General features: G+C 71.5%; 96 protein-coding genes, 1 pseudogene and 2 riboswitches (2 of these 99 cut by a window edge). Of the genes and pseudogenes, 34 read left to right on the plus strand and 63 right to left on the minus strand.

Translation table 11 applies throughout. The annotated features are described in order from the left end of the window. Both ACE1OC_RS12480 and ureA read right to left on the minus strand, forming a co-directional pair. Positions 1-122, minus strand: partial view of an urease subunit alpha gene (locus ACE1OC_RS12480; protein ID WP_407837071.1) — the 5' end (the start) only. 1,612 nt of this gene lie to the left of the window's left edge; the window shows 122 of its 1,734 coding nt (coding positions 1-122); the start codon lies at positions 120-122; the stop codon falls past the left edge of the window. Further along, complete coding sequence (ureA, locus tag ACE1OC_RS12485; RefSeq protein ID WP_407837072.1) at positions 119-868, minus strand: urease subunit gamma; 750 nt, start codon at positions 866-868, stop codon at positions 119-121. The genes ACE1OC_RS12480 and ureA overlap by 4 nt, the downstream gene beginning before the upstream one ends. Before the next feature lie 156 nt (positions 869-1,024). Between ureA and ACE1OC_RS12490 the strand changes: the two genes are divergently transcribed. Together ACE1OC_RS12490 and ACE1OC_RS12495 are read left to right on the plus strand one after the other, a co-directional pair. Further along, positions 1,025-2,452: a cytosine permease gene (locus ACE1OC_RS12490; RefSeq protein WP_407837073.1), complete on the plus strand. Its 1,428-nt coding sequence runs from the start codon at positions 1,025-1,027 to the stop codon at positions 2,450-2,452. Between the two features lie 123 nt (positions 2,453-2,575). Continuing rightward, complete coding sequence (locus tag ACE1OC_RS12495) at positions 2,576-2,725, plus strand: hypothetical protein (protein ID WP_407837074.1); 150 nt, start codon at positions 2,576-2,578, stop codon at positions 2,723-2,725. Positions 2,726-2,810: 85 nt separating this feature from the next. On the opposite strand, the gene ACE1OC_RS12500 is transcribed toward ACE1OC_RS12495, so the two are convergent. The 4 genes from ACE1OC_RS12500 to ACE1OC_RS12515 all read right to left on the minus strand — a co-directional run bounded on the left by ACE1OC_RS12500 (position 2,811) and on the right by ACE1OC_RS12515 (position 6,584). Beyond that, positions 2,811-3,896: a branched-chain amino acid aminotransferase gene (locus ACE1OC_RS12500; RefSeq protein ID WP_274549719.1), complete on the minus strand. Its 1,086-nt coding sequence runs from the start codon at positions 3,894-3,896 to the stop codon at positions 2,811-2,813. Positions 3,897-4,127: 231 nt separating this feature from the next. Beyond that, entirely contained in the window at positions 4,128-5,168 is a 1,041-nt protein-coding gene (locus ACE1OC_RS12505; protein ID WP_407837075.1) for a 3-isopropylmalate dehydrogenase, read from the minus strand. A 139-nt stretch (positions 5,169-5,307) separates the two neighbouring features. Further along, positions 5,308-5,442: a hypothetical protein gene (locus ACE1OC_RS12510; RefSeq protein WP_407837076.1), complete on the minus strand. Its 135-nt coding sequence runs from the start codon at positions 5,440-5,442 to the stop codon at positions 5,308-5,310. Between the two features lie 260 nt (positions 5,443-5,702). Further along, positions 5,703-6,584 carry a LysR family transcriptional regulator gene (locus ACE1OC_RS12515; protein WP_407837077.1) on the minus strand — a complete coding sequence of 294 codons (882 nt, stop codon included), beginning with the start codon at positions 6,582-6,584 and terminating at the stop codon, positions 5,703-5,705. Positions 6,585-6,683: 99 nt separating this feature from the next. On the opposite strand from ACE1OC_RS12515, the gene ACE1OC_RS12520 reads away from it, so the two are divergent. Both ACE1OC_RS12520 and ACE1OC_RS12525 read left to right on the plus strand, forming a co-directional pair. Next, positions 6,684-7,709, plus strand: a complete 1,026-nt coding sequence (locus tag ACE1OC_RS12520; RefSeq protein WP_407837078.1) for an NADP-dependent oxidoreductase — start codon at positions 6,684-6,686, stop codon at positions 7,707-7,709. 119 nt (positions 7,710-7,828) lie between these two features. Then, entirely contained in the window at positions 7,829-9,859 is a 2,031-nt protein-coding gene (locus tag ACE1OC_RS12525; protein WP_407837079.1) for a phosphocholine-specific phospholipase C, read from the plus strand. Here the strand turns inward: ACE1OC_RS12525 and ACE1OC_RS12530 are convergent. Then, entirely contained in the window at positions 9,856-10,425 is a 570-nt protein-coding gene (locus tag ACE1OC_RS12530; protein WP_407837080.1) for a GNAT family N-acetyltransferase, read from the minus strand. The genes ACE1OC_RS12525 and ACE1OC_RS12530 overlap by 4 nt on opposite strands. Before the next feature lie 129 nt (positions 10,426-10,554). On the opposite strand from ACE1OC_RS12530, the gene ACE1OC_RS12535 reads away from it, so the two are divergent. Then, complete coding sequence (locus ACE1OC_RS12535; RefSeq protein WP_351380377.1) at positions 10,555-11,256, plus strand: nitroreductase family protein; 702 nt, start codon at positions 10,555-10,557, stop codon at positions 11,254-11,256. Between the two features lie 91 nt (positions 11,257-11,347). On the opposite strand, the gene pruA is transcribed toward ACE1OC_RS12535, so the two are convergent. Further along, the gene (gene pruA / locus ACE1OC_RS12540; protein WP_407837081.1) at positions 11,348-12,979 is read right to left on the minus strand and encodes an L-glutamate gamma-semialdehyde dehydrogenase; all 1,632 of its coding nucleotides are present in this window, start codon (positions 12,977-12,979) and stop codon (positions 11,348-11,350) included. Between the two features lie 33 nt (positions 12,980-13,012). After that, entirely contained in the window at positions 13,013-13,939 is a 927-nt protein-coding gene (locus tag ACE1OC_RS12545) for a proline dehydrogenase family protein (protein ID WP_407837082.1), read from the minus strand. A 201-nt stretch (positions 13,940-14,140) separates the two neighbouring features. Between ACE1OC_RS12545 and ACE1OC_RS12550 the strand changes: the two genes are divergently transcribed. Then, complete coding sequence (locus tag ACE1OC_RS12550; RefSeq protein WP_407837083.1) at positions 14,141-15,400, plus strand: PucR family transcriptional regulator; 1,260 nt, start codon at positions 14,141-14,143, stop codon at positions 15,398-15,400. A gap of 21 nt (positions 15,401-15,421) precedes the next feature. Here the strand turns inward: ACE1OC_RS12550 and ACE1OC_RS12555 are convergent, their stop codons facing one another. Together ACE1OC_RS12555 and ACE1OC_RS12560 are read right to left on the minus strand one after the other, a co-directional pair. Further along, complete coding sequence (locus ACE1OC_RS12555; protein WP_407837084.1) at positions 15,422-19,837, minus strand: hypothetical protein; 4,416 nt, start codon at positions 19,835-19,837, stop codon at positions 15,422-15,424. A 130-nt stretch (positions 19,838-19,967) separates the two neighbouring features. Then, on the minus strand, positions 19,968-20,567 hold the full coding sequence (locus ACE1OC_RS12560) for a TetR/AcrR family transcriptional regulator (protein WP_407837085.1): 600 nt from the start codon (positions 20,565-20,567) through the stop codon (positions 19,968-19,970). Between the two features lie 90 nt (positions 20,568-20,657). Between ACE1OC_RS12560 and ACE1OC_RS12565 the strand changes: the two genes are divergently transcribed. Beyond that, complete coding sequence (locus ACE1OC_RS12565; protein ID WP_407837086.1) at positions 20,658-22,199, plus strand: MFS transporter; 1,542 nt, start codon at positions 20,658-20,660, stop codon at positions 22,197-22,199. An 88-nt stretch (positions 22,200-22,287) separates the two neighbouring features. Here the strand turns inward: ACE1OC_RS12565 and serA are convergent, their stop codons facing one another. The 6 genes from serA to ACE1OC_RS12595 form a co-directional block, all read right to left on the minus strand. Next, a complete protein-coding gene (gene serA, locus ACE1OC_RS12570) occupies positions 22,288-23,877 on the minus strand; it encodes a phosphoglycerate dehydrogenase (RefSeq protein ID WP_407837087.1) in 1,590 nt (529 codons plus the stop codon). 277 nt (positions 23,878-24,154) lie between these two features. Then, positions 24,155-25,156 (minus strand): ketol-acid reductoisomerase, encoded by a 1,002-nt coding sequence (ilvC, locus tag ACE1OC_RS12575; protein ID WP_243337812.1) that lies wholly within the window; start codon positions 25,154-25,156, stop codon positions 24,155-24,157. A gap of 140 nt (positions 25,157-25,296) precedes the next feature. After that, positions 25,297-25,821 carry an acetolactate synthase small subunit gene (gene ilvN / locus ACE1OC_RS12580; protein WP_053677671.1) on the minus strand — a complete coding sequence of 175 codons (525 nt, stop codon included), beginning with the start codon at positions 25,819-25,821 and terminating at the stop codon, positions 25,297-25,299. A gap of 32 nt (positions 25,822-25,853) precedes the next feature. Beyond that, the gene (locus ACE1OC_RS12585) at positions 25,854-27,743 is read right to left on the minus strand and encodes an acetolactate synthase large subunit (protein WP_407837088.1); all 1,890 of its coding nucleotides are present in this window, start codon (positions 27,741-27,743) and stop codon (positions 25,854-25,856) included. 215 nt (positions 27,744-27,958) lie between these two features. Then, positions 27,959-30,871 (minus strand): putative bifunctional diguanylate cyclase/phosphodiesterase, encoded by a 2,913-nt coding sequence (locus tag ACE1OC_RS12590; protein WP_407837089.1) that lies wholly within the window; start codon positions 30,869-30,871, stop codon positions 27,959-27,961. Between the two features lie 282 nt (positions 30,872-31,153). Further along, complete coding sequence (locus ACE1OC_RS12595) at positions 31,154-32,110, minus strand: 2-hydroxyacid dehydrogenase (protein WP_407837090.1); 957 nt, start codon at positions 32,108-32,110, stop codon at positions 31,154-31,156. A gap of 100 nt (positions 32,111-32,210) precedes the next feature. Here ACE1OC_RS12595 and ACE1OC_RS12600 point away from each other — a divergent pair, with 100 nt between their 5' ends. The 3 genes from ACE1OC_RS12600 (at position 32,211) to ACE1OC_RS12610 (ending at position 34,846) form a co-directional block, all read left to right on the plus strand. Next, positions 32,211-33,212, plus strand: a complete 1,002-nt coding sequence (locus ACE1OC_RS12600; protein ID WP_407837091.1) for an aldo/keto reductase — start codon at positions 32,211-32,213, stop codon at positions 33,210-33,212. A gap of 98 nt (positions 33,213-33,310) precedes the next feature. Next, complete coding sequence (locus ACE1OC_RS12605; RefSeq protein ID WP_407837092.1) at positions 33,311-34,630, plus strand: PQQ-dependent sugar dehydrogenase; 1,320 nt, start codon at positions 33,311-33,313, stop codon at positions 34,628-34,630. 51 nt (positions 34,631-34,681) lie between these two features. Beyond that, positions 34,682-34,846, plus strand: a complete 165-nt coding sequence (locus tag ACE1OC_RS12610; RefSeq protein WP_407841542.1) for a DUF6191 domain-containing protein — start codon at positions 34,682-34,684, stop codon at positions 34,844-34,846. 14 nt (positions 34,847-34,860) lie between these two features. Here ACE1OC_RS12610 and ACE1OC_RS12615 read toward each other — a convergent pair whose 3' ends face one another. From ACE1OC_RS12615 to ACE1OC_RS12640, 6 genes are all read right to left on the minus strand, one after another. Next, entirely contained in the window at positions 34,861-37,893 is a 3,033-nt protein-coding gene (locus ACE1OC_RS12615; RefSeq protein ID WP_407841543.1) for a helix-turn-helix transcriptional regulator, read from the minus strand. A gap of 81 nt (positions 37,894-37,974) precedes the next feature. Beyond that, positions 37,975-38,142: a hypothetical protein gene (locus ACE1OC_RS12620; protein ID WP_382980376.1), complete on the minus strand. Its 168-nt coding sequence runs from the start codon at positions 38,140-38,142 to the stop codon at positions 37,975-37,977. A gap of 221 nt (positions 38,143-38,363) precedes the next feature. After that, the gene (locus ACE1OC_RS12625; RefSeq protein WP_407837093.1) at positions 38,364-38,960 is read right to left on the minus strand and encodes a hypothetical protein; all 597 of its coding nucleotides are present in this window, start codon (positions 38,958-38,960) and stop codon (positions 38,364-38,366) included. Positions 38,961-39,083: 123 nt separating this feature from the next. Next, the gene (locus ACE1OC_RS12630; protein ID WP_407837094.1) at positions 39,084-39,638 is read right to left on the minus strand and encodes a GNAT family N-acetyltransferase; all 555 of its coding nucleotides are present in this window, start codon (positions 39,636-39,638) and stop codon (positions 39,084-39,086) included. 39 nt (positions 39,639-39,677) lie between these two features. After that, a complete protein-coding gene (locus ACE1OC_RS12635; protein WP_407837095.1) occupies positions 39,678-41,927 on the minus strand; it encodes an MMPL family transporter in 2,250 nt (749 codons plus the stop codon). Between the two features lie 207 nt (positions 41,928-42,134). Further along, complete coding sequence (locus tag ACE1OC_RS12640; RefSeq protein ID WP_407837096.1) at positions 42,135-42,581, minus strand: signal peptidase I; 447 nt, start codon at positions 42,579-42,581, stop codon at positions 42,135-42,137. A gap of 60 nt (positions 42,582-42,641) precedes the next feature. On the opposite strand from ACE1OC_RS12640, the gene ACE1OC_RS12645 reads away from it, so the two are divergent. Then, positions 42,642-43,451: a GNAT family N-acetyltransferase gene (locus ACE1OC_RS12645; RefSeq protein WP_382980527.1), complete on the plus strand. Its 810-nt coding sequence runs from the start codon at positions 42,642-42,644 to the stop codon at positions 43,449-43,451. An 83-nt stretch (positions 43,452-43,534) separates the two neighbouring features. Here ACE1OC_RS12645 and ACE1OC_RS12650 read toward each other — a convergent pair. Continuing rightward, a pseudogene (locus ACE1OC_RS12650) lies at positions 43,535-44,722 on the minus strand (chloride channel protein); the annotation flags it as partial. Positions 44,723-44,933: 211 nt separating this feature from the next. On the opposite strand from ACE1OC_RS12650, the gene ACE1OC_RS12655 reads away from it, so the two are divergent. Beyond that, the gene (locus ACE1OC_RS12655) at positions 44,934-45,452 is read left to right on the plus strand and encodes a DinB family protein (RefSeq protein ID WP_407837097.1); all 519 of its coding nucleotides are present in this window, start codon (positions 44,934-44,936) and stop codon (positions 45,450-45,452) included. Positions 45,453-45,486: 34 nt separating this feature from the next. Here ACE1OC_RS12655 and ACE1OC_RS12660 read toward each other — a convergent pair whose 3' ends face one another. Then, positions 45,487-46,290: an alpha/beta fold hydrolase gene (locus ACE1OC_RS12660; protein ID WP_407837098.1), complete on the minus strand. Its 804-nt coding sequence runs from the start codon at positions 46,288-46,290 to the stop codon at positions 45,487-45,489. Between the two features lie 269 nt (positions 46,291-46,559). Next, on the minus strand, positions 46,560-47,084 hold the full coding sequence (locus tag ACE1OC_RS12665; protein ID WP_407837099.1) for a hypothetical protein: 525 nt from the start codon (positions 47,082-47,084) through the stop codon (positions 46,560-46,562). A 208-nt stretch (positions 47,085-47,292) separates the two neighbouring features. Between ACE1OC_RS12665 and ACE1OC_RS12670 the strand changes: the two genes are divergently transcribed. Continuing rightward, complete coding sequence (locus tag ACE1OC_RS12670) at positions 47,293-49,086, plus strand: protein kinase domain-containing protein (RefSeq protein ID WP_407837100.1); 1,794 nt, start codon at positions 47,293-47,295, stop codon at positions 49,084-49,086. A 79-nt stretch (positions 49,087-49,165) separates the two neighbouring features. Here the strand turns inward: ACE1OC_RS12670 and gatB are convergent, their stop codons facing one another. The 13 genes from gatB to ACE1OC_RS12735 all read right to left on the minus strand — a co-directional run bounded on the left by gatB (position 49,166) and on the right by ACE1OC_RS12735 (position 66,003). Then, complete coding sequence (gene gatB / locus ACE1OC_RS12675; protein WP_267038280.1) at positions 49,166-50,674, minus strand: Asp-tRNA(Asn)/Glu-tRNA(Gln) amidotransferase subunit GatB; 1,509 nt, start codon at positions 50,672-50,674, stop codon at positions 49,166-49,168. Positions 50,675-50,689: 15 nt separating this feature from the next. Then, positions 50,690-50,941, minus strand: a complete 252-nt coding sequence (locus tag ACE1OC_RS12680) for a hypothetical protein (RefSeq protein ID WP_399376970.1) — start codon at positions 50,939-50,941, stop codon at positions 50,690-50,692. Further along, on the minus strand, positions 50,938-52,437 hold the full coding sequence (gene gatA / locus ACE1OC_RS12685) for an Asp-tRNA(Asn)/Glu-tRNA(Gln) amidotransferase subunit GatA (RefSeq protein ID WP_382981222.1): 1,500 nt from the start codon (positions 52,435-52,437) through the stop codon (positions 50,938-50,940). The genes ACE1OC_RS12680 and gatA overlap by 4 nt, the downstream gene beginning before the upstream one ends. A 5-nt stretch (positions 52,438-52,442) precedes the next feature. Further along, positions 52,443-52,739, minus strand: coding sequence for an Asp-tRNA(Asn)/Glu-tRNA(Gln) amidotransferase subunit GatC (gene gatC, locus ACE1OC_RS12690; RefSeq protein ID WP_007266718.1), 297 nt, complete (start codon positions 52,737-52,739; stop codon positions 52,443-52,445). Between the two features lie 282 nt (positions 52,740-53,021). Further along, positions 53,022-53,525 (minus strand): nucleoside 2-deoxyribosyltransferase domain-containing protein, encoded by a 504-nt coding sequence (locus ACE1OC_RS12695; RefSeq protein WP_407837101.1) that lies wholly within the window; start codon positions 53,523-53,525, stop codon positions 53,022-53,024. 5 nt (positions 53,526-53,530) lie between these two features. Beyond that, complete coding sequence (locus ACE1OC_RS12700) at positions 53,531-55,744, minus strand: putative bifunctional diguanylate cyclase/phosphodiesterase (protein WP_407837102.1); 2,214 nt, start codon at positions 55,742-55,744, stop codon at positions 53,531-53,533. 387 nt (positions 55,745-56,131) lie between these two features. Then, positions 56,132-58,342 carry an NAD-dependent DNA ligase LigA gene (gene ligA, locus ACE1OC_RS12705; RefSeq protein ID WP_407837103.1) on the minus strand — a complete coding sequence of 737 codons (2,211 nt, stop codon included), beginning with the start codon at positions 58,340-58,342 and terminating at the stop codon, positions 56,132-56,134. Positions 58,343-58,373: 31 nt separating this feature from the next. Continuing rightward, positions 58,374-59,369 (minus strand): methionine synthase, encoded by a 996-nt coding sequence (locus ACE1OC_RS12710; RefSeq protein ID WP_407837104.1) that lies wholly within the window; start codon positions 59,367-59,369, stop codon positions 58,374-58,376. Further along, positions 59,366-60,055 carry an SDR family oxidoreductase gene (locus tag ACE1OC_RS12715; protein ID WP_407837105.1) on the minus strand — a complete coding sequence of 230 codons (690 nt, stop codon included), beginning with the start codon at positions 60,053-60,055 and terminating at the stop codon, positions 59,366-59,368. The genes ACE1OC_RS12710 and ACE1OC_RS12715 overlap by 4 nt, the downstream gene beginning before the upstream one ends. A 111-nt stretch (positions 60,056-60,166) precedes the next feature. After that, positions 60,167-61,096: a hypothetical protein gene (locus tag ACE1OC_RS12720; RefSeq protein ID WP_407837106.1), complete on the minus strand. Its 930-nt coding sequence runs from the start codon at positions 61,094-61,096 to the stop codon at positions 60,167-60,169. Positions 61,097-61,098: 2 nt separating this feature from the next. Then, positions 61,099-61,530, minus strand: coding sequence for a DUF1330 domain-containing protein (locus ACE1OC_RS12725; protein WP_407837107.1), 432 nt, complete (start codon positions 61,528-61,530; stop codon positions 61,099-61,101). A 32-nt stretch (positions 61,531-61,562) separates the two neighbouring features. Next, complete coding sequence (locus ACE1OC_RS12730) at positions 61,563-64,961, minus strand: S8 family peptidase (RefSeq protein WP_407837108.1); 3,399 nt, start codon at positions 64,959-64,961, stop codon at positions 61,563-61,565. Positions 64,962-65,022: 61 nt separating this feature from the next. Then, positions 65,023-66,003 carry a GlxA family transcriptional regulator gene (locus tag ACE1OC_RS12735; protein ID WP_407837109.1) on the minus strand — a complete coding sequence of 327 codons (981 nt, stop codon included), beginning with the start codon at positions 66,001-66,003 and terminating at the stop codon, positions 65,023-65,025. 152 nt (positions 66,004-66,155) lie between these two features. On the opposite strand from ACE1OC_RS12735, the gene ACE1OC_RS12740 reads away from it, so the two are divergent. Continuing rightward, complete coding sequence (locus ACE1OC_RS12740) at positions 66,156-67,085, plus strand: NADP-dependent oxidoreductase (RefSeq protein ID WP_407837110.1); 930 nt, start codon at positions 66,156-66,158, stop codon at positions 67,083-67,085. Positions 67,086-67,223: 138 nt separating this feature from the next. Here the strand turns inward: ACE1OC_RS12740 and mnmA are convergent, their stop codons facing one another. Further along, complete coding sequence (gene mnmA, locus ACE1OC_RS12745; protein WP_407837111.1) at positions 67,224-68,357, minus strand: tRNA 2-thiouridine(34) synthase MnmA; 1,134 nt, start codon at positions 68,355-68,357, stop codon at positions 67,224-67,226. A gap of 70 nt (positions 68,358-68,427) precedes the next feature. On the opposite strand from mnmA, the gene ACE1OC_RS12750 reads away from it, so the two are divergent. After that, the gene (locus ACE1OC_RS12750) at positions 68,428-69,114 is read left to right on the plus strand and encodes an N-acetylmuramoyl-L-alanine amidase (protein WP_407837112.1); all 687 of its coding nucleotides are present in this window, start codon (positions 68,428-68,430) and stop codon (positions 69,112-69,114) included. A 5-nt stretch (positions 69,115-69,119) separates the two neighbouring features. Here ACE1OC_RS12750 and ACE1OC_RS12755 read toward each other — a convergent pair whose 3' ends face one another. The 11 genes from ACE1OC_RS12755 to ACE1OC_RS12805 all read right to left on the minus strand — a co-directional run bounded on the left by ACE1OC_RS12755 (position 69,120) and on the right by ACE1OC_RS12805 (position 81,591). Continuing rightward, on the minus strand, positions 69,120-70,283 hold the full coding sequence (locus ACE1OC_RS12755; protein WP_407837113.1) for a cysteine desulfurase family protein: 1,164 nt from the start codon (positions 70,281-70,283) through the stop codon (positions 69,120-69,122). Between the two features lie 410 nt (positions 70,284-70,693). Beyond that, positions 70,694-71,563, minus strand: coding sequence for a thioesterase family protein (locus ACE1OC_RS12760; protein WP_407837114.1), 870 nt, complete (start codon positions 71,561-71,563; stop codon positions 70,694-70,696). Between the two features lie 74 nt (positions 71,564-71,637). After that, on the minus strand, positions 71,638-72,294 hold the full coding sequence (locus ACE1OC_RS12765; protein WP_250746282.1) for a trimeric intracellular cation channel family protein: 657 nt from the start codon (positions 72,292-72,294) through the stop codon (positions 71,638-71,640). A 273-nt stretch (positions 72,295-72,567) separates the two neighbouring features. After that, positions 72,568-73,683 carry an ABC transporter ATP-binding protein gene (locus ACE1OC_RS12770; protein WP_407837115.1) on the minus strand — a complete coding sequence of 372 codons (1,116 nt, stop codon included), beginning with the start codon at positions 73,681-73,683 and terminating at the stop codon, positions 72,568-72,570. Between the two features lie 5 nt (positions 73,684-73,688). Beyond that, entirely contained in the window at positions 73,689-74,810 is a 1,122-nt protein-coding gene (locus ACE1OC_RS12775) for an ABC transporter ATP-binding protein (protein ID WP_407837116.1), read from the minus strand. After that, a complete protein-coding gene (locus ACE1OC_RS12780; protein ID WP_356514684.1) occupies positions 74,807-75,805 on the minus strand; it encodes an ABC transporter permease in 999 nt (332 codons plus the stop codon). The genes ACE1OC_RS12775 and ACE1OC_RS12780 overlap by 4 nt, the downstream gene beginning before the upstream one ends. 126 nt (positions 75,806-75,931) lie before the next feature. Beyond that, positions 75,932-77,713, minus strand: a complete 1,782-nt coding sequence (locus ACE1OC_RS12785) for an ABC transporter substrate-binding protein (RefSeq protein ID WP_407837117.1) — start codon at positions 77,711-77,713, stop codon at positions 75,932-75,934. 102 nt (positions 77,714-77,815) lie between these two features. Then, a complete protein-coding gene (locus tag ACE1OC_RS12790; protein ID WP_407837118.1) occupies positions 77,816-78,811 on the minus strand; it encodes an ABC transporter permease in 996 nt (331 codons plus the stop codon). A gap of 474 nt (positions 78,812-79,285) precedes the next feature. Beyond that, positions 79,286-80,026: an enhanced serine sensitivity protein SseB C-terminal domain-containing protein gene (locus tag ACE1OC_RS12795; protein ID WP_389694141.1), complete on the minus strand. Its 741-nt coding sequence runs from the start codon at positions 80,024-80,026 to the stop codon at positions 79,286-79,288. 67 nt (positions 80,027-80,093) lie between these two features. Next, positions 80,094-80,804: an enhanced serine sensitivity protein SseB gene (locus ACE1OC_RS12800; protein WP_407837119.1), complete on the minus strand. Its 711-nt coding sequence runs from the start codon at positions 80,802-80,804 to the stop codon at positions 80,094-80,096. A gap of 100 nt (positions 80,805-80,904) precedes the next feature. Then, the gene (locus ACE1OC_RS12805) at positions 80,905-81,591 is read right to left on the minus strand and encodes an AAA family ATPase (protein ID WP_407837120.1); all 687 of its coding nucleotides are present in this window, start codon (positions 81,589-81,591) and stop codon (positions 80,905-80,907) included. Between the two features lie 179 nt (positions 81,592-81,770). Continuing rightward, positions 81,771-81,874, plus strand: a riboswitch (glycine riboswitch). 184 nt (positions 81,875-82,058) lie between these two features. Between ACE1OC_RS12805 and gcvT the strand changes: the two genes are divergently transcribed. The 8 genes from gcvT (at position 82,059) to ACE1OC_RS12845 (ending at position 90,200) form a co-directional block, all read left to right on the plus strand. After that, positions 82,059-83,174 carry a glycine cleavage system aminomethyltransferase GcvT gene (gene gcvT / locus ACE1OC_RS12810; protein ID WP_250746302.1) on the plus strand — a complete coding sequence of 372 codons (1,116 nt, stop codon included), beginning with the start codon at positions 82,059-82,061 and terminating at the stop codon, positions 83,172-83,174. Positions 83,175-83,282: 108 nt separating this feature from the next. Further along, positions 83,283-83,663: a glycine cleavage system protein GcvH gene (gene gcvH / locus ACE1OC_RS12815; RefSeq protein WP_407837121.1), complete on the plus strand. Its 381-nt coding sequence runs from the start codon at positions 83,283-83,285 to the stop codon at positions 83,661-83,663. A gap of 14 nt (positions 83,664-83,677) precedes the next feature. Next, entirely contained in the window at positions 83,678-84,934 is a 1,257-nt protein-coding gene (glyA, locus tag ACE1OC_RS12820; RefSeq protein ID WP_407837122.1) for a serine hydroxymethyltransferase, read from the plus strand. 172 nt (positions 84,935-85,106) lie between these two features. Further along, a complete protein-coding gene (locus tag ACE1OC_RS12825) occupies positions 85,107-86,759 on the plus strand; it encodes an APC family permease (RefSeq protein ID WP_407837123.1) in 1,653 nt (550 codons plus the stop codon). Between the two features lie 154 nt (positions 86,760-86,913). Beyond that, positions 86,914-88,296, plus strand: coding sequence for an L-serine ammonia-lyase (locus tag ACE1OC_RS12830; protein WP_274549670.1), 1,383 nt, complete (start codon positions 86,914-86,916; stop codon positions 88,294-88,296). A 285-nt stretch (positions 88,297-88,581) separates the two neighbouring features. Further along, the gene (locus ACE1OC_RS12835) at positions 88,582-88,896 is read left to right on the plus strand and encodes a hypothetical protein (protein WP_250746332.1); all 315 of its coding nucleotides are present in this window, start codon (positions 88,582-88,584) and stop codon (positions 88,894-88,896) included. A 235-nt stretch (positions 88,897-89,131) separates the two neighbouring features. Next, on the plus strand, positions 89,132-89,539 hold the full coding sequence (locus ACE1OC_RS12840) for an SsgA family sporulation/cell division regulator (protein WP_407837124.1): 408 nt from the start codon (positions 89,132-89,134) through the stop codon (positions 89,537-89,539). A 196-nt stretch (positions 89,540-89,735) separates the two neighbouring features. Continuing rightward, positions 89,736-90,200, plus strand: a complete 465-nt coding sequence (locus ACE1OC_RS12845; protein ID WP_420497899.1) for an AMIN-like domain-containing (lipo)protein — start codon at positions 89,736-89,738, stop codon at positions 90,198-90,200. Positions 90,201-90,408: 208 nt separating this feature from the next. Here ACE1OC_RS12845 and ACE1OC_RS12850 read toward each other — a convergent pair whose 3' ends face one another. Beyond that, positions 90,409-91,290 (minus strand): winged helix-turn-helix transcriptional regulator, encoded by an 882-nt coding sequence (locus tag ACE1OC_RS12850; RefSeq protein ID WP_407837126.1) that lies wholly within the window; start codon positions 91,288-91,290, stop codon positions 90,409-90,411. Positions 91,291-91,428: 138 nt separating this feature from the next. Between ACE1OC_RS12850 and ACE1OC_RS12855 the strand changes: the two genes are divergently transcribed. Then, complete coding sequence (locus tag ACE1OC_RS12855) at positions 91,429-92,685, plus strand: MFS transporter (RefSeq protein WP_407837127.1); 1,257 nt, start codon at positions 91,429-91,431, stop codon at positions 92,683-92,685. A 9-nt stretch (positions 92,686-92,694) separates the two neighbouring features. On the opposite strand, the gene ACE1OC_RS12860 is transcribed toward ACE1OC_RS12855, so the two are convergent. Next, positions 92,695-93,411, minus strand: a complete 717-nt coding sequence (locus ACE1OC_RS12860; RefSeq protein ID WP_407837128.1) for a flavodoxin family protein — start codon at positions 93,409-93,411, stop codon at positions 92,695-92,697. A gap of 282 nt (positions 93,412-93,693) precedes the next feature. Further along, positions 93,694-93,888, plus strand: a riboswitch (cobalamin riboswitch). Positions 93,889-93,916: 28 nt separating this feature from the next. Between ACE1OC_RS12860 and ACE1OC_RS12865 the strand changes: the two genes are divergently transcribed. The 5 genes from ACE1OC_RS12865 to ACE1OC_RS12885 all read left to right on the plus strand — a co-directional run bounded on the left by ACE1OC_RS12865 (position 93,917) and on the right by ACE1OC_RS12885 (position 97,257). Beyond that, complete coding sequence (locus tag ACE1OC_RS12865; protein WP_407837129.1) at positions 93,917-94,612, plus strand: energy-coupling factor ABC transporter permease; 696 nt, start codon at positions 93,917-93,919, stop codon at positions 94,610-94,612. A gap of 8 nt (positions 94,613-94,620) precedes the next feature. Further along, on the plus strand, positions 94,621-94,956 hold the full coding sequence (locus tag ACE1OC_RS12870; protein WP_407841544.1) for an energy-coupling factor ABC transporter substrate-binding protein: 336 nt from the start codon (positions 94,621-94,623) through the stop codon (positions 94,954-94,956). Between the two features lie 4 nt (positions 94,957-94,960). Beyond that, positions 94,961-95,710, plus strand: a complete 750-nt coding sequence (gene cbiQ, locus ACE1OC_RS12875; RefSeq protein ID WP_407837130.1) for a cobalt ECF transporter T component CbiQ — start codon at positions 94,961-94,963, stop codon at positions 95,708-95,710. After that, entirely contained in the window at positions 95,707-96,540 is an 834-nt protein-coding gene (locus ACE1OC_RS12880) for an energy-coupling factor ABC transporter ATP-binding protein (RefSeq protein ID WP_407837131.1), read from the plus strand. The genes cbiQ and ACE1OC_RS12880 overlap by 4 nt, the downstream gene beginning before the upstream one ends. A gap of 162 nt (positions 96,541-96,702) precedes the next feature. Next, entirely contained in the window at positions 96,703-97,257 is a 555-nt protein-coding gene (locus ACE1OC_RS12885; protein ID WP_407837132.1) for a PadR family transcriptional regulator, read from the plus strand. 45 nt (positions 97,258-97,302) lie between these two features. Here ACE1OC_RS12885 and ACE1OC_RS12890 read toward each other — a convergent pair whose 3' ends face one another. Continuing rightward, positions 97,303-97,515, minus strand: coding sequence for an EF-hand domain-containing protein (locus ACE1OC_RS12890; protein ID WP_243336380.1), 213 nt, complete (start codon positions 97,513-97,515; stop codon positions 97,303-97,305). 258 nt (positions 97,516-97,773) lie between these two features. Here ACE1OC_RS12890 and ACE1OC_RS12895 point away from each other — a divergent pair, with 258 nt between their 5' ends. Together ACE1OC_RS12895 and ACE1OC_RS12900 are read left to right on the plus strand one after the other, a co-directional pair. Continuing rightward, a complete protein-coding gene (locus ACE1OC_RS12895; RefSeq protein ID WP_407837133.1) occupies positions 97,774-98,562 on the plus strand; it encodes a tRNA-dependent cyclodipeptide synthase in 789 nt (262 codons plus the stop codon). Beyond that, positions 98,543-99,796: a cytochrome P450 gene (locus ACE1OC_RS12900; RefSeq protein WP_407837134.1), complete on the plus strand. Its 1,254-nt coding sequence runs from the start codon at positions 98,543-98,545 to the stop codon at positions 99,794-99,796. Before ACE1OC_RS12895 ends, ACE1OC_RS12900 begins: the two co-directional genes overlap by 20 nt. A gap of 75 nt (positions 99,797-99,871) precedes the next feature. On the opposite strand, the gene ACE1OC_RS12905 is transcribed toward ACE1OC_RS12900, so the two are convergent. The 8 genes from ACE1OC_RS12905 to ACE1OC_RS12940 all read right to left on the minus strand — a co-directional run bounded on the left by ACE1OC_RS12905 (position 99,872) and on the right by ACE1OC_RS12940 (position 109,804). Continuing rightward, positions 99,872-101,068: a YncE family protein gene (locus ACE1OC_RS12905; RefSeq protein WP_407837135.1), complete on the minus strand. Its 1,197-nt coding sequence runs from the start codon at positions 101,066-101,068 to the stop codon at positions 99,872-99,874. Continuing rightward, the gene (locus tag ACE1OC_RS12910; protein ID WP_407837136.1) at positions 101,065-101,853 is read right to left on the minus strand and encodes a polysaccharide deacetylase family protein; all 789 of its coding nucleotides are present in this window, start codon (positions 101,851-101,853) and stop codon (positions 101,065-101,067) included. Before ACE1OC_RS12910 ends, ACE1OC_RS12905 begins: the two co-directional genes overlap by 4 nt. A gap of 371 nt (positions 101,854-102,224) precedes the next feature. Beyond that, entirely contained in the window at positions 102,225-102,728 is a 504-nt protein-coding gene (locus tag ACE1OC_RS12915) for an ATP-binding protein (RefSeq protein WP_407837137.1), read from the minus strand. A 229-nt stretch (positions 102,729-102,957) separates the two neighbouring features. Next, positions 102,958-103,725: an enoyl-CoA hydratase/isomerase family protein gene (locus ACE1OC_RS12920; protein WP_266904282.1), complete on the minus strand. Its 768-nt coding sequence runs from the start codon at positions 103,723-103,725 to the stop codon at positions 102,958-102,960. A gap of 103 nt (positions 103,726-103,828) precedes the next feature. Next, positions 103,829-105,055, minus strand: a complete 1,227-nt coding sequence (locus ACE1OC_RS12925; protein WP_407837138.1) for a L,D-transpeptidase — start codon at positions 105,053-105,055, stop codon at positions 103,829-103,831. A 147-nt stretch (positions 105,056-105,202) separates the two neighbouring features. Then, positions 105,203-105,964: a L,D-transpeptidase gene (locus ACE1OC_RS12930; RefSeq protein WP_407837139.1), complete on the minus strand. Its 762-nt coding sequence runs from the start codon at positions 105,962-105,964 to the stop codon at positions 105,203-105,205. Positions 105,965-106,238: 274 nt separating this feature from the next. Continuing rightward, positions 106,239-108,449: a choice-of-anchor A family protein gene (locus ACE1OC_RS12935; protein ID WP_407837140.1), complete on the minus strand. Its 2,211-nt coding sequence runs from the start codon at positions 108,447-108,449 to the stop codon at positions 106,239-106,241. Positions 108,450-108,583: 134 nt separating this feature from the next. Next, entirely contained in the window at positions 108,584-109,804 is a 1,221-nt protein-coding gene (locus ACE1OC_RS12940) for a L,D-transpeptidase (protein WP_407841545.1), read from the minus strand. A gap of 405 nt (positions 109,805-110,209) precedes the next feature. On the opposite strand from ACE1OC_RS12940, the gene glgX reads away from it, so the two are divergent. Then, positions 110,210-112,357 (plus strand): glycogen debranching protein GlgX, encoded by a 2,148-nt coding sequence (gene glgX, locus ACE1OC_RS12945; RefSeq protein WP_407837141.1) that lies wholly within the window; start codon positions 110,210-110,212, stop codon positions 112,355-112,357. A gap of 86 nt (positions 112,358-112,443) precedes the next feature. Further along, the gene (locus ACE1OC_RS12950; RefSeq protein ID WP_407837142.1) at positions 112,444-113,187 is read left to right on the plus strand and encodes a CDP-alcohol phosphatidyltransferase family protein; all 744 of its coding nucleotides are present in this window, start codon (positions 112,444-112,446) and stop codon (positions 113,185-113,187) included. A gap of 33 nt (positions 113,188-113,220) precedes the next feature. Here ACE1OC_RS12950 and ACE1OC_RS12955 read toward each other — a convergent pair whose 3' ends face one another. Continuing rightward, on the minus strand, positions 113,221-113,694 hold the full coding sequence (locus ACE1OC_RS12955; RefSeq protein WP_407841546.1) for an adenylyltransferase/cytidyltransferase family protein: 474 nt from the start codon (positions 113,692-113,694) through the stop codon (positions 113,221-113,223). Between the two features lie 172 nt (positions 113,695-113,866). Between ACE1OC_RS12955 and ACE1OC_RS12960 the strand changes: the two genes are divergently transcribed. Beyond that, positions 113,867-114,444, plus strand: partial view of a glycosyltransferase gene (locus tag ACE1OC_RS12960; protein ID WP_407841547.1) — the beginning only. The gene runs 628 nt beyond the window's last position; only the first 578 of its 1,206 coding nucleotides appear in the window; the start codon lies at positions 113,867-113,869; its stop codon lies off the right edge, out of view.

Genomic DNA, 114,444 nt, shown 5'->3' on the forward strand with positions numbered 1-114,444 from the left:
CCGGAGTCTCCGAGCCGGACCCGGTCGCCGGCGCGGGGGCCGAAGACGGAGGCGTACTCGTGCGGGTCGATGTGCCGGCTGCCGGGTGCGCAGTGGTCACTGTGCCGGGTCTGCTTGCTCACGCCTGGTCTCCGTCCGTGGCGTCGGTTCCTTCGGCTCCGCCGGTTCCATCGGTTCCGCCGGTTCCATCGGTTCCGAGGTAGCCGCAGGCGGCCGCGCGGCGCAGGGCTTCGGCCTTGGCGCCCGGGGCGTCCAGGGGGCCGTCGACCAGCCCCGCGAAGCCGATCGCGATGCGGTCCCCGCCGATGGGGACGAGGCCGACCTCGCCCTCGCCGTGCGGGTCGAACCGTACGGACGAGCCCGCCGGTACGCACAGGCGCATGCCGTACGCCGCCGCGCGGTCGAAGTCGAGGCGCGGGTTGGCCTCGAAGAAGTGGAAGTGGGAGGTGACGCTCACCGGCACCGGGGCGGTGTTGCGCACGCGCAGGTGGACCGCGGGCTCCGGCTGGGGGGCTCCGGGGCCGGGTACGACCGCGCCCGGCGCGTCCTCGCCCAGGCCGACGGCGCCCCGGATCGGGGACGAGACCACCGCGAGGCGGGATCCGTCGTCGAAGACGGCCTCCACGTGCACCTCGGTGACCACGTCGCTGACTCCGGGAAGGACGTCGTCCGGGCCCAGCACGGAGCGGGCCTCCTCGATGGCCTCCGCCAGCCGCTTGCCGTCGCGCGCGGCCTCGCAGACCGTGTCCGCGACGAGCGCGGTCGCCTCCGGGACGTTGAGCTTCAGTCCGCGGGCCCGTCGCGCCCTGGCCAGTTCCGCAGCACTGCGGAGAAGCAGCCGGTCGCGCTCCGTAGGGGTCAGCCGCACGCCGATCCACCACCCTTTGAATCGATGGGTTAGAGCATCACTCTAACTCTTCATTTTCTCGCAATGAAGCATTGACCTGAGACCAAGGCTTAGGTCACATTGAGTGTCGCTCAAACACTGCATCGCCACCCCCCGCCCTGCCAAGGGAGTCCCCCCATGCCCATCGAACAGCGCGGAGTCGACACCATCCCGGAGGAGGAACGGACCAGCGGTCCCCGTGACCTGATCTCGATCCTCCTCGGCTCCAATCTCTGCCTCGGCGTGATCGTCTTCGGCTGGCTTCCCCCGTCCTTCGGACTGGGTCTGTGGCCCTCGGTCACCGCCATCGTGACCGGCACCCTCGTCGGCATCGCCTTCACCGCGCCGCTGGCGCTCGTATCCCTGCGCACGGGGACCAACCTCTCCACTTCCAGCGGCGCCCAGTTCGGCGTCCGCGGCCGGCTCGTCGGCTCGGTGGTCGGCCTGCTGCTCTCCCTCGGCTACACCGCGCTGACCCTGTGGATAGGCGGCGACGTGATGGTCGGCGCCCTGTCCCGGCTCACCGGGCTGCCGGACACCGGCGTATCCCGGGCCGTGATGTACGGCGTGCTCGCCGCGTGCACCGTCGTCGCAGCCGTCTTCGGCTACCGGCTGCTGCTGCGCATGAGCAAGGTGCTCTCCATCGGCATGGTGCTGCTCCTGGCCGTCGGCGTGTTCGCCTACGCACCCGACTTCACCACCGCCGCTCCGCCGGACACCGCGTACCTGCTCGGCTCCTTCTGGCCGACGTGGCTGCTCGCCGCCGTCGCCGCCGGGCTCAGCGGGCCCGTCGCCTTCATCACCCTGCTCGGCGACTACACCCGCTACATCTCCCCGCGCAGGCACAGCTCCCGCAAGGTGCTCTGGTCCACCGGGCTCGGCCTGCTCGTCGGGCTGCTGATCCCGCAGCTCTTCGGCACCTACACCGCGCTCGCCGCCCGGGCCGGCGCCGAGTACGCCGGTCCGCTGGTCGACGCCGCGCCGTTCTGGTACCTGGTTCCGCTGCTGGTCGCCGCGGCCGCCGGATCGGTGGGCAACGCCGGGCTGATGCTCTACTCCATGGGCCTCGACCTGGACGCCATCGTCCCCAAGGCCACCCGCACCACGGCCACCGTGATCGCCGCGGCCGTGGCCACCGCGTTCGTGTTCGTCGGCTCCTTCGAGTGGGACGTACAGGCCGCGATGACCTCGTTCGTGCTGGTACTGACCGCGATCGGCACCCCGTGGGCCGTGATCACCCTCATCGGCTACGTCCGCTGCCGCGGCCGCTACGACGCCGAGGCCCTGCAGGTGTTCAACCGCCGCTCCAAGGGCGGGGTCTACTGGTTCCGCGGCGGCTGGAACGTCCCGGCCACCCTCTCCTGGGCCGTCGGCGCGGGCGTCGGCCTGCTCGCCGTGACCACCCCGTTCTACGAGGGGCCGCTGCTGGCCCTGACCGGCGGCGTGGACTGCTCCTTCGTCCTCTCCGGCCTGACCGGCGGCCTGGTCTACACGGCCCTGACCGCCCGCACGGCCCCCGACCCGGCGCCGGCCGAGCAGGCCGCCGAGGAGCCGGTCGCCGCCTGAGCCACCCCGTACGCGGGTTCCCCGGTTCGGCCTCGCGGTCAACCATCGGGCCTGCGTCGGCGTCTACCAGTACAGCGGTGGCCGAACACGAGAGGGCCGCCACGAACGACACGGAGAGCCGTCGTGGAAGAACTCGCATACGTGGCGGGCAGGATCGTCAAGGGAGTCGCGGGCCTGGCCTACGTCTTCGGTGAGGCCCTGGTGGGCCTCGGCCCGGACGGGAAGCGCAAAGACGAGAAGAAGCACGAAGGCGAGGCGGACGAGGGGCGCTGACCACGCCCCCTGCCCTGCCCCTCACACCCCGAAGGCCCCCCGCACGATGCGCGGGGGGCCTTCGGGTGCTTCGGGACGGGACGGACTAGCCCAGCTGGTGCATCCAGCCGTGGGTGTCGGCGTTGTGGCCGGTCTGGAGGTCCAGGAGGGCCTTGCGGAGCTTCATGGTGACCTCGCCGGGCTCACCGTTGCCCTGGGTCCAGTTCGCACGCTCCGACTTGACGGAACCGACCGGGGTGATCACGGCGGCCGTACCGCAGGCGAAGACCTCGGTCAGGGTGCCGTTCTCGTTGTCGCGCTTCCAGTCCTCGGTGGTGATGCGGCCCTCCTCGGCGGTGTAGCCGAGGTCGCGGGCGATGGTGAGGAGGGAGTCGCGGGTGATGCCGGGGAGGAGCGAGCCGGTGAGCTCGGGGGTGACGATGCGGTCCCCGTACACGAAGTACAGGTTCATCCCGCCCATCTCCTCGATCCAGCGGTGCTCGACGGCGTCGAGCCAGACCACCTGGTCGCAGCCGTGCTCGGCGGCCTGGGCCTGCGCGACGAGCGACGCCGCGTAGTTTCCGCCGGTCTTGGCGGCGCCGGTGCCGCCCTTGGCGGCGCGGACGTACTCCTCGGAGAGCCAGACGGAGACGGGCTTGACGCCCCCGGGGAAGTAGGCGCCGGCGGGCGAGGCGATCACGATGAAGAGGAACTCGTTCGCCGGGCGGACGCCGAGGCCGACCTCCGTGGCGAACATGAAGGGCCGCAGGTAGAGCGAGGCCTCGCCGGAGTCCGGCACCCAGGCGCGGTCCTGCTTGATCAGCGCGTCGCAGGCGGCGATGAACAGCTCGGTCGGCAGCTCCGGCATCGCCATCCGGCGGGCGGAGGACTGGAAGCGCTCGGCGTTGGCCTGCGGACGGAAGGTGGCGACGGTGCCGTCGGGCTGCTTGTAGGCCTTGAGCCCCTCGAAGATCGTCTGCGCGTAGTGCAGGGTCATGTTCGCCGGGTCCATCGACAGCGGCGCGTACGGGACCAGCTCGGCGTCGTGCCAGCCGCGGCCCTCGGTCCACTTGATCGTGACCATGTGGTCGGTGAAGTGGCGGCCGAAGCCGGGGCTGACCAGGATCGCGTCGCGCTCCGCGGCGGACAGGGGGGTCGAGGAGGGCTTCAGCTCGATCGTGGGCGTCGTCATGAGTGCTTGTCCTTCACCGGTTTTGTAGGGCGGACCGCGCTCACGGCGTACTAGGACGTCCGAGCTTCCCCGTATTCCGCGGCCTCGCGTTCGATTATCGCGCGGGAGGACGCTTCGGTGAAACGGGGTGAATGCGGCCCAGGAGAGATGGTGACACCCGGGGCCGCACAGGAAAAGCCGCCGGGTGCGGTGGTCGCGACCCGGCGGCTTCCTGGAGGTGGTGCTACCGGGTCAGCCGGCTACGCGCGCGGCGAGGGCGTCGCCGATGGCGTCGGTGGAGCGGAAGGTGCCGTCGCGCTCGGCCAGGTCGGCGGAGACCGCGTCCTCGATGCAGGCGGCCTGGGCCTCGTAGCCGAGGTGGCGCAGCAGGAGGGCGACCGAGAGGATCGTCGCGGTCGGGTCGGCCTTGCCGGTGCCGGCGATGTCCGGGGCCGAGCCGTGGACGGGCTCGAACATGGACGGGAAGGCGCCGGTCGGGTTGATGTTGCCCGAGGCGGCCAGGCCGATTCCGCCGGTCACGGCGGCGGCGAGGTCGGTGAGGATGTCACCGAAGAGGTTGTCCGTGACGATGACGTCGAAGCGCTCCGGCTGGGTGACGAAGAAGATCGTCGCGGCGTCGACGTGCAGGTAGTCGGTGGTGACCTCGGGGTACTCCTGGCCGACCTTGTCGAAGATGTTCTTCCACAGGTGACCGGCGTACACGAGCACGTTGTTCTTGTGGACCAGCGTCAGCTTCTTGCGCGGGCGGCCGTTGGCACGCTCGTACGCGTCACGGACCACGCGCTCCACGCCGTAGGCCGTGTTGAGGCTGACCTCGGTGGCCACCTCGGCCGGGGTGCCGGTGCGCAGGCTGCCGCCGTTGCCGGTGTACGGGCCTTCGGTGCCCTCGCGGACCACGACGAAGTCGATCTCCGGACGGCCGGCGAGCGGGGTGGCCGTGTTGGGGAAGAGCTTCGACGGGCGCAGGTTGATGAAGTGGTCGAAGGCGAAGCGGAGCTTCAGCAGCAGACCGCGCTCCAGGACGCCCGACGGGACCGAGGGGTCGCCGATGGCGCCCAGCAGGATCGCGTCGTGGTGCTTGAGGGCTTCGAGCTCCGCGTCCGGGAGGGTTTCACCGGTGCGGTGCCAGCGCTGGGCGCCGAGGTCGTATTCCTTGGTCTCCAGCTTCACATCCTGGGGCAGGACCGCGGTAAGGACCTTGAGGCCCTGAGCCACGACTTCCTGGCCGATGCCATCACCGGGGATCACTGCGAGATTGATGCTGGTCGACATGGTGGAACCGTACTCCTTGTCCCATCCCTCAGACATATTGCGTCCACCATGTGGACGCAATATGTCTCGGGCCGGGGAGCGTTCAGCGGCAGGTCAGCGACCGGTCGGCGGCAGGCCGCGGCGGCCGGTCGGCAGCCGGTCAGTGGCCGGTCGAGCCGCCGTTGTCGCGGCGGTCCAGCGCGCGCTGGAGGGCGGCGGCGGCGTTCTTGCGGTCCGCCTCGGCGGAAGCGGAGCGGCGGACGCGGCGGGCGGCGGTGGAGGGGGTGTGCGTCATGGTGATCGACTCCTTGAGATCACGGCGCGGCGGGGCCGCGGATGAGGGGTTCCTTCAAGGCGCCGGAAGAGGCGGGGAGCGGTGCGCGGCAGGGGTTGCCTGCCATGGGGCGCGCGCTCTCGACCGCCATTCGCCGGATCGGCGAGACGTTCGGCTTCTACAACGTAAGCCAGCTCCCGCTGTATGTCTCCGCAATTACTCGGACTTCCTACTATCTGAGACGCCGAACCACTCGGAAGCCCCTCTCCCGGGCTCCGATTTCAGCCGCTCACGGCACGAAGTTCCCTGATCAGAGCCCGTACGGAGAGAGTCGCAGCAGATTCCGGTGTAGTGACGTACCCCACGCGTCTCACCGGCCCCTCCGGACCCAAACCGGTGACGTCCACGGCTCCGGTCGCCTCCCGGAGCGACAGCTCGGGCATGATCGCCATGCCGAGCCCCCGCCCGACCATGGTCAGCACCATCGCGTCGTCCTCCGCCTTGACCGTCGCCCGCGGGATCCAGTCCTGCGCCAGCCACCAGGTGCGCGTGTAGGAGCCGCAGTTCTCGTCCCAGTCCATCAGCGGCAGCGCCTTCGGGTCGGGGTGCCCCGCCGGATGCACCAGGGCGTACGCCTCCTCCACGAGGACCCCGCTCAGCAGACCGGGCGGCAGGCCCTGCGCCACGCCCAGCGTCGCGATGCCGAGGTCGGCGCGGCCCGCGGTCACCTCCCCGGCCGCGCCGGCGCCGAGCTCGCGCACCACCCGGACCTCGGGGCGGATGCCGGGGTGACGGGCGGTGAGCCGCTCCAGGGCCGGGGGCAGCAGGTGCAGGGCCGCGCTGCGGAAGGCGGCGATGCGCAGCACGCCGGCCGGCTCCGCCGGGGCCGCGGCCCCGCCCGCGCCGCGCACCTCCGCGCCCATGACCTCGTAGAGCCGCAGGATCCGGCGGGCGTGCCCGACGGCCCGCTCCCCAGCCGGGGTGGGCGAGGCGCCGGTGCGGCCGCGCTCGAAGAGCACCGCGCCGAGCTTGGCCTCGCTGCCGCGCACCGAGTGCGAGACGGCCGACTGGGTGAGGCCGAGCGAGGCGGCCGCGGCGGAGAAGCCGCCGCGCTCGGCGACGGCCACCAGCACCCGCAGTTCCTGTGGAAGGAGCTCGGCCACCGGGCCTCACCTCGTTCTATGAGCGTCGTTCATGGATGTGCGGCTTCCATGAACCAAACCCCCTGCCCGGCCCCGCGATTCCCTCCTAGCGTCGGCGCCATGACCACGAACACCGCATACGCCGTCCACCAGATCGCCCGGCCGGCCGGCTTCCCCGCCGCCTCCGACTTCGCCTACGTCCGCACCCCCGTCCCCGAGCCGCGGCCCGGCACCGCCCTGGTGCGGAACCTGCTGCTCTCGGTGGACCCGTACCACCGCGGACTGATGGACGGCGGCGAGGGCGGCTTCGAGCTGGGCACCCCGCTGGAAGGCCGTTCGGTGGGCCGGGTCATCGCCTCCCGCGACCCGGGCCTCGCGGAGGGCGACCTGGTCTTCCACCGCGAGGGCTGGCGCACCCACGCCCTCGTCACCCTGGGCGCGGGCGGCACCCGGACGCTGCGCGGCCACGAGGGCGTCCCGCTGGAGGCGTACCTCTCCATCCTCGGCGGCACCGGCCTGACCGCGTACGCCGCCCTGACCCGCACCGCGGGCCTGCGCGCGGGCGAGGACCTCTTCGTCTCGGCCGCGGCGGGCGGAGTCGGAACGGCCACCGGCCGCATCGCCCGGCTGCTCGGTGCCCGCCGGATCATCGGCAGCGCGGGTTCGGTGGCGAAGGTCCGCCACCTCACCGGGGTCCTCGGCTTCGACGCGGCCTTCGACTACCACGACGGGCCGGTCGGCGAGCAGCTCGCGCAGGCCGCGGCCGCCACGGGGGCGGGCGGCATCGACGTCTACGTGGACAACGTCGGCGGGGACCACCTGGAGGGGGCGATCGACGTGCTCCGCGAGTACGGACGGATCGCCTGGGTCGGCGGGATCTCGATGTACAACGGCGACCGCTCCCCCGCCGCTCCCCGCAACCTCTTCGAGGTCGTACACAAGTCACTCCGCCTGGAAGGGGTATTGGTTCGCAATCACACCAATCTGCAGGACGAACTGGAGGACTTCCTCGTCCCCCATCTGCGCAGTGGCCGGATCGGTACCGACACCACCGTTGTACAGGGGTTTGATCACACGGTGGACGCTTTCCGGGGCATGCTCCGAGGGGACAATCTGGGCAAGATGCTCGTACGGGTCGACGGCTGAATCAGGTCACCCGGATGTTCACCGACTTCTTACCGCACGCATGTAGACCTTTGGCGCGGCTACCGCCACTCTTGCCGTCAATGTGCCAGCGGGGCACTTGAGTTGGAGGCGAGCAGCCAGTGACACCTATCAGCCGCAGAGGATTCGTGGGAATCGGCGCCGGGCTGATGGCAGGGGCGGCCCTGCCCGCGATCGCGCCGACCTCGGCGGCCGCGGCCGCCGCGTCCGGCACGATCACCGACGTGAAGCACGTGGTGATCCTGATGCAGGAGAACCGCAGCTTCGACCACTACTTCGGCAAGCTGAAGGGTGTCCGCGGCTTCGGCGACCGCGCCGCCGGAAACATCCCGGGCGGCTGGGGCATGTTCAACCAGCCCAACTGGGGCGGCCGCCAGTACCCGTGGAAGCTCAGCTCCACCCCGCCGGCGGGCGGGGTCGACGGCGAGACCCTCGCCCAGTGCAACGGCGACCTCCCGCACAGCTGGACCTCGCAGCACGCGGCCTGGAACAAGGGCCGCATGGACAACTTCGTCACCGGCGTCGGCAACACCCGCACCCTCGGGTACCTCGACCGCGGCGACATACCCTTCCACTACGGCCTCGCCGACAACTACACGATCTGCGACGCCTACTTCTGCTCCACCCTGAGCGCGACCGGCCCCAACCGCACCTTCCTGTGGAGCGGCAAGATCGACGCCTCCAGCAAGGACGGCGGCGACGAGTCCGGGCTGACCTGGGAGACGTACGCGGAGGCCCTCCAGCGCGCCGGGATGAGCTGGAAGGTGTACCAGAACGCCCAGGACAACTACGGGGACAACGGGCTCGCCTACTTCAAGAAGTTCACCGACGCCTCCCCCGGCAACCCGCTGTGGGACCGCGGCATGGGCTCCGTCCCCAAGGTCACCGGCTCCACCCCCGACGACATCGCCGCCGCCATCCGCGCGGACGTCGTCGCCGGCACCCTCCCGCAGGTCTCCTGGGTCGTGGCGAACGAGGCCTTCTCCGAGCACCCGTACGCCCCGCCCGGCGACGGCGCGCACTTCGTGGACCTGGTCTACCGCGCCCTCTCGGCCAACCCGGAGGTCTTCGACTCCACCGTCCTCTTCCTCAACTACGACGAGAACGACGGCTTCTTCGACCACGTCCCGCCGCCGGTCGCCCCGCCCGGCACCGCCGGCGAGTACATCGACGGCGTCCCGATCGGACTCGGATTCCGCGTCCCGATGCTCGTGATGTCCCCGTGGACCCGCGGCGGCTGGGTGAGCTCCGAGGTCTTCGACCACACCTCGGTCCTGCGCTTCATGGAGAAGTGGACGGCGGCCCTCGGGACCCCGGCCACCTGTCCGAACATCAGCGCCTGGCGCCGCAAGGTGGTCGGCGACCTGACGGGCGTCTTCGACTTCGCGCACCCGGTCTACGGGGTTCCCGCCGGCCTCCCCTCCACGGCCAAGGTCATCGGCCAGGCGACCTGCGGCCCGCTCCCCAACCCAGTGCCCCAGGACAACGCGCAGCCGGCCCAGGAGGCCGGGACCCGGCCCGCGCGCGCCCTTCCGTACCAGGTCAACGGGAACCTGGACCGCTTCGAGTTCGGGTCGGGCGGCAAGATCCTGGCCTGGTTCTCGATGACGAACGCGGGCACCGAGGCGAAGCAGGCGGCGCACTTCTCGATCCACCCGCACCAGTACCGGGACACGGCCGCCTGGCAGTACACGGTGGACGCCGGCGCCACGTCGACGGACTACTTCAACATCGGCACGGGCAGCGGCTCCGGCAAGTACGACATCTCGATGTACGGGCCGAACCGCTTCCTGCGGCGTTTCATCGGCGATGCGTCGAAGGCGGGGAAGTCGATCGAGGTCGCGTCCCGCTTCGCGGTGGAGCCGGGCACCGGCAAGACGGCGCTCCACCTCAAGATGACGAACGCCTCGGCCTCGCCGGTCACCTTCACGATCCGCGCGAACGCCTACCGCACGGACGGCCCGTGGACCTACACCGTGCCGGCGAACTCCTCGCGCGAGGACTACTTCAACGCCGTCGCCTACAACAACGGCTGGTACGACTTCACGGTCCTCGCCGACTCCGACGGCACCTGGTCGCGCCGCTACACGGGCCACATCGAGACGGGCGCGCCGAGCATCAGCGGCAGCTAGAGCACGTCGCCGTTGCGCCAGTCGAAGGAGAGCGGCCCGGCGGTGGGATCGAGCAGCACCCCACCGCCGGGCGGCGCCCACACGTACGTCGACCCCTCCTCCTCGGGCAGCCGCTCGGGCCCGCCGGGCCCGAGCACCCCGACCTCCCCGCCCCACACCCGCCAGCCGCGGCCCGCGTACAGCCGGGCCCCGGCGGCGGAGGCACTGAGCGCCCCGAGCACGTAGCCCCGCGCGACGACCCCCTCGACCGCCTCCATCACCGTGCCGCCGAGCCCGCACCGGCGCCGGTCGGCCCGCACCGCCACGGCCTCGACGTACCCGGTGCGCAGCGCCAGGCCCCCGTGCAGGACCCGCCGCTGCACGACGCTCCCGTGCGCGACGAGCTCGCCGTCCTCGTGCACCAGCACGTGCATCCCGCCCAGCGCGTGCTCGAAGTCCTCGTCCCCGAAGTCCCCTTCGAAGGCGGCGTCGAGCAGCTCCCGCACCTGACGCAGCTCTCCCCCGGCCAGCTGCGAGGTGTGCCGCAGCGAGACCGCGCCCCCGGTCCCCGTGTCCTCATCACCCATCCCGGGACCGTACCAAGGGGGCTCCCCCACCGCCCGTATCCGCTATGCGGACATGAAATATCGCCCACCGGCCGAATGGGGCCGACGCGGGTCTGGCGGTCTGGACCATTGCCTCGGCAGACTCGCCCCATGTCTCCCGATACCCAGCAGTGGACCCCGATCCACGGCCAGCCGTACCGTCCCGCCCCCTACCGCCCCGAGCGGATGCCGGCGCCGGAATCGCTTGCGCGGGCCGCCGAGCTCCGTTCGCGGATGGACGGGCGCAGGACCGTACGCCACTTCTCCCCCGACCCGGTGCCCGAGCAGGTGGTCCGGGACGCCATCGCGTGCGCCGCGACCGCACCCTCCGGTGCGCACCAGCAGCCGTGGACCTTCGTCCTGGTCAAGGACCCGGCCGTACGGGAGCAGATCCGCGCGGCCGCCGAGCAGGAGGAGCAGCTGTCCTACGACGGCCGCCTCGGCGACGAATGGCTCGCGGCCCTGCGCCCCATCGGCACGGACGCCGTGAAGACCCACCTCACCGACGCCCCGGCCCTGATCGTGGTCTTCCAGCAGCGCTACTGGCTCGGCGAGGACGGCACGAAGCACAAGCACTACTACGTCGACGAGTCGGTCGGCATCGCGGTCGGCATGCTCCTGTCCGCCCTCCACCTCTCCGGCCTGGCCGCCCTGATCCACACACCGAGCCCGATGCGCTTCCTCTCCCACGTCCTGAACCGCCCCGAGAACGAAAAGGCCTTCGCGGTCATCCCGGTTGGCTACCCGTCGGACGACTGCGAGGTCCCGGACCTCACCCGCAAGTCCCTGGACCAGGTCATCGTGGAGGTCTAGGCGGACCGCCTGGGCCTGGCCCGGACATGAAACCGCCCCCGCTCCGGACTTGGGGGTACCGGAACGGGGGCGGGGTTCTGGGGGGCCGGGGTCAGCCCATGTGGGGGTAGCCGTAGTCGGTCGGGGCCACCAGGGTCTCCTTGATGGAGCGGGTCGAGGTCCAGCGCATCAGGTTCGAGGCCGCGCCGGCCTTGTCGTTGGTGCCCGAGGCGCGGCCGCCGCCGAAGGGCTGCTGGCCGACGACGGCGCCGGTCGACTTGTCGTTGATGTAGAAGTTGCCCGCGGCGAAGCGGAGCTTCTCCATCGCGTCGGCCGCCGCGTAGCGGTCCTGGGCGATGACGGCGCCGGTCAGGGCGTACGCCGAGACGGACTCCATCTGAGCCAGCATCGCGTCGAAGTCAGCGTCCTCGTAGACGTGGATCGCCAGGATCGGGCCGAAGTACTCGGTCGTGAAGACCTCGTTGGACGGGTCCGTGCACGCGATGACCGTCGGGCGGACGAAGTAGCCCTCCGAGTCGTCGTACGTGCCGCCGGCGATGATCTCGCAGGTCGGGTCGGCCTTCGCGCGGTCGATCGCGGCCTTGTTCTTCGCGAAGGAGCGCTCGTCGATGACGGCGCCGATGAAGTTCGTCAGGTCGCGGACGTCACCCATGGTGATGCCGTCGACCTCGGCCGCGAAGGCCTCCTTGAAGCCGTCGTTCCAGATCGAGGCCGGGACGTAGGCGCGCGAGGACGCCGAGCACTTCTGGCCCTGGTACTCGAAGGAGCCGCGGGTCAGGGCGGTCTTCAGGATCGCGCGGTCCGCGGACGGGTGCGCGACGACGAAGTCCTTGCCGCCGGTCTCGCCGACCAGGCGCGGGTAGGACTTGTACGTCTCGATGTTGGTGCCGACCGTCTTCCACAGGTACTGGAAGGTCTTGGTGGAACCGGTGAAGTGGATGCCCGCCAGCTCGGGGTGGGTCAGCGCCACGTCGGAGACGGCGATGCCGTCGCCCGTCACGAGGTTGATGACGCCCTTCGGCAGGCCGGCCTCCTCGAGCAGCTCCATGAGGAGGACCGCGGAGTGGGTCTGCGTCGGGGACGGCTTCCACACGACCACGTTGCCCATCAGGGCCGGGGCGGTCGGGAGGTTGCCCGCGATGGCCGTGAAGTTGAACGGGGTGATCGCGTAGACGAAGCCCTCGAGCGGGCGGTGGTCGCTGCGGTTCCACACGCCGGCGGAGTTCGCGACGGGCTGCTCGGCCAGGATCTGGCGGGCGAAGTGGACGTTGAAGCGCCAGAAGTCTACGAGCTCGCACGGGGTGTCGATCTCGGCCTGCTGCGCGGTCTTCGACTGGCCCAGCATGGTGGACGCGGCCAGCTTCTCGCGCCACGGGCCGGACAGCAGCTCGGCGGCGCGCAGGATGATCGCGGCGCGGTCGTCGAAGGACATCGCGCGCCAGGCCGGGGCGGCGGCCAGGGCGGCGTCGACGGCCTCCTGGGCGTCGGCCTGCGTGGCGTTCGCGTAGGTGCCGATGACCGACTTGTGGTCGTGCGGCTGCACGACGTCGAAGCGCTCGCCGCCGCCCATCCGCTTGACGCCGTTGATGGTCATCGGGAGGTCGATCGGGTTCTCGGACAGCTGCTTCAGCTGCGTTTCGAGGCGCGCGCGCTCCGGGGTGCCGGGGGCGTACGAGTGGACCGGCTCGTTGACCGGCACGGGGACCCGGGTTACAGCGTCCATGATGCGGGGTGCTCCTTGAGCTAGTGGGAGGGCCTAGTTCTTGGTGATCATCGAGCGGAGGAAGAAGAGCAGGTTGGCCGGCTTCTCCGCGAGGCGCCGCATGAAGTAGCCGTACCAGTCGGTCCCGTACGCCGTGTAGACGCGCATGCGGTGGCCCTCGGCGGCCAGCCGCAGGTGCTCCTCGCTGCGGATGCCGTAGAGCATCTGGAACTCGTACTCGTCGAGCTTGCGGCCCGCCTGGCGGGCGAGCTCCTGGCCGATGGCGATCAGGCGCGGGTCGTGGGACCCGATCATCGGGTAGCCCTCGCCCTCCATCAGGATCTTCAGGATGCGGACGTACGCCTTGTCGATCTCGGCCTTGTCCTGGTACGCGACCTCGGCGGGCTCCTTGTAGGCGCCCTTCACGATGCGCACGCGGCTGCCGGCCGCCGCCAGGCGGCGGGCGTCGGCCTCGGTGCGGAACAGGTACGCCTGGATCACGCAGCCGGTCTGCGGGAAGTCCCGGCGCAGCTCCTCGTGGATGGCGAACATCGAGTCGAGGGTGGTGTGGTCCTCGGCGTCCAGGGTCACGGTGGTGCCGATGGCGGCGGCGGCCTCGACGACCGGGCGGACGTTGGCGAGGGCGAGCTCGTGGCCGCCTTCCAGCGCCTGGCCGAACATGGACAGCTTCACGGACATCTCGGCGGTCTCGCCGAGTCCCAGGTGGGCGAGCTGCTCGATGAGCTGGAGGTACGCGTCGCGCGCCGCGTGGGACTGCTCCACGGTGGTGATGTCCTCGCCGACGACGTCGAGGGTCACCTCCAGGCCCTTGGCCGTGAGGTCCTCGACGATCGGGATGACCTGGTCGACCGTCTCACCGGGGATGAACCGGTTCACCACGGGCTTGGTCACCGGGGCGGCAGAGACGATTCGGCGCATCTTGTCGCTGCGCGAGGCGGCGAGGATCGCGGGACCCAGCACGGGTACCTCCAACGGGTGGCGGGCAGAAGCCGACAATAGCCCCACGCCGGGACGACGGAGGCCATAAGGAAAACGCAAGTAAAACCACCGTGAAACCTAGGGATCTCCCCGATCCTCTGCCATCGACAGCTGTCACGCATCCGTGGCCCGGATCTCATACATCTGTCTGAAGAGTCGGTCCGGGGGTGGGAGAATGTGCGGGTGAAGGGCGATTACCAGGACCTGGTGGACGAGATTTCGGCGCTGCTCGGCGCTCCGGCGACGCTGGAGAACCGGGACTTCCGCCTCATCGCCTTCGGCGCGCACGACAGCGACAGTTTCGACGGCGAGCTGGTCATGGACCCCGTACGGACCCGCTCGATCCTGACCCGGCAGTCGACGGCGGCCGTCCGGTCCTGGTTCGAGGGCTTCGGCATCGCCCGCGCCACCGGACCGGTCAGGATCCCGGCCGCCCCCGACGCCGGCGTCTTCCGGGGCCGGATCTGCCTGCCGGTGCGCTACCGCGGGATCGTCCAGGGCTACGTATGGCTCCTCGACCAGGAGCCCGGCCCCGACGCGGAGGCACTGGACGCCGCCATGGAGGTGGCGCAGCGGATCGGGCTGCTGCTCGCGGAGGAGGCCCGGGCGGGGGCCGACCTGTCCCGGGAGTTCCTCGCGGTGCTCACCGCCGGGCGCGGCTGGCAGCAGGACATGGCGGTGGCCGCGCTACGGGTGGCACTCGGTCCGAGCGGCGAGGGAGCGCACGCCGCGGTCTGTGTGAGCCCGTGGTCCGGCGAGGCCCCGGCGTCCGTCCCGGGAGCGGCGGCCGTGTGCGTGGTCCCCTGGCGGGGGGCCGCCGAGGAGGAACCCCGCAGCGGCGGAGGCCGCCCGGCGGTCCAGTCCCTGGCGGTCCTGGTCCGGCTGCGCGGCGCGGACCCGCTGGCTCCGGCCCTGACGGCGGTCTCCCGCCTGATGCCCCGCGCAGCCGCCGGGGCGGGCGGCAAGGCCGTCGCCCCCGGAGTGACCGCCGGGGTGACCACCGAATCACCCGCCGGAGCAACCCCCGGGGTGACCGCCGGGGTGTCCGACCCCGTCCGGGCGCTCGCCGAACTGCCCGCCGCCTGGCAGCAGGCCACCGCCGCCGCCCGGGCCGCCGCAGCCGGGCCGCGACTCGGCCCGGTCGCGCAGTGGTCCGCCATCGGGCCGTACCGCATGCTGGCGTCCGTCGCCGACGAGGCCCTGGACGACCCGGTGACCCGCACCCTGCGGGGCCCGGCCAACCCCGAACTGGCCCGTACCGCCGAGGTGTTCCTGGACTGCGCGGGCCAAGCGGGCCGCGCGGCCGCGGCCTTGGGAATCCACCGCCAGACCCTGTACTACCGCCTGTCCCGGGTGGAACAGCTGACCGGCCTCGACCTGGACGAGGGCGAGGACCGGCTGCTCCTCCACATGGCCCTCAAGGCGGCCCGCCTGCACGGGTAGCCGGGATCCGCCCGGCGGACCCTAGCTCAGTTCCACGGCCCAGGCCTCGGGGCCGTCGTAGCGGAACGCGAGCAGGCCTGTGATCGAGCGGTTCTCGTGGATGCCCCGGACCAGGTTGGCGCGGCGCGGTACGCAGAACGCGTGGATGCCCCGACCGAAGTCGATGACACCCGAGGCCGGTCCGGTGATGCGGTCCACCCTGCCCTCGAGGCGGGTCAGGAACGAGGGCGCCGGCGCGTTCTCCCGGCGGTTCCAGTCCCGCAGGTCGTCATGGGCCACCAGCCGGCCCAACTCGGCCCCCTGGCCGAGCCATTCGTAGTTGAACCGCCGGTTGCCGAAGCCGGACGTCCGTTCCCGGCACAGCTCCAGCTTGCGCTTGTACTCCGGCATCGCCGAGTCCTGGCCCTCGAGCACTCGCAGTCCGGTGAGTACGTAGTCGTAGAAGAGCGCCTCCCGGCTGAAGGGTTCGGCCCGGGCCCAGGTGGTCACGTAGTCCGCGGCCCTGTCCAGCGAGGCCGGCAGGAACCGGGCTGCCTGTAGCCATTCGCGCAGGCTGGCGAAGTCCCGGGGGTTGTCCATCAGGTTGTCGTTGAGTAGCTCGACGGCCTGCTTTATGTCCCGCGGGTTCGCCTTCCGCCAGGATCCGTGGCGCTGCCGGTAGACGCGGGCCAGACGGCGGCGGACCGAGGGCTTGTAGACGTCGGTCCGCTCCAGCAGGTTGCGCCAGCCCTGGAGCAGCGCCTGGTAGTCGTCGTAGATCTTCAGCAGTTCGACCTCGGCCTCCTCGGCCACGCGCGAAATCCGGTCGGATCCCCGGATTTCCAGCGCCGCGTCCAGCGCGTCCTCCGCGTCACCCAGCAGGTCCCGGTACGCCACCGCGGAGGGCCTGGCGAGGAAGCGGGAATAGGTGTCGGCGCCCGAGGTGGAGTAGCCGAACTCGATGACCTTGATGCACATCTGCGCGAGCGTGACGTGCCCGTATTCGCTGGAGTCGTCCAGCTTCGAGACCATCTGGAACGAGAGACGCGCGCCTTCCACGAGTTCCAGGATCGCGCGTTCCTTCTCCCGCGGGTTGCCCTTGGCGTCCCCGCGGTCCTCGATGAACGACCTGATCTCGTTCCGGAAGACGACGCCGCGCATGTGGTGCAGCAGCGGGTCGGACGACGCGATGGAGATCGCCCGGTCCACCGCCTTCAGGGCGGAGGCGAAGTCGCGCGAGTCGTAGGACAGCAGTCGGCCGTAGTGACCCCAGTAGTGGGACTCCTCGGGGAACGTCTGAACCAGTGCGTGCAGCACCTCTTTGCGCCCGGGGGCCGACAGTTGCTGCAACAGCTCGGTGTAGGTGCTGGTGTTGGTGCGGAACTCCACCGGTTCGCGCGCGTCGCGGATGGTGAACAGCCGGTCCAGCAGGATCTTGAGGTCGTCTGGCAGCCGGTTGTGGAACACCTCCCCCGCGTGCGAGATCAGTCGCAGGCACCACAGGGGCAGGGCCGCCTTCCAGTCCTCACGTCCCCGGGAGGCGGCCGGCGGGACCAGCAACTGCCGTAGCACCTCCTCCGCGATCAGACTGTGGGACAGCCGCCACATGCCCCGGCTCTCCTCGACCAGCAGGCCGTGGAGCCGCTCGTCGACGTGCCGTCGCAGCTCCACCTGATGGGACGACGGGACGCCGAGCAACCCGGCGAACAGGTCCTCGGGTACGGGGACCCCGCTGAACCGGTGGGCGAGCGCGAGCAGTACGAGCACCTCCCGGTCGGTGTCGTTGATGCCCGTGACGAACTGCTCCACGTACCCGGACAGCCCTTCGAAGCCCTCCACGAAGGCGGTGAGCGCGTAGAAGAACGGCACGCTGCTGTCGGAGTCTTCCCCGGCCAGGGCGAAGAGGTCGTCCGCCCGCTCGGGCGCCAGCTGGGTGAAGTGGCCGGCCATCTCCCTGCGGTCGGTCCCGCGGCGCATCGGCCCGACCCGCAGCCCCAACTGGGGGAGGGTCGTCCGGACTGCCTCGCCCCGGCCCTGCGGGGGCGCGTCATGGGCCCGGCCGAGCGTGGTTCGGCGGGCGGTGATGAGGAGCACCACGGGCACCCCGCTCGCTCGCAGCATGTCGTACAGCCTGTCCAGGGTGGCCTCGGCGACGAGTTCGAGGGTGAGGAGCACGGGTTTGCCGGTGGCCCTCGCCAGGTCGCTGACGAGGTCGGCGAGGACCACATCGTCCTGGACGGCCCGGGCCACGATGGTCGGGAAGTCGTCCTTGAGCGTCCAGGCCACCCGCCGGGCGATGGTGGTGCCCCCAGCGCCGGGTGAGTGCCCGAGCATGACCCGCAGGGTGTCCCGCTGCTCCAGCGCGGCGCGCACCTGCTGCACGAACTCACCGGTCACGGCCCTGGGCAGATCGAGGTTCGAGTCGAGTTCGAACCATGAGATGGGGCGGCCCCGGTAGAAGGCGCCCACCTCGAACTCACCGCCCTCCGACTCCGCGCCCACCTCGGTGTGCAGCAGAGTGGCGGTGTCGTTGAACCGGGCGAGCAGGTCCTCCGGGACATCGATGGGGCCGTCCTTGGCGGGGATCCTCGGTGTGCGGCCACGGATCCGGGACCCCGACTGGTCCGGCAGCGCGGCCAGCAGGGCGCTGGGGTCGGCGTGGATCAGCTGCGGACCGTAGTCCGCGAGGGCGCCCAGTCCGGTCGCGGAGACCATGAAGGTCTCCACCCGCTCTCCGAAGACGTCCTGGCACTCCTCGATCACGGCCCGCTCTGCGCTGCCGCCCTCGCCGAAGCACACCACGGTCACCGGCCGGGCCGAGTGGCGGCTGAGGACGTCGAACGACTTCCTGACGAACGGCAGGTACGCCGAACGCCACTGGCGCAGCCCGTCCCGGGGAGAGACCGGCTTGGCGTTGCTGAGTCCGGCCGCGGCGATCCAGGTGGTGCTGTTGTCTCCGAAGAAGATGTCCTGGCCCGGCAGGCGCAGCCGCGGTACGCGGCTGCTCTCCGTGGAGGCGTGCAGCCAGCCGCCGTCCGTGTCGGTGGCGGGGTTCAGCTCCACGACCACGTTCCAGCCGAGCCGGGTGAACTTCTCGCACGCCGCCGTGGACAGCGAAGCCGAGTCCAGTACGGCGATGACCGTACGCCGTGCGCTCCAGCGCTCACAGGCGGCGGAGAGCTGTTCCAACGCCTCGGAGATGTCCCAGTCGCCTACGGGTGCCGCCTTGAAGCCGTATCCCCGTGCCTGGTCCGCCGGCGGCCGCAGGCCGCGCTGCCCGAACAGGCGGCCGAGCGCGGTGCATGCCAGTTCGTAGCACCAGGCGCGCTCGCGCGCGGCGACGGTCTGCTCCCTCGTCGCGAAGAGCAGGGCATTGGCGACGAGGGACAGCGCGTAAAGATCGCGCCAGTCGTCCAGCATCGACAAGTCCGCGGCGTACTTCTCACCGGCCTGCGCGATGTCGTTGGCCAGGTCGCACAGTCCGGCCACCTGGAGGGAGAACCCGCTCTCCGACTCCGGGTCCACCAGGAACTCGGCCAGCGCCGCACGCTGCACATCGGTGAGCCCCGGAAGATCGCGGATGATCAGCGACAAGGTCAGATGAGCGAGATCGCGCGAGAGCGGGGCGTCCGCCTCGTAGGCCGACAGATCGATGAGGCGGTAGGCCTCCCCGGGCGGCTTCGACCTGACCGGCAACAGGATGTTGTCACTGTGGAGGTCGCCGTGCGCACGGCCGAGGATCGACATCACGTGGCCGGGGTCGAGGCCGCGCCACTCGGACTCCTCCAACCAGGCGACGACGTTCGGCGCCACCTCGCCGGCCGACAGGGTGATCCACAGCGGGACGGTGCCGTCGTCCGGCTCGTACGTCAGCTGGCCGGCCAGGGCCTTCAGGGGGCCCCCTTTGTCGGTCAGCGTGCCCAGATTGCTGCGGAGGTACTCGGCCACCGACTTCCGGGGCATGCCCGAAGGGCGGGGGTTCCACTCCTCCAGTACCGAGCTGGCCACCGCCCCGGCCAGCTCGGGCAGCTGCCGGCCGTGCCATGCGGACAGCACCCGCATGTTCCCCAGGCCGCCACCGGCCACTTCCTGGAACATCACCTTGGCACCGCTGTCGACCTCCACCGGTTCGATCGGCTGGTCGACCAGATGCGTCGCGGCGAAGAGTTCGGGCGCCTCCTCCAAAGCCTTGCGATGCCGCTTCGGCTCACGTGCCGTATGGCGGCCCGGCGGGCAGATCTTCATGATCAGCCGACCGGCGAACAGCGGCCCGGACAGCACCACCGAGGCCAGCTTCGCGCCGCTCAGACCCTGGGTGAGCCACCGGTCGAAGGCGATGCTCGTTTCCGTGCGCTTCTGCCATGCGCCGAGGGCCTCGACGATGTCCCGGTCGACGCCTTCCCGTAGTAACTCGTCGTCCAGGGTTGATTCCTGGCCACTCTTCGCCGATTCCGCCATCGAGCCCTCCCCGTGCTCCCCATCCCTCGCGGGCAGGTTAGTGCACGGCAGCGGCCGCCGTCCCCCCGGTTCGACGGAGCGTCAGTTCACCCTTCGCGGGCCCCTGCGCCGGCCCGCGTTCCGGCTCCGTTCAGCCTTCGGCCGGGGCGCCCTCGGGCGCCGTCGCCGTCATCGCCCGCACCGCCCGCCGCATCCCCTCGGTCAGCTCCGCCGGGGTCGCGGCCGACGCGGGGTCAAAGAGCCACTGGAGCATGAACCCGTTCAGCAGGGCCTGGTAGAAGGCGCCGGTGGTCCGCAGGTCGTCCTCCGTCAGGTCCTCCTCGGGCACGCCGGTGAACATGGAGATCAGCCCCTTGCGCCCCTCCCCCTGCGAGGCGGCGAGCATCGTGCGCAGTTCCGGCAGCCGACCGGGCGTCAGCGCGATCTCCATGCTCGCCGCCCAGATCGGGCCGGACTCCTCGCGCCCGGCGTGCACCCCGTCCCATACCGAGCGGAAGCGCTCCAGCGAGCCGCCCTCGCCCTCCACCCCGGTCGTGAACTGGTCACCCCACTCCTGGATGACGGCGATGAACGCCTCCGTCATGAGGGCGTCCTTGGAGCCGTAGTGGTAGCCGATCGAGGCCAGGTTCGCACCCGAGGCCTTGACGATGTCGCGGGCGGTCGTACCCACGAAACCCTTCTCGACCAGGCACTTCTTGGCGCCTTCCAGCAAGTCTTCGCGATGTCCCATGCCTTCACGGTAGCCAAGACGACCGTCCAAGACAAACGTTTCATACAGCCGTACTAGACAAGCGTTTATGACGCTTGTACATTTCTGCTCATGACGAACCCCGCAGCACGTCTCGCCGGTCGCCGGGAATGGACCGCACTCGCCGTTCTCCTGCTCCCCCTGCTCCTCGTCTCGATGGACGTCTCCGTCCTCTACTTCGCCATCCCGGCCATCACCCGGGAGCTGGACCCCAGCGCCACGCAGCAGCTCTGGATCTTCGACAGCTACGCCTTCGCCCTCTCGGGCCTGCTCATCACGATGGGCTCGCTCGGCGACCGGATCGGCCGCCGCAGGCTGCTGCTGGCCGGCGCGGCCGCCTTCGGACTCGCCTCGGTCGCCGCCGCCTACGCCTCCAGCGCCGAAATGCTCATCGCGGCCCGGGTGCTCCTCGGAATCGGCGGCGCGACCCTGATGCCGTCCACGCTGGCCCTCGTGCGCAACCTCTTCCAGGACGACGGGCAGCGCGGCAAGGCCATCGCGATCTGGTCCGGCGCCATGACCGGCGGCATCGCCCTCGGCTCGGTCATGAGCGGGGTGATGCTGAACCACTTCTGGTGGGGCTCCGTCTTCCTGATCAACGTGCCCGCGATGCTGCTCCTGCTGGTGCTGGTCCCCGTGCTGGTCCCCGAGTTCAAGGACCCGGCGCCCGGCCGCTTCGACCTGCTGAGCGTGCCACTGTCGATGGCCGCCGTGCTGCCGGTGGTCTACGGGCTCAAGGAGATCGCCGCCGAGGGCTTCACCCCGCTCTACGCCGGCTGCCTCGCCGCCGGCCTGGCTTTCGGGTGGCTCTTCGTGCGCCGCCAGCGCACCCGTGACGACGCCATGGTCTCCCGGGCCCTCTTCCGGGAGCGCGGCTTCGGCGCCGGCATCGGCCTGAACACCATCGCCGCCTTCGCCATGATGGGCTCGGCCTACTTCACCACCCAGTACCTTCAGTCGGTGCTGGGCATGGGCACCCTGGAAGCCGCCCTCTGGAGCCTCGCCCCTTCGGTCTTCATCGGCGCCGCCGCCCCCGCCAGCGCGGCCCTGGCCCAGAAGACCGACCGGGCCTACGTCATCTCGGGCGGCTTCGTCCTCGCCGCCGCCGGGTTCGCCCTGATCAGCCTGGTGGACACCGACTCGCTGTGGCTGCTGCTGACCGGAGCCGGGGTCCTCGCCTGCGGCATCGTCACCGTGATGTCCCTGGTCTCGGACATGGCCCTCGGCTCCGCCCCCGCCGAGAAGGCCGGCTCGGCCGCCTCCCTGCTGGAGACCGGCCAGGAGTTCGGCGGCGCCCTCGGGATGGCCGTCCTGGGCAGCCTGGGCACGGCCGTCTACCGCTCCGACCTGGCCGGCTCCGAGCCCGCCGTGCGGGAGACCCTCGGCAGGGCCGTGGCCACCGCCCAGGAGCTCGGCGGCGCGGCCGGCGGGCAGGTCCTGACGGCGGCCCGGGAGGCCTTCGTGCACGGGATGCAGTTCGCGGCCTGGGGCGGTACGGTCCTCCTCCTCGCGGCGGCGGTGCTCGCCGCGGCCCTGCTCCGGGGTCGCGGAGCCCAGGCCCAGGCCCCGGCTCCGGCGGAGCGGGCGGCGGCCGGCGAAGCCCTCGCGCACTGAGCGGCGTAGGAACGCCCGAAGAGGCAGGACACACGAAAGGGCCCGGGGGTTTCCCCCGGGCCCTTCGCGTCGGTCTGCTGCCGGAACGTCAGCCGAGGCTGACGGTACGGGCCGAGACGGCGCCGATCTCGGTGGCGATGTCCGCGAGGACGTTCACCGGAGCCTCGGCGTCGACCGTGAGGACCGCGAGGGCCTCGCCGCCCTCTTCGGCGCGGGCGACCTGCATGCCCGCGATGTTGAGGCCGGCCTCACCGAGGATGCGGCCGACGGCGCCGACCACGCCCGGGCGGTCGGCGTAGCGCAGGACGATCATGTGGTCGGCGAGCGCCAGGTCCACGTCGTACGCGCCGATGCCGACGATCTTCTGCAGGTGCTTCGGGCCCACGAGCGTGCCGGAGACCGAGACCTCCTGGCCGTCCGACAGGGTGCCGCGGACGGTCACCACGTTGCGGTGGTCCGGGGACTCCGAGGAGGTGGTCAGGCGGACCTCGACCCCGCGCTCCTGCGCGAAGAGCGGGGCGTTGACGTAGGAGACCGTCTCGTCGACGACGTCCTCGAAGACACCCTTGAGCGCGGAGAGTTCGAGCACCTTCACGTCGTGCTGGGTGATCTCGCCGCAGACCTCGACGTCGAGGCGGACCGCGACCTCGCCCGCGAGGGCGGTGAAGATGCGGCCGAGCTTCTCGGCGAGCGGCAGGCCGGGACGGACGTCCTCGGCGATGACGCCGCCCTGGACGTTGACCGCGTCGGGCACGAGCTCGCCGGCGAGCGCGAGGCGCACCGACTTGGCGACCGAGACACCGGCCTTCTCCTGGGCCTCGTCCGTGGACGCGCCGAGGTGCGGGGTGCAGACGACCTGGTCGAGCTCGAACAGCGGGGAGTCCGTGCAGGGCTCCTTCGCGTACACGTCGAGGCCGGCGCCGGCGACGCGGCCCTCCTTGATGGCCGAGTACAGCGCGGCCTCGTCCACGATCCCGCCGCGGGCGGCGTTGACGATGCGGACGGACGGCTTGACCTTGTGCAGGGCCTCGTCCCCGATGAGACCGAGGGTCTCGGGGGTCTTGGGCAGGTGCACGGTGATGAAGTCGGCGACCTCGAGCAGCTCGTCGAGCGTCAGCATCTTGACGCCCATCTGGGCGGCGCGCGCGGGCTGCACGTAGGGGTCGTACGCGACGATCTTCATACCGAAGGCCGACATGCGCTGGGCGACCAGCACGCCGATGCGGCCGAGGCCGACGACGCCGAGGGTCTTCTCGCTGAGCTCGACACCCGTGTACTTGTTCCGCTTCCACTCGCCGTTCTTCAGGGCGGTGTTGGCCTGCGGAATGTTGCGGGCCGTCGCGACGAGCAGGCCACAGGCCAGCTCGGCGGCGGTGACGATGTTGGAGGTCGGAGCGTTCACGACCATCACGCCGGCCTTGGTGGCGGACGAGACGTCGACGTTGTCGAGACCGACGCCCGCACGGGCGACGACCTTCAGCTTCTTGGCGGCGGCGATGGCCTCGGCGTCGACCTTGGTCGCGGAGCGGACCAGGATCGCGTCGACGTCCACGATCGCGGGGAGCAGCTCCGCGCGGTCGGCACCGTTGCAGTGCCGGATCTCGAAGTCCGGGCCGAGCGCCTCGACAGTGGCGGGCGACAGCTCTTCGGCAATGAGTACGACAGGTTTCGAGCTCACGTGGGTCCTCACAAGTCCAGTGCGGACGGCCGTCCCGACGGCCGCAGGCGGTGGAGGGGGGGTAGCCGCGTGGAAGACGCACGACACTGTGGGCCTGACGCGTTGTGTTGAGCAGTGTAGTGGCGGATCCGGAAGGTAATTCCGCCTGTACGGAAGGATCACCCGCACGAGATTGGCCAGGGTGGACAAGCGGTCCTCCAGGAGGCCCCTCGCGCGGGTGTCCGGCCGATGTGCCGCAGGGCCGGGACGCACCGTCCCGGCCCCGCGACGCAGCGGATCAGCTCTCGTCGTTGTCGACCCAGCTCATCAGCTTGCGGAGCTTCTTGCCGGTGGTCTCGAGCAGGTGCGCCTCGTCGGCGCTCTTGTACTCGTTGTACTTCGGCAGACCGGCCTTGTACTCGGCCATCCAGGTGTTGGCGAACTCGCCGCTCTGGATCTCCGCGAGGACCTTCTTCATCTCGGCCTTGGTGGCGTCGGTGATGATGCGGGGACCGGTGATGTAGTCGCCCCACTCGGCGGTCTCGGAGACCGACCAGCGCATCTTCTCCAGGCCGCCCTCGTACATGAGGTCCACGATGAGCTTCAGCTCGTGCAGGCACTCGAAGTACGCGATCTCGGGCTGGTAACCGGCCTCGGTCAGCGTCTCGAAACCGGCCTTCACCAGCGCGGAGGCGCCACCGCAGAGAACGGCCTGCTCACCGAACAGGTCGGTCTCGGTCTCCTCGGTGAACGTGGTCTTGATGACGCCGGCGCGCGTGCCGCCGATGCCGGCCGCGTACGACAGCGCGAGCTGGAAGGCGGAACCGGTGAAGTCCTGCTCCACGGCGGCGATGCAGGGCACGCCGCGGCCTTCCTCGTACTGACGGCGAACCAGGTGACCCGGGCCCTTCGGGGCGACCAGGGCGACGTCCACGTTGGTGGGGGGCTTGATGAAGCCGTACCGGACGTTGAAGCCGTGGCCGAAGAAGAGCGCGTCGCCCTCTTCCAGGTGGGACTCGATGGACGCGGCGTAGATCTCGGCCTGGAGCGGGTCCGGGGTCAGGATCATGATGACGTTCGCCCAGGCCGCGGCCTCGGCGACGGGCAGGACCTTCAGGCCCTGCTCCTCGGCCTTGGCCTTGGACTTCGAGCCCTCGTGCAGGCCGACGACGACGTCGACGCCGGAGTCACGGAGCGACAGCGCGTGGGCGTGGCCCTGGCTGCCGTAACCGATGACCGCGACCTTGCGGCCCTGGATGATGGACAGGTCGGCGTCGTTCTCGTAGAACAGCTCGGCCACTGGGATATCTCCTTGGTGCGCTGGTGTTGCTCCCACCGTACGGCGGGGAACGGAATACGTGGATCTCGGTCTCGCCATACGAGCGAGCGAGAAACGGACGGGCGGGCCACGACCGGGCCGGTGTCACCGGCCCGGCGGGCTCAGGCGCTGCGGTCGAGCGCGCGCAGGCTGCGGTCCGTGATGGACCGTCCGCCGCGCCCTATGGCGATCGTGCCGGACTGGACGAGCTCCTTGATGCCGAAGGGCTCCAGCATCTTGAGCATCGCGCCCAGCTTGTCGGTGCCGCCGGTGGCCTCGATGGTGACGGCCTCCGGGGAGACGTCGACGGTCTTGGCGCGGAACAGCTGGACGATCTCGACGATCTGCGAGCGCGTCTCGTTGTCGGCGCGGACCTTCACCAGAACGAGTTCGCGCTCGATGGCGTTGTGCTGCTCCAGCTCGACGATCTTGAGCACGTTGACCAGCTTGTTGAGCTGCTTGGTCACCTGCTCCAGCGGGAGGTCCTCGACGTTCACGACGATGGTGATGCGCGAGATGTCGGGGTGCTCGGTGACACCGACCGCGAGGGAGTCGATGTTGAACCCGCGTCGGGAGAACAGCGCGGCGATCCGGGCGAGGATGCCGGGCGTGTTCTCGACCAGGACGGAGAGCGTGTGCTTGGACATGTGAGTCGTTCTCTCTCTCGGGCTCTCTCGGCTCAGTCGTCTTCGTTGTCGCCGAAGTCGGGGCGGACGCCCCGGGCGGCCATGACCTCGTCGTTCGAGGTGCCGGCAGCGACCATCGGCCACACCATGGCGTCCTCGTGGACGATGAAGTCGACGACGACCGGGCGGTCGTTGATCGCGTTGGCCTCGGCGATGACCTTGTCCAGGTCGGCCGGGTCCTCGCAGCGCAGCGCCACGCAGCCCATGGCCTCGGACAGCTTGACGAAGTCCGGGACGCGGGTGCCCATGCGGGGGGCGGCCGACTCGCCGAGCTGGGAGCCGACGGCCGTGTCGGTGCCCGTCTCGCCCGCGTGCAGGACGGTGTTGGAGTACCGCTGGTTGTAGAACAGGGTCTGCCACTGGCGGACCATGCCCAGCGCACCGTTGTTGATGATCGCGACCTTGATCGGGATGTTGTTCAGGGCACAGGTGGCCAGTTCCTGATTGGTCATCTGGAAGCAGCCGTCGCCGTCGATCGCCCAGACGGTGCGCTCCGGCATGCCGACCTTGGCGCCCATCGCGGCGGGGACCGCGTAGCCCATGGTTCCGGCGCCGCCGGAGTTCAGCCAGGTGCGGGGCTCCTCGTAGTTCACGAAGTGCGAGGCCCACATCTGGTGCTGGCCGACGCCGGCCGCGTAGATGGTGCCCTGCGGTGCCAGCTGGCCGATCCGCTCGATGACCTGCTGGGGGGAGAGCGTGCCGTCCTCGGGCAGGTCGTAGCCCAGCGGGTAGGTGTCGCGCCAGCGGTTGAGGTCCGTCCACCAGGCGGTGTAGTCGCCGGTGTTGCCCTCGTTGGCCTCGGCCTGGACGGCCTGGATCAGGTCGGCGATGACCTCGCGGGCGTCACCGACGATCGGGACGTCCACGGCGCGGTTCTTGCCGATCTCCGCCGGGTCGATGTCCGCGTGGATGACCTTGGCGAAGGGGGCGAAGCTGTCCAGCTTGCCGGTGACGCGGTCGTCGAAGCGGGTGCCGAGGGCGATCAGCAGGTCCGACTTCTGGAGCGCGGTCACGGCGGTGACGGCACCGTGCATGCCGGGCATGCCGACGTTCTGCGGGTGGCTGTCCGGGATGGAGCCCAGGGCCATCAGGGTGGTGACGACCGGGACGCCGGTGAGCTCGGCGAGGACCTTCAGCTCGGCGGTCGCGCCGGCCTTCATGACGCCGCCGCCGACGTAGAGGACCGGCCGCTTGGCGGCGGCGATCATCTTGGCGGCCTCGCGGATCTGCTTGGCGTGCGGCTTGGTGACCGGCCGGTAGCCGGGGAGGTCCTGGGCGGGCGGCCACGAGAACGTGGTCTTCGCCTGCAGGGCGTCCTTGGCGATGTCGACCAGGACCGGGCCGGGGCGGCCGGTGGAGGCGATGTGGAAGGCCTCGGCGATGGTCCGGGCGATGTCCTCGGCCTTGGTGACCAGGAAGTTGTGCTTGGTGATCGGCATCGTGATGCCGACGATGTCCGCTTCCTGGAAGGCGTCGGTGCCGATCGCCTTCGAGGAGACCTGGCCGGTGATCGCGACGAGCGGCACGGAGTCCATGTGCGCGTCGGCGATCGGCGTCACCAGGTTCGTGGCCCCCGGACCGGAGGTGGCCATACAGACGCCGACCTTTCCGGTGGCCTGCGCGTAGCCGGTCGCGGCGTGGCCGGCGCCCTGCTCGTGGCGGACCAGGATGTGGCGGACCTTCTTGGAGTCCATCAGCGGGTCGTACGCGGGGAGGATGCAGCCTCCCGGAATGCCGAAGACGGTGTCGCACCCCACCTCTTCGAGAGAGCGGATGAGGGACTGCGCACCCGTGACGTGCTCAACTGCGGCGGTCTGGTGTCCGCCGGTACGGGCCCGCGGCTGCGGATGGTGGGCCCCGGTGGCCTGCTCGGTCATCGGCATTCTCTTCTCGAAGCTGAGGGTTTTACGAGGAGGGTTTTACGAGATTCGGCGTTGCCAGTGCAACAAAAAACCCCTCGTGCCGGGAGGCAAGCGAGGGGAGCGCGTCGGGTGCGTTGAGCGGGGACATGCTGGTCCCTGCTTCAGCCGACGCGCTTTCCAAGTACGAGAATTCGGGTGCGCATGGCATTGACCCTCCCTCCGGCGGGAGGGTGATGTCAAGCGGGTGGGACGGGCGTCTCATTATGTGAGCCTCTGTGGATAACCATCGAGCCCCCTGGGGAACCACCGGCCAACGCGGGTTGGGCCTCGCCGCCCGGTACTGGGAACGTACCGCGCACGAGCGCTCGCCGCAGCCTGTACTCGTCCAGAGGTCCGGAGAAGGCCATTCCCTGCCCGTGGGTACAGCCCATCGCGCGCAGTGCCATGACCTGCTCGGGGAGGTCCACCCCCTCCGCCACCGACTGCATGCCGAGGTCGTTTGCGATCCGCAACAAACCTGCGGTGATCTTGTGGAGCCGGGGGGATTCCACGACCCCCTCGACCAGGCCCCGGTCGAGCTTGAGCATGTCCACGGGGAGCCGGCGCAGCGCGCTGATGGCCGCGTAACCGCTGCCGAAGCCGTCCAGGGCGATCAGGACCCCGAGCCGGCGCAGCGCCGCCAGACGGCGCTCCAGGTCGTCGAAGGGCACCCTGGGGTCGGAGACGGCGAGCTCCAGGACGAGCGCGCCCGACGGCAGCCCGTTGCGGGCCAGCAGGGCTTCCACGGAGCCCAGCGGCATCGACCGGTCGAGCAGCCGCTGCGCGGTCATCCGTACGGCCACGGGGACGTCGTGCCCGGCCCGGTGGCGCTCGGCGGCCTGCCCGACGGCCTCCGCCAGCAGCCAGCGCCCCAGCTCGGCGGTGCGCGAGGCGTCCGGTACGGCCGTCCGGGTGGTGGACCCGCCCTCGCCGGCCCCTCCCTCGCTATACGCGGCGACCCGCAGGAACTCGGCGGGGGTGAACAGGATCCCCTGCGCGGAACGCCACCGGGCCTGCGCCACCACGGCCGAGATCTCCCCCGAGGCCAGGGAAACCACGGGCTGGTGCAGCAGGGCGAACTCCCCGTCGTGCAGCGCGGTGCGCAGGCGGCCCGCCAGCTCCGCCTTGCGGACGACTTCGGCCTGCATCTGGGGCGCGTACATCTCGACCCGGTCCTTGCCGCCCGCCTTGGCCCGGTACATCGCGAGATCCGCGTTGCGCATCAGGTCCGAAGGGGTGATGTCGGGATCCGCGAAGGCCACGCCGATGCTGGCTGCGACCCTGACCTCGCTCCCGGCGATCCGGTAGGGCTGCGAGAGGGTGGTGCGCAGCCGGTCGGCGATCTCGTGGACCTGGTACTCGCGGGCGCTGCGGTCGCGGCTGCCGTCGCCCAGGATCAGGGCGGCGAACTCGTCGCCGCCGAGGCGGGCCGCGGTGTCCCCGGCCCGGACCGAGTCCTGGAGCCTGCGGGCGGCCTCGATGAGCAGTTCGTCGCCGGCCTGGTGGCCGATGGTGTCGTTGACCGCTTTGAAGCCGTCGAGGTCGATGAACAGCACGGCGGTGCTGTGGTCCCCGGCCCGCCGGCCGGTGAGCGCCTGGCGGACCCGGCGGGTGAACAGGGCCCGGTTGGGGAGGTCGGTGAGCGGGTCGTGCTCGGCGCTGTGCTGGAGCTGCGCCTGGAGCCGGACCCGCTCGGTGACGTCGCGGCTGTTCAGGATCAGGCCGCCCTGGTGGCGGTTGACGGTGGACTCCACATTGAGCCACTCGCCGCCACCCGATCTGAACCGGCACTCGATGCGGGTGGTCGGCTCCTCGGCGGGCGGTGCGGCCAGGAAGCGGCGCACCTCGTGGACGACGCGGCCCAGGTCCTCGGGGTGGATCAGGGTGGCCAGCTCGGTGCCGACCAGCTCTTCCGCCTCGCGGCCGTAGACCCCGGCGGCGGCGGGGCTGACGTAGCGCAGGGTCCCGGTGGGGGCGGCGATCATGATGACGTCGCTGGAGCCCTGGACCAGGGAGCGGAAGTGGTTCTCCTTCTGGGCCAGTTCCTGGGTCAGGGCGATGTTGTCGAGCAGCATGATGCCCTGGCGGATCACCAGGGCGAGCACGACCGTGCAGCCGGTGAAGACGACGACCCGGTCGACCTTCCGGCCGTCCACCACGTTGTACAGGATGCCCAGGGTGCAGACGGCCGCCGCGAGGTACGGGGTGAGGGCGGGCAGGGAGCCCGTGATCGGGCGGCTGTGCGGCCGCTCGGCGCGCGCGTGCGCGACGGGGTCGGGGCCGGGGTGCAGGCGGCGGGCGCCCCAGGGGGCGTACGCCAGGAGGAGCGAGCCGGCGAACCAGCCGGCGTCGAGGAGCTGGCCCGACTGGTACTCGGCGCTGAGCAGCGGCGAGGTGAACAGTGCGTCGCTCAGCACGGTCAGGGCGAGGGCCGCGATGGCGGTGTTCACGGCGGAGCGGTTGGTCTCGGAGCGGCGGAAGTGCAGCACCAGCACCATCGAGACGAGCGCGATGTCCAGGAGCGGGTAGGCCAGCGAGAGGGCCGCGCGCGGGACGCTGCCGGGGGCTCCGGACTGGGCGGTGCGCGCGGCGTGCGCGAGGGCCAGGCTCCAGGAGAGGGTGAGCAGGGAGCCGCCGATGAGCCAGGAGTCGAGGCCGAGGCAGACCCAGCCGGCCCTGGTGACCGGGCGCTTCGCGAGGACGAGCAGGCCCACGATGGCGGGCGGCGCGAAGCAGAGGAAGGCGAAGTCGGCGAGGGAGGGCTTCGGCACGGCCTCACCGAGGACCACCTCGTACCAGCCCCAGACGGCGTTGCCGCAGCAGCCCATGAGCGAGGAGAACGCGAACAGCAGCCAGGCCGGGCGCTCCCGGCTGTCAATGGCCCGGGCGTAGGTGAAGCAGGAGACGGCGGCCAGCAGGCCGGCGGCGCTGAGCCCGAAGTCGCCCATGATCTCGGCGAGTTCCTCGGAGCCCCAGCCGAGCGCGGCGCCCACGGCGTACCCGCTGCTGACCACCGCGAGGAGGAGCTGCATCGCCAGCCCCTTCGAGCTGCCGCCATCGCTGCCGGCGAGGGGCCGGCGGGTCAGCAGCGCCGCCCCCGGGGTGCTCACCGGTCCCCCTCGCTGGCTGGTTCCGGCGCAGTCCAGTCCCGGCACCGTCGCCTCCGGCGGCTTCGCCGCATCGGATCCTTCGTCCATTGGCCGTGCATCGCCCGTCGCCCCCCAAAGTGTCCGATCACTCCCCAGCGCCAGACGTTCGTGGCGCAGCCCCTTGTTCCGGACGATACACCACTTTCGTCACTCAGGGACATAGTTTCTCTACGCTCCGTCACCAACAGGGGAGTTGTGTCCACCGAGCGCATCCGGACGAACGCGGAGCGTGCGCACCGCACGTCATTCCGTGATCAACACCGTGTTCCCCACGGGCTCTCCGGCGGCGAAGGCGCGGAGCTGACGGGCCACCAGACGCTTGGCCCGCGGCTCGAACGCGGAGCTGCTGCCGCCCACATGGGGCGTGATCAGGACACCCGGAGCATGCCAGAGCGGATGGCCTGAAGGCAGCGGTTCCGGATCGGTGACGTCCAGCGCGGCGCGCAGCCGGCCCGACTCCACCTCCGCCAGAAGGGACTTGGTGTCGACGACGGGTCCGCGGGCCACGTTCACGAGCAGCGCGCCGTCCTTCATCCGGCCGAGGAACTCGGCGCCGGCGAGCCCCCTCGTCTCCTCGGTGAGCGGTGTGGAAAGGATCACCACGTCGGCCGCGGGCAGGAGTTGGGGCAGTTCGTCGAGGGCGTGCACCGGCCCGCGCGCCGTGGTGCGCGCCGTCCGCGCGACCCGGACGATCCGCTCGCACTCGAAGGGCGCGAGCCGGTCCTCGATGGCCGCGCCGACCGCTCCGTAGCCGATGATCAGTACGGACTTGTCCGCGAGGGCCTCGTAGAACCCGAAGCGCCACTCCTCGCGGTCCTGGCCGCGCACCATGCCGGGGATCCCGCGCAGGGAGGCCAGGACGAGGGTGAGGGCGAGCTCGGCGGTGCTCGCGTCGTGGACCCCCTTGGCGTTGCACAGCCGGACGCCGGGGGCCAGGTCGCCGAGGCCGCCCAGGACGTGATCGACCCCCGCGGTCAGGGTCTGGACGACCCGCAGGCGGGGCATCTGCGGCAGCGGGCGCAGGGTGACGGCCGGGGACTTCATGTACGGGGTGACGTAGAAGACGCAGGCCGCCGGATCGGCGGGGAAGTCCTCCTCGCCGTCCCAGTGGCGGTAGCGGAAGGAATCGGGCAGCCCATCGATCTCCTCGGCGGGGAAGGGGAGCCAAACGTCGAGGGTCTCGGGCATCTCTGCAGTCATGATCAGGAGGCTATGCCAGGGGATCCGGATCGAGCCGTTAGTTTGTGTGCCGGAAACGGGAGGCCCACCGAGGCCTGGGGAGGACCAGGGGGGACACCGGGTGGAGCGCAGGTCGATCGGGGCGGGGGCGCTGACGGTGGGTGCCGTCGGCCTCGGCTGCATGCCGATGAGCGGGGCGTACGCGCCTTCGCGCAAGCGGCGCGAGGACTCGCTGGACACCCTGCACACGGCCCTCGACCTGGGGGCGAACCTGCTCGACACCGCCGATCTGTACGGCCCGTACACCAACGAGCTGCTGCTCGGCCGGGTGCTGCGCGAGCGCCGCTCCGACGCCTTCGTGTCCGCGAAGGCGGGGCTGCGGGCCGACGGGGTGCACGTGGTGGCCGACGGGCGCCCGGGGTACCTGCGGCGGGCCTGCGACGCCTCGCTGCGGCGGCTGCGCACCGACGTCATAGACCTCTACCAGCTGCACCGGGTGGACCCGGACGTGCCGGTCGAGGAGTCCTGGGGCGCGATGGCGGAGCTGGTGGGCGCGGGGAAGGTGCGGGCGCTGGGCTTCTGCGCGCTGGGGGCGGGCGCCGGGCCGGGTGCGGGGCCGCGCGGGGACCGGGCCTACGCGGCGACCGTACGGCACCTGGAGCGGGCGCAGCAGGTGTTCCCGGTGAGCGCGGTGCAGGCGGAGCTGTCGGTGTGGTCGCCGCAGGCGGCGTGGCGACTGCTGCCGTGGTGCGCGGCGCGGGGGGTGGGGTTCCTGGCGGCGATGCCGCTGGGGAGCGGGTTCCTGACCGGGACGCTGGTCCCGGGCGAGGGGTTCGAGCCCGAGGACGTACGGGCCAGGCATCCGCGGTTCACGGCGTACGCGATGGCGGCGAACCAGGTGCTCGTGGCGGGGCTGCGCCGGGTCGCCCGGCGGCACGGGGCGGAGGTCACGGCGGCGCAGGTGGCGCTGGCGTGGGTGCTGGCTCAGGGTCCGCAGGTGGTTCCGGTGCCGGGAACCGGGCAGGCGCACCGGGCGGCGGAGAACGCGCGGGCCGCGGAGGTGCGGCTGACCGCCGAGGACCTGGTGGAGCTGTCGGAGCTGCCGGTGCCGATGGGAGCCTGAACCACTCGATCGAGTGTACGAGTGGCGGAACTTGGGGCATGGTCTGCGCTGTTGAGTCGTGTGAGGGCACGATCGGAGGACCGGAGGGGAGTACGGCGATGCGACACGGACACGACCGGGGACACGAGCAGGGCCACGAGCAGGGGCCGGGGTGGGCCCAGGGGCCCGACCAGGACCGGGTGCGGAGCCGGGCGGGGCTGCCGCCGCGTTCCTACGCCGGCCCGCGCGCCCGGGCCCGTGGGGCGCTGGCGGCATTCGCCCTGGCCGGATGCGGGGCGCTGCTGGCGGCGGGGTGCTCGCCGCCGGCGGGCACCGGAGCCCGGCCGAGCGATGCGCCACCGGGCACGGCGGCCGGATCCTCGCCGCCGGGCGCCTCGGGCGCACCGTCCGCCTCCGCCTCCGCGGCTGCCTCCGCACCGCCCGCCAAGGGCAGGGTGACGGTGACCGGCGTGGCCGCCCAGGGCCTGGAGTCCCCGTGGGGCGTGGCTCCGCTGCCCGACGGGAACCTGCTGGTGGCCTCGCGGGACAAGGGCACGATCAGCCGGGTCGACGTGGGCACGGGGGCGGTGACCCCGGTCGGCAAGGTGCCCGGGGTGGCCCCGGGCGGCGAGGGCGGGCTGCTGGGCCTGGCCCTGTCCCCTTCCTTCGCCTCGGACCGCATGGTGTACGCCTACTTCACCACCGAGTCCGACAACCGCATCGCCCGGCTGCGCTATGACGAGAAGAGACCGGCGGGCGATCAACTGGGCGCGCCCGACACGGTGTTCAGGGGCATCCCCAAGGGGCTCATCCACAACGGCGGACGGATCGCCTTCGGCCCGGACAAGATGCTCTACGCCGGGACGGGCGAGACCGGGCAGACCGGACTGGCCCAGGACAAGACGTCGCTGGGCGGGAAGATCCTGCGGATGACCCCGGACGGCGATCCGGTGCACGGCAATCCGGAGGCCGACTCGGTCGTCTACTCGTACGGGCACCGCAATGTGCAGGGACTCGCCTGGGACAAGGACAAACGGCTGTGGGCGGCCGAGTTCGGCCAGAACACCTGGGACGAGCTCAATCTGATCGAGCCCGGCGCGAACTACGGCTGGCCCGAGGCCGAGGGCAAGGCCGGCAAGCCGGGGATGCGCGACCCGGTGGCCGTGTGGAAGACGGACGAGGCCTCGCCGAGCGGGATCGCCTGGGCCCAGGGCTCCATCTGGATGGCCGGACTGAAGGGGCAGCGGCTCTGGCGGATCCCGCTGGCCGGGGCGGTCCCGGTGGCGGAGCCCGAGGCGTTCCTGTCGGGCGAGTACGGCCGGCTGCGCACCGTGGTGGCCCTCGGTGGGGACAAGGTGCTGCTGGTCACGAGCGAGACGGACGGGCGCGGGTCGCCGGAAGCCGGCGACGACAGGATCCTGACACTGACGGTGGAATGACCGGCGGGCCCCGGCGGGGGAACGAAAGGCACGGTGGACGCGGTGTTCAACATGATCGAGGAGCTGTTCGGTCCGGGGCGCAAACACACGGACGAGGAGAAGAAGCGGCTGGAGCTTTCCCGGATCGACGTGAATGACGGCGACCCGGGAAAGGGTCCGATAGACCTGGACTCCGGCAAGGTGCTCATACGCACCAAGGAGCACCCGGCGGCGTAGGCCCAGGCGTAGGGCTACGCCTGGGCCACGGGGCCGAAGAGCCGGAGCCGGTGAGCCAGCGCGGCGGCCTCTCCGCGGCCGGCCACCCCCAGCTTCGCCAGGATGTTCGAGACGTGCACGCTCGCCGTCTTCGGGGAGATGAAGAGCTCCTCGGCGATCTGGCGGTTGGTGTGCCCCACCGCGACCAGGCGCAGCACGTCCCGTTCGCGGCTGGTCAGGCCCAGCGCCTCGACCGGGTCGACGCCCGGCCCGAGCAGGCCCTTGGGGGTGTCCACGGGCGTGAGCGGGAGCCTGGCGCGCTGTGCGAGCAGGGCCAGGTCCTCGCGGAGCCTGCGGGCGCCCAGCTGTTCGGCGGTGGCGTAGGACTCGTGGAGCAGCCCGGCTGCGGCCTCGCGGTCCCCGCCGGCCGCCAGCAGGGCCTCCATGAGCCGGTACTGGGCCCTGGCGAGCAGGTACGGGCGCTCCAGGGGGCGTACGGCCGCTTCCACGGCCGTCCAGTCCCCGACGGTGTCCCGGGCCTCCGCACGCAGCAGCTCGGCCCTGAGGTACTCCGCATGGGCGGTCCACACCGGGACCGGGGTGGCCAGTTTCCGGGCGGCGTCGCGCAGCGCCGTCAGGGCCTCCTCGCGGCCGGCCTCGGCGGCGGGCAGGCCCCGGGCGTCGGCTTCGGCCGAGGCGGCGGCGAGCAGCATCGGCCAGGCGTAGCGGTGGTTGCCGAGCGGGAAGCCGTGCTCGATGGCCGTGGCCACCTCGCTGCGGACGTCGGCTATCCGGCCCTCCCCCGCGGCCACGCCGATCGCGAGGCGGAACAGCGGGATCCGGTGCTGGGGCTGACCCTCGTGGGATCCGAAGTGGGTGCGGGCGGCGGTGAGCTGGGCCGCGGCCTCGGTGAGTTCGCCGCGGGCCAGGGCCAGGTAGGCCAGCCGTACGACGGCCGCGGCGCGCGGGGCGGCGCTGCTGACGAGGGTCAGGGTGCGCCGGGCCTGCGTCGCGGCCTCCTCCCACCGGCCGAGGCTGTACAAGCTCTCCGCCAGGTTCCCCCGGATGTAGGCCTCGGAGTCCATCAGGTGGGAGTTCTTGACCAGTTCGGCGCCTTCTTCGGCCAGGTCCACGGCTTCGCCGGACCGGCCCAGGCATTCCAGATGGGAGGTGAGGTTCACGTGCGCACGTCCCACCAGCATGCCGAGGCCGAGTTCGGCGGCCCGCTCCTTGACCGCGAGCATCTCGGCGAGGCCGCGCTCGGGTTCCCCCGAGTCGACGAGCAGGCTGCCGACGGTGATCCGGGCGTTGAGTTCGGTGTCCTCGGCGCCGACCATCCGCGCGTACTCCACGGCGCGTTCGGCGGCGACCAGGTTGTCGGGCCCCGGCTTGTGGAGCATGCCCCAGCTCGCGGCCCGGACCAGGACGTCGGCGTGCACCTGGGACGGGGGCAGCCCGCGGACGAGCTCCTGCGCCTTGGCGAGCTCCGCCCAGCCGTCGCCACGGGCGAGGCCGGCGATCATCCGGGAGCGTTCGGTCCAGAACCAGGCGGCCCGCAGCGGGTCGTGGCCGTCCTCCAGCAGCCGCAGGGCCGTCTTGGTCAGCTTCAGCGCGCGTTCGCGCTCGCCGCCGAAGCGGGCCGCGACGGTGGCTTCGGCCAGCAGGTCGAGGTGTTGCAGCGGAGTGGTCGCCGGGTCGCAGCCGCAGGGCGGGTAGACCTCGGTGTAGTCCGCCGGGCGCAGTTCGGCCCGTACGTCCTCCGGTACGGCCTCCCACAGGTCCATGGCCCGCTCCAGCAGGCGCAGCTGCTCGGAGTAGGCGTGCCGGCGCCGGGCGGCCACCGAGGCCGCGAGCACGGCGGGCAGGGCCTTGACCGCGTCGTTGGCGTAGTACCAGTAGGTGGCGAGGCGGATGACCCGCTCCTCGGCGCGGATGAGCGTGTCGTCCTGCTCGAGCTCCTCGGCGTAGCGGCGGTTGACGCGGGCGCGCTCGCCGGGCAGCAGGTCGTCGGAGACGGCCTCGCGGACCAGGGAGTGGCGGAAGCGGTAGCCGTCGCCGTCCGAGGTGGCCAGGAGGATGTTGGCGCCGACGGCCGAGCGCAGGGCCTCGATCAGTTCGTCCTCGGTGAGCCGGGTGACGGCACGCAGCAGGGCGTATTCCACCGTGGAACCGCCCTCGGCGACGATGCGCACGACGCGCTGCGCGGCGTCCGGGAGGACTTCGACGCGGACGAGGAGCAGGTCGCGCAGGGATTCGGTGAGGCCGGTGGAACAGCCGCTGGCGCGGGAGGCGACGAGTTCCTCGACGAAGAAGGCATTGCCGTCCGAGCGGTCGAAGACCGATTCGACGAAGTCCTCGTCGGGCTGCGAGGCCAGGATCCCGGCGAGCTGGCGGCGTACTTCGGCCCGGTTGAAGCGGGACAGTTCGATGCGCTGGACGGTGCGCAGCCGGTCGAGTTCGGCGAGGAGCGGGCGCAGCGGGTGGCGGCGGTGGACGTCGTCGGCGCGGTAGGTGGCGACGACGACGAGGCGGCCGCTGCCGAGCGCGCGGAAGAGGTAGGAGAGCAGGTGCCGGGTGGAGGTGTCCGCCCAGTGCAGGTCTTCCAGGACGAGGACGACGGTGCGGTCGGCGGCGAGGCGTTCCAGCATCCGGGCCGTCAGTTCGAAGAGCCGGGCGGTGCTCTCCTCGTCGTGGGGGCCGCGCGGGGTCTCGCCCAGTTCGGGGAGGATGCGCGCGAGTTCGTCCTCCTGGCCGACGGCGGCTGCGGCCAGTTCGTCGGGGAGCAGGCGGTGCAGAGTGCGCAGGGCAGTCGAAAACGGGGCGAAGGGAAGCCCCTCCGCCCCGATCTCCACACAGCCTCCGACGGCCACGACCGCGCCGCGGCGGTCGGCCTCGCAGAGGAACTCCTCGGTGAGGCGGGTCTTTCCGACCCCGGCCTCGCCGCCTATGAGCAGTGCCTGCGGCTCCTGGCCGGCGGCGCGCGTCAGGGCGTCGGTGAGTACGGCCAGTTCGTCGGCGCGGCCGACGAACACCGGGCTGACAGATCTGGTCTCCACGCCGCCGAGCATCGCACAGAGGCCCTGCTCGTCGGCACTGGATATCGGTGCGCTTCTCATCACGTGCCGGTTCGCACGGTCTCGCGACGCGGGTTACGCGGCGCGGGTGAACCGGCCGCGGTGTCCACTCACCGACCCCTCCGGTTCCTGGCTCCGGGAGAAGAGGCGGCGGGCCTTCTTCGCTTCCCGGACCAGACGGTAGGCGTCGGCCTCGCGGATGAGGTCTTCGCGGCGGGCGGTGGCGATCTCGTACTCGAACATCTTGTGCTCCCTGGTTTGCGTTTCTCCGACACCTCGTTCGGTGTGATCCAAGATTCGCGCCCCAGGGGGTACCGGCACATCGGGAGCATGCCGCATCTGCACGGGCCGGGGGGCCTTAGGCCGGGACCCGGGGTCCCTGAGGCGGCCTAAGGCAGTGCCTAGGCGAGCCCGCCGGGGACCGGCGAACGGCCTAGGCGGGCCGCCGTGCGGCGGCGTACGGACTAGGCGGCGGGGGCCACCGGGAGGGAGAGGACGTACATGAACGCGAAGGCGAGCACGCCGATGGCGGCGACGACGACGGCGGCCCAGGACACGGAGCGGACCCATGCCGGGAGGGTGCGGCCGGGGGCGCCGAAGGCCGGGCGGGCCAGCACGAACACGGCGATGAGCAGCGCGATCGTCGACAGGACGCCGTTGACCAGGGCGGTCATGTGCCAGGCGTTGCCGTACAGCGCCTCGATCTTGTCCGCGGTGGTGGTGGCGTTGGCCGAGCTGATCTGACCCTTGAGGGTCTCCCGCTCGCCTATGACGCGGGAGGTCCAGCTGCCGCTGAGGGCGACCAGGCCGAGACCGGCGGCGACGATCGCGGAGGCTCCGGAGGCGACACCACTGCTCTGCTCCTCGTCGGCAGCGGCCTCGAACTCGTCGAGCCCGTCGAGGTCGTCGAGGTCGGTGGCGAGCTCCTCGCCCGGGGCCTCCTCGGTGGCGGCGGTGTCCGCGGCGGCCGGGGCGGGGGTCTCGTCGGTGGCGGCCTTCTTCAGGTCGGCCGGGGAGTCCGCCTCGGGAGCGGTCGGGGCGGGGGTCTTGGTGGTGTCCATGCGGGGCACCGTAGGCGGCTTTTCTGAGAGGTTCCTGAGAATCCGGCCGGGCAGCGTGCAGCGCACCGCCCCGGCCCCCCGGAGGACTCGGGGCGGGGCGATGGCGGGTGGGTGCGGGGGTGGTTACGCGGGGCGGGCCGCGGGCCACTCGTCGGCGAGGATCGCCCAGACCTCGGTGTCCTGGCGGACGCCCCGGTGCGAGTAGTTCTGGCGCATGACGCCTTCGCGGGTCATGCCGAGGCGCTCGGCCACGGCGAGGCTCTTCTTGTTGCCTGAGGCGGCGTGCCATTCGATGCGGTGCATGCCGCGCTCGCCGAAGGCGTAGTCGATCAGCACCCGGCAGGCCTTCGTGACCAGGCCGCGGCCGGCCGCGGCGGGCTCCAGCCAGCAGCCGATCTCACAGTTGCCCGACGCCGCGTCGAACGCCGGGAAGAGCACTCCGCCCACGAGGGTGCCGCCCTGCCGGATCCCGAAGAACCGCGCTCCGTCCTCCCCCGCCGTGAGGGCGTACTTGGCCAGCAGGGCGCGGGCGGACTCCAAGTCGGTGGACCGGTCGGGGAAGCCGACGTACCGGCCGATGAACTCGCGTCCGCGTTCGATGTGGGCGAAGAACTCCTCCGCGTGCCGGGCTTCCAGCGGGAACAGCTGGGCGTCGTCGGCGAGGTCTATCGAGAACATGCGCGTTCTTCCTTGGGTATCGGGCGGCGGGTGGCCGGATCACCGGGAGCTGGTCGCGGGCTCGGCCGGGTCCTCGCTCGTGGCGGGGTCCGCGCCGGGCCGCTGCAGGGGAAGTTTCGCATGCGGGCGGCGTTCCGGGGGCTCGATGCTGATCTTCGGGAGCCGGCGGTCCAGCCAGGCCGGCAGCCACCAGTTGGCTCCGCCGAGCAGGTGCATCAGGGCCGGGACGAGGAGGGTCCGCAGGACGAAGGCGTCCAGGGCCACGGCCGCGGCGAGCGCGATGCCGAACATGGCGATGATCCGGTCGCCGCTGAGCACGAAGGCCAGGAAGACGGAGATCATGATGACGGCCGCCGAGTTGATCACCCGGCTGGTCTCGGCGAGGCCGACGCGCACGGCCCGCTTGTTGTCCCCCGTCTCCAGCCACTCCTCGTACATCCGGCTGACCAGGAAGACCTGGTAGTCCATGGACAGCCCGAAGAGCACCGAGACCATGATCACGGGGAGGAAGGGCTCGATCGGCCCCGCGCTGCCCAGCCCGAGCGGCTCGCTGCCCCAGCCCCACTGGAAGATCGCGACGACGACTCCGAAGGAGGAGGCGACGGCGGCCACGTTCATGGCGGCCGCCTTGACCGGGATGCCTATGGAGCGGAAGGCCAGCAGCAGGAGCACGCAGCCGAGCGCGATGACCACGCCGACGAAGAGGGGCAGCTTGCCGACGATGACCTCGGCGAAGTCGTCGTACCCGGCCGTCACGCCGCCGACGTGGACCTGCATGGAGTTGTCGTGGCCGGCGCGCGGGATGACGTCCTCGCGCAGCCTGTCGACCAGCTCGCTCGTGGCCCGGGACTGCGGGGAGGAGTCCGGTACGACCGTGACGACGGCGGTGTCGCCGCTGCGGTTGAAGACCGCCGGTCCGGCGGCGGCCACGCCCTTGGTCGTACGGATCGACTCGGTCAGCGCGTCCACGGCGACCCGGTCGCCGGCCCCGCCGAGGCGGGCGACCACGGTCAGCGGGCCGTTCACGCCCGGTCCGAAGCCCTCCGCGAGCAGGTCGTAGGCCTTGCGGGTGGTGGACGTGGCCGGGTTGTTGCCCTGGTCGGAGGTGCCGAGGTGGAGGGAGAGCGTGGGCAGCGCCAGCACCACCATGACCGCGGCGGCGACCAGGCCGAGCAGCTTCGGGTGACGCTCGACGAAGCCCGACCAGCGGGCGGCGAAGCCGGTCACCGCCTCGGGCAGCGGCCCCTCCGCGGCCAGCTTGCGGCGCTCGCGGCGGGACAGCGCGCGCATGCCGATGTACGAGAGGAGCGCGGGCAGCAGGGTCACCGAGGCGGCGACGGTCAGGACCACGGTGAGGGAGGCGGCGATGGCGACGCCGTTGAGGAAGCCCAGCCGGAGCACCAGCATGCCGAGCAGCGCGATGCAGACGGTGGCCCCGGCGAAGACCACGGCCCGGCCGGTCGTGGCGACGGCGCTCTCGGCGGCTTCCGCGACCGGGAGACCGCGTTTGAGGCCCTTGCGGTGGCGGGTGACGATGAACAGCGCGTAGTCGATGCCCACCCCGAGACCCACGAGGGTGCCGAGCATCGGCGCGAAGTCGGCGACCGGCATCGTGTGGCCGAGGAGGGTGATGCCGAAGTAGGCGGTGCCCACGCTGACCAGGGCGGTCGCAATGGGCAGCAGACTCGCGGCCAGCGACCCGAAGGCCAGGAACAGCACCACCGCGGCGATGGCCACACCGATGACCTCGGCGAGGTGCGCGGAGGGGGCTTCGGTGAGGTCTATGGCACGCCCGCCGAGCTCGACCTGGAGCCCGTCGGCCTGCGTCGTCGGGTTCCGCGCGGCGTCGACGACGGCCTTCGCCTCACCCTTCGGCACCGAGTCGGCCTGCCGGTCGAAGGTGACCACCGCGTAGGCGGTGCGCCCGTCGGCGCTGATCCGGGCCCCGCTGTCGGGCCCGGGACCGTAGGGACCCGCCACCGATCCGACACCGGGCAGCCCGGCTATGGAGTCGAGGGCCCGCGTCATCCGCTCCTGCACGGCCGGCGTCCGCACGCTCTGCCCGTCCGGAGCCCGCCACACGATGGTGTCGGTATCGCCGCCCTGCCCGTGGAATCCCTCCCGCAGCAGGGCGTGCGCCTTGGCGGACTCCGTGCCGGGGACCTCGTAGTCGTTGGAGAACGCCGCCCCGGCCCCGACCGCGGCAGCGGCGGTCCCGCCGAAGGCGAGGAGCCAGATCAGAACGGCAACGAGTCGGTGCCGCATGCACCAGCGTGCGAGGGCTGACAACGGACGGGCTCCCTGGTGGTTCGGATCTTTACCGGGGACGGCCCGTCGGAAAGAACGCGTGAACACTGAAAACTGAACGCTGGGCGTCTGGAATTTTGGTCGCGTGGTTGGTCTGCAGGTCTACACCTCAACGATCGCAGCGTCGCGTGATCGTTGGCGGCCTTCGTGGGCAGCGTCACAGGTGTGCGGCCAGGTGCGGGACCATGGTCACACCGGCTTCGGAGCGGAGGTCCGGCCGGACTGGTCGTCGGACTCTGCTTCGGGCTCTTCGTCGGCCCGGTAGCCCGGCAGCGAAGGCCACCGCACGGTGAGCACCACCGAGTCCTCCTCCGCGTACCAGGAGTGGTCGACTCCGCGTCCCCAGACGACGTAGTCCCCCTGTTCGGCCAGTACGACGTTCCGGCCGGGGAACTCCAGCCGGAACCGGCCGCTGATCAGCACCTGCAACGCCGTACGGGACTCCCCGCGGACCCAGCTCGCCCGCTCCTCACCCTTGGGGTGCACGCCCCACTTGATCTCCACGTCCTCGCTGTAGCGGGGATCGCCGGGCTCCTTGAAGTGCCCCAGCAGCCAGCCCCGGTCGACGGCGGCATCGGGGGTGGCCTTGCCGGTGTAGACGGAGGGGCGGGTGGGGGTGGGGGTGGGGTCGCTCACGGGGTGAGGCTAATGCAGTTGTCGGACCCGTCCGGCGGCTGGTGAGCTGGCCGGATGACTATGGATCCGAATGACCTGCTGAAGGTGCGCGCCGAGTTCGACTCCGTGATGCGACGGGAGGCCCTGCCCGACACCAGTGACGCGCGCGTGGAGCGGGCGGGCGCGGTCGTACGGCAGATCGTGCCCGGATCCGGAGGGAACATGGTGCTCTGGTCGGACCTCGACGAGCACACCGCGGATGCGGTGATCGCGGAGCAGGTGGCGTACTTCACGGAGCTGGCCGCTCGGGGCGAGGTCCCGTCGGCGGAGTTCGAGTGGAAGCTGTACGGCCACGACCGCCCCGCCGACCTCGGAGACCGGCTGCGCGCGGCCGGCTTCGTGGCGGAGCCCGCGGAGACGCTCCTGGTGGGACGGGTGACAGACCTCGCCACCCTGTCGGTGGAGCCGCCGGAGGGCATCACCCTGCGGGTGGTGACCGACGAGGAGGGCGTGGACCTGATGATGGAGGCCCACCGCCACGCCTTCGGCGCGGATCGCCCCCGCATCAAGGACCTGATGCTGAACCTGCTGAGGGACGAGCCGGACACCATCGAAGCCGTCGTCGCGATGGCGGGCGACACCCCGGTGAGCGCGGCCCGGATGGAGATGCGCCCGGGGAGCCCCTTCGCGGGCCTGTGGGGTGGCGGCACGGTCCCGGAATGGCGAGGCCACGGCATCTACCGCCTCCTGGTGGCCCACCGCGCCCGCGTGGCGGCGGACCGGGGCATCCGCTACCTCCAGGTCGACGCAACGGAGGACAGCCGCCCGATCCTGGAACGGCTGGGCTTCGACGTGTTGGGGGTCACGGTGCCTTGGGTTTGGGAGGGGTAGGGCGGTGCCGGGGTGAGGTGGGGTGGTCGGGGCCACCCCCAGCCCCCACCCCCGCCCCGACCACCCCCACCCCCCTACGCCGCCAGCTCGATCCCCCTCCGGGTCAGCTTCAGCGTGTACACCGTGTCCTTGCTGAGCAGGCGGCTCACGCCCGTGGCCAGGGCCACTGCCAGCATGAAGGGGGCCGTCAGGGTGTACTCGCCCGTCAGTTCCACCATGATGACCACCGCCGTGACCGGGGCGCGGGCGCTGCCTGCGAAGACGGCTGCCATGCCGACCAGTGCGAAGGCGGGGGCGTTGGCCGGGGAGGTCAGCAGGCCGAAGGCGGCGCCCAGGGTGGCTCCGATGAAGAGGGACGGGGCGAAGACTCCGCCCGAGCCGCCGATGCCCATCGTGGTGCTCGTCGCCAGGATCTTGCCCAGCATCAGGAGCAGCAGCAGGCCCAGGGCGTACTTCCCGTGGACCGCGCCCTCCAGGACGGGGTAGCCGACTCCGTACATCTGGGGCAGCGCCAGGAGGATCAGGCCGAGGAGCAGCCCGCCCACCGCCGGGCGCAGCCATTCCGGGCCGCGCCACAGCCGGTCGCACAGGTCCTCGGCCGCGTAGAGGAAGCGCGTGAAACCGATCCCGACGGTTCCTGCGAGGACTCCGAGGGCCGCGAAGAGCAGGTACTGCCCGGGGCTTCCCGCGTGCATCGCCTCCAGGGCCAGGAACGGCCGGTCGCCGAACACCGCGCGGGCGATGGCGCAGGCCGTGACGGAGGCGAGGGCGAGGTACCCGAAGGTGCGGGAGGACCAGCGGCGGAGGATGAGTTCTTGTCCGAACACCACCCCGGCGAGCGGGGCGTTGAAGGTCGCCGCGATGCCGCCGGCCGCGCCGCAGGCGAGGAGCAGTTTGGTGTGCTCCTCGTTGGACTTCAGCAGCCGCCCGAGGGTGGAGCCGAGTGCCGCGCCGATCTGGACGATGGGGCCTTCGCGGCCGACGGAGCCGCCGCCGCCTATGCAGAGGGCGGAGGCGAGGGATTTGACGGCGGCGACGCGGCCCTTGATCTGCCCGCCGTCGTGGGCGACGGCCAGCATGACCTCGGGGACCCCGTGCCCCCGGGCCTCGCGGGCGTAGCGGTGGACGAGCGGGCCGTAGACGAGGCCGGCGGCGACGGGGGCGAGCAGGACGAAGTACGGCCCGAGGAGGCGTGCGCCGGGATGGGCGGCGTGACCGGCGGCCGCATAGTCGGCGTGGCCGGAGAGCAGCTCCGACGCCCCGATCACCATCCACCGGAAGAGCACGGCTCCGACGCCCGCTCCGATCCCGATGAGCAGCACGGGACCGAGGCTCTTGAGCTGGGAGATGCCGGTGATACCAGTGAGACGGGTGATTTGGGTGGAACTTTGCGGCATATGTTCACTTTAGGAACAAAACGCGGGGCGCAGGCAGGGGCGAACGCCTTCCACCCCCCGGGACCAACGGGGCAAGATCTCAGCCATGGCTGCAACAGAACCCGCCGACCGCGTCGGCCCTCCCCTCACCGGGGGCGAGCGCGAGACGCTCCGCGCGTACCTCGACTTCCACCGGGCCACCCTCGCCTGGAAGTGCGAGGGCCTGACCGACGAGGAGCTGCGCCGCCAGTCGTCCCCGCCCTCCACGCTGTCCCTGCTCGGGCTGGTGCGGCACATGGCGGAGGTGGAGCGGCACTGGTTCCGGCGCACTTTCGGCGGGGCGGACGTCCCCCACCTGTGGTCGGACACCCACGACTTCCAGGCCGCCTACGACGCCTCCGGCTCGACCCGCGACGAGGCCTTCGCGGCCTGGCGGGCGGAGGTCGAGCACTCCCGCGCGGTAGAGGAGGCCGCCGAGTCCCTCGAGGTGACGGTGCGCGTCGAGAAGTGGGAGGAGGACGCCTCGCTCCGCCTGCTCATGCTGCACATGATCCACGAGTACGCCCGCCACAACGGCCACGCGGACTTCCTCCGCGAAGCCGTCGACGGCACCACGGGCGCCTGAGGCCGGCACACCCCCTCCCCCTCCCCCCGACCTCTCACCCGCGATCCGTCGGCAGCTCCGCCAGGAATCCGGTGATCAACGCCGCCCACTCCTCCGGGAGTTCGGCGAACGGCAGGTGCCCGGTGGCCAGTTCCGCCCACCGGGCACCCGGCAGCGCGTCCGCCAGCTCCCGCTGGACCTCCAGCGGTACGAGCCCGTCGGCGGTGGTCGCGATGACGAGCGCGGGTACGTCGAGCCGTGCGAGGTCGGCGCGCAGATCGGCCCCCTTCACCAGTGCGGCGTGGTCCCCGCCGCCGGGCGGGAAGGAGGCCGCAGTGGCCCGCACGGCCTCCTCCACCTGCTCGCCGGTCAGCCCTTCCAGCACCCGCGGGCTGAGGGTGAGCGGAACGAGGAGCCGGGCGAGCAGCTCGCCCTCCCCGCGGCGGGCCAGTTCGGCCCACAGGTCGGTGACGAGTCCGAGACGGTGTCCGGCGCGGGCGAAGCTCGCCGTGAGCACGAGTCCGGTGACCCGCTGCGGGTACCGGGCGGCGAGGCGCACGGCGACGTTCCCGCCGAGGGAGTAGCCGAGGACGGCGAACCGCTCCAGCCCCTCGGCGTCGGCGGCGGCGACCAATTCGTCGACGAGCGCGTCCAGTTCCAGCGGCGCCGTGGCGCGCGGGGTCCCTCCCGTACCCGGGTAGTCCACGCCCACGACGGTGTGGCCTTCGGCCAGGACATCGAGGATCGGACCGAAGTTGGACTCGACCGAACCCCCTCCGCCATGGGCGAGGAGCAGGCCGGGGCCACCGCTCTCCTTGCGGACGGTGCGGGCGTAGGTGCCGGTCAGCGCAGTACTCATGAGGAGTCCCTCCAATTTCCGTAACGATCACTACAGAAAGAACCGTACACGCTTTAGCTAGCGATCGCTACAGAACTCTGATCTTGTACGGGTGCCGTACGGCTCGACGGCGCGTCAGCTCACCATGCCCGCGCATGGCGGCGACGCTCGACGAACTGTTCGACACGGGCCGGCTGTTGACGCGGTGATCCCGGGATTCCGCCCGGGCTGCCTTCGTCGGCGACGCCACCCGCCGACCGCCGACCGCCGACCGCCACCAGGCGGGGGCCTCATCCCCCGTCCGGCACTCCGAGGTCGGCCCTCATGGCCGCCCGCATCACCCGGAGCGAGCCCCAGATGCCCTGCTGGGCCTCCGCCGCCGCCTCCATCGACTCCCCCGGGGCCGGCTCGCCCCGCTCCAGGCGCTTCACCTGCCCGTAGACGTCCGACAGGGCATGGTGGACCAGCGTCGTGGGCGCGAGCACGGGGCCGGGGGCGATCATCTGCGCCTCGGAGTACTGGTCGCGGAAGGCGTCCTTCGCGGCGTCGAGCGCGGTCCGGTCGGCCTCCTCCACCCCGCGTTCCCTCATGGCGTGCAGATGCCGGTTGAGGGCGGTGGTGAACTGCCGGGCGTCCCGGTTGAGGCCCACGTAGCAGCTGCGCCGCAGCAGCAGGTTCTCGCGTACCGCGTCGTGACCGTGCACGAGCTCGATCTCGCGGCGCTTCGCGCGCGCCGCGCCCCGCTGGGTGAGCAGCGTGGCGCCCAGCGTGCCCGCGACACCCACCACGGCGATGACCATCGAACCGATCTCCACCGGCCCCCTCCCCGAGTCCGATTCCCCGCGCACAGTCTGCCGGACCGTCTGCCGGGAAGGTCTCGATGGGGGCGCGGAAACCGATTCCCATTGACCCCGCCAACCGCCCCACGGGAAACTGTGCACCCATCAAATACTGGGCGCTGGGGGGAAATTGACCAGCCAGAATCTTCACATCGGGCCGGACTCGGCAGCAGACCGCTACCGATTGCTCCGGTCCATCGGGCGCGGCGGGGAGGCCGTGCTCTATCTCGCGGAGATCGAGCTCGCGGGAGGGTCCGAGCCCGTCGTCGTGAAGGTGCTCGACTCCAAGACCACGATCACCCCGGACGTCTTCGACCGGATCAGCCAGAAGTGGAACGAGCAGGCCGAACTGCTGCGCTTCGTCCACCGGCCCGGTGTCGTGGGCGTACGGGAGCACTTCGAGGGGCCGCCGATCCACCGGCCCGGGGAGTCCTCGACGCTGACCGGCCGGGCCCTGGTCCTGGTCATGAACCACGTCGACGGACTCGACCTGCGGGACTGGCGGGCCGAGCGGACCCTCGCCACGGCCGCCGAGCGGCGCGAGGTGATGCGCACGCTGGAGCAGCTGGCCGACGTACTGGACTGGCTGCACTCGGGGAAGGCGACCCCGTCCGGGCGCCAGGTGATCCACGGCGACCTGTCACCCGGCAACGTCATGGTCGACGCGCACGGGCAGGCCACCCTGGTGGACTTCGGCCTCAGCAAGCTGACCGCCGACCACCAGACGGCCGAGGTGTGGTTCACCCAGGGCTATGCGGCGCCGGAGGTCTTCGAGGGCAAGCGGACCCCGGGCGCGGACCGGTACGCCTTCGGGGCCATCGCGTACTTCCTGCTGAGCGGGGAGTCCCCGCCCTCGACGCCCGAGCTGCTGGCGGGGGCCCTGGTACGGCTGCCGCAGTTCGCGGTACTGGACGCGGAGCAGCGGGCGCGGATCGCCTCCATCTACGCCGCCGACCCGCTGAAGCGTCCGGTCAACCTGGCCGGCTGGATGAAGGACATCCGCCGAGCGGTGGTGTCCACGACCTCGTCCACCTCGCAGCGGGTGGTCCAGGACGCGGTACCGGTGCCGGCCGCGCCCCCTGCCGCTCCCCCGGTTCCGGCGACGGCCCCGCCGAAGCCGGTGGCCCCGCCCCAGCAGCCGGCGCAGCCGCCGGCGGCTCCGCCGGCTCCCCCGGCCCAGCCGGTGTACGCGCCACCCCCGACCGAGCCGGTGTACACCCCGCCGCCCACCGAGCCCGCGTACAGCCCGCCGCCGGTCCAGGCGAGCGTGCCGCAGGGCTACGGTCCCGCGGCCGAGTCCCGTACGGAGCCGGCGCCCGCGCCGCCGCCGCGCAAGAAGCGGCGGACCGGGCTGGTGCTCGGGGCGCTGCTCGCCGTGCTGGTCCTGGCCGCGGCAGCGCTGGCCGGCATGGAGCTGCTCAAGGACAAGGACGCTTCCAACGAAGGCGGCGGGGACAAGCCGGCCCCGTCCGCCTCGGTTTCCTCGAGCCCGACATCGGCTCCGACCCCGACGCCCACCCCGACGCCGACGCCGACGCCCAGTGCGACACCGAGCCCGAGCACGTCCCCGACGGACGCGGTCTCACCGACCCCGCCGGGGCCGAACAGCAAGGAGGCCAGCCTGCTGGCCCTGGAGCCGCTGCGGGGGTCCCTCGGTCGCGCGGACACGGCGAAGATGGACACCAAGCGGTACAACTCGGCCTTCACCGCGCGGTGCGACACGGCCGAGTACGACATCAACAAGGACTGGGTCTCGCTCGAATTCACCGCCGGGATGGACGACGGATCGCTCGCCAAGAGCGGTCAGATCATCATCTACGGAGACGACGTCGAGCTGTTCAGCGAGTCCGTGGAACGGGGCAAGCCCGTCACCCGGACGGTGAACGTCACCGGCGTCCTGATCCTGCGCGTCGAGATGCGTACCGGATGCAGCGATCCCAACGACGTGGTCATGGCCTCCCCCATCCTCCGGCGCTGACGGCCCCGCACGGCCCGCACGCACGGCGGCCCCGCACCGGAGATCCGGTGCGGGGCCGCCGCGTGCACAAGGGGCCGGACTACTCGGAGACGCCCAGCCGCTCCAGGATGAGCTCCTTGACGCGTGCCGCGTCGGCCTGGCCGCGGGTGGTCTTCATGACCGCTCCGACCAGCGCGCCGACGGCGGCGATCTTGCCGCCGCGGATCTTGTCGGCGATGCCCGCGTTGCCCGCGATGGCCTCGTCCACGGCCGCGCCGAGCGCGCCCTCGTCCGAGACGACCTTCAGGCCGCGCTTCTCGACGACCTCGTCCGGGGTGCCCTCGCCGGCGAGGACGCCTTCGAGGACCTGGCGGGCCAGCTTGTCGTTGAGCTCACCGGCCGCCACCAGGGCCGCGACGCGCGCGACCTGGACGGGGGTGATGGGCAGCTCGTCGACGACGACGCCCTGCTCGTTGGCGTTGCGCGCCAGCTCGCCCATCCACCACTTGCGGGCGGCCGTGGAGTCGGCGCCGGCCTCGATGGTGGCGACGATGGAGTCCACCGCACCGGCGTTGAGGATCGACTGCATGTCGTGCTCGGTGACGCCCCACTCCTGGAGGAGGCGGTTGCGGCGCACGCGCGGCATCTCCGGCAGGCCGGAGCGCAGCTCCTCGACCCAGGTGCGGGCCGGGGCGATCGGGACCAGGTCGGGCTCCGGGAAGTACCGGTAGTCCTCGGCGTTGTCCTTGATGCGGCCGGCCGTGGTGGAGCCGTCCTCCTCGTGGAAGTGCCGGGTCTCCTGCACGATCGAGCCACCGGAGGAGAGCACCGCCGCGTGGCGCTGGATCTCGAAGCGGGCCGCGCGCTCGACGGAGCGCAGCGAGTTGACGTTCTTCGTCTCGCTGCGGGTGCCGAACTCGGACTCGGGGGTGGGGCGCAGCGACAGGTTGACGTCGCAGCGCATCTGGCCCTTGTCCATGCGGGCCTCGGAGACGCCGAGCGCCTTGATGACCTCGCGCAGCTCGGCGACGTACGCCTTGGCCACCTCGGGGGCGCGCTCGCCGGCGCCCTCGATCGGCTTGGTGACGATCTCGATGAGGGGGATGCCGGCGCGGTTGTAGTCCAGCAGCGAGTGGGACGCGCCGTGGATGCGACCGGTGGCGCCGCCGACGTGCAGCGACTTGCCGGTGTCCTCCTCCATGTGGGCGCGCTCGATCTCCACGCGGAAGATCTCGCCGTCCTCCAGCTGCACGTCGAGGAAGCCGTTGAAGGCGATCGGCTCGTCGTACTGGGAGGTCTGGAAGTTCTTCGGCATGTCCGGGTAGAAGTAGTTCTTCCGGGCGAAGCGGCACCACTCGGCGATCTCGCAGTTCAGCGCGAGACCGATCTTGATGGCGGACTCGATGCCGATCTCGTTGACGACCGGCAGCGCGCCGGGCAGTCCGAGGCAGACCGGGCAGGTCTGCGAGTTGGGCTCGGCGCCCAGCTCGGTCGAGCAGCCGCAGAACATCTTGGTCTTCGTGCCGAGCTCGACATGGACCTCCAGGCCCATGACGGGGTCGTACGACGCGAGGGCGTCCTCGTACGACAGCAGTTCGGTGACAGTCACAGTGGAAATTCCCTCTCAGCCCAGCAGGACGTCGTCGTCGCCGAGACGCTTCAGTTCGCGGTACAGGATCGCGAGGCCGGTGACGATGGCGGCGGCGGACACGACGGCGTCGATCAGCTTCAGCGTGTCGTGCTCGCTGCGGGCCTTCTTGGCCTGCTTGACGACGCTGAGGGCACCGAAGGCGGTGGTGCCGATGGACAGGTACGTGCCGGACTTGGACTTCCTGAAGCCCTTGGCCTTGGACAGCGCACTCGTATTGGAACTCACAGCGACGGAGCCTCCTCAAGCAGCGGGTGGCCCCAGCGCTCGACGAAGGCGGCCTCGACTGCGGCACCCACCTTGTACAGGCGGTCGTCCTTCATCGCCGGGGCGATGATCTGGAGCCCGACCGGCAGACCGTCCTCCGGGGCCAGGCCGCAGGGCAGCGACATGGCGGAGTTGCCGGCCAGGTTGGTCGGGATGGTGCACAGGTCCGCGAGGTACATGGCCAGCGGGTCGTCCGTGCGCTCGCCGATCGCGAAGGCGGTGGTGGGCGTGGTCGGGGAGACGATCACGTCGACCTGCTCGAAGGCCTTCTCGAAGTCCCGCGTGATGAGCGTGCGGACCTTCTGGGCGGAGCCGTAGTACGCGTCGTAGTAGCCGGAGCTGAGCGCGTACGTACCGAGGATGATGCGGCGCTTGACCTCGTCGCCGAAACCGGCTTCGCGGGTCAGGGCGGTGACGTCCTCGGCGGACTTGGTGCCGTCGTCGCCGACGCGCAGGCCGTAGCGCATGGCATCGAAGCGGGCCAGGTTCGAGGAGCACTCGGACGGCGCGATGAGGTAGTACGCGGCCATCGCGAGGTCGAAGGACGGGCAGTCCAGCTCCACGATCTCGGCGCCGAGCTCCTTGAGGAGGGCGACGGACTCGTTGAAGCGCTGGACGACGCCGGCCTGGTAGCCCTCGCCGGCGAACTGCTTGACGACGCCGACGCGCATGCCGGCGACGGAGCCGTTGCGGGCCGCCTCGACGACCGGCGGGACCGGGGCGTCGATGGACGTGGAGTCCATCGGGTCGTGACCGGCGATGACCTCGTGGAGGAGGGCCGCGTCCAGGACCGTACGGGCGCAGGGACCGCCCTGGTCGAGGGAGGAGGAGAAGGCCACCATGCCGTAGCGGGAGACGCCGCCGTAGGTGGGCTTCACGCCGACGGTGCCGGTGAGGGCGGCGGGCTGGCGGATGGAACCGCCGGTGTCCGTGCCGATGGCCAGCGGCGCCTGGAAGGCGGCCAGCGCGGCCGCGGAGCCGCCGCCGGAGCCGCCGGGGACCCGGGCGAGGTCCCAGGGGTTGCCGGTGGGCCCGTAGGCGCTGTTCTCGGTGGAGGACCCCATGGCGAACTCGTCCATGTTGGTCTTGCCGAGGATGACGACGTCGGCTTCCTTCAGCTTGCGCGTCAGGGTGGCGTCGTACGGCGGGATCCAGCCTTCGAGGATCTTCGAACCGACGGTGGTGGGGATCCCGACGGTGGTGAAGATGTCCTTGAGGGCGAGCGGTACGCCGGCCAGCGGGCCGAGCTCCTCGCCGCGCTCGCGCTTGGCGTCGACGGCGGCCGCCTGGGCGAGCGCGCCCTCGCGGTCGACGTGCAGGAAGGCGTTGACCTTCTCGTCGGTCGCCCCGATACGGGCCAGGTGGGCCTCGGTGACCTCGACGGCCGTGAGCTCGCCGGAGGCGATCTTCTCGGCGGTCTGGGCGGCCGTGAGCTTGATGATGTTGATGTCAGCCATGGTGATTAGTCCTCCCCCAGGATCTGCGGCACCTTGAAACGCTGCTGCTCCTGGGCGGGAGCGCCGGAAAGCGCCTGCTCGGGGGTGAGCGACGGACGGACCTCGTCCGCGCGCATGACGTTCGTCAGCGGCAGCGGGTGGGAGGTCGGCGGGACGTCTTGGTCGGCGACCTCGGAAACGCGGGCGACCGCGCCGATGATGTCGTCGAGCTGTCCAGCGAAGTGGTCGAGCTCTTCGCTCTTCAGCTCCAGACGTGCCAGCCGAGCGAGGTGGGCGACCTCCTCGCGCGTGATGCCAGGCATGCAGCGATCCTCTGGGGGTGGTGAGTGTGTAGGTTTCGGGCCCAATCCTATGGGGCCCGGCCCCCGCCCGGCGCCCCGGTTTACCCCCGGGGCGGTACGGGACCCCCGCGCGGGCCCGATTCCTCCCCTGGCGGGGCCGTCCGCGGCGGCTTGAGCGGAGCCCGCCCCCGGCCCCGGCTGTGGGTGTGCCGCTGCACGGGGCAAGGTCCCCTACCCGCCCTTCGCCCGTTCCCCGGGGCTGCACCCCGGACCCCCCTGGGGCTCCGCCCCAGACCCCGCGCCTCAAACGCCGGCGAGGCTGGATCTTTCAGCCCCTCCGGCGTTTGAGGCCTGGGCAGTCAGCTCGGCGCGGGCCGCGGTCACCGTTTCGGGGAGGGTGGCGTGGACCGTGAGGTCCGGGCGGGAGAGGGACAGCTGCGTGACCACGTCCGCGCGCCGCGGGTAGCCGGGGTCGGCCCCGACGACCAGACGGCGTCCCGGGGTGGCCGCGGCCGCGCCGAGTTCGTACAGCGTGATCGGCTGGACCGTGAGGGACGCATCGCACGCCGGGAACCAGAAGAGGGTCAGATCCGCCCGCAGCAGGTGCGCGTACTCCCATGCGATCTGGACGTCCGTCTGCGAGGGGTCGGACACGTCGAAGTCCGTCCGCCGCGGGTTGAGCACGACGAAGTCGGCCAGCCCCCGCGCCGCCTCCGGCTGCCAGTGCGGGCAGTGCGTGATCCCGCCCGCGAGGAAGACCGACGGCGGATCCCCGGGCGCGGGCCGGTGCACCTCCGGTGCTTCCACGTACCTCACTGGGACTGCGCCGCCGCGGCCGCCGTCTGCGCCGCGGCCTCCGCGGCCAGCTCCGCCGTGATGTCCGCAGGCCGCCGCCAGCCGCGTTCGCCGCGGGCCAGCAGCCAGGCCGTCGCCTCCTGCGGAGGCATGGCGGCGGCGACCAGCCAGCCCTGGACGGCGTCGCAGCCCAGGTCCCGCAGCCGCTCCCACGTCTCGTCGTCCTCGACGCCCTCCGCGACGACCAGCAGGCCGAGGGAGTGGGCGAGGTCCACCGTGCAGCGGACGATCTCCGCGTCCTGGGCGTCGACCGCGAGCCGCGCCACGAACGACCGGTCGATCTTCAGTTCGCTGACCGGCAGCCGCCGCAGGTGGACGAGGGAGGAGTAGCCCGTGCCGAAGTCGTCCAGGGACATCTTCACGCCGTGGCCGGTCAGCCCGGCCATGGTGTCGGCGGCCCGCTGCGGGTCCTCCAGGAGGACGTGTTCCGTTATCTCCAGCTGGAGCCCGCTCGCCGGGACCCCGTGCCGGGCGAGCCGCGCTGCCACGGCGCCCGCGAAGCCGGGGGTGTGGACGTCGCGCGGCGACACGTTGACGGCGACCGGGACCTTGAGGCCCTGCGCCCGCCACCGGGCGACCTGCGCGAGCGCGGTCTCCAGTACGTACTCCGTCAGGTGCGGCATCAGCCCGGAGGTCTCCGCGATCGCGATGAACTCGTCCGGCGGGACCCGCCCGCGTTCCGGGTGCACCCAGCGCACCAGCGCTTCCAGCCCGGCGACCTTGCCGTCGAACCGGACCTTCGGCTGGTAGTGCAGTTCCACCTCGCCCGCGTCCAGCGCCCTGCGCAGGTCGCCCAGCAGGCCGAGCCGGTCGGGGGTGTTGCTGTCGCGCTTGGACTCGTAGACCTCGACTCCGGTCCGGTCCCGCTTCGCCTGGTACATGGCGACATCGGCTCGGCGCAGCAGTCCCTCCGCGTCCAGCGCGTGGTCGGGGAAGACGGCGAGGCCGGCGCTGGCCTCCAGGACGAGGGTCAGACCGTCCAGGTCGAGGGGGGAGCTGAGTTCGGCGACCAGGTTGCGGGCGACCCGCTGGGCGCTGGTGGTCGAGTCGGTGAGGGGGAGGAGGACGGCGAACTCGTCGCCGCCGAGGCGGGCCGCCTCCGCGTCCTGGGGCAGGGCCTGGCGCAGCCGGTCCGCTATCTGCAGGAGCAGCCGGTCGCCGGCGAGGTGGCCGAGGGTGTCGTTGACCGCCCGGAAGCGGTCGAGGTCGATCAGGACCAGCGCCGCGCGGGTGCCCGTGCGTTCGGCCTGGTCGAGCGCGCTCCAGGCGCGTTCCAGCAGCCACTGCCGGTTCGGCAGCCCGGTGAGCGGGTCCCGCAACTGCTCCTCGGCGCGAGCCCGGGCGATCCACAGCGTGGAGTCCAGGGCGATCAGCGGTACGGCGAACAGCGGCAGCAGCACCGGCTGCGATTCGGCGACCACGCAGATCAGCGGGGCGATGCCGAGGAGCGCGACGGCGACCAGGGCCTGGCGCAGCAGTGCGGTACGGGCGACCGTGGGCAGTCCCCCGCCGCTCGGGGCGAGGGCGAGCCAGAGCAGGACGCGGGTGACGAGCAGGTAGGCGAGGGCGACGAGGATGACTTCGGGGACCGCGTCGAGCTCCCAGCCGGTGGGCAGCCAGGGGTGCTCGACGGAGGGCGACTCCCCGAAGGCGGCGAGGACGAGGGCTCCCGCGCCGATGCCGAGGATGTCGGTGGCTCCGTGCAGCAGGCCCTGGCGCCAGCGGTGCCTGCGGGCGGCGCCGACGAGGGAGACCACGGCGAGGGAGACCAGGCCGGCGGGGACCCATCCGTAGAGGATGAGGACGCCGAGGGTGAGGGCCGCGCCCGATCCGGTGCCGCCCCACCAGCGGTCGCGGCCGAGGGCGACGAGGTGGCCGACGATGATGCCGGTGAGCAGGGCGAGCGCCCAGCCGACCGGGCCGCCGGGAAACAGGGCGTGACGGCTGGTCAGTGCGGTGACGACGCCGACGCCGAGCAGGACGGCGGCGAGACCCACGATGATGAGGGGCAGCGCGGCGTGCCGGCCCGCCCGGCCGTCCGTGCCCACTCCGGTGTCGAGCGCGCGCGTTCGCGGTGCCCTGGAGCCCAGGACACCGAGCCGGCCCGTCCGCATGGACGGGAACTCCCCGCCGAAATCTGGTGACGGGTCGGCGCTTTCGGTGGGTTTCATGCCCGTCCCTCTCACAGCCGGCGATGCCGATGCCACGCGATGGCCCCGATGTCATGCCATCACGGCTGGAAGCGCGTCAAGCAGCCGTGCACGACAGGCGCACCCCTCAACAGTAGGACGCGGGAGGCGCCCAGGGGCAGCGGTCGGCGGCGGTTGCCCGAATACGACCCAGCCATCCTCATCAGTACGGTATCCGCCGAACGGGTGAGTTTGGACCAGGACCCCCCGTCGCCCGTCCGATGATCCGACAGGTCGGGGGCCCGCCACCAGCCTTGTACCGGCCTCGCATGGGCCCGGTACCGGCCGTGCGGTGCCGGGCGCCACCGCCGGGCGCGCCCGGCGCGCGCCCGCTCGTACGGCCGGACGCCACGCATCCGTTCGCCTTCGCTACTCCGCTTCGGCGTTGCCGTCCACCGGGAGCGCGGCCCCGCGCGCGGCGTCGGGGCCCTCCGCGAGCAGGACGGCGAAGCCGGCGTCGTCGAGGATGGAGAGCTTCAACTGCACTGCCTTGTCGTACTTCGAGCCGGGGTTGTCGCCGACCACGACGAAGGAGGTCTTCTTCGAGACGGACCCGGTCACCTTGGCGCCGCGACTCTGCAGGGCCTCCTTCGCGCCGTCCCGCGTGTGGCTCTGCAAAGTGCCGGTGACGACGACGGTCAGCCCCTCCAGCGGGCGCGGCCCCTCGTCCTCGCCGGAACCTTCCTCCTCCATCCGGACCCCGGCGGCCGCCCACTTGCGCAGGATCTCCTCGTGCCACGGCTCGGCGAACCACTCCTTGAGGGAGGCGGCGATGATGTCGCCGACGCCCTCGGCCGCCGTCAGCTCCTCCACGGTGGCGGCCCGGATCGCGTCGATCGACCGGAACTCACGGGCGAGGGCCTCGGCCGCGACCGGGCCGACGTGCCGGATCGACAGGCCGTTGATGATGCGGGCGAGCGGCCGGTCCTTGGCCGCCGCGATGTTCTCCAGCATCGACAGGGCGTTCTTCTTCGGCTCGCCCTTCTGGTTCGCGAAGACCGTGACGATCTTCTCCTCGCCCGTCTTCGGGTCCCGCTTGGGCAGCCCGCTGTCCGGGTCGAGGACGTAGGCCTTGATCGGCAGCAGCTGCTCGATGGTCAGGTCGAAGAGGTCGCCCTCGTCGAGCAGCGGCGGGACGGCGGGCTCCAGCGGGCCGGTCATGGCCGCCGCCGCGACCATGCCGAAGTTCTCGATGTCCAGGGACTGGCGGCCGGCCAGGTAGGCGACCCGCTCGCGCAACTGAGCCGGGCAGGACTGCGCGTTGGGGCACCGGACGTCGATGTCCCCCTCCTTCATCGGCCGCAGTTCCGTCCCGCACGCGGGGCACTCGGCCGGCATCACGAACTCCCGCTCGCTGCCGTCCCGCAGGTCGACCACCGGTCCGAGGATCTCGGGGATGACATCGCCGGCCTTGCGCAGGACGACGGTGTCCCCGATGAGCACGCCCTTGGCCTTGACGACCTCCTGGTTGTGCAGGGTCGCGAACTCGACCTCGGAGCCCGCCACCGTCACCGGCTCCACCTGGGCGTACGGGGTCACGCGCCCGGTGCGGCCCACGCCGACCTTGATGTCGATCAGCTTGGAGTTGACCTCCTCGGGCGCGTACTTCCAGGCGATGGCCCAGCGCGGGGCGCGCGCGGTGGAGCCGAGCCGGCCCTGGAGGGAGATCTCGTCGAGCTTGACTACGACGCCGTCGATCTCGTGCTCCACCGAGTGGCGGTTCTCGCCGAAGTACGCGATGAACTCGCGGACCTCGGCGAGCGTGGAGACCACCTTGTTGTGCTGGGCTGTGGGCAGGCCCCACTCGTGGAGCAGATCGTAGGCCTGCGACTGGCAGTCGATCTCGAAGCCCTCGCGGGCGCCGATGCCGTGCACGACCATGTGCAGCGGGCGGCTCGCGGTGACCTTGGGGTCCTTCTGGCGCAGCGAACCGGCCGCCGCGTTGCGCGGGTTGGCAAAGGGCTTGCCCTCGGCTTCGACGAGCCGGGCGTTGAGCTCCTCGAACTTCTCCATCGGGAAGTAGACCTCGCCGCGGATCTCGACCAGGGCGGGGATGCGGTCGCCCTTCAGCCGGTCGGGGATGTCGGCGATGGTGCGGACGTTGGGCGTGATGTCCTCGCCCGTGCGGCCGTCGCCGCGGGTGGCGGCGCGGGTCAGGCGGCCGTTCTCGTAGGTGAGGTTGACGGCGAGGCCGTCCACCTTCAGCTCGCACAGGTAGTGGTAGTCGGAGGTGTTGGCGTCCCGGGCCACGCGCTCGGCCCAGGCCGCCAGTTCCTCGTCGTCGAAGGCGTTGTCGAGGGAGAGCATCCGCTCGCGGTGCTCCACGGAGGCGAAGTCCGTCTCGTACGCCCCGGCCACCTTCTGGGTGGGCGAATCGGGCGTGCGCAGCTCCGGGTACTGCTCCTCCAGCGCTTCCAGCGAGCGCAGCAGCTTGTCGAACTCGGCGTCGCTGACGACCGGCTGGTCGTTCACGTAGTACCGGAAGCGGTGCTCCTCGACCTGCTCGGCGATCAGCGCGTGCTGCTCGCGCAGTTCCGCCGGTACGGTCGATTCGCTGCCCTGCTTCTGTTCGGCTGCCATGCCGTGTCCTCCCGTGACCCGTCTCGATCCATCACTCAGGGTTGTCGGCGAGCGACCTCGCCGCCCTGACGCAGTGCGCCTGAACCGCCCGTGCGTAGGCGGGCGAAGCACCCGCCAGACCGCACGACGGGGTGACCACGACGGACTCCGCCAGAGTCCCCGGGGTCAGCCCCAGCCTGCGCCAGAGCTTCCTGACACCCATGACGCTACCGCCCGGGTCCGACAACGGGCCGTCGGTCCCGGGCACCACTCCGGCGAAGAGTTTGGTACCCGCTTCGACGGCTTCCCCGATGGCGTCATCCTCGCGCTCGGTGAGCAAGGAGAAATCGAACGACACGCCCGAGACCCCGGCGCGTCGCAGCAGTGCGAAGGGCACCTCGGGGGCGCAGGAGTGGACGATGACCTCTCCGTCGTGGACGGCGAACAGCTCGCGCAGGGTCCCCTCGACGACCTGCCGGTCGACGGCGCGGTACGTGCGGTAGCCGCTGGCGGAGCGCACCCGGCCGAGCAGGACCGAGGTGAGGGAGGGCTCGTCGTACTGGAGGGTGATCCGGGCACCGGGGATGCGTTTGCGCACATCGGCCAGGTGCTCGCGCACGCCCTCGGCGAGGGAGCCGGCGAGGTCCCGGCAGGCGCCCGGGTCCTGGAGCATGGACTCACCGCCGTGCATCTCCAGGGAGGCGGCCAGTGTCCACGGGCCGACGGCCTGGACCTTGAGCTTCCCCTCGTACCCCTGGGTGAACTCCTCCAGGGCGTCCAGGTCCTCGCCGAGCCAGGAGCGGGCCCGCTTGCTGTCGCGGCCGGGGCGGTCGCTGATCCGCCAGCCGCTGGGCTCGACGTGCGCGTACATGTCCACGAGCAGCCCGAGGGAACGGCCGATCATGTCCGCGCCGGGGCCGCGGGCGGGCAGCTCGGCGAGGTACGGGAACTCCTCGAAGGAGCCGGTGACCGTCTTGGCGGCTTCGCGGGCGTCGCCGCCGGGGAGCGAGCCGACCCCGGTGGCCCCGCCGGTGGGGCTCGTGCTCATCGGCCGGGCCTGACGGTGAGGTCGCTGACCACGGCGTCGCGGGGCAGGTCGACGGCCATCACGATGGTGGTGGCGACGGACTCGGCGTCGATCCAGTCGGCGGCGTCGTAGGACTCGCCCTCCTGGGAGCGGACCTTCATCTGCATGGGGGTGGCGGTGCGGCCGGGGTAGACGGAGGTGACGCGGATGCCGTTCTCCTTCTCCTCCGCCCGGAGCGAGTCGGCGAGGGCCTTGAGCCCGTGCTTGGAGGCGGCGTACGCGCTCCAGTCGGCGTGGGCGGCGAGCCCGGCGCCGGAGTTCACGAAGACGACGGTGGCGTGGGAGGCGCGCAGGGTGGGCAGCAGGAGCCGGGTGACCTCGGCGGGGGCGATCAGGTTGACGTTGAGCTGCTGGTGCCAGGTCTTGGGGCGCAGCTCCCCCACCGGGCCGAGGTCCACGATGCCGGCGATGTGCAGGAGCGAGTCGATCCGCTCCGGGATCGCCTGCTTGGAGAAGGCCCACGACAGCCGGTCGGGGTCGGCGAGGTCCCCGACGAGCGCACTGGATCCGGGGTACCGGTCGGTGAGCTGCCGGGCACGGGCGGCGTCGCGGGCGAGGAGGACGAGTTCGTCGCCGCGGGCGTGCAGCCGGTCCGCGACGGCTTTGCCGATGCCGGAGCCGGCGCCGGTGATCAGATGAGTAGCCATGCCGCCATGCTCGCACCCCGGCCCGTCCCTCCACCCCCACGGCCTCGAACGCGGGCGGGGACGGGGCGGGGCGGGGCGGCTGGATCCCGCAGGGGCGATGGCCCGGCCGAGTCAGAGGGCCGAGGCGTGGGCCCGGGCGATCGCCTCGCGCGCCTCTGCCGCGTGGGAAGCCGGGAGCGGTGGGGCCAGGCCCCGGCCGACCAGGGCCTGGGGAGCGGCGGCGCGGACCGCTGCGCGGATGTCGCGGCGGGCTCCGGCCCAGCGGGCCAGCGCGGCGTCGCGCACCTCCGCCAGGGCCGCCACCCGGTCCGGCTCGCGCAGGTCCAGCACCGGAGCCCGCCGCGCGTGCTCCGCCCAGCGGTCCTCCCAGAACTCCACGGTCCACCCCGGCCACCGCTCGCCCACCTCCGCCAGGCCCGGCTGCCGGGTGGTGTGCCACCACCCCACGCGCCGCAGCCGCGGGTCCACGTGGACCCCGCCCTCGCAGGCCCCCGAGTAACCTGCGTGCGCCGGCTCCCCCGCCAGCCGCTCCAGCAGGGCCGGGCCCTCGTCCACCGGGTGGTCGCCGAGCATCGCCAGCACGTGGCAGCGCCCGCCCACCGTGACGACCAGCACCGACGGGTCGGGCTCCGCGAGCTCCGGATCGCCCGGCTCCAGCACCGGGCCGACCGTCACCCCGCTCCGGTACGTGCAGGGCTCCGCGCCCACGTACGCGCGCAGGCCGCGCTGACCGTCGTAGAGCCAGCGGATGCGCCAGTCCGGCCAGGCGAGCCGCAGCAGCTCGCATGCCGCCGCCCGGGTGCGCGTGGAGGCGAAGACGCCTTCCCAGGCGAACAGCAGCAGTACCTTCGCGTCCACGTCGACCAGGGCGCCCGCTTCACACACCTCGTCGTCGTACCAGGGGCCGGCCGCCTCCGCATGGGCCTCCGCGAACGGGACGAACGCCCGTGGCCCGGCGAGGAGATCGAGGTCCAGGCCGACGGCGCCGAAGGAGGACTCGTAGCGTCGGCGGCCGATGAGGAAGGTGGCGCGGTCCGACATCGTCAGAGGCCCGCGGCTTCGCGCAGGCTCGCGGCGGTCTTCGAGGCGTCGTAGTCCGTGGGAACGCCGTCGACGAGGATGATGTCGCCCGCGATGTGGTTCGCGCGGAGCGGGATCAGTGCCTGATAGGCCTGCGACGCGTACCATCCCCGCGCGTGCTCGATGTCGGGGAAGCCGATCAGCACGATCGTGCCGGGCCAGGTGCCTTCCATGACCTCGACCTGGCGGCCGTGGACGAGGAAGCGGCCCTCGAAGGGGTCCATGGTGGCCTGGATCTCCTCGATGTAGCGGAGGACGTCCTCGTTCATGGTCTCGGGGCGTATGTGTCCGATGGCGTAGGCGGTCATCTCGGGCCTCTTCATTCCGTGCGGGACCGGCTTGTTGGGACGATCCTGCCCGCCGGTGACCCCGGAAGCGATTACCTCCGGGGTCATCGGTGGCCGGGTGGGCCGGTGGGGGCGGCCGGTCAGCCCGCCAGGTAGGCGCGGAGGACCGTCACCTCCGAGGTGTTGCCCGAGCGGTCCGTGACCGTGCCGCGCAGGGAGACCGTGCCGCCCTTCGCGGGGGTGCGGACCTCGACCCTGCCGTGCCGGACGTGGAGCGGGCTCCAGGTGCGGCCCTCGTCGTAGGAGACCTGGACCCGCGGGGTGGCCCGGTCGGTGGCCGCCGGGCCCTGGACGGTGACCGGGAAGTTCGCCGTGCGGCCCGCGGGCAGGGTGCCGTCCAGGGCCGGGCGGGCGTCGAAGCGGACCACCGAGACCGGGAGCGGAGTCGGTTCGGCCGTCTCCTTCGAGCGGAACCGCCAGGTGGCCGTGGTCTCGGAGGAGGTCGCGGAGAGGTCCGGGCTCAGCCGGGCGGTCGTGGTGAGCTCGTAGGAGGCCTCGCCCGGTGGGACCGGGAAGGGGTTGCTCGCGTCCAGCGGAGTGTCGCTGCGGCCCGCTTCGACGCCGTCGCGGCGCAGGACGGTGCTGCCGGTGGCGTCGTGGAAGCCGCCCGCGTGGTTCGCTCCGTCGGCCAGCAGGGGTACGGAGCCCCCGATCGAGCCGCCGTCGCGGAACACGCCGTGCTCGGCGTCGGTGCGGGGGGCGAGGATCGCCGTGTTGAACCGTTCGCGGTAGGTGCGGCCGCCCTTGAAGGTGCGCCCGGGCTCCGCCTCGTAGGCCGTCTCCTCCCGCGGGAAGCCGTTGTCGTCGCGGCCGGAGCTCTGGCTGTAGAGGAGGTCCCAGGTCACCCCGTCGAGGGTGGACACGTAGAGCGTGGCCGTGGTCGGCAGCGGCCGCGAGACGGACATCGAGCTCCCGGAGCGGCTGCCCGGGAGGGCGCCCATCGCGATGACCGAGCCCTCCTTGCCCGGGGCGGACGCGCCCTGGCCGACCACGAGGGTCGCCAGGTCGCGGGGCTTCAGGTGGCGGGTGTAGCCGGTGGCGAGGTTCCGTACGGGGCCTCCGAGCGCCGCGTGGTACTCGGCCGAGGCGCCGTCCTGCCAGTGCACGTCCCACTGCTGGCGCAGCGTGCCGGCCGCGGGATCCGGGCCGAGCTGCCGGGTGCGGAAGCCGGTGAGCGAGTCGAGCCAGAAGCCGAAGTCGTACGAGGCTCCGCCCTCGCTCAGCGTGTACGTGGGCATCACGAACTGGGCCCGCGCCGACTTCGAGGGGACCGTGATCTCCACGGGCCGGGTGGTGCGCGCGTCGAGGGTGACCGTGGTGTCGGCGGTGATGTCGAGCTGCGGCTGGACGATCCAGTCGGCGCCCCGGGTGAGGTCGAGCGGGTCGACGACGAGGGCGGCGTCGAGCAGGTAGCCGCCCTTGGGGACGCGCAGGGTGACGGTGCCGGAGGGGTCGTACGCCTCGAAGCGGCGGGCCGCCGCGCCGCCCCGGACGCCCTGGACGGTGGTGGAGTGGTCCTTTGCCGGCTGCCCGTCGCGTCCGAGGTGGCGGAGCGTCAGGTCGTAGGACTCGGCCTCGCGTTCGGCGACGGCGGCCGTACGCACCCGCTGGCCGCCGTCGGTGGCCGTGGCGGTGGTGTACGCGCTGTACGTGCCGTCCGCCGTTCCGCCGATCCGGGTGTCCACGGTCAGCGCGGTCTCGGCGGTGCCGCCCGCCGGGACGGTGAGCCGGGAGGCGCCGAGGGTGAAGAAGCCCTCGGGCGCGGGCGCCCCGCCGGGGCCGGTGCCGGCCACGGCGAGGTCGAGGGTGACGGGCGCGGCGCCGAGATTGCGGTAGGTGATCTTCCGGCTCTGCGGGGTGTCGTCGGCGTGTGGCCAGGGCTGCATGTCGAAGGTCAGTGCCGTCTCCTGGGCGACCACGCTCTGGCCCAGCGCGGCGTCGACGGCGATCCGGCCGGTGCCCTGCTGGTACGGGGTGTACGCGCCGCCCTGCGCGGAGGCGGTCAGTGCACCCTTGAGCTCGGCGCCCTTCCAGTCCGGGTGCTGCTGCTTGAGCAGGGCGGCGGCCCCGGCGACGTGCGGGGTGGCCATGGAGGTGCCGGAGATGGTCAGGTACCCGGCCGGGCCCTGGCCGTTCTCGCGGTCGATGATGCTGCCGGGGGCGGCGGCCGCGGTGATGTCGACGCCCGGCGCCGTGACGTCCGGCTTGACCGCGCCGTCGCCGAGGCGCGGGCCGGTGCTGGAGAACGGGGCGAGGACCTCCGCGTCGTCGACCGCGCCGACGGTGAGCGCGGCGCTCGCGCTGCCCGGGGACTGGATGGTGCCGGGGCCGCGGCGGCCGCTGTTGCCCGCCGCGACGGCGAACAGCACGCCCTTCTCGGCGCTGAGCCGGTCCACGGCCGCTTCGACGGGGTCGAGCTGCGGGGTGTCGGGGGCGCCGAGGCTGAGGTTGACGATGTCGGCGCCTTGGGCGACGGCCCATTCCATGCCGGCGAGGATCCCGGAGTCGCTGCCGGAGCCCCTGTCGTCGAGGACCTTGCCGTTCAGGAGCTTCGCGCCGGGCGCGACCCCCTTGAAGGCGCCGCCCGAGCGGGCGCCCGTACCGGCGGCGGTGGAGGCGACGTGCGTGCCGTGGCCGACGCGGTCCACGGCGTCGGCGGACCGGGAGAAGTTCTGTTCGGCGACGACCTGGCCCACGAGGTCGGCGTGGGTGGCGTCGATGCCGGTGTCGAGTACGGCGATCTTCACACCGGTGCCGTCGTACCCGGCGGCCCAGGCCTTGTCCGCGCCGATCTGGCGGGTGCTCCTGTCCAGGGTGGCGGTGCGCACGGAGTCGAGCCAGACCGTGGCGACGCCGGGGGCGGCGGCGCGGCCGCCGGCGTCCCGGCGGGGGTCGGTGAGCGCCTCCCAGAGGGCCGCGGCGCCCCCGGGGGTCGCGCTGACGGCCTCGGCGTCGAGGGTGGGGTAGGCGCGGGTCACCTCGACCCCGTCGGCGGCCCGCAGCGCGGACCGCGCGGCGGCGGGGGCGGGGCCCTCGTAGCCGATGATCAGCTGGAGCCGGGCGGAGGGGCGGGCCAGGTACTCGGGGCGGCTCAGTTCGGTGATGTCGAAGAGGCGCGGGTCGAGCTTCCCGGCGCGGATCAGCGGCTGGGCGTCGTACGGCACGACGCTGGTGTGGCCGTTCTCGGTGTGCGTCGAGTACGGGATGTGCGCGCGGCCCTCGGCGCGTTCGAGGGAGACGGGCCTGCCGTCGGCGGCGAGGACGACGCGGTCGCCGGTGACGAGGGTGATGCGGGTGGTCGGGGCCGGTGGGGCGGCGGATTTCGCGGCGGCCCCGGCGCCTAAGGAGCCGGCCGCTGCGCCTGACGCGCCGGTCGCGGGCGCTGCGGCGGCCGGGGTGGTCAGCCCCGCCGCGAGCGCGAGGGCGGCGGCCGCCGCGATCGAGGCGGCCGCCCCCGCCCTGGAGTGGTGGTTGCGCACGTGGTTCCCCCTGAGAAGAAGACTGCAGGGCCACGCAGTATGCCGATGTCCTGACGGAGCATCAATGGTGCGCAAGTACAGAGGAGTTGGGCTGATAGATGCGCCGGTATGCGATCGGGGAGATGCCGAGCGCGGAACGCATGTGCTGGCGCAGCGAGTTCGCGGAGCCGAAGCCGGAGCGGTGCGCGACCAGGTCGACGGGGAGGTCGCTGGATTCCAGCAACTGGCGTGCCACTTCCAGGCGTTGACTGGTGAGCCACTGCACCGGGGTCATGCCGACCTCGTCGCGGAAGCGGCGGGTGAAGGTGCGCAGGCTCATCCGGGCGTGGGCGGCCAGCTCCGCCAGGGCGATCGGTTCCGTGAGGCGTTCCAGGGCCCAGGCCCGGGTGGCGGTGGTGGTGGCGACGGTGGGTTCGGGGACGGGCCGGACGATGTACTGGGCCTGCCCGCCGTCGCGCCACGGCGGGACCACGCACAGCCGCGCGGCGAGGTTGGCGACGGCGCTGCCGTGGTCGGCGCGGACGAGGTAGAGCAGCAGGTCGATGCCGGCGGCGACCCCGGCCGAGGTGAGGATGTCGCCGTCGTCGACGAAGAGGACGTCCTCGTCGAGCGCGACCCGCGGGAAGGCGCGCCGGAACTCCGGCGCGTGGACCCAGTGGGTGGTGGCGGGCCTGCCGTCGAGCAGCCCGGCGGCGGCGAGCACCTCGGAGCCGGTGCAGATCGACACGATGCGCGTGCCCGGACGGATCCGGGCGAGGGCGTCGGCGAGGGCCTGCGGCAGCGGCTCCCCGCGCAGGAGACCCGGCAAAGAGCCGGTGGGCGGGATGATCACGGTGTCGGCCGCCGCGAGGGCCTCGGGCCCGGCGCTGACGCCGATGGTGAACCCCGCGTCGGTCGCCACGGGCAGGCCGTCCGGGGTGCAGACGGTGACCTCGTACAGGAAGCTCCCGCCCTCGCCCCGGGCGTTCCCGAAGACCCGCGAGGGCATGCCGAGCTCGAACGGGGCGACGCCTTCGAGGGCGAGTACGGCTACACGGTGCATGGCCAGATTCTGTCACATGGTGGCCATTCGGCCACCACCACGCGGGTCGGCACGGGGCCAAGCTGGTGCCATCGGCCGGGGAAACCGGCAGGTGCCAGCAGATCCGGACAGCAGATCCGGACAGCAGACCGAGCACGATCAGGGAGACATTCATGCGCGCCATCGTCGTCAGCCAGTGGGGCGGACCCGAGGTACTGACCGAGACCGAGCTGGACCGCCCGGAGCCGGGCATGGGCGAGATCCAGGTACGGGTCCACGCGGCCGGGGTGAACCCGGTGGACTGGAAGACCCGGGCCTCCGGCGCCCTCATCCCCTGGGGGACCGTCCCGGCCGTCGGCTGGGACGTGTCCGGCACGGTCGAGGCCGTCGGCGCCGGCGTGACGATGTTCCGGCCGGGCGACGAGGTCTTCGGCATGCCGCGCTTCCCGCACCAGGCCGGCGCCTACGCCGAGTACGTCACGGCCCCGGCCCGGCACTTCACCCGCAAGCCCGCCGAGATCGACCACGTGCAGGCGGCGGCGCTCCCGCTGGCAGCTCTCACCGCCTGGCAGGCGCTCACCGACACCGCCGGCCTCCGGGCCGGGCAGCGGGTCCTGGTGCACGCGGCGGCGGGCGGCGTGGGGCACTTCGCCATTCAGATCGCCAAGGCCCTCGGGGCGTACGTGATCGGCACCGCCAGCGCCGCCAAGCACGAGGTGCTCCGCTCGCTCGGGGCCGACGAGCTGATCGACTACCGGACCACCGCGTTCGAGGACGCGGTGACGGAGGAGGTCGACGTGGTGATCGACGCCATCGGCGGCGACTACGGGACGCGCTCGCTGAAGGTGCTGCGCCCCGGCGGGCACCTGATCACCCTGAACGGCCCCGACCAGGTCCCGGCCACCGGCACGGAGGGCTTCCACACCGGCTGGACCCTCGTCGAGCCGGACCACGCGGGCCTGAAGGCCATCGCGGCACTGGTCTCGGAAGGCAGCCTCCGCCCGGTCGTCGACACGGTCCTGCCCCTGTCGCAGGCCGCGAAGGCCCACGAGATCGGCGAGCAGGGCCGGACCACCGGCAAGATCGTCCTGACGGTGGTCTGAGCGGCGGACCGGGGGACGGCCAGACCGGCGGACGGCCGGACGGGCTGACCGCCGGCCGGCCGACCGGACGGGCCGACCGGACGGGCCGACCGGACGGGCCGACCGGGGCCGCCGGAGCGGCCCCGACGGGTCCTGGACCTAGACCCCCGCGGTCGCCCGGGTGGTCGCGGAGATCGTGGCGGAGCCGACCACGCGGGTGCCGTCGTAGAGGACGATCGCCTGGCCGGGGGCCACGCCGCGGACCGGCTCGGTGAAGCGGACGCGCAGTTCGCCCTCCACCAGCTCCGCGAAGACCTCGGTCTCACCGCCGTGGGCGCGCAGCTGCGCGGTGTACGTGCCCGGGGCGGCGGCGGTGGAGCCGCACCAGCGGGGGCGGATCGCGGTGAGGGCGGTGACGTCGAGCGCCTCCACCGGGCCCACCGTGACGGTGTTGTTCACCGGGGAGATGTCGAGGACGTAGCGCGGCTTGCCGTCGGGGGCCGGGTGGCCGATCCGCAGGCCCTTGCGCTGGCCGATGGTGAACCCGAAGGCGCCCTCGTGGGTGCCGACCTTCTCGCCGGTGGCCTCGTCGACGATGTCGCCCTCGGCCTTGCCGAGACGGTTCGCCAGGAAGCCCTGGGTGTCGCCGTCGGCGATGAAGCAGATGTCGTGGCTGTCGGGCTTCTTCGCGACGGCCAGGCCCCGCTCCTCGGCCTCGGCGCGGATCTCTTCCTTGGTGGTCAGGGTGTCGCCGAGCGGGAACAGCGCGTGGGCGAGCTGCTTCTCGTCGAGGACGCCGAGGACGTACGACTGGTCCTTGGCCATGTCGGAGGCGCGGTGCAGCTCGCGCGTGCCGTCCTCGTTCAGGACGACGGTGGCGTAGTGGCCGGTGCAGACGGCGTCGAAGCCGAGGGCCAGGGCCTTGTCGAGCAGCGCCGCGAACTTGATCTTCTCGTTGCAGCGCAGGCAGGGGTTCGGGGTGCGTCCGGCCTCGTACTCGGCGATGAAGTCCTCGACGACGTCCTCGCGGAAGCGTTCGGCGAGGTCCCAGACGTAGAACGGGATGCCGATGACGTCGGCGGCGCGGCGGGCGTCGCGGGAGTCCTCGATCGTGCAGCAGCCGCGGGCTCCGGTCCGGAAGGACTGCGGGTTCGCGGAGAGGGCGAGGTGGACGCCGGTCACGTCGTGCCCGGCTTCGACCGCGCGGGCGGCGGCGACGGCGGAGTCCACACCGCCGGACATGGCGGCCAGGACGCGGAGGGGGCGGGGGACGCTCGGCAGGTTCTCAGTCATAGCACCGTCCAGGGTACGGGGGAACCGCGCGGGGTCACAGCGCGTTGTCGGTGGCAGGGGGTGGATCACCATGGGGAGCAAGAGCGACAAGGGCGGTACGGGCAACAAGGGGCGGCCCGGACGGACCCGCCGGGCGGTGCTGTTCGGCGGGCTCGGGGTGGTGACGGCCGCGGCGGTCGCCGGGCGCGATGAGCTCGGGCAGGCCTGGTGGCTGGTGCCGGGGGTGTCCAAGCCGCGCAAGGACGGCGAGCTGGACCACGCGGGGGCCTCCTGGACGGCGGCCTCTCCGGCGAACTGGCGGCTGGCGGACCGGCCCGCCGACTACCGGGTGGACCGGATCGTGGTGCATGTCACCCAGGGCGGCTTCAAGTCCTCGGTGGACGCCTTCAAGAATCCGTTCCACCGGGCTTCGGCTCACTACATAGTCGGCCAGGACGGGCACATCGAGCAGATGGTGCGCGAGCTCGACGTCGCCTTCCACTCGGGCAACCGCTCGATGAACGAGCGCAGCGTCGGCATCGAGCACGTCGGCTTCGTGAACCGGCCGCAGGACTTCACGGACGCGATGTACGAGGCTTCGGCGCGGCTCGCCGCGGACGTCTGCAGGCGGTACGGGATCCCCGCCGACCGCAAGCACTTCCTCGGCCACTCCGAGGTGCCCGGAGCCGACCACACGGACCCGGGCCGCCACTGGGACTGGGGTCGCTACCTCCGCATGGTCAACGAGGCCGGCGCCGCGGGCCCGCAGAAGGCGTAGACGGCCTAGCTGAGTCCCGCCGTGCGCGCGCGGGCCACGGCCGGGCCGATGGCGGCGGCGACCGCGTCCACGTCGGCCTGCGTGGAGGTGTGGCCGAGGGAGAACCGCAGGGTTCCCCGGGCCAGGCGCGGGTCGGTGCCGGTGGCCAGCAGCACGTGGCTGGGCTGCGCCACGCCGGCCGTGCAGGCGGAGCCGGTGGAGCACTCGATGCCCTGGGCGTCGAGCAGGAGCAGCAGGGAGTCCCCCTCGCACCCGGGGAAGCTGAAGTGGGCGTTGGCGGGGAGCCGGCCGGCCGGGTCGCCGCCCAGGACCGCGTCGGGGACCTCGCGAAGCACGGCGGCGACGAGCCGGTCGCGCAGGGCGCCGATCTCGGTGGCGAACCGTTCGCGCCGCTCGGCGGCGAGTACGGCGGCCACCGCGAAGGCGGCGATGGCCGGGACGTCGAGGGTGCCGGAGCGGACGTGCCGCTCCTGGCCTCCGCCGTGCAGGACGGGTACGGGGGTCTGGTCGCGGCCGAGCAGCAGCGCGCCGATCCCGTACGGTCCGCCGACCTTGTGGCTGCTCACCGTCATGGCGGCCAGGCCGCTGTCGCCGAAGCGGACGTCGAGCTGGCCGAAGGCCTGGACGGCGTCGGAGTGCAGCGGGATGCCGGACTCGCTTGCGACGGCGGCCAGTTCGGCGATCGGCATGACGGTGCCGATCTCGTTGTTGGCCCACATGACGGTGGCCAGCGCGATGTCCTCGGGGCCCCGCTCGATCGCCTCGCGGAAGGCCTCGGGGTGCACGCGCCCGTAGCGGTCCACGGGCAGGTACTCGACCTGCGCGCCCTCGTGTTCGGCGAGCCAGTGCACGGCGTCGAGGACGGCGTGGTGCTCGACGGGGCTGGCGAGGACGCGGGTCCGGGCGGGATCGGCGTCGCGGCGGGCCCAGTAGAGCCCCTTGACGGCGAGGTTGTCGGCCTCCGTGCCGCCGGCGGTGAAGACCACCTCGCTCGGACGGGCCCCGAGCGCGTCGGCGAGGGCCTCGCGGGCCTCCTCGACGGTGCGGCGGGCGCGGCGGCCGGCGGCGTGCAGGGAGGACGCGTTGCCCGTGACGCCGAACTGCGCGGTCATCGCCGCGGCGGCCTCCGGCAGCATCGGGGTGGTGGCGGCGTGGTCGAGGTAGGCCATGATCCCCCGATTCTACGAGTCCCCCGCACCCCCGCTCCCCCGCCGGGGCCTCACACCCCGCCGACGAAGCCCCCGGGCGCGCGACGGCCTGCCGTTCCGGCCTGACCCGGCGCGCTACGGCCGCGCCGTGCGCGGGGCCGGACCCGTCACTGCGCCGCTGCGCGGGGCGAGGTCCCCTACCCGCCCTTCCACCGTTCCCCGGGCGCTGCCCGGACCCGGAAAGACCCTGGGGCTCCGCCCCGGGGAACGGGCGAAGGGCGGGTAGGGGACCTCGCCCCGCAGGGCCGAACCAACCGCACCCGCCCACCGGGCCCCGCGCCGGGACGGCGGTGGCGGCAGCCCCGACCAGCCGCCGGCGGATGGAATCCGGCGCAGCGCCACGAAGCCCGCGCAGCGGTGCGAGGAGCGCGTTAAGAGGGCGTGGCCACTACGCGCGGGGCGCTCGCCAGCTGGCGGGACTGGGCCACCAGGCGGTCCGCCGAGTCCCAGACCTCCGCGTCCTCTTCCAGGAAGCCGCCCGCCAGGTTCCGCGTGGTGATCGAGACGCGGAGCGGACCGGGCGCCGGACGCCGGCGGATGTGGGTGGTGAGTTCCACCGTCGGGGTCCAGCCGATCAGGCCGAGGTCGAAGGAGGTCGGCGGGAGCCCGTCCACCGCGAGGAGCAGGGAGAAGGGGTCCGCGTCGCGGCCGTCCGCGAGCTCGAACCAGGCCCGCATCTCCCCCTTGCCCGAGGGCTGTCCGACGGCCCAGCCGGCCGTCGCCGGGTCCAGGCGCAGCCGGAGCCGGTCCACGATCGCGGAGCTGCCGGGGATCGGGGCCGGGCCTGCTTCGGGGCCGAGGCAGTCCTCGTAGGCGGGGATGACGGGAGGGAGGGCCGTGGTGTGGACGGAGTCCGGGAGCGCCGCGAGGTCCCCGTAGGAGGCCAGGACGCGGATCCGCTCGATCTCGGCGCCGTTCTCGTCGAACTGGAAGAGCGAGGCCTGCCCGGTGGAGAGCGTGCGGCCGACCCGTACGACCTCGGTGCGGATCACGGCGGGGCCGGGGACCGACGAGGTCAGGTAGTGCGCGGAGACCGTGAAGGGGTCCGGGTGCGGCAGGGCCGCCGACAGGGCGCGGCCGACGAGGGCCAGGAGGTAGCCGCCGTTGACGGCGGTGATGATCGTCCACCCGGCGGAGAGGTCCGCGTCGTACACACCGGGTTCGCCCGCACGGGCGGTGACGGTGGTGTCGCGGTCGAACTCGCTGTCGCCGATGGAGGCCTTGGCAGCTGCGTGTGACATGGAACGACCGTACACCCGGTCCCTACTAAGCGGTAGCTTTGCCTGATGTGGCGGCCACTACGGTGCCCCCGCGCCTACGGCTCCTCCGCCACCGACGAGCGGCGGTTCCACGCGAGGGGCGCCCGCAGGTGATAGCGCATGGCCAGCAGCCGCAGGACGAAGGTGGTGACGATCGCCAGGGCCGTCGTGACGGCGTTCAGGTTGTCGAAGCTGATGAAGAGCGCCACCATCGAGGCGCCGACGAGGGCCGGCACGGCGTACATCTCGCGGTCGCGCAGCAGCGAGGGCACCTCGTTGACGAGGACGTCGCGCAGGACGCCACCACCGACGGCGGTCGCCACGCCGAGCGCGGCCGAGGCGGTGAGGCCCAGACCGTACTCGTACGCCTTGGTCGTGCCCGTCACGCAGAACAGCCCGAGGCCGGCCGCGTCGAAGACGTTGATGGCCCGGTTGATGCGCTGGACCTCGGGGTGCAGGAAGAAGACGAACGCGGCGGCGATCAGCGGCGTGACGAAGAACCCGAGATCGCTGAAGGCGGCGGCGGGGGTGGCGCCGATGACGATGTCGCGGAACAGGCCGCCGCCGAGGGCGGTGACGAGCGCGAGGACGACGATGCCGAAGACGTCGAAGTTCTTGCGTACGGCGAGCAGGGCGCCGGCCGTGGCGAAGACGAAGATGCCCGCGAGGTCCAGGCCGTGCTGGACTCCGGGCGGGAAGAGATCGTGGAGCACGGGCTCATTGTGCCGGTCGCCTGCGGCGTGCTCGAACGTGTGTGGCGCGGCCACGGCTCCGAGGGGGTGGCGGGCCCTGCCGGGTCGGGGCTGCACCCCGTGGGGCCGCGGACCGTGGCCGGGTGCGGCGCCGCCGTCAGGGGCTCCGCCCCCGAACCCCCGCGCCTCAAACGCCGGCGACGCTGATTTTGCCCGGCGGCGGCGATGTTCCCCGGGCGGGGCCGGAGCTCCCCCGGCGGCGCCGCGTGTGGCCGGCGCCGCCCGGGGTGGCACTCAGTCCGTCGGCGCCGCCACGGCGTCCGACGCGCCCGGGAGGGCCGGGTCGCCCGGGGCCTGGTCCGGGGCGTTCTCCGGGTGGTGGCAGGCCACCTGGTGGCCGGTCTTCAGCGCGATGAGCGGGGGCTCCTGCGTGGTGCAGACCTGGGTCGCCTTCCAGCACCGGGTGTGGAAGCGGCAGCCCGAGGGAGGGGAGATCGGCGAAGGGACGTCGCCCTTGAGCAGGATGCGGCCGCTCTTCGCTCCGCGCCGGCGCGGGTCCGGCACCGGGACGGCCGACATCAGGGCCGTGGTGTACGGGTGCATGGGCGCCGTGTACAGGGACTTGTTGTCCGCGAGCTCGACGATCTTGCCGAGGTACATCACCGCGATGCGGTCCGAGACGTGCCGGATGACCGACAGGTCGTGGGCGATGATCACGTACGTGAGGCCGAGCTCCTCCTGGAGGTCGTCCAGCAGGTTGACCACCTGGGCCTGGATGGAGACGTCCAGGGCCGAGACCGGCTCGTCCGCCACGACGAGCTTCGGCTTCAGGGCCAGTGCGCGGGCGATGCCGATGCGCTGGCGCTGACCGCCGGAGAACTCGTGCGGGTAGCGGTTGTAGTGCTCCGGGTTGAGGCCCACCAGGGAGAGGAGGCGCTGGACCTCCGCCTTGAGGCCGCCCTCGGGCTGGACTCCCTGGAGTTTGAACGGGGCGCTGACGATGGTGCCCACCGTGTGCCGCGGGTTCAGCGAGCCGTAGGGGTCCTGGAAGATCATCTGCACGTCGCGGCGCATCGGGCGCATGCCGGACACGCTCAGGTGCGTGATGTCCTTGCCCTCGAACTCGACCTTTCCGCCGGTCGGTTCGAGCAGCCGGGTGATCAGCCGGCCCATGGTCGACTTTCCGCAGCCGGACTCGCCGACGATGCCGAGGGTCTCACCGGGATAGACCTCGAAGTCGATGCCGTCGACGGCCTTCACGGCCCCGACCTGGCGGCGCAGCAGCCCCTTGGAGATGGGGAAGTGCTTGACCAGTCCGGTCACCCTGAGCAGCGGCTCCGGGGAGTCCACCGCCTGGGCCGGGACGGTGACCACGGCCTGGTCCTGCTTGTCGTTGTCGGGCACAGTCATGTCGGTCACAGCTTCGGCGCAATCTCTTCGGTCCAGATCCGGTCCCGCTGCTCCGGGGAGAGGTGACAGGCGGCCCAGTGGCGGCCGGCGCCCTCCGCGGAGGTGTCGACGAGGGACAGCTCGGGCCGTACGGTCCGCGTGACATCGCCCTTGGGCAGGTCGGCGTACGGGCACCGGGGGTTGAAGGCGCAGCCGCTCGGGATGTTGATCAGGCTGGGCGGCGAGCCCTTGACCGGGATGAGGCGCTCGGTCTGCTCCCGGTCGATGCGCGGCATCGAGCCGAGCAGGCCCCAGGTGTACGGGTGGCGGGGCTCGTAGAACACCTTCTCCGCGCTGCCGCGCTCCACGCACCGGCCGCCGTACATCACGAGGAGGTCGTCGGCCATCTCGGCGACCACGCCGAGGTCGTGCGTGATCATGATGACCGCGGAGCCGAACTCCTTCTGCAGGTCCCGGATCAGGTCGAGGATCTGCGCCTGGACGGTGACGTCGAGGGCGGTGGTGGGTTCGTCCGCGATGAGCAGTTCGGGGTTGTTGACCAGCGCCATCGCGATCATCGCGCGCTGGCGCATGCCGCCGGAGAACTCGTGCGGGTAGCTGTCGACCCGCTTGTGCGGCTCGGGGATGCCCACGCGGTCCAGGAGCTCGACGGCCCGCTTGCGGGCGACCTTCTTGTCGACCTTGTGGTGGACCCGGTAGGCCTCGGAGATCTGCTTGCCGACGGTGAAGTAGGGGTGCATCGCCGACAGCGGGTCCTGGAAGATCATCGCGATCTCCCGGCCGCGCAGCTTGCGGACCTCTTCCTCGGGGCTGGACAGCAGCTCCTTGCCGTCGAGCCAGATCTCGCCGGAGATCCGGGCCCGCTGGCGACCGTACTGGCCGACCCGGTGCAGGCCCATGATGCCCAGCGAGGTCACCGACTTGCCGGAGCCGGACTCGCCGACGATGCCGAGGGTCTTGCCCTTCTCCAGCGTGAAGGAGAGTCCGTCCACGGACTTGACCAGGCCGTCTTCCGTGGGGAAGTGGACCTTGAGGTCGCGTACGTCGAGGAACGCGGTGCCGGGCGCGCCGGTGGCGACGGGCTCGTTCAGTGCGCCCGTCACGGCGGGCGTCGTCGAATCGGTCATGACAGCCTCACTCGGGGGTCGATCACCGCGTACAAGAGGTCGACGACGAGGTTGGCCGCGACGACGAAGAAGGCGGAGATCAAGGTGATGCCGAGAATGACCGGCAGGTCGTGCTCGCTGATGGCGCGGACGGCGCTGTAGCCGAGGCCGTGCAGCGAGAAGGTGTACTCGGTGAGGACGGCGCCGCCCATCAGCGCGCCCAGGTCGAGACCCAGGACGGTCAGGATCGGCGTCATGGTCGAGCGCATCGCGTGCTTGCCGATGACGACGGGTTCCGTCAGCCCCTTGGCGCGCGCGGTGCGGATGTAGTCCTCGTTGAGCACTTCCAGCATGGTCGCGCGGGTGAGCCGCGCGTACATCGCCGCGTAGAGGAAGGCGAGCGAGATCCACGGCAGGACCATGCCGTTGAACCAGGTGCCCGGGTCCTCGGCGAAGGTCTTCTCCGGCCGTCCGAACCAGCCGAGCTGGTCGGAGAAGAAGGCGATGGCGAGCATGCCGGTGAAGTAGATGGGGAGGGAGACGCCGGCGAGGGCGAGGCCCATCGCCGAACGGTCCAGCACCGTACCGCGCTTGAGGGCGGAGATGACGCCGGCGGCGACACCGCCGATCACCCAGAGCACGACGGCACCGGCGGCGAGCGAGAGGGTGACGGGCAGCCAGTCGGTCAGCAGCGGCCACACCTCCTGCTCGGTCTTGAAGGAGTAGCCGAAGCAGGGCGCGGCGCATTGCGTGACGTCGTTGCCGTTGGCGTACGTACGACCCGCCACCAGCCCGACGACGAACTTGCCGAACTGGACGAGGATCGGGTCGTCGAGACCCATCTTCTGCCGGATGCCCTCGATGGCGGCGGGGTCGGACTGCTTGCCGACGAAGTACAGGGCCGGGTCCGTCCCGATCATCTTCGGGAAGAGGAAGAAGATTCCGAAGGTCACCAGCGAGATGACCAACAGCATGACGATGACGGCGAAGATCCGCCGGATGAGATATGCAAGCACTGCGCTCGGCCTGGCTGCGACCCGGGGACGCCCTCTTCTGGAGAGCGCCCCCGAGCCGCCGCCGCGGCCATCACCTGCCCTTCGTGCCTAGCGGGTGTGGCACTGGAACTGAATCGGACGGTTTGTCTACTGGACGCCGAGCGAGGCGTAGTCGTACCGGCCGTTGTACGCGTCGGACGTGTAGACGTTGGTCAGGCGGCTGCTGCGCCACGAGATCGTCTTGTCGTAGACGAAGGGCAGGTAGACCGCGGCCTCGGAGACCTTCTGGTTCATCTGCTTGTAGATGTCGCCGGCCTTGTTGGGGTCGGTCTCCGCGATGGCGTCGTCGAACAGCTTGTTGATCGCCGGGTCGTTGAGCTCGGAGAAGTTGTTGTTGCCGCTCTGCAGGATGAAGCGGCCGTCGACCAGCGGCTGGGAGAAGCCCTGACCGGTCGGGAAGTCGGCGCCCCAGCCCATGATGATGATGCCGTAGCCCTTCTCCTTGACCACCTTCGGCGAACCGATGATGCCGGAGGTCTGGGCGCCGTCGAACTGGTCGACGTCGGCCTCGATGCCGACCTGCTTCAGGGCGTTCTGCAGGGAGACGGCCGTGGCGACCTCGACCGGCTTGTTGTTGCGGACCGCGATGGTGGTCTTGAAGCCGGTCTCCTTGCCACAGGCCTTCAGGGCGGCCTTGGCCTTCTCGACGTTCGGCTTGCCGTCGTTCTTCAGGACCTCGTACGGGTCGTACTTGCCGTCAGCGCCCTTGATGCCCAGCGGCAGCATGTTGGGGGCGATGTCGCCACCGGCCTGCGGGCCGCCGCGGGCGGTCTGCAGGGACTTCTTGTCGGCCGCGTAGATGACGGCCTTGCGGCACTCGATGTTGTCGAACGGCGCGACGGTCTGCGGCATCACGGCGTACCGGATGAAGCCGGTCTGGCCGTTGTCCAGGTTGTCCTTGTGGTCCTTCAGCGCGGTGGCGCGGGCCGCCTGGCCGATGCCGGTCGCGTTGATGTCCAGGTCGAACTCGCCGTTCATCAGGCGCTTGTCCATGTCGTCCGCGTTCGCCATGAACGTGACCGAGATGGTGTCCGGGAGCGCCTTGCGGATGGTGTCCGACTCGGCCTTCCAGGCGGTGTTGCGCGAGAGCTTCATGCTCTTGTTGGGCTCGTACGAGTCGATCTTGTACGGGCCGTTGGAGAAGGGCTTGAGGCCGTACTTGGCCGCGGTGTCCTTGTCCTGCTTGACCGGGCTGGCGGCCGGCATGGCCAGCATCTGCTCGAAGTCGCCGTTGGGCTGCGGGAGCTTGAAGATGATGGTCTTCGCGTCCGGGGTCTCGATCGCCTTGAGGCCGAGCTTGTCCGGGCTGGTGTCCTTGTACGGACCCGGGTACTCGGTCTTCGGGTCGAGGACCTGCATCAGGTAGACCGGGCCGCCGGAGATGACGTCCTGGGCCCAGGTGCGCTCGATGCCGTACTTCACGTCCTGGGCGGTGACGGGGGTGCCGTCCTCCCAGGTCACGTTGTCCTTGAGGGTGTACTTGTAGGTCTTGCCGCCGTCGCTGATCTCCGCGTTGGCGGTGGCCAGGTCGGGGACGAGCTCGGTGCTCTTGGAGCCCGGCTCCGCCTTGAAGCTGACGAGCTGGCGGGCGTAGTAGCGGGAGAAGTCCCACATGAAGCCGTAGTAGCCGCGCTGCGGGTCCCACGAGTCGGCTTCCTGCGTACCGACGAACTTCAGCTCGCCGCCCGCCTTGGTCGAAGCGTTGGCGACCTTGCCGATGGCGGCGTTGAAGCCGCCCGCCGCGGCCGGCTTGTCTTCCGTCTTCGCCTTGCCGTCGTCTCCGCCACAGGCGGTCGCGGACAGCATCGTCGCGAGCACGACGGCCGTGCCGGCGACGAGCCTGCGCTTGGACATGCGATGGGTAGTCACGATGCTCGCAACCCTCCGTTGTGATTCCGGTTCGAAGCCGGGTTCCGGTGTGCCCTGCGGTTCTGACCTACGGGTGCCCTGCGGGATGACCTGCTGGGACGGCTAACGGGAGCCCTTCGGGTCGAGGGCGTCGCGGACGCCGTCGCCGAAGAGGTTGAAGGCCAGCACGGTGATGAAGATCGCCATGCCGGGGAAGATCATGAAGAGCGGATCGTCCTCATAGGTCCGCACGGCCGTCGAGAGGGTCTCGCCCCAGGACGGTGTGGGCGGCTTGACGCCGACGCCCAGGAAGCTGAGCGCGGCCTCGGTCAGCACGTTGGTGGGGATCATCAGCGTCGCGTAGACGGTGATCGGGGCGACCAGGTTCGGCAGCAGCTCGCGGAAGAGGATGTACATCCGCCCGGCGCCCAGGCTCCGCGCGGCTTCGACGTACTCCCGTTCGCGCAGCGACAGGGTCTGTCCGCGGACGATGCGGCCGATGTAGGGCCAGCCGAAGAAGCCGATCACCAGGACCAGTACGGCGATCCGCAGGCCCGATCCCTCGAAGCCCCAGAGCTTGGCGGGGACGACCGAGACCAGCGCGATGATGAAGAGCAGCTGCGGGAAGGCCAGCAGCAGGTCCATGACCCGGCTGATGGCCGCGTCGACCCAGCCGCCGAAGTAGCCGGCGACGATGCCGAAGAAGGTGCCCAGCGAGACCGCCACGAAGGCGGACAGGAAGGCGACCAGCAGGGAGATGCGGGCGCCGTAGATGATGCGGCTGAACACGTCGCGGCCGTTCACCGGCTCGACGCCCAGCAGGAAGTCGCTGCTGATGCCGCCGTAGTCACCGGCGGGCAGGCCCAGCAACGGGTCCAGCTGGTCTTCGTGCAGCTCCTCCGGGGGGTGGCCGAACGCGCTGACGATCAGCGGCGCGAACAGTGCGACGAGGATCAGCAGGAGCACGACGAAACCGCCGGCCAGCGCGACCTTGTCGCGCTTGAGCCGCATCCAGGCGATGCGGCCGGGCGAGCGGCCTTCGATGGCCTTGGCGGGGACGTCGGCTACGGACACGGGTGCGGGTGTCTCCGCGCTCATGTCGTGCAGTGGTGCCGTCATCGTGGTGGGGACCCCTCTCGGCCGACGGGTGGGCCGGCCCATGCCCGCCGCTGTGGCGGCGTTGGTGCGGAGTGGCGCTCGGAGTGCGAGGTACGGATGTGTTGCTGCGGAACGGGGCGTGCTGGTGGTGCGCGTGGTGCTGTGCGAAACAACAGGCGAAGTTCCCGTGACGGGTTCGCCTTTGGAAGACTCACCCGCTCTTGGGTGGGGAGTCTTCATCGGGCGCTCGATCAGCCGCCAGACCCGCAGGTGAATGGATGCGCAACCGTGATCTGAGGGTCGAGTTCCCGTTATCCGGACTTCGCTGTCATCTCAGCGGAGCAAGACATCCTGTTCGGTACGGAATCGGACATGGCGCCCAACTCGGCGCACTAGCGCGCCTATTGGCCGTACATCAGCGTCGAAATCAGGACAACGCAAAGGCCGCACGGAACGACTGTTCCGTGCGGCCTCGGGTGGCTGAATACCGATGTCTCAGTAGGCGGGCGCCTGTCCCTCGCGGTCATAGAAGGGCCTGGTTTGCGCCCGCAGCCACATCGCCACCGGATCGTGTTCGTCCGCGAGCGCGACCGTGCACACGGGCACTCCCTCGGGGACCGCGCCGACCGACTGGCGCATCATCTCGCGCACGGATTCCAGCGCGTGCGCGGAGGCGTCGTACAGGTCGAGCCCGACGGCGAGGTACGGGGACCCCAGCGCGGGCTGCACCCAGGCGCGGCGCAGCGAGCGGACGGCGGGCGTGCGGTGCGCGTGCTGCGTGAGCAGCCCGTAGAACTGCGGCAGCTCGATGGCGGGCTCGGACAGCCGCAGCGGGCCGGCCGGCATCCGGTCCAGCCCGGTGGCGATCCGGCGCAGGTCGGCCCAGGGAATGCCGACGCCGCCGCCCTGGGCGTGCGGGTTGAGCCACAGCCCCCAGCGGTCGGGGTAGAGAGCACGGGCGATGTCCCGGCCGGTGACCACCTCGTACCCGCGGTTCCAGCCGCTGGCGGCCAGCTCCTGCGGGGAGGTCACGCAGGGCGCGTACCCGAGGCCCTCGACCTCCATGCCGCCGTACTGGGCCTCCGGGGAGCCGGGCCGCCCCTGCCAGAGGAGCATCCACAGCCGTCCCTCGGCCAGGGCGTGCAGGAGAGACTCGTAGCTCTCGTAGCGCCCCGGAGTCACCTGGCGCAGCATGTGCTCGACCTGCCCGACCGCGGCCGTGCCTGACGCACTCACCCGGTACCCCTCTTCGTCTGTTCGTCCGCCCGTCGTCCACGCGTGTCGGCCACCAGCTTAAGCGTCACTACGGCAGGTAGAAGGGGCGTACGCGCTCACGTATGTAGTCGACGACCGGGTCCTCGGCGGCGTCGAGCAGGATCAACTGCACCGGCCAGGGCGGTGGTACGCGGGTCAGGGCCCGCCCCAGCGCGTCCATCGGGGCGTTTCGCATGCCGGGCTCCCATCCCAGCAGGTGGACCCCGACGTACAGCTCCGGCGAGCCGCCCTCGACGCTGGCGAGGCAGCGGTGCGCCGCCGCGACGACTCCGGTGGCGCGGAACTCCTCCGCGGCGGCGGCCAGGAACTCGACCGGGTCCTCCTGCCAGTCGGGCTCGTAGAGCCGGACCCGGCCGCCGGTGGCGGGGCCGTCGAGCGGGCTGCGGCCGGTGCGGCAGAGCTCCGCGACGGCCGGCGGGGGCAGGGGCACGCCGACGGATCCCTCGGGGTTGACCGCGATGCCGAGCTGCGGGGGCAGGCCGCGGGCGAAGTCCACGGCGGGGGCGACGGCGAAGTCCATGGCGGGTCCGGCGCAGGCGCGGAACTGCTCCTCGGAGCTGTAGACGGGCACGTAGGCGGCGCCGTCGATGTCCATGGTGGGCAGGTTCAGGCTGTTCACGCCGCCGGGCAGCGGGATCCACAGGTGGCTCCGCCCGAGGACCTCGAGGATCCGTCCCCCGGCGTCCGCCTGTCCGAGCGCCGCCCCGAGCACCTGCTCCAGCTCGTTACCCGGCCACATGTACGTCTCCGCTCGCTTGCCCTTGGTCTCGACCCGAGATTAACGGGCGCCTGCGACACCCCGACCGGGGGCCGACCGCCGGCCGACCGCCGGCCGACCGCTAGAGGAAGCCGATCGAGGTCAGCCGGGACGCCGCCGGGCGGTCCAGCAGGGTCACCGACGCGCAGCCGGCCGGCGGGCGGCCCGCCTCGGCCTCGCGCAGCAGCCGGGCCACCGCCCCCCGGTGCCGGGCGAAGGCGTACGCCGAGACGCCCCGGCCCCGCGCGGCCTGCCCGGCCCGGGCCTCCTCGGGGGTGGTGTCCAGCAGCACCAGGTGCAGCGCGCGGCCGCGCCGCCGGGCCGCCGAGGCCAGCAGCGCCCGTACCCAGCTCTGCGTACCGCAGTCGTGGACGACGGCCGGGGCCCCGGAGCGCAGGACCCTCCACAGGCCCCAGTAGTGCGCGATCCGGACCGCGGGCCGGTACACCGCGTAGGGCAGGGCGGCCGGCATCCGGCGCTCCCACCGCTCGCGGGCGTCCTGGGAGTCGATGCCGCCGCCCTCCGCGGCCCGCTTGATCAGGGTGCTCTTGCCGCCGCCGGGCAGTCCGGAGACCACCACGACGTCCCCGGCGGCGAAGCGGAGCGTCCGCGGGCCCTCGGACCCGCGCAAGTCGCGTACGGCTGCGGGCTCCCCCGCCGCCCCGGCCGCCGCCGGATCCCGTACGAGGGCACGCTGCGTCGGCACCCCGGCCACCGCGCCCTCGACGGTGCCCGTGGTCGTCGCCGCCAGTACTCCGAATCTCCGCACAGTGATCGCCTCCCCCGATACGGGTCACTGGACCCGTTCCCCCTGAGTGTAAAGAGACGGTAATCCGGCGGCGCCGGTTCCGTTCCGGGTCCGCTCCGCTTGCGGACCCCCTCCCCCATTCGGCCGCACGTCGTGCAATGATGTGCGCCATCTGGACACCTAACTGCATACCGGCCGCTTGAATCCGCGCGGGAGAGTCCCGGCACGCCGCAAGGCGGTGCCCGGGCGCCGAAGGAGCAAGTACCTCCCTTGAATCTCTCAGGCCCCGTACCGCGTGGATGAGGCAGATCTGAAAAGCGAGCCGCGCCACCGCCCGTGAGGGCTCCGGCGACGGTTCCACCCAAGGTGCAAGTCGATGGCCTTCCCCTGGAAGCGGGGAACTCTCGGCGAACCTCTCAGGTTCCGATGACAGATGGGGAGGAACTCCTCCTCGTCATGTCATGCCCTGGGACCCGGGAGCCACACCCATGAGCACTGCCCCCCGCCTGACCGCCCTCGATGCGCTGCACCGCTCGCTCGGTGCGACCATGACCGATTTCGCGGGCTGGGACATGCCCCTGCGGTACGCCAGCGAGCGCGACGAGCACAACGCCGTCCGCACCAAGGCCGGTCTGTTCGACCTCTCCCACATGGGCGAGATCACCCTGACCGGCCCGGAGGCCGTCAAGGTCCTGGACTACGCGCTGGTCGGCAACATCTCCACCGTCGGCGTCGGCCGCGCCCGCTACACGCACATCTGCCAGGAGGACGGCGGGATCCTCGACGACCTGATCGTCTACCGCCTGGGCGAGACCGAGTTCATGGTCGTCGCGAACGCCTCCAACGCCCAGGTCGTCCTGGACGCGATCACCGAGCGCGCCGCCGGCTTCGACGCCGAGGTCCGCGACGACCGCGACGCGTACGCGCTGCTCGCGGTGCAGGGTCCGGAGTCCCCCGGCATCCTCGCCTCCCTCACCGACGCCGACCTGGACGGGCTGAAGTACTACGCCGGCCTGCCCGGCACGGTCGCCGGGGTGCCCGCGCTGATCGCACGCACCGGCTACACCGGCGAGGACGGCTTCGAGCTGTTCGTCGCCCCCGAGCACGCCGTGGAGCTGTGGCAGGCCCTGACCAAGGCGGGCGAGGGCGTCGGCCTGGTCCCGGCCGGTCTGTCCTGCCGCGACACCCTGCGCCTGGAAGCGGGCATGCCGCTGTACGGGCACGAGCTGACCACCTCCCTCACCCCGTTCGACGCGGGTCTGGGCCGGGTCGTGAAGTTCGAGAAGGAGGGCGACTTCGTCGGCCGCGCCGCCCTGGAGGCCGCCGCCGAGCGCGCCGCCTCCAACCCGCCGCGCAAGCTGGTCGGCCTGATCGCCGAGGGCCGCCGCGTTCCGCGCGCGGGCTTCTCCGTGACCTTCGACGGCCAGGTCGTCGGCGAGGTCACCTCGGGCGCCCCGTCCCCGACGCTGGGCAAGCCGATCGCGATGGCCTATGTCGACGCGGCGCACGCCGCGCCCGGCACCTCCGGCGTCGGCGTGGACATTCGCGGTACGCATGAGGCGTACGAGGTCGTGGCCCTGCCGTTCTACAAGCGGCAGAAGTAGCCCCGTACCGCACCGCACCGCGCCGCTCATCGGCGCTCATCGGCGCGTCGCGCCGGTCAGCAGGACCACCGTTCGTATCCACTCCCCCGCATCCAGGAGAATCAGGTCATGAGCAACCCCCAGCAGCTGCGTTACAGCAAGGAGCACGAGTGGCTGTCGGTCGCCGAGGACGGCGTCTCGACGGTCGGCATCACGGAGTTCGCGGCCAACGCGCTCGGTGACGTCGTCTACGCCCAGCTCCCCGAGGTGGGCGACACGGTGACCGCGGGCGAGACCTGCGGCGAGCTGGAGTCGACCAAGTCGGTCAGCGACCTGTACTCCCCCGTCACCGGCGAGATCGTCGAGTTCAACCAGGACGTCGTCGACGACCCGGCGCTCGTGAACTCGGCTCCGTTCGAGGGTGGCTGGCTCTTCAAGGTGCGCGTCACGGAGGAGCCGGCCGACCTGCTCTCCGTCGACGAGTACGCCAAGCTCACCGCCGGCAACTGACCCAGGGAACCCTGATGTCTGTACTGAACACTCCCCTCCACGAGCTCGACCCGGACGTCGCCGCCGCCGTCGACGCCGAACTCGTGCGCCAGCAGTCCACCCTGGAAATGATCGCGTCGGAGAACTTCGCTCCGGTCGCCGTCATGGAGGCCCAGGGCTCGGTCCTGACCAACAAGTACGCCGAGGGCTACCCCGGCCGCCGCTACTACGGCGGCTGTGAGCACGTCGACGTGGTCGAGCAGATCGCGATCGACCGCATCAAGGCGCTCTTCGGCGCCGAGGCCGCGAACGTGCAGCCCCACTCGGGCGCGCAGGCCAACGCGGCCGCGATGTTCGCGCTGATCAAGCCGGGCGACACGATCATGGGCCTGAACCTGGCCCACGGCGGTCACCTGACCCACGGCATGAAGATCAACTTCTCCGGCAAGCTCTACAACGTGGTCCCGTACCACGTCGACGAGACCGGCGAGGTCGACATGGCCGAGGTCGAGCGCCTCGCCAAGGAGACCAAGCCGCAGCTGATCGTCGCGGGCTGGTCCGCCTACCCGCGCCAGCTGGACTTCGCCGCCTTCCGCCGCATCGCGGACGAGGTCGGCGCGTACCTGATGGTCGACATGGCGCACTTCGCCGGCCTGGTCGCCGCGGGTCTGCACCCGAACCCGGTCCCGCACGCCCACGTCGTCACCACCACCACGCACAAGACCCTCGGCGGTCCGCGCGGCGGTGTCATCCTGTCGACGCAGGAGCTGGCCAAGAAGATCAACTCCGCGGTCTTCCCGGGTCAGCAGGGCGGCCCGCTGGAGCACGTGATCGCGGCCAAGGCCGTCTCCTTCCTCGTCGCGGCCTCGCCCGAGTTCAAGGAGCGCCAGGAGCGCACCCTGGAGGGCGCGAAGATCCTCGCCGCCCGTCTGGTCCAGGACGACGTCAAGGCCGTGGGCGTGGACGTCCTCACCGGCGGCACCGACGTGCACCTGGTCCTGGTCGACCTGCGCAACTCCGAGCTGGACGGCCAGCAGGCCGAGGACCGCCTCCACGAGGTCGGCATCACGGTCAACCGCAACGCCATCCCGAACGACCCGCGGCCGCCGATGGTCACCTCGGGTCTGCGGATCGGTACGCCGGCGCTGGCCACCCGCGGTTTCGACGCCGAGGCCTTCGCCGAGGTCGCCGAGATCATCGCGCAGGCGCTGAAGCCCGCCTACGACGCCGAGGACCTCAAGGCGCGCGTCTCGGCGCTCGCCGCGAAGTTCCCGCTGTACCCGACGCTCTAGGCACCGGCTTGGGAGGGCCCGGTCTTGTTGTGCACAGGGCCGGGCCCCTTTCATGACCAAAGCCCCAGGCGGATGCGACCTCTTGCCGCTGATTCTTCCAATAAATGGCAAATAGGCTCCGAATAAGGAACGACCGCACCCCCTGGCAGGACGGACAGCACACCCCATGGACATGAGCGCAGCGAACAAGAAGGGACTCAGTCTCTTCGCCCTGATCATGATCGGGCTCGGCTCGATCTTCGGATCGGGCTGGCTCTTCGGGGCGGGCCAGGCGGCCGCCGTCGCAGGACCCGCGGCGATCATCGCCTGGGTCATCGGTGCCGTCTTCATCGGCATGATCGCCATGTCCTACGCGGAGGTGGGCGCCGCCTACCCGCTGCCCGGCTCGATGGCCCGCTTCGGCACCATCTCGCACGGGCCGGTGCTGGGCTTCATCACCGGCTGGGCGGTCTGGATCGCCATCGCGGCCCTGATCCCGATCGAGTCCATCGCCGGTACGCAGTACATGTCCTCCTGGAACTTCGGCTGGGCCAAGGGCCTGGTCGAGAACGGCGGGCTGACGACCTCCGGCATGGCGATGGCGCTGTTCCTGACCGTGGCGCTGTGGCTGGCCTGCTACTGGTCGGTCGCGCTGCTCGCCAAGGCGAACAACCTCCTCACCCTGGTCAAGTTCGCCATCCCGGTGCTCGCCGTGATCGCCCTGATCGCCTCCGGCTTCCACACCGGCAACTTCACCGACCACGGCGGCTTCGCGCCCAACGGCTGGTCGGCGGTCATGACCGCCGTCACCACCTCCGGCGTGGTCTTCGCCTTCAACGGCTTCCAGGCCGTCGTCAACCTCGGCGGCGCCGCCAAGAACCCCGGCCGCGCCATTCCGCTGGCCCTGGTCGGCGCGCTCTCCCTCGGCCTGGTCATCTACCTGGCCCTGCAGATCGCCTTCATCGGCGGTGTCCCGCCTACGAGGCTGGCCGAGGCCGGCGGCTGGAGCGGCATCAACTTCTCCTCGCCGTTCGCCGACCTCGCCAAGATGCTGATGCTGCACTGGGTCGTCACGATGCTCCAGTTCGGTGCCTTCATCTCCCCGTCCGGCGCCAACATCGGCAACGTCGCCTCGGCCTCGTACATGGCGCAGAACCTGGCGGACACCGGCTTCTTCCCGAAGAAGATCCGCGAGGTCCACCCGAAGTACGGCACCGCGCGTCCCGCGATGTGGCTGAACCTCGGCTTCTCGATCCTGCTGCTGGTCACCGTCGGCCACAGCTGGGAGGCCCTGGCCAGCGTGGTCTCCGCCGCGATGGTGGTCTCGTACCTCATCGGCCCGATCGCGGTCGGCGTCTTCCGCAGGACCAAGCCCGAGCTGCCCCGTCCCTTCCGCCTGCCGGCGGCCAGGATCCTGTGTCCGATCACCTTCGCCTTCGCCGCCTGCGCCCTGTACTGGTCCAAGTGGCCCGACACCGGCAAGGTGGTGCTGCTCACCCTGGTCGCCGCCCCGATCGCGGCCGTCGTGCTCAAGCGCAAGGGCGAGAAGAACCTGGCCAAGCAGTTCGCCCCGGCCTGGTGGATGATCGCCTTCCTGCTGTGGCTCGGCACCCTGTCGGCGCTCGGCAGCAAGGAATTCGGCGGCCACGGGATCATCCCGGGCGGCGTGGACATCGCCCTCGTGGGCCTCTCGGCCCTGGGCTTCTACTTCTGGGCCGTACGGTCCGGGGTCAAGGCCCACTACGCGGGCCTCCCGGGCCCCGACCCGGTCCTGGACGCCCCCGGGGCCGACAGCGGCGCCGCCGAGCAGTCCGACGCACCGGAGCGCGCACTGAGCCACGCCTGAGCGTCCCCCTCCCGACCCGTCCGGCGGCCGAGCTGTTCACCTCACCGCGTTAAGCTCGGCTGCCGGACAAAATCCGCAGATCATCCCCGATCAACCCGATCAGCCCCTCCTGCCCACGCTTCCCACCCACGAGCAGACATAGGAGTCCGCAACCGTGGCCATCTCCGTCTTCGATCTCTTCTCGATCGGCATCGGTCCCTCTTCCTCCCACACCGTCGGACCGATGCGCGCCGCGCGCATGTTCGTGACCCGGCTCAAGAAGGACGGCGTCCTCGCCCAGACCGCCTCGGTCCGGGCCGAGCTCTTCGGCTCGCTCGGGGCCACCGGGCACGGCCACGGCACCCCCAAGGCGGTGCTGCTGGGCCTGGAGGGCCACTCGCCCCGCACCGTGAACGTGGAGACCGCCGACGCCGAGGTCGAGCGCATCCGCCAGACGGGCCGCCTGCGCCTGCTCGGCACGGAAATAGGTGACGGCCACGAGATCGACTTCGACGAGCCGAACCAGCTGATCCTGCACCGCCGGCGCTCGCTCCCGTACCACGCGAACGGCATGACGCTCTTCGCGTACGACGAGGCGGGCACCCCGCTGCTGGAGAAGACCTACTACTCGGTCGGCGGCGGGTTCGTCGTGGACGAGGACGCGGTCGGCGAGGACCGGATCAAGCTCGACGACACCCCGCTGAAGTACCCCTTCCGCAGCGGTGACGAGATGCTCCGTCTCGCGAACGAGACCGGCCTGTCGATCTCCTCGATGATGCTGGAGAACGAGAAGGCCTGGCGCACCGAGGACGAGATCCGCGAGGGGCTGCTGGAGATCTGGCGCGTCATGCAGGCCTGCGTCGCGCGCGGCATGTCCCGCGAGGGCATCCTCCCCGGCGGCCTGCGGGTCAAGCGCCGGGCCGCCTCCACGGCGCGCCAGCTGCGCACCGAGGGTGACCCGATGATGCACCGCAGCGAGTGGGCGACCATCTACGCGATGGCGGTCAACGAGGAGAACGCGGCCGGCGGCCGGGTCGTCACCGCCCCGACGAACGGTGCGGCGGGCGTCCTCCCGGCGGTCCTGCACTACTACATGAACTTCGTGCCCGGCGCCGACGAGGACGGCGTGGTCCGCTTCCTCCTCGCCGCGGGAGCGATCGGCATGCTCTTCAAGGAGAACGCCTCGATCTCCGGCGCCGAGGTCGGCTGCCAGGGCGAGGTCGGCTCGGCCTGCTCGATGGCGGCCGGCGCGCTGGCCGAGGTGCTGGGCGGCACCCCGGAGCAGGTCGAGAACGCGGCCGAGATCGGCATGGAGCACAACCTCGGCCTGACCTGCGACCCGGTCGGCGGACTCGTGCAGATCCCCTGCATCGAGCGCAACGGCATGGCGGCGGTCAAGGCCGTCACCGCGGCCAAGATGGCGATGCGCGGCGACGGCAGCCACAAGGTCTCCCTCGACAAGGTCATCAAGACCATGAAGGAGACGGGCGCCGACATGAAGGTCAAGTACAAGGAGACCGCCCGCGGCGGCCTCGCGGTCAACGTCATCGAGTGCTGACCCGCACCGTCTGACCGATTCGGGCCCCGACGCTTGGCGTCGGGGCCTTCGTCGTTTCCCGTGCCGGGCAGGTGGGTGGGTTACGCCAGTAACTTCGTTCGAGATTGGGGGGTATATGAGGTTTGGCGGTGAGTTACTCACGCTTGAGGGGGAACAAGGCAGTCTGAGCTGGTTTCTTGATGATCACGTACGCCAGGGTGAGGGCACGACGTCGCGTCCACACCCCCGGCGGTCGGCCAACCGTCTTGGACCACAGCCGTTTTGCTTAACTGGAGGACTTGAAACATGGCAAGCACCCGCAGCATCCGCGTGATGGCGGCCGCCGCATCGCTCCCCCTCGCCTTCGCGCTCCTCTCGGGCGTCGCCCAGGCCGACAACGGGGCCGGTGCGGCCGGGACCGCGTCGAACGCGGCCCTCGCCGGCGTCCTCGGCAGCGGGGTGGGCGGCAGCAACACCGGCAACTCCTCCACCGCCCAGCAGGTCGCCTCGGGCTTCGGCGCCTCCAACCAGAACAACGGCGCCCAGGCCAACGGTTCGGGCTTCACCGCGATCGGCCAGTCCAACGCGCACGAGTCCTTCATCTACAACCCGCTCCCGTAGTTCCGGCCGGGGCCCGCCCCGGTCACGCCCTTCCGCCGGGCCCCGACCTCCCCCCGGAGGCCGGGGCTCGGTGCGTCGGGCCGGGGCTCGGTGCGTCGGGCGAAGTCGGGCCGAGCGGCCCGGCCGGACGGGACTTTTGGCCACGGGAAAGGGGCCCTGGGGTGGGCTAACTTGCCCGAGTGGGCTTTGTGGCGCGTGCGCCGGCGAGTGCCCACCCCGAGAGAGAGGCGCCCGCATGACCGGCACCGAACACCGCGTCCTCCCGCTGCGCCTGGAGACCGCGCCCGCGGCCGTCCCGGTGCGGGGCGTCTTCGTGTACCGCACCGAGCGGCCCTACGAGATCTCCCTCGACTTCGAGGGTGCCGGCATGCACCTCGCCCGCTGGGTCTTCTCCCGGGAACTGCTGCTCGACGGCCACGTCTGCGCCACCGGCGAGGGCGACATACAGGTGTGGCCGCGCTGGAAGGGCACCGAGCCGCGGGTCTTCTTCGCCTTCAGCAACGGCGAGCAGTCGTGCGTGGTGTCGGCCCGGGCCAAGGACGTACAGGCGCTGTGCCGCCGGATGACCGAGCTGGTGCCCCGCGGCCAGGAGCACCGGCACTACGACCTCGACGCCGAGCTGAACGCCCTCCTGCCCAGCTGACCGGGGCGAATCCGGCGGTACGCTGTGGGACCCGGCGGGACCCGGCAGAGCGGGTGATCCCGGTGCAACCACGACCGTACCGGGCGCGTCTTCACGGGTGACACCGTTCCCCGTCTCTCGGAATCGAGGGGACGCAATGAACCGTCCACGCCGCCGGCAGGCCACCGCACTGGGGTTGGGCGCACTGCTCGCCACCATGCTCGCCTTCGCCGCACCGGCTTCCGCCGCAGCCACCACGGCCGCATCCACCACCACAGCCACCCAGACTCCGCTCGTCGTCAATGCCCGCTGGGGCGGTCACTGCACGTACGACCGGGTGGTCATCGACCTTCAGGGGTACGTCCCCGGGGTCACCGTCACCCCCGTCACCAAGCTGGTCTACGACGGGTCGGGCAAGCCCGTCCCGCTGGCCGGGCGGTACTTCCTGGAGATCCGCCTGCACCCCGCCGCCGGACACGACGACGCGGGCAACAACGTCTACCGCGGGCCCAAGCTCCTCAAGATCTACCTGCCCAAGCTGAAGGGCATCGCCCTGACCGGCGACTACGAGGGGTACGTCACCTTCGGCGCCGCCTTCGACACCAAGCCCGCCTACACCTCCTTCAAGCTGCACGCCCCGGAGCGCTTCGTCCTGGACATCGCGCACCCGAACGTCTGCTGAGCACCCGCCGGCGGGAGGCCGGGCCGGCGCCTACCGGTGCTCGGGATTCGGGAAGTCGAAGCGGCGGCCCGCGTCCCACAGGGAGCGCCGGTTGCCGTGCGCCGGCATCCCGCCGGACCCCTTGAGCAGGGCGGCCAGGTGCGTCCGCACCTGCCTGCGAGATCGGCTCTGACGCCCGCCTGTGACGGAACCCCGCGACGACGCGATGTCAGTCCTCCGCGGCCAGGCGCCGCACCTCGGCCAGCGCCTCGTTCACCGCTGCCGGGATGTCCGTCACCGGAAAGCGCGCGTGCCGCACCGTGCCGTCACGGTCGACGACCAGCACGGTCCGCTTCAGTCGCAGCAGTTGTCCGGCACGAAAGGTGGGCAGGCGCAGGGCGGTGGCGAGGTGGAGGTCGACGTCGGAGAGGAGGGTGAAGGGGATGCCCTCCTGGCTCGCGAACACGCGCTGTTCGTCGGGGCGTTGGGTGCTGACGCCGCGCACCTCCGCACCCGCGGCGCGGAAGTCCTCGTAGGCGTCCCGGAAGAGCCGGTTCTCCAGCGTGCAGCCGACGGTGCCGGGGATGCGCGACCAGCCCTCCGGTAGGGGGCTGGGGCTCCCCGTCGCCGGATAGCAGAACAGGACGGTGGCCACGCTGTCGGCCACCGGGTCAACCGGCGCGCCGTCTCGGTGACCGGACAGCCGCAGGCGCGGCAGCCGCCGGCCCGTCAGGTCCGCGACGCGCCGTGCCTCCGCGCTCGTCTCGCCGGCGGTGCCGCTGAGAGAGCCGTCGCCGAGGAGCCAGCGGTCGGCCCAGTCCTGCATCGACAGCAGGACCGGCAGCAGCCCCCGGCCGCTCTCGGTCAGCCGGTACTCGTGCCGCGTCGGCCGCTCCTGGTACGGGACCTTCTCCAGCACTCCCGTCTCCACCAGGTGCGCCAGGCGCTCGGCGAGGACCTTCCGGGAGATGCCCAGCTCCTCCTGGAGCGCGTCGAACTTGTGGTGTCCTCGGGCGGCCTCCCGGATCAGGAGCAGGCTCCACCAGTCGCCGACCACCGCCGCGGCTTGCGCGATCGCGCAGGCGGCGTCCCGCTCGGGGATCGACCTCATCACTACGTCTCCACTTCTGCGCGCACGGCGGCCGTTCGCCGGGACCATCTTGCGCCATGGGGTCAGTTCCGGATAGAAACTCACCTGGAACGAGTGAGTTCCCAAAAGAGACTGACAAGACCCGGGGGTGGGCTCCGCATGAGCGGAACACAGGCGATCCAAGAGCACGACCGACGCGACGACGAAGGGGAGACCTCATCGCCGGGCGTCTTCTGGCGCTTCTGGGCCGCCGCCACGGTCAGCGGCGCAGGCACCGCCGTCACCGTCCTCGCCCTGCCGCTCGTCGCCCTCACCGTTCTGGACGCCACCGCTTTCCAGGTCGCCCTGCTCGCCGCCGCCGGGCAGGTCTCCTGGCTGCTGCTCAGCCTCCCGGCCGGCGTCCTCGCGCAGCGCGTGCCGCTGCGCCGACTCCAGGTCACGCTGGACCTCGTACGGTTCGCGGCGCTCGGATCGCTGCCGCTCGCCTGGTGGATCGGCACGCTCACGTATCCGCACCTGCTGTTCGCGGCGCTCGTCACCGGCTCGGCGACCGTGCTGTTCGACATCGGCAACTCGACCTTCCTGCCCGCCGTCGTCCCGGCCCGGCAGCTGGCCGCCCGCAACAGCGTCATGTCGGGCACGCACGCCGTCACCGACACCGGCGGCCCCTCCCTCGGCGGCGTCCTGATCGGTGCGACGGGCCCGGTCGGCGCGATCGTCGTGGACGCCGCCAGCTACCTGGCCTCCGCCGTGCTCTTGCGCACCCTCCCCGAGAGCCGCCCCGCACCCCGCACCGGCGAGAGCGCGCTGCGGCTGATGCGCGCGGGATGGCGGTACGTCACCAAGCACCCGGTCATGCGCCCCTGCATGATCTGGGCGACCGCCGCCAACTTCCTCAACGCGGCCCTCGTCACCCTCACCCCCCTCTACCTGGTCCGCGGAGCCGGCCTCGACTCCGTGCAGCTCGGTCTCGTCCTTGCCATGGACGGGGTCGGCGCGCTCGCCGGCGCCGCCGTCGCGGTCCGCGTGACCACACGCCTCGGCACCGCACGGGGCATCATCCTGGCCGATCTGACGGGCGGCGCGCTGCTCCTGCTCGCCCCGCTGACCACGTCGGCGGGGGACGCGTACTGGTTCGCCCTGGGCAACGCCGGCTTCGCCTTCGGCACCGTCATCGGCTCGATCACCACCCGCACCTACCGGCAGACGCAGTCGCCCCCGGAACTGCTGTCCCGCGTGATGGCCACGGTCCGTTTCGTCTCCTGGGGCGCGCTGCCCCTCGGCGCGCTCACCGCCGGCCTCCTCGCCACCCACTTCGGCGCCCGTACCGCGCTCTGGACCGTCTGCGCCGCCGCCCTCCTACCCCCGCTCTACCTCTTCTCCACCAAGGTGGGCCGCCACCGCGACCTCATCTGACGGCCTAGCTCAACGGTGCTCGGGGTTCTCGAAGTCGAACCGGCAGCCGGCGTCCCACTCGGAGCGCTGGTTTCCGTGGGCGGGGATGCCACCGGTGTCCTTGAGCATCCTCGCCAGGTGGAGCTGGTTCCAGGTCATGAAGGTCGTGTTGCGGTTCGTGAAGTCGTTGTCCGGCCCGCCGGAGCCGGGGTCGAGGTACGACGGGCCCGGGCCGGCCTCGCCGACCCAGCCCGCGTCCGCCTGCGGCGGAATGACGTATCCGAGGTGCTGGAGGCTGTACAGGACGTTCATCGCGCAGTGCTTGGCGCCGTCCTCGTTGCCGGTGATCAGGCAGCCGCCCACGCGGCCGTAGTAGGCGTACTGGCCGAGCTCGTTGAGGATCGACGAGCAGGCGTACAGGCGCTCGATCACCTTCTTCATGACCGAGGAGTTGTCACCCAGCCATACGGGCCCGGCCAGCGTGAGGATGTCCGCGGCCATGACCTTGGAGTAGATGACCGGCCACTCGTCGGTCTCCCAGCCGTGGTCCGTCATGTCCGGCCAGACGCCGGTCGCGATGTCGAGGTCCACTGCCCTGAGGACCTCGACCTGGACACCCTGGCGCTGCATGATGCCGGTGCTGATGTCGATCAGGCCCTGCGTGTGGCTCCGTTCCGGCGACCGCTTGAGGGTGCAGTTGATCACCACGGCACGCAGGTCGTCATGAGACATGGCCTTGTCAGTCATCGTCGTGCTCCTCCGGTAGCCACCCGCCCAGACTCACCGGCACACGGCAGGCCCGCCACCCGGCCGCACCCGTCCGGGTCGTCCGGGTGAAACAGCACGGCCGGAATAGTGCGGCGACGCGGGACAGCCCGCCTTCGGCGGTCACGGAGCTGTGGAACTCCCTTTTCAGCCCGGGGCATTGAGGCGGACGGCGACGGCGCCGACACGCGGCGTGACGCACAAGCGGAATCCGGTCACCGCTCGGCGCGATTGGGGCGGGTTGTTCCCGGTCCGTGCGGCCGACTAGGGTCAGCGGGCCTTGGTGTTCGGGAAACCGGTGGGAAACCGGTGCGGCCCTCGCCACTGTGATCGGGAAGTCCGGCTCCACTCCTGCGGGAAAGCCACTGGGCTGCGCGGGAGGTTCCGCGCTGCCCGGGAAGGCGGAGCATGGACGTCAACCCGTGAGCCAGGAGACCGGCCGGGGCGCGTTGTCCATCCACGAGGTGCTGGAGAGGTCTCCCTACTCATGCATATAGCCGAGGGGTTCCTGCCCCCTTTGCACGCGGTCGCCTGGGGCGCCGTGTCCGCCCCCTTCGTCGTCCACGGCGTCCGCTCGCTCACCCGCGAGGTGAAGGCCAACCCGGAGAGCACGCTGCTGCTCGGTGCGTCCGGGGCCTTCACCTTCGTCCTGTCCGCCCTGAAGATCCCTTCGGTGACGGGCAGTTGCTCGCACCCCACCGGCACCGGGCTCGGGGCGATCCTGTTCCGGCCGCCGATCATGGCGGTGCTCGGCACGATCACCCTGCTGTTCCAGGCCCTGCTGCTGGCGCACGGCGGGCTCACCACCCTCGGCGCCAACGTCTTCTCTATGGCCATCGCCGGCCCGTGGGCGGGCTACGCCGTCTACCGGCTCCTGCGGAAGTCCGGACTCCCGCTGATGGTGACCGTGTTCTTCGGCGCCTTCTTCGCCGATCTGGTCACCTACTGCGTCACCAGCGTGCAGCTCGCCCTGGCCTTCCCTGACCCGGCCTCCGGAATCGCGGGCTCGCTCGCGAAGTTCGGCGGGATCTTCGCGGTCACGCAGATCCCGCTGGCCGTGAGCGAGGGGCTGCTGACCGTCCTGGTGATGCGGCTGCTGATGGCGTCGAGCAAGTCGGACCTGGTCCGGCTGGGCGTCGCCAAGCTGACGGCCCCCCGTACCGGAGAGAAGGCGGCGGCCTGATGAACGGCATGTCCAAGAACGCGAAGATCAACACCCTGCTGCTGCTCCTGGTGGCGGCGCTGGCCGTCCTGCCGATCGCCCTGGGGCTGGGCGAGGGCAAGGAGGAGCCCTTCACCGGCGCCGACGCGCAGGCGGAGGCGGCGATCACCGAGCTGAAGCCGGACTACGAGCCCTGGTTCTCCCCGCTGTACGAGCCCCCCTCCGGCGAGGTCGAGTCCGCGCTGTTCGCCTTGCAGGCGGCGCTGGGCGCGGGCGTCCTCGCGTACTACTTCGGGGTCCGCAAGGGCCGCCGCCAGGGTGCGGCCGCCGCCGCGGCCGCTCCCGCCGCCGCACCGGAGGCGTAGCCGGGTGCTGCCGATCGACGTGGCCGCGCACGGCAGTCGCTGGCGCGGCCGGCACCCGCTGGAGAAGGCCCTGCTCGGGATCGGGCTGACGGTCACCGCCGTGTGCCTGCCGCCCTGGCCGGGCGGGCCGCTGGTGGCCGCCGCCACCCTCGCCGTGCTGCTCGGCCCGGCCGGGGTGGCTGGCCGGCAGCTCTGGCGGGCCTTCCGGATCCCGCTCGGCTTCTGCTTCACCGGGGCGCTGCCCCTGCTGTTCGCGGTCGGCGGCCCGGCGGGGCCGGTGTCCCTGGCCCCCGACGGCCCCCGGCTCGCCGCCGAACTGCTGCTGCGCACCTCGGCGGCCTCGCTCGGGCTGCTGCTGTTCGCCTTCACCACCCCGGTCTCCGACGTACTGCCCCGGCTGGTCCGGGCCGGGGTGCCGGCCCCCGTGGTGGACGTGGCCCTGGTCATGTACCGGATCGGCTTCCTGCTGCTCGACTCCATGGCCCAGGTCCGCCGGGCCCAGGCCGCCCGGCTCGGGCACACCGGCCGGGCGGCGCTGTGGCGTTCCCTGGCCGGACTGGCCGCCACCTCCTTCGTACGGGCCTTCGACCGCGCGGCCAAGCTCCAGGCGGGTCTGGCCGGACGCGGCTACGACGGCGCGCTGCGGGTCCTCGTACCGGAGGCGGCCCTGTCGTGGCGCTTCCTGACGGCCACCGCCGGCCTGCTGGCGGCCCTGATCACCCTGACCCTCACCCTGAAGGGGCTGTACTCGTGAACCCGTCACTGAACCCGGTGGTGGAACTGTCCGGCGCGGGCTACGCCTACGAGGACGGCCCGGCGGTCCTGACCGGCGTCGACTTCGCCATCGCGCCGGGCCGGGCGCTGGCCCTGCTGGGCCGCAACGGCAGCGGCAAGACCACGCTGATGCGGCTGCTGAGCGGCGGCCTGCGGCCCGGCGCGGGATCGCTGTGGCTGGACGGCACGGAGGTCTCGTACGACCGGGCCGGACTGACCCGGCTGCGCACGTCCGTCCAGCTGGTGGTGCAGGACCCCGACGACCAGCTGTTCGCGGCTTCGGTCGAACAGGACGTCTCCTTCGGCCCGATGAACCTGGGACTGTCCGCTCCGGAGGTCCGCGCCCGCGTGGACGCGGCCCTCGCCGCCCTGGACATCACCCGGCTCCGGGACCGCCCCACCCACCTGCTCTCCTACGGCCAGCGCAAGCGCGCGGCGATCGCGGGGGCGGTGGCGATGGCTCCGCGGGTGCTGATCCTGGACGAGCCGACGGCCGGCCTGGACCCGGACGGCCAGGAGCGGCTCCTCGACGTCCTCGCGGGACTGCGCGCCTCCGGCACGACGGTGGTCATGGCCACCCACGACGTGGACCTGGCGGTCCGCTGGGCCGACGACGCGGCGGTCCTCACCCCGGCGGGCATCCGCTTCGGTCCGGCGGAGGCCCTCCTCTCGGAGCCGGCCCTCCTGACCGAGGCGGGCCTGCGCCAGGCCTGGTCCCCGGCGGTGGCCGCGCTGTTGCGGGCCCACGGCCTGCTCGCTCCCGACGCCCCCGGCCCCCGCAACCCGGAGGCGCTGGCCGCCTGGCGGTAGCTCGCCGGAGGGGCTGGACGGCGAGGCCGGGACGGCCTGCCGGCCGGACGGGGACCGGGTCGCCGTCGCCACCGTCGAAAGGGCGGCTCGGACGAACCCGTGGCCCTCGCCCTGGAGAAGGGCATCGCGGTCCTCGATCTGCCGCAAACCTAGGATGGCCGCATGTCGCTCCCGCACGCCATCCTCACCGCCCTGCTCGAGAAGCCCTCGTCGGGGCTGGAGCTGACCCGGCGGTTCGACAAGTCGATCGGGTACTTCTGGTCCGCGACGCACCAGCAGATCTACCGCGAGCTCGGCCGGTTGGAGGAGTCGGGGCTGATCCGGGCGCTGCCCAGCGAGGGTCCCGCGCGCGGGCAGAAGAAGGAGTACGAGGTGCTGCCCGCCGGGAGCGGGGAGCTGGCGCGGTGGGTCGGGGAGCGTCAGGACCCCAAGGCGGTGCGGGATCCCCTGCTGCTGCGGATCCGGGCGGCCGCGGTGGTCGGACCGCAGGGGCTGGCCGCCGAGCTGCGGCGGCATCTGGAGCTGCACCGGGCCCAGTTGGCCGTGTACGAGGGCATCGAGGAGAAGGATTTCCCGGCCGGCCGGGACTCCGACGAGGACCGGCTGCGGCGTGTCGTGCTGCACGCGGGAACCGGGCTGGAGACCTTCTGGCTGCGCTGGCTGGAGGAGGCCCTCGCCGAGGTGGAGGGCATGACCGGCGGGCCGCGCCGGGCCTGACGCGCGCCCCCGGCCCGACAGGGGGCCAGGGGGCGGCGCGGATGCCTACTTGTTCAGGGAGGCCCAGAACTCGTCGAAGCTCAGCAGGCCGTCGTCGTTCGAGTCCTTGGCGGCGATCACGGCCTCCGCGACCGGACCGGTGACGAACGGGTCGCCCATCTCCGCCATCGCCGAACGGAACTCGTCGGCCGTGACGAAGCCGTCACCGTTCACGTCGAACTTGCCGAACGTCGTCCGTGCGCTCTCGATGTCCGCCACTGGGTCCACCCCTTCTTGCTTGGTGCTTGTTGACCGGCTCAGGGTAGCGGCACGCCCGGCCCCCTCACGCCCCGGGTCCCGTTCGAGCGGCAGATAGAAATTCAATTACCCTTCCGTAGTGCGGAAGCGATAATTCCAGCCAACAATTCAAGCCTCCACTTGTCACGCTCCGGGGCCACCGCATAACGTAGTGACATTGCCGCCACACCGGGAGCGCAGGGCTCCCAGGGACAAGCAGCAACAAGGGCGATCACACAGGTGACGATCACAGCTGACGCATCATTCGAAGTTCTGCCCTTCACCCGCACTTGCCACCACATCTGGGAAGACGGCGACCATGTGCTCATCGGAGTGAGTCCTGGCAACAGCTACTTCAGCTCCGAGCGCATATCCAGCCTCACCCGATGGGCCACGACCCGCTTCGCACAGGTCGACTTCGTCTACGCAGACCTCCACGTGGACGGGATGTTCGCCGCCTTCGGCTACACCCGGGAACACGCGGAGAAGCGTGCGACGAAGGAAATCAAGGCAGTCCGGCGAAGGATTCTCAAGGGCGTGGAGGAATCAGGACCTCCGAACGCCGAGATCCGAGTGAGGGCACTTTCGGAGTTCCAGACGAACCCCGTCTACCAACTTCTGCACCGACGCGTACTCCATTTCCTGGAGACCGACGACGAATTCCGCAAGGGCTGCGAGGAAATGGCCCTGCACTTTGTCGGCTCCAAGTTGCCGGAAGGTGAATCCATCACCGACGCACAGTTGCAGGTGTGTTTCGATTACATGGCGGCAGAGCTGCCGTTCTTCATCGACACCCCGAGCATTCTCGACGTGCCGTCCTCCGTGGCGGCCTACCACGTCAAGATGCCGATGACCGACGTCCTCTTTGCGCGCGGTGGGGGACTCCGCGCGACGAGGAACCAGGCATACGCCGTGGTGCGCCCCGAGGCGGCCGAAAGCGCGCAGAGCAACCCGAACCACCCGATCACGCACACGCACGCGCACACCGCACCAACCGAAGGGACCGTCGATGAGCGTCGAGCAGCTTGAGGCCCATTCCGATCAGAGAGGCGGAGAGACCACCGGGCCCCTCATCGACTTCCCCCTCTCGCGGCGCGGTGACGTGCTCCCCGAGGAGTGCACCTGGCTCCGCGAGAAGGCGCCGGTCGCGAAGGTCCGCACCCTCACCGGGGACCCGGCCTGGCTGGTGAGCAGCTACGCGCTGGCCAAGCAGGTGCTGGAGGACGAGCGCTTCAGCCTCAAGGACACGGCCAATGCCGGCGTCCCGCGCCAGTACGCACTGACGATCCCGCCCGAGGTCGTCAACAACATGGGCAACATCAACAGCGCCGGACTGCGCAACGCGGTCATGAAGGCGCTCAACCCGCGCCAGAAGGGCCTGCAGGACTGGCTGCGCGCGAAGGCCGGCGAGCTCATCGACCAGCTCCTCGCCGAAGGGGGGCCCGCCGACCTGCGGGCCGGGTTCGCCGACCCCTTCTCCGCGGCCATGCACTGCCAGGTGCTGGGCGTGCCGTTCGAGGACTGGCGGCGGCTGATGTCGGGGCTGGACGTCGCGTTCATGACCGCGCGCGAGCCGTTCGCCGACTCCGCGCTCAACTGGTACAAGGACGTCGGCTACTTCGAGGAGCAGCTGAAGGCGCAGCTGGCGCTGCCTGCCGAGGAGCGTACGGGGCTCCTCGGCAAGTTCGCCGAGCTGAAGGAGGCGGACCCGGAGTCGGCGCACCTGACCGACGACATGTTCGCCACCGTCGCCGTCTCGCTCTTCGGGGCCGGCGCCGTCTCCACCTCCGCGTTCCTGACCCTGGCGGTCCTGGCGCTGCTGCAGAAGCCCGAGCTCATCGGGTACCTGCGCAAGCACCCGGAGCGCATGGGCAAGGCCGTGGACGAGCTGCTCCGCTGGAACCTGTCCGTCGGCGACGGCCTGCCGCGCATCGCGTTGGCTGACATCCAGGTCGGGGACGTGCTGGTCAAGGAGGGCGAGCTGGTCCTCGTCCTGCTGGAGGGGGCCAACTTCGACCCGGAGGCCTTCGAGAACCCCGACGAGCTGGACCTGGAGCGCGAGAGCTCCAACGCCAACCTCGCCTTCGGCGCCGGCCGGCACTTCTGCCCGGCCTCCGCGCTGGGCCGGGCACACGCCGAGATCGCGCTGGAGGTGCTGGTCGAGCGGCTGCCCGAGCTGCGTCTCGCGGTGCCGGCGGAGAACCTCGTGTGGCGGACCGGCTTCATCAAGCGGCTTCCCGAGCGGCTCCCCGTCGCCTGGTGACGGTGAGCGCATGAGCGTGCCCCGGGAGCTGTGCGAGCCCCCGGGGCACTCCCACGTCCTGCCGGATTCCCGTCCCTACCGGAAGATGCCGGTGTGGCCGAGGGAGTAGCGGCCGGGCTGCGGGTAGACGGCGAGGCCGTGCGGTCCGCCGCCCACCGGGATCTTGGCGAGCTGCTTGCCGGTGGTGGTGTCGATGGCGTAGACCTCGGAGTTGTAGCGGCCCGAGAGCCACAGCACCTTGCCGTCGGCGGAGACCCCGCCCATGTCGGGGCTGCCGCCTTCGGGCAGCTCCCACTTCTTCGTCAGCTTGTTCTGAGTGAAGTCGAAGACGGAGACGGACCCTTCGCCCCGGTTGGAGACGTACATCTCCTTGGAGTCGCGGCTGACGTACAGGCCGTGGCAGCCCTTACCGGTGGGCAGCAGCTTGGGGGTCTCGAACTTGTCGCCGCCGAGCACCCACATGCCGTGCGCCATCATGTCCGCGACGTAGAAGGTCTTTCCGTCCGGGGAGACCTTGACGTCCTGCGGCATCGCGCCCTCGAACGGCAGTTTCTGCTGGCCGATGACCTCCATCTTCTCGGTGTCGACCTTGAGCAGTTCGCCGGAGAACTCGCAGCTCACGATGAAGTAGCGGCCGTCCGCGGAGAAGTCCGCGTGATTGACGCCGAAACAGGTCACCGGGACGGTTTTCACGCGGTCCATGGTGTGCGGATCGCGGAAGACCAGCTCCTTGTCCATCGAGGCCATGACCACCGCGTACTTGCCGTTGGGCGTGAAGTACAGGTTGTACGGGTCGTGCACCTCGACGGGCTTGCCGGCCTCGCCGGTGGCCGGGTTGATCGGGGTGAGCGTGTGGCCCCGGTTGTTGTTGACCCAGAGGGTCTTCATGTCCCAGGAGGGGACCACGTGCTGGGGCTGGATGCCGACGGGGATGGTGTCGATGACCTTGTACGTCACCGGGTCGATGACGGACACCGTGTTGGAGGAGGTGTTCGGCACGTAGACCCGGGACGGGAAGTCCTTGACCACCGGGGAGAGTTTGTTCGGCCGGTCGGCCGCGTACACGTCGTTCGGATCGAGGAGCGGCGGCATTCCGGCCAGGCCCGGCGGCACGGCCGGCACGGCCGGTACGGCCTTGGCGGGCGCGGCGGGCCCCTTCGTGCCGAGGGCTTCGGCGGGTCCCTTGTCGGCCGCTCCGCAGCCGGCGAGGGCGGCGAGGACCAGACCGGCCAGCAACACGGTGGCCTTCCGGGGAAGGCGGGTGGTCGTCATGGGGTCAGCAGCTCCGTGGTGGTCACCGCGCGCAGTTTGCGGCGTGCGAGTTCTTCGAGGAGGGGTGGCATCGCGTCGACCGTGTCCGCGTAGCCGAAGTGCAGGCTCACCACCGATCCGCCTTGGATCGGGCCGATGACGGTGCGGACGACGGCCGCGGCACCGGGCGAGGTGAAGTCGAGGGAGTCCACGTCGTACGAGAGGACGTGCGGGTAGCCCGCCCGCTGGGCCAGTTTTCGTACCAGCGGGGTGGCGTACTGGGTCTGGGACGGGCGGAACCAGGTGCCGATGGATCCGGTCAGCCGTTTGAGCCGGTCGGCGCAGCCGGTGATCTCGGCGTACGCCTGCTCCTCGGGCAGGGTGTTGATCGCGAGGTGGCGCTGGGTGTGGTTGCCGAGCTCGTGGCCGCCGTCCAGGATCCGGCGGGCCATCTCCGGGTGGGCGTCGAGCCAGGCGCCGATGGCCAGGACGGTGACCCGCGCGCCCGCCCGCTCCGCCTCGGCGAGCACCGCCTTGGCGACGGCGGGGTCGCCGTTGCCGTGGAAGGTGAGCGCGACCCCGGGCCGGCCGCGGGGACCGTGCCCGATCTCCACGGGCTGACCGGCGAACCGGCGCGGGGCGGGGGCCGCCTTGGCCGGAGCCGCCTTGGCCGGGGCCGCCGGTTTGTCCGGGGCGGCCTTCGCCGGGGCCGCGGGGCCCGCGGGGGTACAGGCGGCGGCGAGGGCGCCGGCGGCGACCGCCGCGCCGGCACGGAGGGCGGATCGGCGGTCCGGGTAGCAGAGCACCCGCCCATTTAAGGGGTGGATGCCCGCCTAGGTCTTGATTGACCCCATTCGGGACCATCGGCCGAACCGGCAGCACATGGCGACTGTCCGCTATGTGATCAACGATTCACTCACAGCGGTCGATACTTATTCAATGATTACGAGGCTCGTGGCCCATCTCACCTAAGATTTAGGTAGAAAGTCTTAGGGTATACACACTTATGTCCAACTTGGGACTTTTGGCATTTGGTCCCTCGTCTGCCATAGTCGGAATCACGGCTTCCCGTTGACCCGAGCGAAGTCCTTGCCGAGGATCACACCCCCTTCGATCCTCGGCACACCCATGAAACCCCCGCAGCGCCCCACAACGGCGACAGGGGGTTTCTGGCGTTTCAGCGGTCGGCCACCCGCATCTCGAACCAGGTGATCTTTCCGCGCGGCAGCAGGTCCGCGCCCCAGCGGTCCGAGAGCTTGTCGACGAGGAAGAGCCCCCGCCCGGTGGTGTCCATCTCGTGCACCGGCATCAGGCAGGGCAGCCCGCGCGAGGGATCGCGCACCTCCACGCGGATCCAGCCGCGCCGCCTGAGCATCCGTAAACCGAAGGACCGGGCCCCCGTGTGCCGGACGGCGTTGCCCACGAGCTCCGAGACCAGCAGGACCGTGTGCTCGGCGATCTGGGGCGAGAGCCCCCACAGGCGTACGACCACGCACTGCGTGAGCCGGCGGGCGGTGCCGGCCGACTCGGGCATCGAGGGCAGCGTCACTTCCGCCTCGGCCGGATTCCCGTACAACTCCAGTGCTTTGAGGCCCAGTTCGTCCTCCAGGGCCGCCGTGAGCCGTACGGCGGAAGCGCTATTGCGCTGCCGCGGCTGTTCCACACCCTCCAGACCCGCCATGCACCCATCATGGAGGGCCGGTACGGCCGTTCGGGCCGTTCCGCAGGAAAAGACCCCCCGGGATCGTGGATTCCGAGGGGCCGCCCTGGCATATGCAACTGGCAACAAGGAGGTCGTCACACCCCCCTGACCTGCGGTGACGCACCGCACAACAATGGTCACCCAGAGTGGATCAACGATTCGCCTTAAGGCTGCCTTAAGGCCTGGCTAATCCACCCACAGGGATGACCTACAAGAACTTCGCCTTGCCCGGCCCCTCCTCGACGAAGCTGCGCATCCCGCGCTCGCGGTCCTCGGTGGCGAACAGGCCCGCGAACCAGCCCCGTTCGATCGTCAGCCCGGTGTCGATGTCGGTCTCCAGCCCCGCGTCCACGCACTCCTTGGCCGCGCGCAGCGCCAGGGCCGGGCCCTGCGCCAGCTTGGCGGCCCACGCGTACGCCTGCTCGTAGACCTCGGCGGCCGGGACGACGCGGTCCACGAGGCCGAGGGTCAGCGCCTCGTCGGCCTTGACCATGCGGCCGGTGAAGATGAGGTCCTTGGCCTTGGAGGGGCCGATCAGCCGGGACAGCCGCTGGGTGCCGCCCGCGCCGGGGATCAGGCCGAGCAGGATCTCGGGCTGGCCGAGCTTCGCGTTGTCGGCGGCGATCCGGTAGTCCGCGCACAGGGCCAGCTCACAGCCGCCGCCCAGGGCGTAGCCGGTGACGGCCGCTACCACGGGCTTGGGGATCCGGGCCACGGCGGTGAAGGCGTCCTGCAGTCCGCGGGACCGGGCGACCATGGCCGCGTGGTCCATCGTCTGCATCTCCTTGATGTCCGCGCCGGCCGCGAACACCTTCTCGCCGCCGTAGATGACGACCGTACGGACGTCGGCCCGGTCGGTCGCCTCGACGGCGAGCTCGCGCAGCCGGTCCTGGGTGGCGATGTCCAGGGCGTTCATGGGCGGCCGGTCCAGCCGGATAACGCCGACGCCTTCGGAGACTTCGAGAGAGATGGTCATACGAGGAAGGTTAGCGGCGGTTAACGCGAAGTGGCCCGGTGCTGTGGGTCACAGCACCGGGCCACCCGCTCACCGCCCCCGATGAACTACGGACGCGGCGGGATTACTTGATCCACTCCGCCCAGTCCATGTTCCAGCCGTTGAGGCCGTTGTCCGGGGCGATCTGCTTGTCCTTGGAGTTCTTCACGATCACCACGTCACCGATCAGCGACTCGTTGAAGAACCAGGCCGCCGGAACGTCACCGCTGCCGCCGCCGCGCACGTCGCGCAGGCCGACACAGCCGTGGCTGACGTTCGACGAGCCGAAGGTGCCGGAGGAGGCCCAGTAGTTGCCGTGGACGAAGGTGCCCGAGTTCGACAGCCGCATCGCGTGCGGGACGTCCGGGATGTCGTACTCGCCGCCGAAGCCGACCGTCGCACCGTTCATCCGCGTGACCTTGTACTTCTCGCTGATGACCATCTGCCCGTTGTACGTGGTCGTCGACGGGGCGCCCGCGGTGATGGGGATGTTCTTGAGCACCTGGCCGTCGCGAACCACCTGCATCTGCTTGCTGTTCGCGTCGACCGTGGAGACCTGCGAGCGGCCGATGTTGAAGGTGAAGGTACGGGTCTGCTTGCCGTAGACCCCCGGGCGGCCCTCGACTCCGTCGAGCGCGAGCCTCACCGTGACCTTGGTGCCCGCGGCCCAGTACTTCTCGGGGCGGAAGTCCAGGCGGTCGTTGCCGAACCAGTGGCCCTCGACCGGGACGGCGGGCTCGGCCGTCACCGTGATGGCCTTCTCGACGGCCTCGGGGTTGGTGATGCCGCGGGAGAAGTTGATCGAGACCGGCATGCCCACGCCGACCGTCGACCCGTCTTCGGGCGTGTACTGGCCGATGAAGGTGTTGGCGGGCGTGAGCGTGGTGAAGGTGGTGTCCTTCGCGGACTCGCGGCCGGCCTCGTCCTTGGCCACCGCGTGCACCTTGTACTCGGTGGCGGAGGCGAGGTTGCGGACGGGCTCCCAGCTCGCGCCGTCCTCGGCGAGCTTGCCCTCCACCGCGTTGCCCTTGGTGTCGGCGACCGTCACCGTGGTGAGCTTGCCGCCGGTGCTGGTTATCTTGAGGATGCCGCTCGTCGCGACCTCCTTGGCCCCGTCGTCCGGCTTGACGCTCACGACGGCCTTCGACGCCTCGGTACCGGTCGTGCCGGTACCTCCGTCTCCGCCACCGCTCCCGCCGGCGCCGCCCCCGTTGCCTCCACCGCTGCACGCGCTGGTGAACAGCAGGGCCGCGCCCAGCAGGAGGGCCGGCAGGCCGGTGCGGGCGCGGCCGCGTATCGGCTGCAGGTTCACGATCGTTCTCCCCATGTCCCCCGCGCGCGGACAGTCGCGCGCTTATCGCCAGGAAATCACATGGGGGATCACGAGACAGTACGGTCGTGTCACCGTTCCGTCCCAAGAGTGGCCCGCGCGCCGGGAGTCGGCCCCGCGTGCCGGGGGTCAGCCCTCCGTGCCGGGCTTGGTGCCCCATACGTAGACGGCGTCGCCCTCGGTGAGCAGGTCCCACAGGCGACGCGCGGCGGGGACCGTGAGGTTGACGCAGCCGGCCGAGCCGCCGTGGGCGTACAGGTTGCCGGGGCGGCCGTGCAGGGCCTGGCCCTCGTCGAAGAACTGGGCGTAGGGCATCGGGGAGTCGTCGTAGAGCGTGGACACGTGGTCCTCGCTGCGCCAGTAGATCTCGTGCCAGCCGGGACGGGTCTCCTCGTCGTCGCGTCCGGTGCGGACGGGCACGGGCGGGAAGACCACCGTGCGGCCGCGCTGCACCCACAGGATCTGGCGCTCCAGGTCCACGCAGGTCACCCGGTGCGGACGGACCGGGCAGTCGCCGGCGGCGTTGGGGTTCGTACGGGCGGCGACCGCGACCATGGTCCGGTAGGTGACCAGCCCGGCGTAGCCGTTGGCGGGCCGGATCCCGTTCGCCCGCTGGAAGCTGCGGATCGCCTCGCAGTCCCCCGCGTCCTGCGTCCCGTCGGCCGTCCGGCCCACGTGGGCTTCCAGCTCGCGCTGGTAGGGCCCGGTCCAGGTGGTGCAGGCCTCCGCGGCCGGGGACGGGGACGGGTCCGGGGATGCGGCCGGGGACGACGGGGCCGGGGACGGGGCCGCCACGGCTGCGGGCGGCGGGGCGGCGAGGGCGGCCGCCGCGAGGATCGCGGCCGTTGCGGCCGCCCTGCCGATCGCGCCCGCCGCGTCGCCTGTGGTCATACGGACCTCCTCGCGCCCGCCGGCCGGGCCGTCGGCTCCGAGCCAACCGGATCCGCCCGGCCCCGGCGCGCCGGGTGGGCCGGCAGGGTCACCGGCCCACCCGGGCGGCCTAGGGCGTCTCTTTCGGATCTTGTCGGCCGAGCCCGCGGCGTCTGGTGCCGTGCCTGGCCGTGCTGTCGGGGCACGCGCGTACTGGACGTACTCGGTTGCCCTGGCAGTGCGGCCAGGCGCGGTGCCAGGCGTCGCGGGCCCGGCAGGATCCGAAAGAGACGCCCTAGGCGCGCGGCCGCTTCGGGTCCTTGCCCTTGCCGCCCTTGTCCTTGCCCTTGTCCTTGCCGCCCTTGCCGTGGTGGTCCCGCTTGTTCTCCAGGGTCACCACCAGGCGGTGGTCCGGGGTGTTCTCGTCCAGGTGGAGCGGGCCGGTGACCCGGTTGCGCGGGAGGACGTAGCCCTCCGGCACGGCCGTTTCGACCACGTAGTACCAGCCCTCCTCCAGGCCCGGGAACGAGCACGCCCCGGCCCCGTCGGTCGCGCAGCCCGCCGTCACCTTGATGTCGGGGTTGATGCCGCGCGTCTGGAGGCCGACGGTGCTGTTGGTCTCCTTCCACACCTCGAAGACCGCCCCGCGCAGCGGGCGCTTCGTCTTCGCGTCCTTCTTCAGGACCTCGATCGACCCTTCGTAGTCGGGATCCTCGGTCCGCTCGTCCGTGACGCCGACGACGAGGCCCGTCGTCACGTGGCCCTCGTCGAGGTCGAACGGCGTGACCGGGTCCGCCGGCAGGTCGTAGCCGGCCGGTGCCTGCGTCTCCCGCCAGTAGTACCGCTCACCGACCGGGAGCTGGACCGTGCAGCTTCCCTGCGCGTCGGTGGTGCAGGACCCGGCGAGCTGTTCGTCGGGGGTCGCTCCGGTGGTCTGCAGGCCCGTCGCGGCGTTGGCCTCGCGCCACAGCTCGAAGCGGGCCCCGGACAGCAGCGCCCCGCCGTCCGCGTCGGACTTGCGCAGCACCACTTCGGCACTGCCGGGAAGCTTCGCGTTGCTCATGCTCGCGCTCGCGCCGGCGGCGGCGTTCTGCTCCGTCAGCGTCAGTTCGGCGACGGGGTTCTCCGCGAGCTGATAGCCGTCCGGAGCCTGCGTCTCGCGCCAGTAGTACGTGCCGAGCGGGACGGTGCGGGAGCAGATGCCGCTCGCCGGGGTCACGCAGTCGTCGACCTTGGTGTCCCCGCCGGGGCTCGTGAACTGGGCTCCGGGGGTGCCGTTGGTCTCCCGCCACAGCTCGTACGTGGCTCCGGCCAGCGGGTTGTCCGTGTCGTCCCGCTTGGTGACGGAGACGGCGCCCGTGACCGGGCCGGTGTTCCCGCAGTCCGGCAGGTCGCCGTTGAAGGGGTACGCGTGGAACTCCTGGCCGCCGCCCCCGGTGCTGGTGTGGACGAGCTCGCCGGTGGTGAAGAAGCGGCCGTTGGTGCCGGGCAGGGTGACGGTGGTGCGCGAGGTCTGCTCACCGACGAGCACGCTGCCCTGGAACTGCCCGGTGCCGACCAGCTGGACGGCGGTGGCGTCGGGGAAGTTCCACAGCAGCCGCGTGCGCAGGCCGTTCCAGGGGTCGGCGCCCGCCCCGGTGTCGTTGATGGTGCCGCTGTAGGTGTTGAGGGTGCGGGCCGGTCCCGTGACGTTGACCAGGACGGTGGCGCCGGCCGGGATCCGGTCGAAGCGGATGCCGACAGGGCCGCCGGTCGGGCCCGCCAGGTCGAAGTCCACGGTGAAGATCTGGAGCGCGGAGGTGTTGTCCCCGGTGAAGACGGTGGTGCCGTCCTGGTTGACGGCGGTGCCGGTGGCCGGGCGCGGGCTGCCGTCGACCCGGGCGTAGCACCGGCTGGCCGCGGTGAGCTGGTCGCGCAGGCCGGCGTACGGGGTGATCGCGGCCGGGTCGGCCACCAGCGGGCCGGTGACGGTGCCGGGGCCGGGGGCGGTGCCCGCGTGGCGGACGACGCCGCCGTCCGAGATCAGCCGCTGCTGGGCGGCGACGGTGACGTTGCGGCCGGTGGTGAGGAAGTCGGATCCGGCCGGGGGCCGCACCAGCGAACCCGCTCCGACGATGCCGATGTTGTACCCGCCGCCGACACCCGTCGCCAGGTTCTTGTTCTGGTCGAAGCTGCCGAGGACGACGACCTTGCCCTCTGCCTCGGCGGCGCGCTCGCGGACGAGGAAGTCGGCGCCGACGAAGATGTTGATGCCCTCGTCATAGCCGTTGGGGTCGGTGCCGACCTCGATCGGCGGGAACGGATCGGGGCATCCGGCCCCCAGGCAGGGGCCGAGCCCGCCCGGCAGCGGGGCCCGCAGGGCCACGGCGGCGTGCCGGGCCGGCGCCGGCTGCTGTCCGCCGGGGCCCGGCGCGGCCGGAGCCGCCAGGGCCGCGGGGGCACCTGCGGCCAGTACGGCACCTAGGGCGAGCCCCAGGGGCCCGAGGGTCCACTTCCTTGCTGACATGACGCTCCGTCCGTTGCCCGCCGCCGCGTGCGTGCAGGCCCGTACAGGCTGGCGGCGGGCTTCGGCGAGCCGGGCGGACCGACACTCCCCCGCTACGGCATTCCGGTAGGACAATCACTCGACTGGGGTGAGCGTCAGCCCAGCGCGGAGCCCGCGACCCAGGTGGGCCAGGACATGTTCCAGCCGCCCAGCCCGTTGTCCGGGGCGACCGTCTTGTCCTGCGAGTTGACGACCTCCACCACGTCGCCGACCAGGGTCCGGTCGAAGAACCAGCCGGCCGGGGTGTCCGAGCCGCCGCCCTTGTCGTCGCGCAGACCGATGCAGCCGTGGCTGACGTTGGCGGAGCCGAAGGTGTCGGGGCTCGCCCAGTAGTTGCCGTGCAGGAAGGTCCCGGAGCGGGTGAGGCGGATGGCGTGCGGGACGTCGGGGATGTCGTACTCGCCTCCGAAGCCGACGGTCTGCCCGTTCATCCGGGTGACGTCGAAGAGCTCCATCACCACCATCTTCCCGTTGTAGGTCATGTTCTTCGGCGCCCCCGCGGTGATCGGCACGGTGGACAGCAGCTCGCCGTCGCGCCGGACCTCCATGGTGTGCGCGGCCGCGTCGACGGTGGAGATCTGGGAGCGGCCGACGGTGAAGCGCAGGGTCTTGTCCTGGATCCCGTACGAGCCGGGGGCGCCCTCCACGTCCCGCAGGCCGATCTTCACCGTGACCTCGGTGCCGGGCTTCCAGTAGGTCTTGGGCCGGAAGTCGAGGCGCTCGTCGCCGAACCAGTGGCCCACCACCTCCACGGCCGGGTCGGAGGTGATCGTGATGGCCCGCTCCACGTCGGCGCGGCGTTCGATGGACCGGCTGAACCCGAAGGAGATGATCATGCCGGTGCCGACGGTCGAGCGGTTCTCGGGCTTGAAGTAGCCGATGAACCGCTCCTCGGGAACGTAGGTGGTGAAGGTGGTGTGCCGGGCCTGGCGACGGTTGTGCCCGTCGAGCGCGACCGCGTCGACGGTGTACTTGGCCGCGAGCGCGAGGCGGCCCGCCGCCGGGTCGGGGCTCCAGCTGAGCCCGTCGACGGCGATGGCGCCGGGCACCTTCTCCTCCTGGGCGTCCTCCACCTTGGTGACCACGACCCGCTCCAGGCGGCCCTCGGGCACGGTGACCCGCAGCGGGCCCTCGGCCGGCACCCCCTTGGCGTTGTCGTCGGGGGTGATCCTGATCGCCTCGTCCGGTGACCGGGGTTTGCCGGGCAGCTGGATCTCGATCGGGGAGCCGCCGTTCTCGGTGCATCCGGCCAGGCCTCCGAGGAGGCCCGCCCATACCGCCACGGCGGCCAAGCCCGCCCCTGCCCGCCTCGTCAGAAGAGTCACGTTCCTCCAACGACGGGGCCCCTCCGGGGGAAACGTGGGCGCGGCCCACGTTCCAGGCAGGACAGTCCGGGCAGAACAGTGGGAAGGACCAGACGGGGGCGGGCCGCGGCAGGGACGCCGGGGCCGCAGTTCCCCCACCCCCGCAGGTACCGAGAGCCGTGGAGGCGGGCAGTGTCGAGCGCAGCCGAGCAAGAGTCGGTGGAAGCCGTCGCGGGGACCGGGCATCCGAACGGGACGGGCCACCCCGACGGGACCGGGACCGGGAACGGACAGGGGACCGGAAACGGAAGCGGAGCCGGGAACGGGAACGGGAGCGGCAACGGGAGCGGGACGTTAAACGGCCAGGTCAGAGTCCATACGGCGACCGTACGGGAGCGGACCCGCCCCGGACCGCCCGTGTGGCCCGGCTCCTCGCATCCGCTGGGCGCCCGGTTCCACCAGGGGCCGGACGGCACGGCGGGGACCAACTTCGCGCTGTGGGCCCAGGGCGCGGAGGCGGTGGAGGTCTGCCTCTTCGCGGAGGACGGCTCCGAGAGCCGCTGCACGCTGACGGAGCTGACCCACGAGATCTGGCACGGCTTCCTGCCGGGGGTGCGCCCCGGGCAGCGGTACGGATTCCGGGTGCACGGGCGCTGGGACCCGTGGACGGGGGCCCGCCACAATCCGGCGAAGCTGCTCCTGGACCCGTACGCACGGGCCGTGGACGGGGACTTCCTGCTGCCGCCGGAGGTGTACGGGCACGTCCGCGACTGGCCGCAGCAGTACATCGCGGACACCGTGCGCGACGACCGCGACTCGGCACCGCACGTCCCGAAGGGGGTCGTGGTCCACGATGACGACGACTGGGCGGACGACGTCCGGCCGAAGACCCCGTGGGCCGATTCGGTCATCTACGAACTGCACGTGCGCGGCTTCACGATGCGCCATCCCGGCATCCCCGAGCACCTGCGCGGCACGTACGCGGGCCTCGCCCACCCGGCGGCGATCGAGCACCTGACCGGCCTCGGGGTGACGGCGGTGGAGCTGCTGCCGGTCCACCAGTTCGCCCACGAGGACCACCTGCTGCGCCGGGGCCTGCGCAACTACTGGGGCTACAACTCGATCGGATACTTCGCCCCGCACGCCGCGTACTCCTCCAGCGGTACGGCCGGCCAGCAGGTCGGCGAGTTCAAGCGGATGGTCAAGGCGCTGCACGCCGCCGGGATCGAGGTCATCCTCGACGTGGTCTACAACCACACGGCGGAGGCCGGCGAGCTGGGCCCGACGCTGTCGCTGCGCGGGATCGACAACCGGGCGTACTACCGGCTCCAGTCGGACCAGCGCCGGTACGCGGACTACACCGGCTGCGGCAACACCCTGCACGCCGGGCGGCCGCACGTGCTGCGCCTGATCACCGACTCGCTGCGGTACTGGGTGACGGAGATGGGGGTGGACGGCTTCCGCTTCGACCTGGCGGCGGCGCTGGCCCGCTCGATGCACGACGTGGACATGCTCTCGCCGTTCCTCGCGGTGATCGCCCAGGATCCGGTGCTGCGGCGGGTGAAGCTGATCGCCGAGCCGTGGGACGTGGGCTCGGGCGGGTACCAGGTGGGGGCGTTCCCGCCGCTGTGGACGGAGTGGAACGACCGCTACCGGGACGCCGTGCGGGACTTCTGGCGCGGCGCCCTGCCCGACGTACGGGACCTCGGGTACCGGCTGTCGGGATCGAGCGACCTGTACGCGTGGGGCGGGCGGCGGCCGTACGCCTCGGTCAACTTCATCACCGCGCACGACGGTTTCACCCTGCGCGACCTGGTGTCGTACGAGTCCAAGCACAACGAGGAGAACGGCGAGGCGGGACGGGACGGGACCAATGACAACCGGTCCTGGAACTGCGGGGTGGAGGGCGAGCCCGCGGAGGGCACGGATCCGCGGGTCGCGGCGCTGCGCCGGCGGCAGCTGCGGAACCTCCTGACCACGCTGCTGCTGTCGACCGGGGTGCCGATGCTGGTGGCGGGCGACGAGTTCGGCCGGACGCAGGGCGGCAACAACAACGCGTACTGCCAGGACAACGAGACGAGCTGGGTGGACTGGTCGCTGCTGGAGGACCCGTCCTGGCAGGCGCTGCTGGCGCTGGCCCGGCGGCTGCTGGCGTTGCGCCGGGCCCATCCGGTGCTGCGGCGCCGCGCGTTCTTCTCGGGGCGCTCGCAAGGGGCGGACGGGCTGCGGGACCTGGCCTGGTTCACCCCGGCGGGGGCGGAGATGACCGAGCGGGACTGGTACGCCCCGGCCGGGTCGGTGGGCCTGTACCTGTCGGGGCAGGACATCCCGGGCCGCGACGAGCGCGGGCGGCAGGTCACGGACGACAGCTTCCTGGCGCTGCTGCACGCCGGGGACCGGCCGGTGGCGTGGGTGCTGCCGGGGGCGCCGTGGGGCCGCGCGTACGAACTGGTCCTGGACACCTCCCGGGAGGACCAGGCGGCGGCGCCCGCCACCGTGCACCGCGGGGGCGAGGGCCTGACCGTCCCGGCCCGTGCGGTGCTGCTGCTGAAGGTGGTGGGCTGAGCCGGTCGGGAGCGCTCGGAGCACCCTGCAATGATGTGCCCTTCGTACGCACGCACGCATATACGGATGTTCGAGGGGTTGTGTCGATGGCGAGTGTCGGGACCGCGTTGCGGGAGCTGCGCGGGGCGCAGAAGTCGGCGAAGGGCGTGTCGCTCTACTCCCGGTTCGTCAACCGGCCCGTCGGACGGTACTTGGCCGCCGGGTCGTACGCGCTCGGGCTCACCCCGAACCAGGTGACGCTGATCAGCGCCGCCCTGAGTTTCGCGGGCGCGGCCACCGTCGCCCTGGTCTCACCCTCGTGGGGGCTGGGGCTCGCGGTGTGGGCGCTGCTCGCCGTCGGCTTCGCCTTCGACTCCGCCGACGGGCAGCTCGCCCGGCTCCGCGGGGGCGGCAGTGCGGCGGGCGAGTGGCTGGACCACGTCGTGGACTGCGCGAAGCTCACCGCGCTGCACACCTGCGTGCTGATCGCCTTCTACCGCTTCCCCGAGGCCTACGGGATCGGCGGCGGGGCGGACGGAGCCGCCTCGGCCGGGTGGCTGCTGGTGCCCCTGGGCTTCCAGCTCGCCGCGGTCGTGACCTTCTTCGGGGGGCTGCTGACGGAGAAGCTCAAGCCGAAGCCGGCGCCGGGGAGCGCGGCCGCCGCGCCGTCGACCCTGCGCGCGGTGGCGCTGCTGCCCGTGGACTACGGGGTGTTCTGCCTGGTGTTCCTGCTCCTGGGCGGCAGCGGCGCGTTCCGCTGGGCCTACGCCGGGGCGGGTGCGATGGCCGCGCTGTTCCTGCTGGCGTTCCTCGCGAAGTGGTACCGGGAGCTCAGCGCCGTACCGAAGTGACGGGTTGCCCCGCCGGCCGCTCTGCCGCGCCGCTCAGCCCCGCTGTTCCGTGGCGAGCGGTTCCGACAGCACGTCAAGGGCCCGGCGCAGCTGGGTGCTGGAGGTGTGGACCGTGTACGGGAAGTAGACGACCTCGACCCCGTGCACGGCGAAGTCCCTTTCCAGTTGGTCGCCCTTGGGGGTGCCGCGCCAGTCGTCGCCCTTGAATATGACGTCGAACCGGACCTGCTTCCACGTTTCGACCTTGTCCGGGACGGTCTCGACGAAAGCGGCGTCCACGTACTGCACGCTGCGGACGATCTCCAGCCGCTCGACGAGCGGGATCACCGGGCGCCGGCCCTTGGCGAGTTCCACCATCTCGTCGGATACGACACCGGCCACCAGGTAGTCGCACTGACTCCGGGCGTGACGAAGGATGTTGAGGTGTCCGATATGGAACAGATCATAGGCACCTGGTGCATAACCGATCCGGTGGGGTCTACTCCCAGGCTCGGTAAATCCCGACATGTCCTGCTCCGTCACGTGTCATCCCCCAGAAGCCGCACACCCCGGTGTGGCGGATTAGCAGACAATAGCGTGCACGTTCCCCCTGTTGCCGGTGAACGAATAGGGTGACGTGCGCATCATCCTGGTGAGAGGGGGACGTCCAGTGTCGAAATCCGGTCAGCGGCGCCTGCTGCTGGTTTCCACGAATTACGCCCCCGAGCACACGGGCATCGGCCCGTACGCCACGCAGATCGCGGAGCATTGGGCGGATCTCGGTCACGAGACCCACGTCCTGGCGGGCATGCCGCACTACCCGGCCTGGTCCGTCGAGCCGGAGTACAAGGGGGCGCTGCGGCGCACGGAACAGCGCGCGGGCGTCACCGTGCACCGGCGCGCGCACACCGTTCCCCCGCGCCAAACCGCCCTCCGCCGGGCCCTTTTTGAAGGATCGATTCTGCTGCACGGCTCCGTGGCCCCGCCCCGGATGGCCAAGCCGGACGCGGTCCTCGCCCAGATGCCGAGCCTGGCCGGCGGCCTGCTGGCCACCCGTCTCGCGGCACGCTGGAAGGTGCCCTTCGTCCCGGTCGTCCAGGACCTGATGGGCGCCGCCGCCGCGCAGAGCGGGATCAGCGGCGGGGACAAGGCGGCCGCGTTCGCCGGGCGGGCCGAGGCCCACGCCCTGAAGCGGGCCACCCTCGTCGGTGTGATCCACGAGACATTCGTGGACCGGGTCGTCGGCATGGGCGTCGACCCCAAGCGGATCCGGCTCGT

Source organism: Streptomyces stoeckheimensis, from assembly GCF_045822005.1.
GTDB classification, from domain to species: Bacteria; Actinomycetota; Actinomycetes; order Streptomycetales; family Streptomycetaceae; genus Streptomyces; species Streptomyces stoeckheimensis.

Bases quoted from the DNA above. Each gene is read 5' to 3' on its own strand.
- ACE1OC_RS12490 (WP_407837073.1), top strand. From the start codon at position 1,025: ATGCCCATCGAACAGCGCGGAGTCGACACCATCCCGGAGGAGGAACGG.
- ACE1OC_RS12500 (WP_274549719.1), bottom strand. From the start codon at position 3,896: ATGACGACGCCCACGATCGAGCTGAAGCCCTCCTCGACCCCCCTGTCC.
- ACE1OC_RS12505 (WP_407837075.1), bottom strand. From the start codon at position 5,168: ATGTCGACCAGCATCAATCTCGCAGTGATCCCCGGTGATGGCATCGGC.
- ACE1OC_RS12510 (WP_407837076.1), bottom strand. From the start codon at position 5,442: ATGACGCACACCCCCTCCACCGCCGCCCGCCGCGTCCGCCGCTCCGCT.
- ACE1OC_RS12520 (WP_407837078.1), top strand. From the start codon at position 6,684: ATGACCACGAACACCGCATACGCCGTCCACCAGATCGCCCGGCCGGCC.
- ACE1OC_RS12530 (WP_407837080.1), bottom strand. From the start codon at position 10,425: ATGGGTGATGAGGACACGGGGACCGGGGGCGCGGTCTCGCTGCGGCAC.
- ACE1OC_RS12535 (WP_351380377.1), top strand. From the start codon at position 10,555: ATGTCTCCCGATACCCAGCAGTGGACCCCGATCCACGGCCAGCCGTAC.
- pruA (WP_407837081.1), bottom strand. From the start codon at position 12,979: ATGGACGCTGTAACCCGGGTCCCCGTGCCGGTCAACGAGCCGGTCCAC.
- ACE1OC_RS12555 (WP_407837084.1), bottom strand. From the start codon at position 19,837: ATGGCGGAATCGGCGAAGAGTGGCCAGGAATCAACCCTGGACGACGAG.
- ACE1OC_RS12560 (WP_407837085.1), bottom strand. From the start codon at position 20,567: ATGGGACATCGCGAAGACTTGCTGGAAGGCGCCAAGAAGTGCCTGGTC.
- ACE1OC_RS12565 (WP_407837086.1), top strand. From the start codon at position 20,658: ATGACGAACCCCGCAGCACGTCTCGCCGGTCGCCGGGAATGGACCGCA.
- ilvN (WP_053677671.1), bottom strand. From the start codon at position 25,821: ATGTCCAAGCACACGCTCTCCGTCCTGGTCGAGAACACGCCCGGCATC.
- ACE1OC_RS12585 (WP_407837088.1), bottom strand. From the start codon at position 27,743: ATGCCGATGACCGAGCAGGCCACCGGGGCCCACCATCCGCAGCCGCGG.
- ACE1OC_RS12595 (WP_407837090.1), bottom strand. From the start codon at position 32,110: ATGACTGCAGAGATGCCCGAGACCCTCGACGTTTGGCTCCCCTTCCCC.
- ACE1OC_RS12605 (WP_407837092.1), top strand. From the start codon at position 33,311: ATGCGACACGGACACGACCGGGGACACGAGCAGGGCCACGAGCAGGGG.
- ACE1OC_RS12610 (WP_407841542.1), top strand. From the start codon at position 34,682: ATGATCGAGGAGCTGTTCGGTCCGGGGCGCAAACACACGGACGAGGAG.
- ACE1OC_RS12615 (WP_407841543.1), bottom strand. From the start codon at position 37,893: ATGCTCGGCGGCGTGGAGACCAGATCTGTCAGCCCGGTGTTCGTCGGC.
- ACE1OC_RS12620 (WP_382980376.1), bottom strand. From the start codon at position 38,142: ATGTTCGAGTACGAGATCGCCACCGCCCGCCGCGAAGACCTCATCCGC.
- ACE1OC_RS12625 (WP_407837093.1), bottom strand. From the start codon at position 38,960: ATGGACACCACCAAGACCCCCGCCCCGACCGCTCCCGAGGCGGACTCC.
- ACE1OC_RS12630 (WP_407837094.1), bottom strand. From the start codon at position 39,638: ATGTTCTCGATAGACCTCGCCGACGACGCCCAGCTGTTCCCGCTGGAA.
- ACE1OC_RS12645 (WP_382980527.1), top strand. From the start codon at position 42,642: ATGGATCCGAATGACCTGCTGAAGGTGCGCGCCGAGTTCGACTCCGTG.
- ACE1OC_RS12655 (WP_407837097.1), top strand. From the start codon at position 44,934: ATGGCTGCAACAGAACCCGCCGACCGCGTCGGCCCTCCCCTCACCGGG.
- ACE1OC_RS12660 (WP_407837098.1), bottom strand. From the start codon at position 46,290: ATGAGTACTGCGCTGACCGGCACCTACGCCCGCACCGTCCGCAAGGAG.
- gatA (WP_382981222.1), bottom strand. From the start codon at position 52,437: ATGGCTGACATCAACATCATCAAGCTCACGGCCGCCCAGACCGCCGAG.
- gatC (WP_007266718.1), bottom strand. From the start codon at position 52,739: ATGCCTGGCATCACGCGCGAGGAGGTCGCCCACCTCGCTCGGCTGGCA.
- ACE1OC_RS12700 (WP_407837102.1), bottom strand. From the start codon at position 55,744: ATGAAACCCACCGAAAGCGCCGACCCGTCACCAGATTTCGGCGGGGAG.
- ligA (WP_407837103.1), bottom strand. From the start codon at position 58,342: ATGGCAGCCGAACAGAAGCAGGGCAGCGAATCGACCGTACCGGCGGAA.
- ACE1OC_RS12710 (WP_407837104.1), bottom strand. From the start codon at position 59,369: ATGAGCACGAGCCCCACCGGCGGGGCCACCGGGGTCGGCTCGCTCCCC.
- ACE1OC_RS12715 (WP_407837105.1), bottom strand. From the start codon at position 60,055: ATGGCTACTCATCTGATCACCGGCGCCGGCTCCGGCATCGGCAAAGCC.
- ACE1OC_RS12720 (WP_407837106.1), bottom strand. From the start codon at position 61,096: ATGTCGGACCGCGCCACCTTCCTCATCGGCCGCCGACGCTACGAGTCC.
- ACE1OC_RS12725 (WP_407837107.1), bottom strand. From the start codon at position 61,530: ATGACCCCGGAGGTAATCGCTTCCGGGGTCACCGGCGGGCAGGATCGT.
- ACE1OC_RS12735 (WP_407837109.1), bottom strand. From the start codon at position 66,003: ATGCACCGTGTAGCCGTACTCGCCCTCGAAGGCGTCGCCCCGTTCGAG.
- ACE1OC_RS12740 (WP_407837110.1), top strand. From the start codon at position 66,156: ATGCGCGCCATCGTCGTCAGCCAGTGGGGCGGACCCGAGGTACTGACC.
- mnmA (WP_407837111.1), bottom strand. From the start codon at position 68,357: ATGACTGAGAACCTGCCGAGCGTCCCCCGCCCCCTCCGCGTCCTGGCC.
- ACE1OC_RS12750 (WP_407837112.1), top strand. From the start codon at position 68,428: ATGGGGAGCAAGAGCGACAAGGGCGGTACGGGCAACAAGGGGCGGCCC.
- ACE1OC_RS12755 (WP_407837113.1), bottom strand. From the start codon at position 70,283: ATGGCCTACCTCGACCACGCCGCCACCACCCCGATGCTGCCGGAGGCC.
- ACE1OC_RS12760 (WP_407837114.1), bottom strand. From the start codon at position 71,563: ATGTCACACGCAGCTGCCAAGGCCTCCATCGGCGACAGCGAGTTCGAC.
- ACE1OC_RS12770 (WP_407837115.1), bottom strand. From the start codon at position 73,683: ATGACTGTGCCCGACAACGACAAGCAGGACCAGGCCGTGGTCACCGTC.
- ACE1OC_RS12775 (WP_407837116.1), bottom strand. From the start codon at position 74,810: ATGACCGATTCGACGACGCCCGCCGTGACGGGCGCACTGAACGAGCCC.
- ACE1OC_RS12790 (WP_407837118.1), bottom strand. From the start codon at position 78,811: ATGACGGCACCACTGCACGACATGAGCGCGGAGACACCCGCACCCGTG.
- ACE1OC_RS12800 (WP_407837119.1), bottom strand. From the start codon at position 80,804: ATGTGGCCGGGTAACGAGCTGGAGCAGGTGCTCGGGGCGGCGCTCGGA.
- gcvT (WP_250746302.1), top strand. From the start codon at position 82,059: ATGAGCACTGCCCCCCGCCTGACCGCCCTCGATGCGCTGCACCGCTCG.
- gcvH (WP_407837121.1), top strand. From the start codon at position 83,283: ATGAGCAACCCCCAGCAGCTGCGTTACAGCAAGGAGCACGAGTGGCTG.
- glyA (WP_407837122.1), top strand. From the start codon at position 83,678: ATGTCTGTACTGAACACTCCCCTCCACGAGCTCGACCCGGACGTCGCC.
- ACE1OC_RS12825 (WP_407837123.1), top strand. From the start codon at position 85,107: ATGAGCGCAGCGAACAAGAAGGGACTCAGTCTCTTCGCCCTGATCATG.
- ACE1OC_RS12835 (WP_250746332.1), top strand. From the start codon at position 88,582: ATGGCAAGCACCCGCAGCATCCGCGTGATGGCGGCCGCCGCATCGCTC.
- ACE1OC_RS12840 (WP_407837124.1), top strand. From the start codon at position 89,132: ATGACCGGCACCGAACACCGCGTCCTCCCGCTGCGCCTGGAGACCGCG.
- ACE1OC_RS12845 (WP_420497899.1), top strand. From the start codon at position 89,736: ATGCTCGCCTTCGCCGCACCGGCTTCCGCCGCAGCCACCACGGCCGCA.
- ACE1OC_RS12850 (WP_407837126.1), bottom strand. From the start codon at position 91,290: ATGAGGTCGATCCCCGAGCGGGACGCCGCCTGCGCGATCGCGCAAGCC.
- ACE1OC_RS12855 (WP_407837127.1), top strand. From the start codon at position 91,429: ATGAGCGGAACACAGGCGATCCAAGAGCACGACCGACGCGACGACGAA.
- ACE1OC_RS12860 (WP_407837128.1), bottom strand. From the start codon at position 93,411: ATGACTGACAAGGCCATGTCTCATGACGACCTGCGTGCCGTGGTGATC.
- ACE1OC_RS12865 (WP_407837129.1), top strand. From the start codon at position 93,917: ATGCATATAGCCGAGGGGTTCCTGCCCCCTTTGCACGCGGTCGCCTGG.
- ACE1OC_RS12870 (WP_407841544.1), top strand. From the start codon at position 94,621: ATGTCCAAGAACGCGAAGATCAACACCCTGCTGCTGCTCCTGGTGGCG.
- ACE1OC_RS12885 (WP_407837132.1), top strand. From the start codon at position 96,703: ATGTCGCTCCCGCACGCCATCCTCACCGCCCTGCTCGAGAAGCCCTCG.
- ACE1OC_RS12900 (WP_407837134.1), top strand. From the start codon at position 98,543: ATGAGCGTCGAGCAGCTTGAGGCCCATTCCGATCAGAGAGGCGGAGAG.
- ACE1OC_RS12905 (WP_407837135.1), bottom strand. From the start codon at position 101,068: ATGACGACCACCCGCCTTCCCCGGAAGGCCACCGTGTTGCTGGCCGGT.
- ACE1OC_RS12915 (WP_407837137.1), bottom strand. From the start codon at position 102,728: ATGGCGGGTCTGGAGGGTGTGGAACAGCCGCGGCAGCGCAATAGCGCT.
- ACE1OC_RS12920 (WP_266904282.1), bottom strand. From the start codon at position 103,725: ATGACCATCTCTCTCGAAGTCTCCGAAGGCGTCGGCGTTATCCGGCTG.
- ACE1OC_RS12930 (WP_407837139.1), bottom strand. From the start codon at position 105,964: ATGACCACAGGCGACGCGGCGGGCGCGATCGGCAGGGCGGCCGCAACG.
- ACE1OC_RS12935 (WP_407837140.1), bottom strand. From the start codon at position 108,449: ATGTCAGCAAGGAAGTGGACCCTCGGGCCCCTGGGGCTCGCCCTAGGT.
- ACE1OC_RS12950 (WP_407837142.1), top strand. From the start codon at position 112,444: ATGGCGAGTGTCGGGACCGCGTTGCGGGAGCTGCGCGGGGCGCAGAAG.
- ACE1OC_RS12955 (WP_407841546.1), bottom strand. From the start codon at position 113,694: ATGTCGGGATTTACCGAGCCTGGGAGTAGACCCCACCGGATCGGTTAT.